General features: G+C 71.3%; 105 protein-coding genes and 2 pseudogenes. 66 read left to right on the plus strand and 41 right to left on the minus strand.

The features are described from left to right. Positions 1-171: 171 nt before the first annotated feature. On the minus strand, positions 172-1,044 hold the full coding sequence (locus LQ326_RS06565) for an alpha/beta fold hydrolase (RefSeq protein WP_234533651.1): 873 nt from the start codon (positions 1,042-1,044) through the stop codon (positions 172-174). Positions 1,045-1,516: 472 nt separating this feature from the next. Between LQ326_RS06565 and LQ326_RS06570 the strand changes: the two genes are divergently transcribed. From LQ326_RS06570 to LQ326_RS06635, 14 genes are all read left to right on the plus strand, one after another. Beyond that, positions 1,517-2,647, plus strand: coding sequence for an LLM class flavin-dependent oxidoreductase (locus LQ326_RS06570; RefSeq protein ID WP_234533653.1), 1,131 nt, complete (start codon positions 1,517-1,519; stop codon positions 2,645-2,647). Next, positions 2,644-3,234 (plus strand): FMN reductase, encoded by a 591-nt coding sequence (locus tag LQ326_RS06575; RefSeq protein WP_234533655.1) that lies wholly within the window; start codon positions 2,644-2,646, stop codon positions 3,232-3,234. The genes LQ326_RS06570 and LQ326_RS06575 overlap by 4 nt, the downstream gene beginning before the upstream one ends. A gap of 439 nt (positions 3,235-3,673) precedes the next feature. Beyond that, positions 3,674-4,429, plus strand: a complete 756-nt coding sequence (locus LQ326_RS06580; RefSeq protein ID WP_234533657.1) for a response regulator transcription factor — start codon at positions 3,674-3,676, stop codon at positions 4,427-4,429. Further along, complete coding sequence (locus tag LQ326_RS06585; protein WP_372496767.1) at positions 4,430-5,884, plus strand: HAMP domain-containing sensor histidine kinase; 1,455 nt, start codon at positions 4,430-4,432, stop codon at positions 5,882-5,884. A gap of 376 nt (positions 5,885-6,260) precedes the next feature. Beyond that, the gene (locus tag LQ326_RS06590; RefSeq protein ID WP_234533659.1) at positions 6,261-7,529 is read left to right on the plus strand and encodes an ArgE/DapE family deacylase; all 1,269 of its coding nucleotides are present in this window, start codon (positions 6,261-6,263) and stop codon (positions 7,527-7,529) included. Positions 7,530-8,151: 622 nt separating this feature from the next. Further along, positions 8,152-9,126: a phosphate ABC transporter permease subunit PstC gene (pstC, locus tag LQ326_RS06595; RefSeq protein WP_234533661.1), complete on the plus strand. Its 975-nt coding sequence runs from the start codon at positions 8,152-8,154 to the stop codon at positions 9,124-9,126. A gap of 2 nt (positions 9,127-9,128) precedes the next feature. Further along, complete coding sequence (pstA, locus tag LQ326_RS06600) at positions 9,129-10,607, plus strand: phosphate ABC transporter permease PstA (RefSeq protein WP_234533663.1); 1,479 nt, start codon at positions 9,129-9,131, stop codon at positions 10,605-10,607. Next, complete coding sequence (locus LQ326_RS06605; RefSeq protein WP_234533665.1) at positions 10,607-12,307, plus strand: phosphate ABC transporter substrate-binding protein PstS; 1,701 nt, start codon at positions 10,607-10,609, stop codon at positions 12,305-12,307. The genes pstA and LQ326_RS06605 overlap by 1 nt, the downstream gene beginning before the upstream one ends. Next, entirely contained in the window at positions 12,304-14,919 is a 2,616-nt protein-coding gene (locus LQ326_RS06610) for a hypothetical protein (RefSeq protein WP_234533668.1), read from the plus strand. The genes LQ326_RS06605 and LQ326_RS06610 overlap by 4 nt, the downstream gene beginning before the upstream one ends. A gap of 158 nt (positions 14,920-15,077) precedes the next feature. Then, positions 15,078-17,075 carry an Ig-like domain repeat protein gene (locus LQ326_RS06615; RefSeq protein ID WP_234533670.1) on the plus strand — a complete coding sequence of 666 codons (1,998 nt, stop codon included), beginning with the start codon at positions 15,078-15,080 and terminating at the stop codon, positions 17,073-17,075. A 74-nt stretch (positions 17,076-17,149) separates the two neighbouring features. Continuing rightward, a complete protein-coding gene (locus tag LQ326_RS06620; RefSeq protein ID WP_234533672.1) occupies positions 17,150-18,064 on the plus strand; it encodes a sortase in 915 nt (304 codons plus the stop codon). Between the two features lie 13 nt (positions 18,065-18,077). Continuing rightward, positions 18,078-18,971, plus strand: a complete 894-nt coding sequence (gene pstB / locus LQ326_RS06625; RefSeq protein WP_234533674.1) for a phosphate ABC transporter ATP-binding protein PstB — start codon at positions 18,078-18,080, stop codon at positions 18,969-18,971. 372 nt (positions 18,972-19,343) lie between these two features. Next, a complete protein-coding gene (locus LQ326_RS06630) occupies positions 19,344-19,607 on the plus strand; it encodes a hypothetical protein (RefSeq protein ID WP_234533677.1) in 264 nt (87 codons plus the stop codon). A gap of 155 nt (positions 19,608-19,762) precedes the next feature. Further along, positions 19,763-21,562 (plus strand): phosphatidylglycerol lysyltransferase domain-containing protein, encoded by a 1,800-nt coding sequence (locus tag LQ326_RS06635; protein WP_234533679.1) that lies wholly within the window; start codon positions 19,763-19,765, stop codon positions 21,560-21,562. A 183-nt stretch (positions 21,563-21,745) separates the two neighbouring features. On the opposite strand, the gene LQ326_RS06640 is transcribed toward LQ326_RS06635, so the two are convergent. Further along, positions 21,746-22,306 (minus strand): hypothetical protein, encoded by a 561-nt coding sequence (locus tag LQ326_RS06640; RefSeq protein WP_234533681.1) that lies wholly within the window; start codon positions 22,304-22,306, stop codon positions 21,746-21,748. 149 nt (positions 22,307-22,455) lie between these two features. Here LQ326_RS06640 and LQ326_RS06645 point away from each other — a divergent pair, with 149 nt between their 5' ends. Further along, positions 22,456-23,466, plus strand: coding sequence for a cytochrome c oxidase assembly protein (locus LQ326_RS06645; RefSeq protein ID WP_234533683.1), 1,011 nt, complete (start codon positions 22,456-22,458; stop codon positions 23,464-23,466). Positions 23,467-23,496: 30 nt separating this feature from the next. Here the strand turns inward: LQ326_RS06645 and LQ326_RS06650 are convergent, their stop codons facing one another. Beyond that, a complete protein-coding gene (locus LQ326_RS06650) occupies positions 23,497-23,919 on the minus strand; it encodes a TOBE domain-containing protein (RefSeq protein WP_234533685.1) in 423 nt (140 codons plus the stop codon). 144 nt (positions 23,920-24,063) lie between these two features. Between LQ326_RS06650 and LQ326_RS06655 the strand changes: the two genes are divergently transcribed. Next, a complete protein-coding gene (locus LQ326_RS06655) occupies positions 24,064-24,753 on the plus strand; it encodes a M24 family metallopeptidase (RefSeq protein ID WP_234533688.1) in 690 nt (229 codons plus the stop codon). A gap of 127 nt (positions 24,754-24,880) precedes the next feature. Continuing rightward, entirely contained in the window at positions 24,881-25,669 is a 789-nt protein-coding gene (locus LQ326_RS06660; protein ID WP_234533690.1) for an SAM-dependent methyltransferase, read from the plus strand. Positions 25,670-25,706: 37 nt separating this feature from the next. On the opposite strand, the gene LQ326_RS06665 is transcribed toward LQ326_RS06660, so the two are convergent. Together LQ326_RS06665 and LQ326_RS06670 are read right to left on the minus strand one after the other, a co-directional pair. Then, a complete protein-coding gene (locus tag LQ326_RS06665; RefSeq protein WP_234533692.1) occupies positions 25,707-26,429 on the minus strand; it encodes a dienelactone hydrolase family protein in 723 nt (240 codons plus the stop codon). A 594-nt stretch (positions 26,430-27,023) separates the two neighbouring features. After that, entirely contained in the window at positions 27,024-27,980 is a 957-nt protein-coding gene (locus tag LQ326_RS06670; RefSeq protein ID WP_234533694.1) for an NADP-dependent oxidoreductase, read from the minus strand. A gap of 121 nt (positions 27,981-28,101) precedes the next feature. On the opposite strand from LQ326_RS06670, the gene LQ326_RS06675 reads away from it, so the two are divergent. Next, positions 28,102-28,683, plus strand: coding sequence for a TetR/AcrR family transcriptional regulator (locus LQ326_RS06675; protein WP_234533696.1), 582 nt, complete (start codon positions 28,102-28,104; stop codon positions 28,681-28,683). A gap of 138 nt (positions 28,684-28,821) precedes the next feature. Here LQ326_RS06675 and LQ326_RS06680 read toward each other — a convergent pair whose 3' ends face one another. After that, positions 28,822-29,787 carry a helix-turn-helix transcriptional regulator gene (locus LQ326_RS06680; RefSeq protein WP_234533698.1) on the minus strand — a complete coding sequence of 322 codons (966 nt, stop codon included), beginning with the start codon at positions 29,785-29,787 and terminating at the stop codon, positions 28,822-28,824. A 63-nt stretch (positions 29,788-29,850) separates the two neighbouring features. Between LQ326_RS06680 and LQ326_RS06685 the strand changes: the two genes are divergently transcribed. The 3 genes from LQ326_RS06685 (at position 29,851) to LQ326_RS06695 (ending at position 31,268) form a co-directional block, all read left to right on the plus strand. Further along, on the plus strand, positions 29,851-30,237 hold the full coding sequence (locus tag LQ326_RS06685; RefSeq protein ID WP_234533700.1) for a VOC family protein: 387 nt from the start codon (positions 29,851-29,853) through the stop codon (positions 30,235-30,237). Positions 30,238-30,239: 2 nt separating this feature from the next. Continuing rightward, positions 30,240-30,566, plus strand: a complete 327-nt coding sequence (locus LQ326_RS06690) for a putative quinol monooxygenase (RefSeq protein ID WP_268206755.1) — start codon at positions 30,240-30,242, stop codon at positions 30,564-30,566. 168 nt (positions 30,567-30,734) lie between these two features. Beyond that, positions 30,735-31,268 carry a GNAT family N-acetyltransferase gene (locus tag LQ326_RS06695; RefSeq protein ID WP_234533704.1) on the plus strand — a complete coding sequence of 178 codons (534 nt, stop codon included), beginning with the start codon at positions 30,735-30,737 and terminating at the stop codon, positions 31,266-31,268. 618 nt (positions 31,269-31,886) lie between these two features. Here the strand turns inward: LQ326_RS06695 and LQ326_RS06700 are convergent. Beyond that, the gene (locus LQ326_RS06700) at positions 31,887-32,366 is read right to left on the minus strand and encodes a hypothetical protein (RefSeq protein ID WP_234533706.1); all 480 of its coding nucleotides are present in this window, start codon (positions 32,364-32,366) and stop codon (positions 31,887-31,889) included. A 478-nt stretch (positions 32,367-32,844) separates the two neighbouring features. Further along, positions 32,845-33,504, minus strand: a complete 660-nt coding sequence (locus tag LQ326_RS06705) for an MSMEG_1061 family FMN-dependent PPOX-type flavoprotein (RefSeq protein WP_234533709.1) — start codon at positions 33,502-33,504, stop codon at positions 32,845-32,847. A gap of 291 nt (positions 33,505-33,795) precedes the next feature. On the opposite strand from LQ326_RS06705, the gene LQ326_RS06710 reads away from it, so the two are divergent. Genes LQ326_RS06710 through LQ326_RS06720 form a run of 3 tightly spaced genes read left to right on the plus strand, consistent with a single transcriptional unit; the run spans position 33,796 to position 37,252 of the window. Further along, positions 33,796-34,320 carry a PadR family transcriptional regulator gene (locus tag LQ326_RS06710; RefSeq protein WP_234533710.1) on the plus strand — a complete coding sequence of 175 codons (525 nt, stop codon included), beginning with the start codon at positions 33,796-33,798 and terminating at the stop codon, positions 34,318-34,320. Next, complete coding sequence (locus LQ326_RS06715) at positions 34,317-35,003, plus strand: ABC transporter ATP-binding protein (RefSeq protein ID WP_234533713.1); 687 nt, start codon at positions 34,317-34,319, stop codon at positions 35,001-35,003. Before LQ326_RS06710 ends, LQ326_RS06715 begins: the two co-directional genes overlap by 4 nt. Further along, positions 35,000-37,252: an FtsX-like permease family protein gene (locus tag LQ326_RS06720; RefSeq protein ID WP_234533715.1), complete on the plus strand. Its 2,253-nt coding sequence runs from the start codon at positions 35,000-35,002 to the stop codon at positions 37,250-37,252. The genes LQ326_RS06715 and LQ326_RS06720 overlap by 4 nt, the downstream gene beginning before the upstream one ends. 350 nt (positions 37,253-37,602) lie before the next feature. Here LQ326_RS06720 and LQ326_RS06725 read toward each other — a convergent pair whose 3' ends face one another. Further along, the gene (locus LQ326_RS06725) at positions 37,603-38,298 is read right to left on the minus strand and encodes an SDR family NAD(P)-dependent oxidoreductase (protein WP_234533718.1); all 696 of its coding nucleotides are present in this window, start codon (positions 38,296-38,298) and stop codon (positions 37,603-37,605) included. A gap of 102 nt (positions 38,299-38,400) precedes the next feature. On the opposite strand from LQ326_RS06725, the gene LQ326_RS06730 reads away from it, so the two are divergent. The 5 genes from LQ326_RS06730 to LQ326_RS06750 all read left to right on the plus strand — a co-directional run bounded on the left by LQ326_RS06730 (position 38,401) and on the right by LQ326_RS06750 (position 44,602). After that, a complete protein-coding gene (locus LQ326_RS06730) occupies positions 38,401-39,279 on the plus strand; it encodes a helix-turn-helix transcriptional regulator (RefSeq protein ID WP_234533720.1) in 879 nt (292 codons plus the stop codon). A gap of 807 nt (positions 39,280-40,086) precedes the next feature. Then, a complete protein-coding gene (locus LQ326_RS06735) occupies positions 40,087-40,830 on the plus strand; it encodes an NUDIX hydrolase (RefSeq protein WP_234533722.1) in 744 nt (247 codons plus the stop codon). Further along, on the plus strand, positions 40,831-41,994 hold the full coding sequence (locus LQ326_RS06740; RefSeq protein ID WP_234533724.1) for a 5'-methylthioadenosine/S-adenosylhomocysteine nucleosidase family protein: 1,164 nt from the start codon (positions 40,831-40,833) through the stop codon (positions 41,992-41,994). After that, positions 41,991-43,973: a hypothetical protein gene (locus LQ326_RS06745; RefSeq protein WP_234533727.1), complete on the plus strand. Its 1,983-nt coding sequence runs from the start codon at positions 41,991-41,993 to the stop codon at positions 43,971-43,973. The genes LQ326_RS06740 and LQ326_RS06745 overlap by 4 nt, the downstream gene beginning before the upstream one ends. 89 nt (positions 43,974-44,062) lie before the next feature. Continuing rightward, complete coding sequence (locus LQ326_RS06750; protein ID WP_234533728.1) at positions 44,063-44,602, plus strand: hypothetical protein; 540 nt, start codon at positions 44,063-44,065, stop codon at positions 44,600-44,602. A gap of 241 nt (positions 44,603-44,843) precedes the next feature. Here LQ326_RS06750 and LQ326_RS06755 read toward each other — a convergent pair whose 3' ends face one another. The 7 genes from LQ326_RS06755 to LQ326_RS06785 all read right to left on the minus strand — a co-directional run bounded on the left by LQ326_RS06755 (position 44,844) and on the right by LQ326_RS06785 (position 51,172). Continuing rightward, positions 44,844-45,887, minus strand: coding sequence for a serine hydrolase domain-containing protein (locus LQ326_RS06755; RefSeq protein WP_234533730.1), 1,044 nt, complete (start codon positions 45,885-45,887; stop codon positions 44,844-44,846). Between the two features lie 111 nt (positions 45,888-45,998). Further along, the gene (locus LQ326_RS06760; protein ID WP_234533732.1) at positions 45,999-47,120 is read right to left on the minus strand and encodes a glycosyltransferase family 4 protein; all 1,122 of its coding nucleotides are present in this window, start codon (positions 47,118-47,120) and stop codon (positions 45,999-46,001) included. Next, positions 47,117-47,653 carry a dCTP deaminase gene (locus LQ326_RS06765; protein ID WP_234533734.1) on the minus strand — a complete coding sequence of 179 codons (537 nt, stop codon included), beginning with the start codon at positions 47,651-47,653 and terminating at the stop codon, positions 47,117-47,119. The genes LQ326_RS06760 and LQ326_RS06765 overlap by 4 nt, the downstream gene beginning before the upstream one ends. Further along, the gene (dcd, locus tag LQ326_RS06770) at positions 47,650-48,189 is read right to left on the minus strand and encodes a dCTP deaminase (RefSeq protein ID WP_234533736.1); all 540 of its coding nucleotides are present in this window, start codon (positions 48,187-48,189) and stop codon (positions 47,650-47,652) included. Before dcd ends, LQ326_RS06765 begins: the two co-directional genes overlap by 4 nt. Continuing rightward, a complete protein-coding gene (locus LQ326_RS06775; protein WP_234533738.1) occupies positions 48,186-49,421 on the minus strand; it encodes a bifunctional UDP-sugar hydrolase/5'-nucleotidase in 1,236 nt (411 codons plus the stop codon). Before LQ326_RS06775 ends, dcd begins: the two co-directional genes overlap by 4 nt. Beyond that, positions 49,418-50,701, minus strand: a complete 1,284-nt coding sequence (locus LQ326_RS06780; RefSeq protein ID WP_234534241.1) for a carboxyvinyltransferase — start codon at positions 50,699-50,701, stop codon at positions 49,418-49,420. Before LQ326_RS06780 ends, LQ326_RS06775 begins: the two co-directional genes overlap by 4 nt. Before the next feature lie 39 nt (positions 50,702-50,740). Continuing rightward, entirely contained in the window at positions 50,741-51,172 is a 432-nt protein-coding gene (locus tag LQ326_RS06785; RefSeq protein ID WP_234533740.1) for an ATP-binding protein, read from the minus strand. A gap of 175 nt (positions 51,173-51,347) precedes the next feature. Between LQ326_RS06785 and LQ326_RS06790 the strand changes: the two genes are divergently transcribed. Together LQ326_RS06790 and LQ326_RS06795 are read left to right on the plus strand one after the other, a co-directional pair. Next, entirely contained in the window at positions 51,348-52,619 is a 1,272-nt protein-coding gene (locus LQ326_RS06790) for a helix-turn-helix domain-containing protein (protein WP_234534243.1), read from the plus strand. Then, a complete protein-coding gene (locus LQ326_RS06795; RefSeq protein ID WP_234533742.1) occupies positions 52,616-53,161 on the plus strand; it encodes a flavoprotein in 546 nt (181 codons plus the stop codon). Before LQ326_RS06790 ends, LQ326_RS06795 begins: the two co-directional genes overlap by 4 nt. A gap of 126 nt (positions 53,162-53,287) precedes the next feature. Here the strand turns inward: LQ326_RS06795 and LQ326_RS06800 are convergent, their stop codons facing one another. Further along, positions 53,288-53,971 (minus strand): hypothetical protein, encoded by a 684-nt coding sequence (locus tag LQ326_RS06800; RefSeq protein ID WP_234533744.1) that lies wholly within the window; start codon positions 53,969-53,971, stop codon positions 53,288-53,290. A gap of 302 nt (positions 53,972-54,273) precedes the next feature. On the opposite strand from LQ326_RS06800, the gene hemL reads away from it, so the two are divergent. The 8 genes from hemL (at position 54,274) to LQ326_RS06840 (ending at position 62,438) form a co-directional block, all read left to right on the plus strand. Further along, the gene (gene hemL, locus LQ326_RS06805; protein ID WP_234533746.1) at positions 54,274-55,602 is read left to right on the plus strand and encodes a glutamate-1-semialdehyde 2,1-aminomutase; all 1,329 of its coding nucleotides are present in this window, start codon (positions 54,274-54,276) and stop codon (positions 55,600-55,602) included. Beyond that, on the plus strand, positions 55,599-56,282 hold the full coding sequence (locus tag LQ326_RS06810) for a histidine phosphatase family protein (protein ID WP_234533748.1): 684 nt from the start codon (positions 55,599-55,601) through the stop codon (positions 56,280-56,282). Before hemL ends, LQ326_RS06810 begins: the two co-directional genes overlap by 4 nt. A 169-nt stretch (positions 56,283-56,451) precedes the next feature. Then, on the plus strand, positions 56,452-57,717 hold the full coding sequence (locus LQ326_RS06815; RefSeq protein WP_234534244.1) for a polysaccharide deacetylase family protein: 1,266 nt from the start codon (positions 56,452-56,454) through the stop codon (positions 57,715-57,717). 67 nt (positions 57,718-57,784) lie between these two features. Further along, positions 57,785-58,375, plus strand: a complete 591-nt coding sequence (locus LQ326_RS06820; RefSeq protein WP_234533750.1) for a TlpA family protein disulfide reductase — start codon at positions 57,785-57,787, stop codon at positions 58,373-58,375. 1 nt (position 58,376) lies between these two features. Further along, on the plus strand, positions 58,377-59,150 hold the full coding sequence (locus tag LQ326_RS06825; RefSeq protein WP_234533751.1) for a cytochrome c biogenesis CcdA family protein: 774 nt from the start codon (positions 58,377-58,379) through the stop codon (positions 59,148-59,150). Positions 59,151-59,153: 3 nt separating this feature from the next. Then, on the plus strand, positions 59,154-60,878 hold the full coding sequence (gene resB, locus LQ326_RS06830) for a cytochrome c biogenesis protein ResB (RefSeq protein WP_234533753.1): 1,725 nt from the start codon (positions 59,154-59,156) through the stop codon (positions 60,876-60,878). Next, positions 60,875-61,996 (plus strand): c-type cytochrome biogenesis protein CcsB, encoded by a 1,122-nt coding sequence (gene ccsB / locus LQ326_RS06835; protein ID WP_234533755.1) that lies wholly within the window; start codon positions 60,875-60,877, stop codon positions 61,994-61,996. The genes resB and ccsB overlap by 4 nt, the downstream gene beginning before the upstream one ends. A gap of 25 nt (positions 61,997-62,021) precedes the next feature. Then, positions 62,022-62,438, plus strand: coding sequence for an SRPBCC family protein (locus LQ326_RS06840; RefSeq protein WP_234533757.1), 417 nt, complete (start codon positions 62,022-62,024; stop codon positions 62,436-62,438). Between the two features lie 86 nt (positions 62,439-62,524). Here the strand turns inward: LQ326_RS06840 and LQ326_RS06845 are convergent, their stop codons facing one another. The 5 genes from LQ326_RS06845 to LQ326_RS06865 all read right to left on the minus strand — a co-directional run bounded on the left by LQ326_RS06845 (position 62,525) and on the right by LQ326_RS06865 (position 67,625). After that, positions 62,525-63,751: a type 1 periplasmic-binding domain-containing protein gene (locus LQ326_RS06845; RefSeq protein ID WP_234533759.1), complete on the minus strand. Its 1,227-nt coding sequence runs from the start codon at positions 63,749-63,751 to the stop codon at positions 62,525-62,527. Between the two features lie 107 nt (positions 63,752-63,858). Next, entirely contained in the window at positions 63,859-65,316 is a 1,458-nt protein-coding gene (gene tnpB / locus LQ326_RS06850; protein ID WP_234533761.1) for an IS607 family element RNA-guided endonuclease TnpB, read from the minus strand. Then, complete coding sequence (locus tag LQ326_RS06855; RefSeq protein ID WP_234533763.1) at positions 65,313-65,897, minus strand: IS607 family transposase; 585 nt, start codon at positions 65,895-65,897, stop codon at positions 65,313-65,315. The genes tnpB and LQ326_RS06855 overlap by 4 nt, the downstream gene beginning before the upstream one ends. Positions 65,898-66,163: 266 nt before the next feature. Next, a complete protein-coding gene (locus tag LQ326_RS06860) occupies positions 66,164-67,132 on the minus strand; it encodes an isopenicillin N synthase family dioxygenase (protein ID WP_234533765.1) in 969 nt (322 codons plus the stop codon). A gap of 1 nt (position 67,133) precedes the next feature. Further along, on the minus strand, positions 67,134-67,625 hold the full coding sequence (locus LQ326_RS06865; RefSeq protein ID WP_181808904.1) for a nucleoside deaminase: 492 nt from the start codon (positions 67,623-67,625) through the stop codon (positions 67,134-67,136). A 120-nt stretch (positions 67,626-67,745) separates the two neighbouring features. Here LQ326_RS06865 and LQ326_RS06870 point away from each other — a divergent pair, with 120 nt between their 5' ends. Both LQ326_RS06870 and LQ326_RS06875 read left to right on the plus strand, forming a co-directional pair. Continuing rightward, positions 67,746-69,005: a PucR family transcriptional regulator gene (locus LQ326_RS06870; protein WP_234533767.1), complete on the plus strand. Its 1,260-nt coding sequence runs from the start codon at positions 67,746-67,748 to the stop codon at positions 69,003-69,005. Between the two features lie 277 nt (positions 69,006-69,282). Then, a complete protein-coding gene (locus LQ326_RS06875) occupies positions 69,283-70,260 on the plus strand; it encodes a magnesium transporter CorA family protein (protein ID WP_234534246.1) in 978 nt (325 codons plus the stop codon). 15 nt (positions 70,261-70,275) lie between these two features. Here the strand turns inward: LQ326_RS06875 and LQ326_RS06880 are convergent, their stop codons facing one another. Both LQ326_RS06880 and LQ326_RS06885 read right to left on the minus strand, forming a co-directional pair. Then, on the minus strand, positions 70,276-71,670 hold the full coding sequence (locus LQ326_RS06880) for a purine-cytosine permease family protein (protein ID WP_234533769.1): 1,395 nt from the start codon (positions 71,668-71,670) through the stop codon (positions 70,276-70,278). A gap of 159 nt (positions 71,671-71,829) precedes the next feature. Further along, a complete protein-coding gene (locus tag LQ326_RS06885) occupies positions 71,830-72,480 on the minus strand; it encodes an FMN-dependent NADH-azoreductase (RefSeq protein WP_234533771.1) in 651 nt (216 codons plus the stop codon). A 127-nt stretch (positions 72,481-72,607) separates the two neighbouring features. Between LQ326_RS06885 and LQ326_RS06890 the strand changes: the two genes are divergently transcribed. Beyond that, positions 72,608-72,958: a winged helix-turn-helix transcriptional regulator gene (locus LQ326_RS06890; RefSeq protein ID WP_234533773.1), complete on the plus strand. Its 351-nt coding sequence runs from the start codon at positions 72,608-72,610 to the stop codon at positions 72,956-72,958. 7 nt (positions 72,959-72,965) lie between these two features. On the opposite strand, the gene LQ326_RS06895 is transcribed toward LQ326_RS06890, so the two are convergent. After that, on the minus strand, positions 72,966-74,186 hold the full coding sequence (locus LQ326_RS06895) for an esterase/lipase family protein (protein ID WP_234533775.1): 1,221 nt from the start codon (positions 74,184-74,186) through the stop codon (positions 72,966-72,968). 269 nt (positions 74,187-74,455) lie between these two features. On the opposite strand from LQ326_RS06895, the gene LQ326_RS06900 reads away from it, so the two are divergent. The 5 genes and pseudogenes from LQ326_RS06900 (at position 74,456) to LQ326_RS49110 (ending at position 77,521) form a co-directional block, all read left to right on the plus strand. Continuing rightward, on the plus strand, positions 74,456-76,189 hold the full coding sequence (locus tag LQ326_RS06900) for a protein kinase domain-containing protein (protein ID WP_234533777.1): 1,734 nt from the start codon (positions 74,456-74,458) through the stop codon (positions 76,187-76,189). A 121-nt stretch (positions 76,190-76,310) separates the two neighbouring features. After that, positions 76,311-76,538 (plus strand): hypothetical protein, encoded by a 228-nt coding sequence (locus tag LQ326_RS49095; protein ID WP_434056946.1) that lies wholly within the window; start codon positions 76,311-76,313, stop codon positions 76,536-76,538. After that, a pseudogene (locus tag LQ326_RS49100) lies at positions 76,474-76,965 on the plus strand (IS701 family transposase); the annotation flags it as partial. The gene LQ326_RS49095 and the pseudogene LQ326_RS49100, both read left to right, overlap by 65 nt. After that, positions 76,919-77,029, plus strand: a pseudogene (locus LQ326_RS49105) (hypothetical protein); the annotation flags it as partial. The pseudogenes LQ326_RS49100 and LQ326_RS49105, both read left to right, overlap by 47 nt. Before the next feature lie 60 nt (positions 77,030-77,089). Beyond that, positions 77,090-77,521 carry a transposase gene (locus LQ326_RS49110; protein ID WP_434056947.1) on the plus strand — a complete coding sequence of 144 codons (432 nt, stop codon included), beginning with the start codon at positions 77,090-77,092 and terminating at the stop codon, positions 77,519-77,521. A gap of 179 nt (positions 77,522-77,700) precedes the next feature. Here the strand turns inward: LQ326_RS49110 and LQ326_RS06910 are convergent, their stop codons facing one another. Both LQ326_RS06910 and LQ326_RS06915 read right to left on the minus strand, forming a co-directional pair. Further along, positions 77,701-77,859, minus strand: coding sequence for a chaplin (locus LQ326_RS06910; protein ID WP_234533779.1), 159 nt, complete (start codon positions 77,857-77,859; stop codon positions 77,701-77,703). 169 nt (positions 77,860-78,028) lie between these two features. Beyond that, the gene (locus LQ326_RS06915) at positions 78,029-78,337 is read right to left on the minus strand and encodes a tautomerase family protein (protein WP_234533781.1); all 309 of its coding nucleotides are present in this window, start codon (positions 78,335-78,337) and stop codon (positions 78,029-78,031) included. A 413-nt stretch (positions 78,338-78,750) separates the two neighbouring features. On the opposite strand from LQ326_RS06915, the gene LQ326_RS47785 reads away from it, so the two are divergent. Continuing rightward, the gene (locus LQ326_RS47785; protein ID WP_268206758.1) at positions 78,751-78,876 is read left to right on the plus strand and encodes a hypothetical protein; all 126 of its coding nucleotides are present in this window, start codon (positions 78,751-78,753) and stop codon (positions 78,874-78,876) included. Between the two features lie 599 nt (positions 78,877-79,475). On the opposite strand, the gene LQ326_RS06920 is transcribed toward LQ326_RS47785, so the two are convergent. From LQ326_RS06920 to LQ326_RS06935, 4 genes are all read right to left on the minus strand, one after another. Continuing rightward, positions 79,476-82,280 carry an AAA family ATPase gene (locus tag LQ326_RS06920; RefSeq protein WP_234533783.1) on the minus strand — a complete coding sequence of 935 codons (2,805 nt, stop codon included), beginning with the start codon at positions 82,278-82,280 and terminating at the stop codon, positions 79,476-79,478. A 324-nt stretch (positions 82,281-82,604) separates the two neighbouring features. Further along, a complete protein-coding gene (locus LQ326_RS06925; RefSeq protein WP_234533785.1) occupies positions 82,605-83,579 on the minus strand; it encodes an alpha/beta hydrolase in 975 nt (324 codons plus the stop codon). Between the two features lie 511 nt (positions 83,580-84,090). Continuing rightward, entirely contained in the window at positions 84,091-84,621 is a 531-nt protein-coding gene (locus LQ326_RS06930; protein WP_234533786.1) for a peptidoglycan-binding domain-containing protein, read from the minus strand. 211 nt (positions 84,622-84,832) lie between these two features. Next, positions 84,833-85,099, minus strand: a complete 267-nt coding sequence (locus LQ326_RS06935; RefSeq protein ID WP_234533788.1) for a PLD nuclease N-terminal domain-containing protein — start codon at positions 85,097-85,099, stop codon at positions 84,833-84,835. A gap of 112 nt (positions 85,100-85,211) precedes the next feature. Here LQ326_RS06935 and LQ326_RS06940 point away from each other — a divergent pair, with 112 nt between their 5' ends. Then, positions 85,212-85,676, plus strand: coding sequence for a DUF3515 family protein (locus LQ326_RS06940; protein ID WP_234533791.1), 465 nt, complete (start codon positions 85,212-85,214; stop codon positions 85,674-85,676). Between the two features lie 9 nt (positions 85,677-85,685). On the opposite strand, the gene LQ326_RS06945 is transcribed toward LQ326_RS06940, so the two are convergent. Continuing rightward, positions 85,686-86,234, minus strand: a complete 549-nt coding sequence (locus tag LQ326_RS06945; RefSeq protein WP_234533793.1) for a TlpA family protein disulfide reductase — start codon at positions 86,232-86,234, stop codon at positions 85,686-85,688. Positions 86,235-86,297: 63 nt separating this feature from the next. Here LQ326_RS06945 and LQ326_RS06950 point away from each other — a divergent pair, with 63 nt between their 5' ends. The 9 genes from LQ326_RS06950 (at position 86,298) to LQ326_RS06990 (ending at position 93,971) form a co-directional block, all read left to right on the plus strand. Next, a complete protein-coding gene (locus LQ326_RS06950) occupies positions 86,298-87,755 on the plus strand; it encodes a menaquinone biosynthesis decarboxylase (protein WP_234533795.1) in 1,458 nt (485 codons plus the stop codon). A gap of 97 nt (positions 87,756-87,852) precedes the next feature. After that, entirely contained in the window at positions 87,853-88,755 is a 903-nt protein-coding gene (mqnP, locus tag LQ326_RS06955) for a menaquinone biosynthesis prenyltransferase MqnP (RefSeq protein ID WP_234533797.1), read from the plus strand. 242 nt (positions 88,756-88,997) lie between these two features. Beyond that, positions 88,998-89,657: a UbiX family flavin prenyltransferase gene (locus LQ326_RS06960; RefSeq protein WP_234534248.1), complete on the plus strand. Its 660-nt coding sequence runs from the start codon at positions 88,998-89,000 to the stop codon at positions 89,655-89,657. 106 nt (positions 89,658-89,763) lie between these two features. Beyond that, entirely contained in the window at positions 89,764-90,219 is a 456-nt protein-coding gene (locus LQ326_RS06965) for an Lrp/AsnC family transcriptional regulator (RefSeq protein ID WP_103812702.1), read from the plus strand. Between the two features lie 80 nt (positions 90,220-90,299). Continuing rightward, complete coding sequence (gene mqnE, locus LQ326_RS06970) at positions 90,300-91,463, plus strand: aminofutalosine synthase MqnE (RefSeq protein WP_181803833.1); 1,164 nt, start codon at positions 90,300-90,302, stop codon at positions 91,461-91,463. Between the two features lie 207 nt (positions 91,464-91,670). Next, a complete protein-coding gene (locus tag LQ326_RS06975; protein WP_234533801.1) occupies positions 91,671-92,324 on the plus strand; it encodes a UdgX family uracil-DNA binding protein in 654 nt (217 codons plus the stop codon). A gap of 16 nt (positions 92,325-92,340) precedes the next feature. After that, positions 92,341-92,865 (plus strand): GNAT family N-acetyltransferase, encoded by a 525-nt coding sequence (locus tag LQ326_RS06980; protein ID WP_234533803.1) that lies wholly within the window; start codon positions 92,341-92,343, stop codon positions 92,863-92,865. Positions 92,866-92,945: 80 nt separating this feature from the next. Further along, positions 92,946-93,257, plus strand: a complete 312-nt coding sequence (locus tag LQ326_RS06985) for a DUF4229 domain-containing protein (RefSeq protein WP_234533805.1) — start codon at positions 92,946-92,948, stop codon at positions 93,255-93,257. 39 nt (positions 93,258-93,296) lie between these two features. Continuing rightward, positions 93,297-93,971, plus strand: a complete 675-nt coding sequence (locus LQ326_RS06990; protein ID WP_234533807.1) for a TetR/AcrR family transcriptional regulator — start codon at positions 93,297-93,299, stop codon at positions 93,969-93,971. A gap of 58 nt (positions 93,972-94,029) precedes the next feature. Here the strand turns inward: LQ326_RS06990 and LQ326_RS06995 are convergent, their stop codons facing one another. Both LQ326_RS06995 and LQ326_RS07000 read right to left on the minus strand, forming a co-directional pair. Then, entirely contained in the window at positions 94,030-94,866 is an 837-nt protein-coding gene (locus tag LQ326_RS06995) for a MaoC family dehydratase (protein ID WP_234533809.1), read from the minus strand. Positions 94,867-94,994: 128 nt separating this feature from the next. Then, the gene (locus tag LQ326_RS07000; RefSeq protein WP_234533811.1) at positions 94,995-96,299 is read right to left on the minus strand and encodes a 3-oxoacyl-ACP reductase; all 1,305 of its coding nucleotides are present in this window, start codon (positions 96,297-96,299) and stop codon (positions 94,995-94,997) included. Positions 96,300-96,681: 382 nt separating this feature from the next. Between LQ326_RS07000 and LQ326_RS07005 the strand changes: the two genes are divergently transcribed. The 3 genes from LQ326_RS07005 (at position 96,682) to LQ326_RS07015 (ending at position 100,262) form a co-directional block, all read left to right on the plus strand. Then, a complete protein-coding gene (locus tag LQ326_RS07005) occupies positions 96,682-98,592 on the plus strand; it encodes an AMP-dependent synthetase/ligase (protein ID WP_234534251.1) in 1,911 nt (636 codons plus the stop codon). A gap of 102 nt (positions 98,593-98,694) precedes the next feature. Next, positions 98,695-99,057 (plus strand): hypothetical protein, encoded by a 363-nt coding sequence (locus LQ326_RS07010; RefSeq protein WP_234533813.1) that lies wholly within the window; start codon positions 98,695-98,697, stop codon positions 99,055-99,057. Then, positions 99,054-100,262 carry a cytochrome P450 gene (locus tag LQ326_RS07015; RefSeq protein WP_234533815.1) on the plus strand — a complete coding sequence of 403 codons (1,209 nt, stop codon included), beginning with the start codon at positions 99,054-99,056 and terminating at the stop codon, positions 100,260-100,262. Before LQ326_RS07010 ends, LQ326_RS07015 begins: the two co-directional genes overlap by 4 nt. A 21-nt stretch (positions 100,263-100,283) precedes the next feature. On the opposite strand, the gene LQ326_RS07020 is transcribed toward LQ326_RS07015, so the two are convergent. Continuing rightward, complete coding sequence (locus tag LQ326_RS07020) at positions 100,284-101,015, minus strand: TetR/AcrR family transcriptional regulator (RefSeq protein WP_234533817.1); 732 nt, start codon at positions 101,013-101,015, stop codon at positions 100,284-100,286. 95 nt (positions 101,016-101,110) lie between these two features. Here LQ326_RS07020 and LQ326_RS07025 point away from each other — a divergent pair, with 95 nt between their 5' ends. Beyond that, on the plus strand, positions 101,111-102,010 hold the full coding sequence (locus tag LQ326_RS07025) for an NAD(P)H-binding protein (protein WP_234533819.1): 900 nt from the start codon (positions 101,111-101,113) through the stop codon (positions 102,008-102,010). Here LQ326_RS07025 and LQ326_RS07030 read toward each other — a convergent pair. From LQ326_RS07030 to LQ326_RS07040, 3 genes are all read right to left on the minus strand, one after another. After that, a complete protein-coding gene (locus LQ326_RS07030) occupies positions 101,994-102,632 on the minus strand; it encodes a class I SAM-dependent DNA methyltransferase (RefSeq protein ID WP_234533821.1) in 639 nt (212 codons plus the stop codon). The genes LQ326_RS07025 and LQ326_RS07030 overlap by 17 nt on opposite strands. Positions 102,633-102,921: 289 nt before the next feature. Then, complete coding sequence (locus tag LQ326_RS07035) at positions 102,922-103,236, minus strand: AzlD domain-containing protein (protein ID WP_234533823.1); 315 nt, start codon at positions 103,234-103,236, stop codon at positions 102,922-102,924. Next, complete coding sequence (locus LQ326_RS07040) at positions 103,233-103,919, minus strand: AzlC family ABC transporter permease (protein WP_234533825.1); 687 nt, start codon at positions 103,917-103,919, stop codon at positions 103,233-103,235. Before LQ326_RS07040 ends, LQ326_RS07035 begins: the two co-directional genes overlap by 4 nt. A 72-nt stretch (positions 103,920-103,991) precedes the next feature. Between LQ326_RS07040 and LQ326_RS07045 the strand changes: the two genes are divergently transcribed. Next, positions 103,992-104,564, plus strand: coding sequence for a helix-turn-helix domain-containing protein (locus LQ326_RS07045; protein WP_234533826.1), 573 nt, complete (start codon positions 103,992-103,994; stop codon positions 104,562-104,564). A 118-nt stretch (positions 104,565-104,682) separates the two neighbouring features. Here the strand turns inward: LQ326_RS07045 and LQ326_RS07050 are convergent, their stop codons facing one another. After that, positions 104,683-104,886, minus strand: a complete 204-nt coding sequence (locus tag LQ326_RS07050; protein WP_003992177.1) for a cold-shock protein — start codon at positions 104,884-104,886, stop codon at positions 104,683-104,685. A 324-nt stretch (positions 104,887-105,210) separates the two neighbouring features. Here LQ326_RS07050 and LQ326_RS07055 point away from each other — a divergent pair, with 324 nt between their 5' ends. Beyond that, on the plus strand, positions 105,211-106,059 hold the full coding sequence (locus tag LQ326_RS07055; protein WP_234533829.1) for a menaquinone biosynthetic enzyme MqnA/MqnD family protein: 849 nt from the start codon (positions 105,211-105,213) through the stop codon (positions 106,057-106,059). A 42-nt stretch (positions 106,060-106,101) separates the two neighbouring features. After that, on the plus strand, positions 106,102-107,898 hold the full coding sequence (locus tag LQ326_RS07060) for a serine/threonine-protein kinase (protein ID WP_234533831.1): 1,797 nt from the start codon (positions 106,102-106,104) through the stop codon (positions 107,896-107,898). A gap of 19 nt (positions 107,899-107,917) precedes the next feature. Here LQ326_RS07060 and LQ326_RS07065 read toward each other — a convergent pair whose 3' ends face one another. Further along, positions 107,918-112,498 (minus strand): FtsK/SpoIIIE domain-containing protein, encoded by a 4,581-nt coding sequence (locus tag LQ326_RS07065; RefSeq protein WP_234533833.1) that lies wholly within the window; start codon positions 112,496-112,498, stop codon positions 107,918-107,920. Between the two features lie 240 nt (positions 112,499-112,738). On the opposite strand from LQ326_RS07065, the gene LQ326_RS07070 reads away from it, so the two are divergent. Beyond that, on the plus strand, positions 112,739-113,041 hold the full coding sequence (locus LQ326_RS07070) for a WXG100 family type VII secretion target (RefSeq protein WP_234533835.1): 303 nt from the start codon (positions 112,739-112,741) through the stop codon (positions 113,039-113,041). Positions 113,042-113,108: 67 nt separating this feature from the next. Here LQ326_RS07070 and LQ326_RS07075 read toward each other — a convergent pair whose 3' ends face one another. Continuing rightward, entirely contained in the window at positions 113,109-113,642 is a 534-nt protein-coding gene (locus LQ326_RS07075; RefSeq protein ID WP_234533837.1) for a hypothetical protein, read from the minus strand. Positions 113,643-113,866 lie beyond the last annotated feature (224 nt).

Below are 113,866 nucleotides of genomic sequence, written 5' to 3' on the forward strand. Positions count from 1 at the left end.
TGCGGGGCCGCGCCGATGCTGCCGGATCCGGGCGTCCGGTCCGGGGGCTCGCCGCGTACGGCAGGGGGCGAAGAACTACGACGGATGCTCCGGCTCAGCTCCAGCCCCCTGTGCTCGGCGGGCACCGGCGCGGGGCGCGACTCGTGACCGCCGCCATGCCGGTGCCGGCGCTCAGGATCTCCCTGTCTTCCCCAGCATGTAGTCCTCGGCGGCATCGGTGATCAGGTCCTTGACCGCCTGCGGGTGGGAGAGGAGGGACACGTGGGAGGAGTCGATCTCCACCGTCTTCCGGGCGTTCGCCCGTTTCGCCTCGAATCGCTCCAGGCTCGGGTCGATCGCCCGGTCCTGCTTGCCGACGAGGGCGTACACGGGTTTGTTCCGCCATGCGGCGCCGGTGAGCTTGTCCGTGAACGCCGACATCGCGATCGGACGCTGGGTGGCTCCCATGATGGCGGTCTGGCTCGTGGGCAGGTCCGCGGCGAAGACCTGGCGCAGTCGGTCCGGCTGTATGTAGACGTCCGTGCCGGTGGTGCCGTCGGCGTTGCGGAAGGGCACCTGCTTCAGCGCCCCGGTGAGCGGGGCGGGGGCGAACTTCGCGGCGAGGGCGGCCTGTGACTCTCCCGCGTCGGGCATGACCGCGTTGATGTACACGAGGGCCTTGACGTTGTCGTTTCCCACGGCGGCCTGGGAGATCACCTCGCCGCCGTAGGAATGACCGGCCAGGACGATCGGTCCTTTGAGGGACTTCAGGAAACTCGCGAGGTAGGCCGAGTCCTGGGCGACACCGCGGAGCGGGTTGGCCGGTGCGGCCACGGTGTAGCCGTTCCTCTGGAGCCGTTCCACGACGCCGTTCCAACTCGACGCGTCGGCGAAGGCGCCGTGTACGAGCACGATGGTGGGTTTCGCCCGGCCGGGATCACCGCTCGGACCACCGGCCCGCGCGGTGACGGGTGCCAGGGCGGAGGTGGCGCCCGCCAGGGCCAGCAGGGCCGCGCCGCAGCGGGCGACGTACACGATGCGGCGGGGCTCACGGGATATGCGCATGCCGGTCCTTCGGTGCGAGGGCGTCGGGCACGCCCGGGATTCCAGCGTCGAGGACCCTCGCCGCCGTGTCCCCGCGCACGGGCTGTCCGGGTGAACGAGCCGGTGGCCGGCGCGGCCGGGCGGAGCCGTTCGCCGGCCCGAGGGGCACCCGGTGGTGACGGGCTCCCTTGCCGGGCGCTGCCGCCGCCGCGTCGTCGCCGCGTCGTGGAAGGCGCAGGAGTGGGTGTTGGACGCGGAGCCTCTTAACGGTGGAGCCGGCGGAGCCGGTGGCGCAGGTCGCGAGGGTGGCGCCGAATGCGCGGGCGAGGCGCGGGCGATGGGGTGGTTCGGGGTGCCGGTGCCGGTGGGGCCGCCGACGGAGACCGGGTGGGATCCGGGCTGGAAGGCGCAGCCAGGCGCAGGGAATAGGTGGAGGCGGGGTCTCGTTCTGCGGGTATAGTTGAATCGTAAACAACCTGGAGGGTGAGCGAGCATGCAGTTCGGGATCTTCACGGTCGGCGACGTCACGCCGGACCCCACCACGGGGCGGACGCCGAGCGAGCGGGAGCGCATCAAGGCGATCGTCGCGATCGCCCAGAAGGCCGAGGAGGTCGGCCTGGACGTCTTCGCGACCGGTGAGCACCACAACCCGCCGTTCGTGCCGTCGTCGCCGACCACCATGCTCGGCTACGTCGCCGCGCGGACGGACAAGCTCATCCTCTCCACCTCCACCACCCTCATCACCACCAACGACCCGGTGAAGATCGCCGAGGACTTCGCGATGCTCCAGCACCTGGCCGACGGCCGGGTGGACCTGATGATGGGCCGCGGCAACACCGGGCCGGTCTATCCCTGGTTCGGGCAGGACATCCGGGAGGGCATCAACCTCGCCGTCGAGAACTACGCCCTGCTGCGCCGGCTGTGGCGCGAGGACGTCGTCGACTGGGAGGGCAAGTTCCGCACGCCGCTGCAGGGCTTCACCTCCACCCCGCGGCCGATGGACGACGTGCCGCCGTTCGTCTGGCACGGCTCGATCCGCTCGCCCGAGATAGCCGAGCAGGCCGCCTACTACGGCGACGGCTTCTTCCACAACAACATCTTCTGGCCCGCCGACCACACCAAGCGGATGGTCGAGTTCTACCGGAAGCGGTTCGCCCACTACGGCCACGGCACGCCCGAGCAGGCGATCGTCGGCCTCGGCGGCCAGGTGTTCATGCGGAAGAACTCGCAGGACGCGGTGCGTGAGTTCCGGCCGTACTTCGACAACGCGCCGGTCTACGGCCACGGGCCCTCCCTGGAGGACTTCACCGAGCAGACCCCGCTGACGGTGGGCTCGCCGCAGCAGGTGATCGAGAAGACGCTGAAGTTCCGCGAGTACGCGGGCGACTACCAGCGTCAGCTGTTCCTGATGGACCACGCGGGGCTGCCGCTGAAGACGGTCCTGGAGCAGCTCGACATGCTCGGCGAGGAGGTCGTCCCGGTCCTGCGCAAGGAGTTCGCGAACGGCCGGCCGGCGAACGTGCCGGAGGCGCCGACGCACGCGTCGCTGCTCGCCGCCGCCACTGCGGAGAAGTCCGCGGAGGCCGCGGAGAAGGCTGTGGAGAAGAAGGAGGCCGAGGTATGAAGCTCGTCGTCGTCTCGGCGGGGCTGAGCGTGCCGTCGTCCACGCGGCTGCTGGCGGACCGGCTGGCAGCGGCCGTGGGCCGGCAGGCCCGGGTCGAGCTCGAGGTGGTGGAGCTGCGCGACCTCGCGGTCGAGATCGCGCACAACTTCACGAACGGGTTCCCCGGGCGCAGGCTCGCGGCGGCCCAGGAGGCGGTGACCGAGGCGGACGGCCTGATCGTGGTCACGCCGGTGTTCACGGCCTCCTACAGCGGCCTGTTCAAGTCGTTCTTCGACGTGCTCGACAAGGACGCGCTGGCGGGCAAGCCGGTGCTGATCGCGGCGACCGGCGGTACGGCACGGCACTCGCTGGTGCTGGAGCACGCGCTGCGGCCGCTGTTCGCGTACCTGCGGGCGGTGGTCGTGCCGACAGCGGTGTACGCGGCGTCGGAGGACTGGGGCGCGGAGGGTCTGGAGAGCCGCGTCGAGCGGGCGGCGGGGGAGCTGGCGGCGCTGATGACGGGGCTGACCGCGGCCGGCCGCGACAAGCCGGAGGAGTTGCCGGTGGTTCCCTTCGCGGAGCAACTGGCGAGGCTGGGCGCGAGCTGAGGTGGGCCGGGGCCGGGGGTGGGGACGCTTACCGGCGCTGGCAGGGTGCTTCCCCCAGCCTTCGGCCGGGGGACCCCCAGCGCCCACCCTCCCCCACGCTCGGCTTCGCTCGCGCGGGGGGACCCCCATCGCCCTGCGGCACGACTGCCCGCGGCTATTCGGCGCCCCGCAAGGGGCGCGGGGCTGGGTCGATGTGCGGCTCCGCCGCGTGGGCGCGGCCAGCCGCCACTGGCCCGCACCCGACACTCGTCCTCAACGCCCCCGCAACTCCCCACTCGCCACCCCGAGATGCAGTGCATCGCCCCCGGCATCCCCACCCGTCGCCCATGATCCTGCCCCCCTCCGGGTTGCCTCTGTGACGGTGAGAGGCAGGTAAAAAGGGTGATCGTAGGCCCGCTCACCACGCCAGAACCGCCGGAGGCCTTGGCAGACTGGGGAGGTGCCCCAGACTGTGCTGCTCGCCGAAGACGACCGCGCCATCCGCCATGCCCTGGAGCGGGCCCTCACCCTGGAGGGTTATGAGGTGACGGCGGTCGCGGACGGTGTGGAAGCACTGGCGCACGCCCACCGCACCAGCCCCGACGTCCTCCTCCTCGACGTGATGATGCCCGGCATCGACGGCCTCCAGGTCTGTCGCGTGCTGCGTGCGGAGGGGGACCGCACCCCGATCCTCATGCTGACCGCGCTGGTGGAGACCGCCGACCGGATCGCGGGCCTGGACGCCGGCGCCGACGACTACGTCGTCAAGCCCTTCGACGTCGAAGAGGTCTTCGCCCGGCTGCGGGCGCTGCTGCGCCGTACCCTGCCCGTGACCACCGGCACCGGCGGCGGCACCGTCACCGGCGCCGGCGCTGCCACGGCGGCCGAGTCCGGCCGGGAGCCGCTGGTCTCCGACCGGCAGGTCGAGGCGGCCGGTCTGCGGATGGACCTCCAGGCCCGCCGGGCCTGGCGCGGCAAGCGCGAGCTGGAGCTGACCCGCACCGAGTTCGAACTGCTGGAACTGCTCGCGCGCAACGCCGGCATCGTCCTCGACCACTCCACGATCTACGACCGCATCTGGGGCTACGACTTCGGCCCCGGGTCCAAGAACCTCGCCGTCTACGTCGGCTACCTGCGCCGCAAGCTCGACGAGCCCGGCGCCCCGCAGCTGATTCACACCGTCCGGGGCGTGGGTTACGTGCTGCGGGAGGACTGAGTGGGCCCTCTCCAGCGGCTGGAGCGGCTCACCCGGGTCCTGGTCCGGCGCCGGCCGGGCCTGCTCTCCCTGCGCACCACCTTCGTCGTCTCCTTCGCGGCGGTCACGGCCGCGGTCACGGTCGTCGTCGGCATCCTGTCGTACAACGCGGCCGCCCGGCTGGTCCGCGTCGACCAGCAGTCGGTGTTCACGCAGGTCGTCTCCGACGTCCAGGACGAGGTCAAGACGCACAGGATGGTGCCGGAGGACTTCTCCTCCTCCCAGCCCGGCCATGATCTGGTCCGGCCCGCGCGCACCGACGTCCAGGTGCTCGGCGCGCGGGGTGAGATCGTCGACCGCGGCAGCCCGGTGCTGCCCGTCACCGCGGCGGACCGGGCGGCCGCCACCGCCGCGCAGGCCGGGAAGACGGTCCAGCACAAGGACGTCCAGGCCGGCGAGGACCTGTTCCGGATCGCCACGGTCGCGCTCGGCGGCGGCCGGGGCGCGGTGCAGGTGGCCCAGGAGTTCAGCGACACCGAGGACCTGCTGCAGGCGCTCCAGCAGCGGACGCTGCTGCTGATGGCGGCCGTGGTGGTGGCCGCCGGGCTGTTCGGCTGGTGGCTGGCGAGGCGCATCACCCGCCGGCTGGTGATCCTGACGTCGGCGGCGGAGGACGTGGCCCGCACCCGGCAGCTCGGCATCCAGGTCCCGGTGACCGGACTGGACGAGGTGGGCCGGCTGGGCCGCGCCTTCGACCGGATGCTCGGCCGGCTCGCGCAGTCGGAGGAGGACCAGCGGCGCCTGGTCCAGGACGCGGGCCACGAGCTGCGTACCCCGCTGACCTCGCTGCGTACGAACATCTCCCTGCTCCGCCGGATCGACGAACTCCCGCCCGCGACCCGTGACGAACTCGTCGCCGACCTCGGCCAGGAGGCGCGCGAGCTGACCGACCTGGTCAACGAGCTGGTCGACCTGGCGGCCGGGCAGTCCGACAACGAGCCGCCGCAGCGGGTGGATCTGGCCGACATCGCGGAGGACGTGGCCGGGCTGGCCCGGCGCCGTACCGGCCGCGAGATCGTCCTGCGCGTCGCCGGTGACACGACGACCGACGGCCGGCCCGGCATGCTCCAGCGGGCCATCTCCAACCTCGTCGAGAACGCGGCCAAGTTCGACCGGGACGGCAAGGCGCCCATCGAGATCAGCGTCACCGGCCCCGCCCGGCCGGGCACGGTCCGCGTCGAGGTCCTCGACCGCGGCTCCGGCATCGCGGAGGGCGACCTGATCCGTATCTTCGACCGCTTCTACCGAGCCGCCGACGCCCGCTCCCTGCCCGGCTCCGGCCTCGGCCTCTCCATCGTCCGCGAGGTCGCCATGGCCCACGGCGGCGCCCCCTTCGCCTTCCGCCGGGAGGGCGGCGGCGCGGTGATCGGGTTCACGGTGGGCGGCGGGATCGTCGCCGGCGGAACCCGCGGCTGAATCGTGTGGCTGCGTGCCGCGTGACCGCGTGCCGCGTGCCGTGCGACCGCGTGAATGCATATGTGGCTGCGTGCTGCGTGAATGCGGGCTCCGTGCTGCGTGACGGCGTGCTGGGTGAATGCCTGCCGCGTCCTGCGTGCCCGCGTGCTCCGTGAATATGTCCTGCGTGACCGCCTGCCGCCTGCCCGCCTGCCTGCGTGCCTGCGTAACCACGTGCCCGCCTGCCCGCCTGCCTGCGTGACCACGTGCCCGCCTGCCTGCATGCATGCGTAACCACGTGCCCGCGCGCACCCCCCACCGCGCACCGAGCCGGGTGGTGACGTATCCCCGGTGGTGGGGTGATGATCGGGGCACCGGTGACTGCGGGGAGGAACTCATGCTGACCGATCAGGAGGCCGCGGCCCTCGGCTGCCTCGACGAGGCGGCCGTCGGCCGGATGCTGCTGGAGTTGATGGCGGTCCCGAGCATGACCGGCAGCGCCGCGGAGTCGGAGCTCCAGCACCTGCTGGCCGGCCGCCTGGAGCGGCTCGGACTGGACGTCGACCTGTGGTCCATGGACCTGCCGGCGCTGCTCGCCGACCCCGAGTTCCCGGGCATGGAGGTGGCGCGGGAGGAAGCGTGGGGGCTGGTCGGGCGGACGCCCGGGGGCGGCGACGGGCCGACGCTGATCCTCCAGGGGCACGTGGACGTCGTACCGCCGGGGGACCCGGCCGCCTGGCAGGGCGATCCGTTCGTGCCGAGGGTGACGGGCGACGTCGTGCACGGGCGCGGGGCGTGCGACATGAAGGCCGGGCTGGTGGCGCACCTGGCCGCGCTGGCCGCGATCCGGGCGGCCGGGGTGCGGCTGCGGGGGCGGCTGGCCCTGCACTTCGTGGTGGGGGAGGAGGACGGCGGGCTGGGAGCGTTCGGCACCCTGCGCAGGGGGTACGACGGTGACGCCTGCGTGATCACCGAGCCGACGGCGGGGACGCTGATCACGGCGAACGCGGGGGCGCTGACCTTCCGGCTCACGGTGCCGGGGAAGGCGGCGCACGCCAGCTCGCGGGACGCCGGGGTGAGCGCGATCGACGGCTACCTCGCGATCCACCGGGCACTGGCCGACCTGGAGCGGGACCGCAACCGCGACCCCGATCCCCTGATGGCCGAGTACCCGATCCCGTACGCCCTCTCGGTCGGCACCCTGCGCGCGGGCGACTGGGCGAGCAGTGTGCCGGACCTGCTGATCGCCGAGGGGCGGCTCGGGGTGCGGCTGGGCGAGGAACCGGCCGACGCGCGGGCCGAGGTGGAGCGGTGCGTGGCCGAGGTGTGCGCGGCCGATCCGTGGTTGCGGGAGCACCCGGCGACGGTGACCTGGCCGGGCGGGCAGTTCGCGAGCGGGCGGCTGAAGGAGGGGCATCCGCTGCGGGCGGTGGTGCGGGACGCGTGCGCGGACACCAACGGCTGGGCGTCCCGGCCCCGGGAGCGCGGGGCGCCCTACGGCAGCGACCTGCGGCTGTACACGGGGGCCGGGATCCCGACGCTCCAGTACGGGCCGGGGGACGTGCGGGTGGCGCACAGCGCGGAGGAGCGGGTGTCGGTGGCGGAGGTGGTGGCGGTGGCCCGGACCCTGGTGGTGACGGCCCTGCGGACGGTCGGCGCGGAGTAGGCGGGGCAGGCGGCTGAACCGTCGACAACCCGATCCTGACCCCCACCACGGCCCCGCCTCCAGGCCGGCCACACCTGTCCGCCCGCCCTGCGCCGGCGTGAGGGCGGCCGGGCGGTCCTCGGCGAGGGCGGGGCCGTGCCGTGCCCTTGGCCGACCACACCCTGGAGAAGTCGCTGCCGGGACAGGGCGAGCAGGACGTCAGGGGCGCCCTGGACCGCGCGGGCGGCGCCGGCCGCGGCCGAACTTCGCCCCCCCGCCCGTTCACATCCGGCCACGTCGCCGGCTCACCCGGCCTGGCGGCGGCGTGCTCGCCCCGCCCCGCACGACCGTGCCCGGCCCGGCCGAACTCGCACCGCACGACCGCCTGCTGAGGGGTGCGGGCACCGCGCGGGAGGCGTCCCGCCCGACCCTCCAGTACACAGGCACCCACATGTCCCCCACTGAAATGACGTGAACGGTTCACCTGTCCTCCACATTCGACGCGTCGCTGCGCAAGGAACCAGCCATTGACTCTGGGGCGCGGCACCCCGATTCGGAGCCGTGTGGGGAGTAACGCTTCGTAGAGGGGGGCACAGTGGTGTCCGCGCTCAGGGGTTCCGCCGGGGCGGAATCCGAAAGACCCGTGCCCAGGCGGCCGTCGCCCGCCCGGGGGCTCGGGGACCGGATCTTCCGGGTCCAGTTGACGGCCGCCGGCGTCATCGTTCTCGCCATCATGGCCGCCGTAGGGCTGTTCCTGCTGCTCCGGGCCGGGCAGGCGCTGCGCACCAGAGGGGTCTGGGGCTTCCTCACCACCGCCGACTGGCAGCCGGACGTGCACCGCTTCGGTATCGCGGCCGTGCTCACCGGCACCCTGTTCATCGCCGCCGTGGCCGTCACGATCAGCGTGCCGCTGGCCCTCGGGACCGCCCTGTTCATCTCGGACATCGCGCCGCGTCCGCTGCGCCGCACGCTCGTCTCCATGGTCGACCTGATGGCCGCCGTGCCGTCCGTGGTCTACGGCCTGTGGGGGCTCTTCTTCCTCCAGCAGCACGTGATCGGGCTGTCCCGGTGGCTGTCGGACTGGTTCGGATGGATCCCCTTCCTGCACGTCGACGGCACCCAGCCGGGCGAACCGCTCGCCTCCCAGAGCGTCTACACCGCCTCCACCTTCGTCGCCGGAATCGTCGTGGCCCTGATGGTCGCGCCGATCCAGTGCTCGGTGATGCGCGAGGTGTTCGCGCAGGCCCCGGCCGGTGAACGCGAGGGCGCCTACGCGCTCGGCGCCACCCGCTGGGGCATGATCCGCGCGGTCGTGCTGCCGTACGGCATGGGCGGGATCATCGGCGGCACCATGCTGGGCCTGGGCCGGGCCCTCGGCGAGACCATCGCGGTCTACCTGATCATCTCCCCGGTCTTCACCATCCAGCCGCACATCCTGCAGACCGGCTCGAACTCCGTCTCCTCCCTCATCGCCCTGCACTACGGCGATGCCTCCGCCTTCGGCATGTCGGCGCTGATGGCAGCGGGCCTGGCGCTGTTCCTGCTCACCCTGGCGGTCAACTTCACCGCCTCCTCGATCGTGGCGCGGTCACGGTCCGGCGCACAGAGCGAGGCGTGACGATGACCGTCGTAGACCTTGAGAAGGGCGCTCCACAGAACGCCCCGCAGAACGCCCCGCATGGTGCCCCCGGGAAAGCCGCCGAGGGCATTTCCGCGGACACCGACGCGGTCGCCGTGCTCCCCGACGTGCCGCGCCGGATCGGCGGGGTCACCCGCTCCGGTGTGCTGTCGGTGTTCGGCGCCGCCGCCTCCGGGCTGTGCGTCGCCGTCCTCCTCTTCGGCGAACTCGCGCCGTTCTCCGGGGCATTGGGCTTCTTCGTCACCGCGTACCTGGCTTTCCTCGGTATCTACGCGGTGTTGACAGGACTTGAGGAGAACGGACAGGCGGTACGGGACCGGGTGATGACCGTCGTCCTGTGGTCCGCGGGCGGGCTGATGTTCGCCGCGCTCACCATGGTCCTGGGCTTCACCGCGTGGCGCGGCCGGGAGGCCCTGCCGCACGCCAACTTCTTCACCCAGGACATGCAGGCGGCGGGCCCGCTCGACCCGCTGACCCACGGCGGCATCGCACACGCCATGCTCGGCACGATCATCATGATCGCCATCGCGCTGGCGATCACGGTGCCGCTGGGTCTGGCCTGCGCGGTGTACCTCAACCAGATACCCGGCCGCTTCTCCCGGTTCGTCCGTACGATCGTCGAGGCGATGACCGCGCTGCCGTCCATCGTGGCCGGCCTGATGGTGTACGCCGTCTGGATCCTCAACCTCGGCATGCAGAAGTCGGGTCTGGCGGCCGGCTTCGCGATCAGTGTGATGATGCTGCCGATCGTGATCCGCGCGGCGGACGTCGTGCTGCGCCTGGTCCCCGGAACCCTCACGGAGGCGTCCGAGGCGCTCGGCGCGCCGCGCTGGCGGACGGTGTGGCACGTGGTCCTCCCCACCGCCCGCTCCGGCCTCGCCACCGCCGTCATCCTCGGCACCGCCCGCGGCATCGGCGAGACCTCCCCGGTCCTGCTCACGGCGGGCTTCACGGCGGCGCTCAACGCCGACCCGACGAGCGGCCCGATGGTCTCCCTCCCGCTGGCCGTCTTCAACTTCGTCAAGTCCCCCGAGCCCACGATGATCGCCCGTGGCTTCGGCGCGGCGGCGGTCCTGATGGCGCTGGTCCTGGTCCTCTTCGTGATCGCCCGGGTGATCGGCGGCCGCGGCCCCGGCCACCAGAACAAGCGCCAGGCGAGAAGAGCGGCGCGGGCGTCCCGCCGGGACGCGACGAGGTTCGCCGAACTGCACACGCCGGGGCTGAAGCTGTTCGAGACCGGTTCCGACGAGAACGGTGAACAGGCCGATCCGCCGGGGAGCGCGGAGAACCACGAGAACCCCGGTGACGACAGCCGGCCCAGGGGCGCGGGGAACGGCGCGCCCAGCCACCACGCACCCGCAGCCGACGACGGCGAACCGACACCCCCGAACGGCTCACCCGCCGACGGTGGAACCCGTGCGGGTGGGAACACCGATGCCGCAACAGGAGACAGTCACTGATGTCCAGCCAAGTCATCAACGCCCTTCGACGGCTGGGCATCCTGGCCGCACTGATGGGCATCCTCGGCACCGTCGCCGGCACCCCGGCCGTCGCCGACTCGTACACCCCCATCGCCGGCGCCGGCTCCACCTGGGCCGAGAACGCGGTCGACGAATGGCGCCGGGCCGTCAACCAGTACGGCATGCGCATCAGCTACGCCGGCGCCGGCTCCTCCGACGGCCGCCGCCAGTTCCTCTCCGGCACCGTCGACTTCGCCGTCTCCGACATCCCGTTCCAGACGCACCCCACCGACGGCAGCGCGGCCGAACGCCCCGCGTCCGGCTCCTACGCCTACATGCCGATCGTGGCCGGCGGCACGGTGTTCATGTACCACCTCACCGTCAACGGCAAGCGGGTCACCAACCTCCGTCTCTCCGGCGACGTGGTCACCAAGATCTTCACCGGGGCCGTCAAGACCTGGGACGACCCGGTCATCAAGGCCGACAACCCGGGGCTGCAGCTCCCCCACCGCACCATCGTCCCCGTCGTCCGCTCCGACGGCTCCGGCTCCACCGCCCAGTTCACGCTGTGGATGGCGAACCAGCACCGGTCGCTGTGGAACGCCTACTGCGCCAAGGTCGGCCGCTCGGGAGCGTGCGGGCAGACGTCGTACTACCCGACCGTCTCCGGCATGATCGCCCAGTCCGGTGACCTCGGTGTCGCCGGGTACGTCGCCCAGAACTACGGCGAGGGCGCGATCGGGTACGTCAACTACTCGTACGCGCTCAACGCGCACTACCCGGTCGCCAAGGTCCTGAACCACGCGGGCTACTACACCGAGCCCACCCCGCAGAACGTGGCGGTCTCGCTGCTCAAGGCGAAGATCAACACGAACAGGAGCTCGGCGGACTACCTCACCCAGCAGCTCGACGGCGTCTACAACGACAGCGACAAGCGCAACTACCCGCTGTCCAGCTACTCGTACATGATCCTGCCGCTGAAGGTGCAGGGCACGTTCACCGCGGCCAAGGGCAAGACGCTCGGCGCGTTCTCGTACTACTTCATGTGCCAGGGCCAGCAACAGGCGCCGAAGCTCGGCTACTCGCCGCTTCCGATCAACCTGGTGCAGGCCGGCTTCGAACAGATCCGCCGGATCCCGGGCGTGCGGGCGCAGAACATCAACATCAAGAACTGCAACAACCCGACGTTCACCGCCAGCGGTCAGAACAAGCTCGCGCAGACCGCGCCGTACCCGGCCGCCTGTGACAAGAAGGGCGCGGCGCCCTGCACCGGCGGCAGCGGCGGCGCCAAGTCGGGCTCGGGCAGCGGAAGCGGCGGCGGCTCCGGCACCGGCGGCACCTCGGGCGGCACCGGCGGCACGGACGCCTCGACCGGCGGCACCGGCGGCACCGGCGGTACCGGCGGCAGCGCCCAGCCCTCCGTCGACCCCGACACCGGCCAGACCATCAGCCCCGGCGGCGGAACGGGCACCGGCACCAGCGCCGGTGGCACCGGTACGGCCGCCGACGGCACCGTCGCCCTCGCCCAGCCCGTCGCCGTGGCCACCGCGCACGGCTGGACCGGCACCCAGACGCTGATGCTGCTGGCCGCGGTCCTGGTCTTCGGCCTGCTCCTGCTGCCGTCGGTGGTCTCCCGCCTGGTCGGCAGCAGGTCGGGCGGTAACAGCACCACCCGCTCGGACGAGGGGAGCTCGCGATGAGACGCACCCGGATACGCAACACGCTGATCCGCCTGCTCGCCGGCGCCACCGTCGGCGCGCTCGCCGGACTCGCGGTCGCCCAGACCGCTCCCACGGCCGCCGCGGCCACCGGCTCCACCGTGACCGTCTCCGGGCGCGGCGAGTTCAAGGACATGAAGTTCACGGTCTCCCAGACCAGGAACCTCACCAGCCAGGCCGTCACGGTCAGCTGGACCGGCGGCACCCCGACCAGGTTCGCGGGCACCCAGTTCAACACCGACTTCGTCCAGATCATGCAGTGCTGGGGCGACGACGACGGTACGGTCCCGTCCAACCCGGGCCCGGCGCGCACCCAGTGCCAGTACGGCGCCTCCCCGACCACCGACCGGGGCAGCTGGCCGGGCAACGCCTACGACGACACCCGCCAGGTCTTCTACAGCGCCGCCCCGACCAACTACGGCCAGGACAACCGGTACGGGGCGGCCAACCCGAACGCGCCGGGCGAGGTCCCCTTCAAGTCGGTCGACGGCACCACCGTCACCACCAACACCCAGAACAACCAGTTCTTCAACTACAACACCAGCAACGAGATCGATTTCGCCCGTACCAGCGCCAACGGCACCGGCCAGGAGTACTTCGAGGTCCAGACCGCCAACGAGGCGCCCCACCTCGGCTGCGGCGAGCCCGTCACCACCGGCGGCGTCGCCAAGCCCCGCTCGTGCTGGCTGGTGATCGTCCCGCAGGGCCACCTGGACCTGGACGGCAAGCCGTACGCGGACAAGAGCCAGGTCAACGCGGGCTCCCCGGTCTCCTCCACCAACTGGGCGAACCGGATCGCGGTCAAGCTGGACTTCAACAGTGTGGGCACCAACTGCGCCCTCGGTGCCGACGAACGTCCCACCACCGGCAGCGAGCTGGTGGCCGACGCGATGACCAGCTGGCAGGCCCGGCTGTGCTCGTCCGGCAAGGTCTACAGCTACACCGAGCTCGGCGAGCCCGACACCCGGTCCCGGCTCAGCAACGACGGCTCCTCCGGACTCGCCTTCACCACCCGCGCGCTGGGGGCCGACGTGAGCTCGGCCGCGCCCTCGGACACCACGACGTACGCGCCGGTCGCGCTCTCCGGAGCCGTGATCGCCTTCACGATCGAGCGCAGACCGAAGGCCGACGCACCGGAATCGATCAACAAACTCACCGGCACCAAGGTCCAGTCGATCAGGCTGACCCCCCGCCTGGTCGCCAAGCTGCTCACCGAGTCCTACCGCAGCTCGCCCTGGGGAGCCGTGATCAGCGGTACCGCCGCCAAGGGCTACGGCTGGGCGAGGAACAACCCGGCGGGCCTGGCGAGCGACCCCGAGTTCATCGCGCTCAACCCGGAGTTCGCGTACTTCTCGGTCTCCGAGACGCCGTCCACCGACACCGACCTGATGACCTCCCTCGGCCACACGGACACCGCCCGCGCGCTGTGGCAGTGGATCAACTCCGACAAGGATGCCCGGCAGTTCCTCGCAGGCGTCCCCGACGACGACGGGATGCGGGTCAACCCGTACTACAGCACCAACGCCGACCTGAACCCCACCGGCCTCGCCTTCGACCCGTCGAACCTCGACGAGTACCCGAAGAGCGACCCGTGGTGCACGATCCCGCCCGGCAGCGGCGCCACGCTCAAGCAGTGCATGACCGACTTCCACCCGTATGTCGAGGACATGCACGCCGGCGCCCTGCACGCCCGGCGTGCCGACACCCTGTGGAAGTCGAGCTGGGACTCGCTCGCCAGCCCGCCGGCCTTCAAGAGCACCGGCCCGCAGACGGTCGGTTCCCGCTTCGTCATCACGATCACGGACGCGGCCTCGGCGGCCCGCTACGGCCTGCAGACCGCCAGTCTCCGCAACGCCGCCGGCACGTTCGTGGCGCCGACCGCCGCCTCCCTGACCGCCGCCGCGAACAGCGCCGCCGGCAAGAACGTCGCCGAGATCACCCCGTCCGGCGCCACGGCGAAGAACGCCTACCCGCTGGCCCAGCTGGTCTACGCGGCCGTCCGGCCGGCCAAGATCAAGTCCGCCGCCCGCCAGGACTACGCGGCCCTGCTGCAGTACGCGGCCGGCACCGGGCAGGTCAGCGGCGCCGACCCGGGCCGCCTGCCGGCCGGTTACGCGCCGCTGTCCGAGAAGCTCCGTGCCCAGACCCTCAAGGCGGTCCAGGCGCTGCTGCACTACAGCGGGCCGACCGCGGGCGGTTCCGGCGGCCCGGCCGACGGCGGCGGCACCGGCACCTCGGGCGGCGGCCCCTCCGGCACCACCGGGACCGACGGCGGGACGACCGGCGGCGCCGGTACGGGCGGCGCCGGAGGCGCCGGCGCGAGCGCCTCGCCCAGCGCGTCGGCGTCGTTCGACGGCGGCAAGGCGCTGCAGACCACCGCGGCCGGCAACACCCCGGCCGACCCGGCCAACCCGCTGCGGTACGCCGTCCCGGTCGGGGCCGCGCTCGGTGCGGTCGCCGGGGCCGGTGCGCCCTTCGCGGGCGGCAACCGGCTGCGGCTGCCGCTGCGCCTCCCGCTGCCCGGCGGGCGGAGCGTGACCGTCGTACCCGAACTGCCGGAGCTGTCGCGCCGACTGCGGCGACTGCTCCCGTAACCCCGAGCGCCCCCGGCGCTCCCCACAGACCGGAGCACCACCCGGTGCTCCCGCAGACGGACGCCCGCCCCGAAAGGCAGTCGGGGCGGACGGCCGGTACCACCCTGCCAGATCCTCTGGCAACACCCAGCTAGCTAGCTCTCGTCAGGAGACTTTCGATGCGCAATCTGCGCTCTTCGGCGGCGTTCGTCGCCGCGGCCGTGGTGGCCGGCGGCCTCGCCCTCGCCACCCCGGCGGTCGCCGACCCGGACGCCGGTGCCTTCCGCCAGCTGGTCGGCGTCGGCTCGGACACCACCCAGGACGTCCTCAACGCCCTCGCCGGCGACACCGTCAACGGCATCAGCTACGCCACCACCGCCGTGAAGGCGACGTCCGGTGCCCGCATCGCCTCCTACGACGCGATCGAGCCCGGCACCGGCTCCACGGCGTCGAAGATCACCACCCGTACCGGCGGCCCCTCCTTCGCTCGCCCGAACGGCTCCGGCGCCGGCCGCAAGGCACTGACGAAGTCGCTGACCGGCGAGTCCTGGCCGGACGGCACCGGCGTCGCCATCAAGAACCAGGTCGACTTCGGCCGCTCCTCCGGCGCCCCCTCCGGCTTCGGCAGCGCGCTCACCTTCATCCCCATGGCGCGGGACGCCGTCGGCGTGGCGGTGCGCGGCTCGGGGCTGGACACGCTGACGGTGACGCAGCTGCACGACATCTACAACGGCCGGCTCACCACGGTGAACGGCCAGACCGTGCACCCGAAGATCCCGCAGCTGAACTCGGGCACCCGCAACTTCTTCCTCAACGCGATCGGCCTGAAGGACGACCAGCTCGCCTCGAGCGTCCAGGTCGTCCAGGAGAACCAGGGCAACGCCGCGCTCACCGAGGACGGCGCCGTCGCCCCGTTCTCGGTCGGCAGCTGGATCGCCCAGAACAACGGCGTCTCCCCCGACTACACCAAGACCTCCGTGGCCAACGGCGGTCACCTGGCCTCGATCCAGTTCGACGGCGACGCCGGTCCCACCAGCCCGGTGACGACGGTCAACGGCAAGCTCAAGCCGGTCACCGACTACTACGAGAACGCCACCTTCGGCCGCGACGTCTACAACGTCGTCCCGACCCGCGAAGTCGACACCACCAGCATCTTCTTCGACCAGGACCTGTACGACATCTTCGTCACCAGCGGCAGCCACACCGCCGCCCTGGCCTCCGACGACTCCGAGAAGGTCATCGCCTCCTTCGGCTTCGTCAACGAGCCCTACAACGGCTTCATCAACCTCACCAACAAGCACGTCAAGCAGGGTGGCCTGGAGGGCTCGGGCATCGACACGAGCGTGCCCGCCGCGCCCACCCTGAAGACCACCGTGGGCGACGCGAGCCTGAAGCTGAGCTGGACCCCGAGCAGCATCGTCCCGGCCCTGCCGGTCACCGACTACCGCGTCACGCTGAAGGGCGCGGACGGCGCCGTCGTCGCCACCAAGGACCTCGCGGCCTCCGCCACGTCGTACTCCTTCGCCGGCCTGGCCAACGGCACCTACACCGCCACGGTCACCGCCAACAACCTCAGCGGCGCGAGCCCGGAGGCCACCTCGACCGGCGCGGTCAAGTACACCAGCAAGACGACCGCCACCGCCGCCACCACCGCCTACGGCAAGACCCCCAAGGTCGCCGTCACCGTCGCCGGCTCGCACGGCGTCACGGCGTCCGGCAAGGTCACGGTGAAGGAGGGCTCCACCACCCTCGGCACCGGCACCCTGGACGCGTCCGGCAAGGTCACCATCGGCCTGTCGAACCACCTCAAGGTCGCCACGCACTCCCTGTCGGTCTCCTACGCGGGCAGCGCCGGCCTGAACGCGTCCGCGACCACCGTCTCCCTGAAGATCACCAAGGCCACGGCGTCGGTCGCCACCTCCGCCCCGGCCACGGTGAGCCACACCGTCAAGGCCAAGGTCACCGTCAAGGTCACCGCGACCGGCACCACCCCGACCGGCACCGTCCGCATCTACGAGGGCTCCAAGGTCATCGCGACCGGCACCCTGAGCAGCGGCAAGGTCACCATCACCCTGCCGAAGCTGGCCAAGGGCAAGCACACCCTGCACGCCTTCTACGCCGGTTCCTCGACCGTGAACTCGAAGACCGGCGCCAACTTCACCATCAAGTCCACCTGATCGGCTGACGGGCCCGCCGGGAGCCTCACGGCTCCCGGCGGCCCTCACTCATTCTTCGAAGGAGGCGGGCCGCCATGACCGTCGCCGTACCGACATCCAGAGCTCTGGCTCCGGCCGTGCCCCGCAGGCCCGTCCGCAGCCTCACCTTCGTCCGCCACCTCTCACGCGGCGGACTGCTCAGCCTCGCCGCCCTGCTGCTCGGCATCACCGCCCAGTTGCTGGTGTTCAGCGGCGCCCAGGAAAACTCCGCGCAGCACGCCGACTTCGACCAGCTGCGTGAGCAACTCGCCCTCGGCACCGCCCCGGTGGCGCAGACCGGGCAGGACGGCAAGCTGCTGGCGCCCGGCACCCCGGTCGCGATCGTCGACGTACCGAAGCTGGGCCTGAGCCAGGTCGTCCTGGAGGGCACCGACTCGTCCGTGACGACGGACGGCCCCGGTCACCGCCGGGACACCCCGATGCCCGGCCAGGCCGGCACCAGCGTGCTGATGGGCCGGGCGGCGGCGTACGGCGGCCCGTTCGGCAGGCTCTCCCAGCTCGCCACCGGTGACACGTTCACCGTCACCACCGGCCAGGGCAAGGCGAAGTTCCAGGTCATCGACGTACGGCGGGCCGGTGACCCGGCGCCGACGGCGCTGGCCGCCGGCAAGAGCCGGCTGGTCCTCATCACCGCCACCGGTGCGAAGTACATGCCCTCCGGGATCCTGCGCGTCGACGCCGACCTGGTCTCCGCGCCGTTCCAGACCCCGTCGGCCATGATCCGGGCCGGCACCCTGCCGAGCTCCGAGGAGCCGCTGGCCCGCCCCTCCGGGGTGCCGTGGCCGCTGGTGATGTGGCTGCAGGCGCTGCTCCTGTGCGCCGTGGCCGCCGTCTGGACCTGGCACCGCTGGGGCCGCCACCAGACGTGGATCGTCTTCGCCCCGGTCGTCGCGGTGCTCGGCCTCCAGGTCGCGACGCGGACCACCGAACTGCTGCCGAACCTGCTGTGACCGAGGGATTGAGATGACCGAGACCGTTGCGACGACCGAGACCGCTGAGATGACCGAGACCGCTCAGATGACCGACACCACCCCGACGGCCGACACCGCGGTACTGCCCGCCGTCGTGGTGGACGGGCCCGCCCCCGCCACGCTCGAAGCCCGCGCCGTCTCCGCCTGGTTCGGCTCCCACCAGGTGCTCAGCCAGGTGTCGCTGACCATGCCCGCGGGTGAGGTGACCGCGCTGATCGGCCCGTCCGGCTGCGGCAAGTCGACGTTCCTGCGCACCCTCAACCGGATGCACGAGCTGATCCCCTCGGCTCAGTTCGGCGGCGAGGTGCTCTTCGAGGGCGAGGACATCTACGACCCGTCCTGGCGGCTGACCGACGCCCGCCGCAGGATCGGCATGGTCTTCCAGAAGCCGAACCCGTTCCCGGCGATGTCGATCTACGACAACGTGGTGGCGGGCCTGAAGCTGACCGGCACGAAGGCGGGCCGCCGGGAGAGGGACCTGCTGGTCGAGGAGTCGCTGACCCGCGCCGGCCTGTGGAAGGAGGTCCGCGACCGGCTGCGCCAGCCCGGCGGCGCCCTGTCCGGCGGCCAGCAGCAGCGGCTGTGCATCGCGCGGGCCCTGGCGGTCCGCCCCCGGGTGCTGCTCATGGACGAGCCGTGCTCGGCCCTGGACCCCACCTCCACCCGCCGGGTCGAGGAGACCATCCAGGACCTGGCCGGCCAGGTCACGATCGTCATCGTCACCCACAACATGCAGCAGGCCCACCGCGTCTCCCAGCAGTGCGCCTTCTTCCTGGCCGAACAGGGCACCCCGGGCGGCATCGTCGAACACGGCGCCACGGAGGACGTCTTCAACTCCCCGCAGGACCAGCGCACCGCGGACTACGTGGCGGGCCGGTTCGGCTGAGCCCGGCCACGGGGTGGGCGTGGCACGGCGACACGGTGACGACCGGTCCGTGCCGTGATCCCGGCGCACGCCGTCGTCGGCTGCGGGTGCGTCGGGGCTGGTCGCGCAGTTCCCCGCGCCCCTTCGGGGCGCTCCTCGACCGGCAGCTGAACAGCGCCCCGCAAGGGGCGCGGGGAACGGCGCGACCAGCCACAGCGGCGCCGCACCCGTGGACGCCGTCGTCACCTGTGCGGCCCACGGCGGAGGCCGCCGAACACAGCGGCACGCCGATGCCCCCGCTGACGCGAACACGCGCGACCTTAGGCTTTCCGGACCCTACGTATTGTAGGTTCCCCATCGGCCACGGCGGTTCGTCAGCTCACGGGGGTACGCATGCAGGGCACGGACGCACACGAGGCGCGGCGCAGCCTCGCCCCCACGGTGGCGGTGCTGGTGGCGAGCCTGCTGGTCGCGGCGGTGGGTGTGTACGAGCTGTCCGGCTTCGGTCTGCACAGCCTCGACCGGCGCCCGCACCTGTTCAGCGACGGGCTGGCGACCGGCGGGGTGATTGTCGCGGTGGTGGCGGCCGGGGCGGCGATCGGCAACCTGGCGTGGATGCTGGCGGCCCGGCGGCGGGCGGAGCGGGAGCACCCGTAGACCTGTGGGGGACGGTCTCCGTAAGAGACAGCACGCCCTTTCACACCGTATTCCGTACGACGGTGGATCACTCCCCCGTCTCCTCCAGCTACCCTACGGAATGTAGGGTCAGCCCTCCGCTTATCCGCTCCCCGTCCCCAAGGTGACCGGTCCCCATGCCCGCACAGCCCCCGACCCTGATCCCGCGGCGCGTGTCCGCCGCCCTCCGTACCTCCGCCGGCGCCTCCGGCGGCGCGCTGCGCAGGCGGGCCGCAGACTTCACCGTCTGGTACCTGCGCGTGATCGCCGTACTGAACATAGCGGCGGTGATGTCGCTCCCCTTCCGCCAGGAGGTCGACGAACACAACAACGGCCGCCTCACCCTGCACCTGCACCGGCAGCACGCGCACCACTCCGGCCAGTTCTTCACGCCGTACCTGGCCACGGCGGGCCTGGTCTCGGCCGCCCTCGCCATCTTCTTCGTCCTGGTGATGCGCCGCCGCAAGCGCGCGGCCTGGGTGGTCAACCTGCTCCTGTCCGCCCCGCTCTTCGCCCTCTACGTCCTCGCCCTCACCCAGCACGAGTACCGTGCCCACGCCTTCAACTGGGTCTCCGCCGCCGTGACCGGCCTCTTCGTGGCCGCGCTGCTGGTCAGCCGCCGTGAGTTCAACGCGGTCGGCGACCCGTCGAACCCGAAGACGGCGCTGGCGGTGGGGGCCGGCGGCGTCCTGGTCACCGGCGGCCTGGGCACCCTCCTCGTGCACGCCACGAACAAGCTGCCCGGCGCCACCCTGCCCGACGAGATCGCCTACACCCTCCTGCGAGGCGTCAGCGTCGGCCCGCTCGCCGACCACGTCACCGCGGTCCACGCCCCGCGCTGGACCGACATCATCATCAACATCCTCCTGGCCGCCGCCTTCTGCCTCGTCCTCTACGCCGGTTTCCGCTCCCCGCGCGGCCGCCGCCTGCTCAGCGCGGAGGACGAGTCCCGGCTCCGCGGCCTGCTCGACAAGCACGGCACCCGCGACTCCCTCGGCTACTTCGCCCTGCGCCGGGACAAGATGGCGATCTTCTCGCCCACCGGGAAGTCGGCGGTCACCTACCGCGTCGTCGGCGGTGTCAGCCTCGCCTCCGGCGATCCGATCGGCGACCCGGAGGCATGGCCCGGCGCGATCGACGCGTGGCTGACGGAGGCACGGCGCCATGCCTGGACGCCGGCCGTGATGGGCGCGAGCGAGGAGGCCGGGACCGTCTACGGCCGCCACGGCCTGGACGCCCTGGAACTGGGCGACGAGGCGATCGTCGACATCGCCGACTTCACCCTCGAAGGCCGCGCGATGCGCGTCGTCCGCCAGGCCCACAACCGGGTCCGCCGCGCCGGCTACACGGTCCGCATCCGCCGCCACGAGGACATCCCGGCCGACGAGATGGCCATGCTCATGGAGAGGGCCGACCACTGGCGCGACGGCGCCACCGAACGCGGCTTCTCCATGGCCCTCGGCCGCCTCGGCGACCCGGCGGACGGCCGCTGCGTGATGCTGGAGTGCCGGGACGCGAACGACACCCCCCGCGCCCTCCTCAGCTTCGTCCCCTGGGGCGAGCACGGCCTCTCCCTGGACCTGATGCGCCGCGACCGCGACTCGGAGAACGGCCTGATGGAGTTCATGGTGGTGGAACTCCTGCTCCGGGCCGCCGAACTGAAGGTCGACCGCGTCTCCCTGAACTTCGCGATGTTCCGCTCGGTCTTCGAACGCGGCTCCCGCCTCGGCGCCGGCCCGGTCCTGCGCCTGTGGCACACCACCCTCACGTTCTTCTCCCGCTGGTGGCAGATCGAGTCCCTGTACCGCGCGAACGCCAAGTACCGCCCGGTGTGGGAGCCCCGCTACATCCTCTTCGCGAAGACCAGCGACCTCCCCCGCATCGGCCTGGCGAGCGCGCGGGCGGAGGGGTTCCTCACGGTGCCCTGGGGGTCATGACGGACGGGTCGCCACCCCGCAGCCGGCCCGGTGAGGAGACGGCTTGCGGGCCGGCGAGTTCGCGAACCCGGGCGTCTTGTGGCCGCCCTCCCGGCAGGGGCCAACGGGGGCACCTCGGCCCGGTACGGGGCTGTGAGGCGGGGGCGGCCGGGCGGTTCAGCAGCCCTCGGCGGCGGCGGCGGTTCAGCAGCCCGTGGCGGTCGGGACGAACTCCAGCCGGGCGTGGTCGTCCGCGGTCCGGGCGTCGCCGTAGTCCGAGCTGCTGACCTGGTACCAGACGTCGTCCCGCCGCTTGTCGCCGTTCACGTCGTCCAGCTCCACGCACCACTTCTCGGTGCGCACGGTCTTCCGGTAGGTCTCGGTGCCACTGCGAACCTTGGCGCAGGACCGGTACCGCTCGGTCGTGTACCAGGTACGGGTCGTGCGTCTGCCGCGGGTCCCGCTGCTGGAGGTGTGCCGGACCCGGTGCGTGCCGGTGGAGCACTTGCGGACCAGGCGGGGCCGGGTGGCCCGGGTGGTCTTCCTGGTGACGTGCCGGACGGTGTCCTTCAGTCCGCGGACGGTGTCGTCCCGGGCGGAGGAGGCGCCACCGGAGCTGCCGGTCCCGGTGCTCGTGTCGTCCTGTCCGTAGCTGACGCCGTTGTCGGCACCGTCCCCTTCACCGCCTCCGCCCCCGGAGCACGCACCGAGCGTGCCGATCAGAATCGCGATGGCTCCGCTCACCAGGAGTCGCTTCCCGAACATGTATCCCCACCCTGAGAACCGTGCCGATGACCGGCCGGTCATCGTTCGATCACCGTTCGGTGATCCCGCCGATTGTGCACGGGACCCCGGCGCGGGCGCGGGGCAGGCCAGGTATAGCGTCGCGCAGTGGACGAAGGAGGGTGAGCCCGATGGCCGAGCTGACCGTGGGCCGGCTGCTGACGTCGTGGCAGCTGGACGTGCCGGCGCTGCTGCTGGTGCTGGCCCTGGGCGGGCTGTACGGCTGGGGCGTGCGGCGCGTGCGCGGCGGGGGCGGGTCCTGGCCGGTGGGCCGGACCGCCGCCTTCGCGGTGCTGGGCCTGGGCGCGCTGGTCGTCGCGACGATGTCGGCTCTGGCCGTCTACGACCACGTGCTGTTCTGGCCCGCGGCCGTGCAGAACATCCTCCTTGACCTGGTGGCCCCGCTCGGCCTGGCCCTGGGCGACCCGCTGCGGCTGGCGGCGGAGGCGCTGCCGCGGGGCGCGGCCGCGAGGGTCCACCGTGCGATGACCGGCCGCCTGGTCCGCTTCCTGACCTTCCCCCTGGTCAGCACTGCGCTCGTCCTCGCCACCGAGCTGACGATCTACTTCACCCCGTACTTCGCCACCGCCCTGCGGGTGGGCTGGCTGCACGAGCTCATGTACCTGCACCTGCTGGCGGCGGGCTGCCTCTTCGTCGTACCGGTCCTGACCCGGGAGGAGACCCTGCCGGCCTGGTGCACCCATCCGGTGCGGGCGGCCCTGGTCTTCCTGGACGGCGTGATCGACGCGGTCCCCGGGGTCGTGGTGATGACCCACGGCACGCTGATCGCCGGTGCCTGGTATCTGCACCACCACCCGTCCTGGGCCCCCGACGTCCGGCAGGACCAGCAGATCGGCGGCGGCGCGATGCTGAGCATCGCCGAACTGGTCGCCCTGCCGTTCCTGCTGGCGATCCTGTTCCAGTGGGCGCGCGCGGAACGCGTCCAGACGGTGGCCCTCGACCGTCACCTGGACGAACAGCTGGCCCGGGTCTCCGCGCCCGCCCAGGCTTCCCCGGCCGCCACGTCCGCCACGGCTCCCGGCCCCGCCGCCGCCCCCTCCGCCGAGCGGGTCCGTCCCTGGTGGGAGACGGAGGAGAACGAGGTGGCCGCGAGGATCCGCCGCCAGCACGGCGAGAGGTGACGACCGGGACATCCGCGCGGGGCCACGGGGTCACGCGGTCGCGAGGGACACCTCGGTCGCCTTGATCAGCGCCACGACCGGCGCGCCGGCCGTCAGGCCGAGGTCGCCGACCGCGTCCCTGGTGATCGCCGCGGTGAGGTCCTGACCCCCGTCCACGGCCACCTTGACCGTGGCCATCGCACCGCCGGTGGCCACGTCGCTGACCGTGCCGGGCAACTGGTTGCGGATGGACACGCCCGGCAGGCGGCCGGTGGCGAGCGCGACCTCGGTGGACTTCACCATCGCCCGTACGGCCGACCCCTCGGCGAGCCCCAGCTCCCGGACCGCCTCCAGGGTGATCGCGGCGGTGAGCTCCTGGCCGCCGTCGAGCCGGACCCGCACGGTCGCCATCACCTCGCCCGGGGTGACGGCGGTGACGGTGCCGGGGATCTGGTTGCGGATGCTCAGGCTCATGACGGGCCGCCTCAGAGGAAGGGAGAGGGTGGTTTGGTGGAGTTTGTCACGACTCCGGTTCTCAAGTTAGCGGCTCCGGCTGCCGGATCGGCTCACCGGCGGAACCCCGTTGCCGGGGCGACCGGGGCTCACTAGGTTCACCCCATGGCGGATGACGAACCCACGCGGGCGGCGCGCCTGCGCGAAGCCCAGGACAAGGCCGCACTGCTGTTCGCGGAGGTGGAGAAGCGCGGGCTCGTCGCGGCCGGCGAGGGGGAGCGGGCGGTCAGCGACCGGATCCGGGACCTGGCGAACGAGATGTTCGGCACGACCCGGCACTGGCACAAGCGGGTCGTGCGCTCCGGGCCGAACACCGTCCTGCCGTACAAGGAGAACCCGCCGGACCGCGTGATCGGCACCGACGACATCGCGTTCGCCGACTTCGGGCCGATCTTCGAGGAGTACGAGGCCGACTTCGGCCGGACCTTCGTCCTCGGCGACGACCCGGTCAAGCACCGGCTCCGCGCCGACCTGCCCCGGGTGTTCGCCGCCGGCCGGCGGTTCTTCGAGGCCGACCCGGAGATCACGGGCGCCGCCCTGCACGCCGAGGTCGCCCGCCTAGCGGCCGTGGCCGGCTGGGAACTGGGCGGCTGGCACGCCGGGCACCTGGTCGGCGAGTTCCCGCACGAGACGATCGACGGCGCCGACGTCGAGTCGTACATCACGCCCGCCAACGGCACCCCGCTGCGCCGCACCGACAAGGCGGGCCGCACCTGCCACTGGATCCTGGAGGTCCATCTCCTCACGCCGCAGCGGCGGTTCGGCGGCTTCCACGAGGAACTCCTCACCCTCTGACCGCCCGGCGGCGGCCCGGGGGGCCAAGTCGCGCCGGGTGCAAGGCAGATGAGCCCGCGGAGTACGATCACGACGACAGCGGTCCCGCACCGTCTCTCACCGTCTCTCCCGGCGCGATGGAGTTGCCATGACGACCGACCCACAGCCGTCTCTGCCGCTGGACACCAGCAGGGCACACCCCGCGCGGGTCTACGACTGGCTGCTCGGCGGCAAGGACAACTACCCGGTCGACGAGGCCGTCGGTGAGAAGCTGCCGCCCGAGGCGCGGGACGCCGCCCGGCAGAACCGCCAGTTCATGCACCGGGCGGCCGCGTGGCTCGCCGAGCAGGGCATCGACCAGTTCCTGGACATCGGCACCGGCATCCCCACCGAGCCGAACCTCCACCAGATCGTGCAGAACCTGGTGCCGTCGGCCAAGGTCGTCTACACCGACAACGACCCGATCGTCCTCCGGCACGCCGAGGCGCTGCTGGTCAGCCGCCCGGAGGGAGCGACCGACTACATCCAGGCCGATGTGCGTGACCCGGAGGCGATCGTCCGGCACGCCCGGCACGTCCTGGACTTCGACCGCCCGGTCGCTCTCTCCCTCATCGCCCTGATGCACTTCATCAGCGACGAGCAGGGTGCCCACGGGATCGTCCGCGCCCTCGTCGACACCCTGCCGTCCGGCAGCTACCTGATCCTCTCGCACGCCGCGTCCGACCTGTTCCCGGAGCTCGTCGAACAGGTCGTCGCCGAGTACGCCAAGGGCGGCATCCGGCTCGCCTTCCGCACCCGCCCCGAGGTCGAGCGCTTCTTCGACGGCCTCGACCTGGTAGGCCCCGGCCTGGTCACGGCGACGGAGTGGTTCACCACCAGCCCGGCACCGGACCCGGAGGGCAGCGGCATCTACGCGGGCGTGGCCCGCGTCCGCTGAGCCGGGTCCGGGTTCGGGGCCGCGCCGCGGCCCGTTCTCACCTCAGGTGGCGGCCGAAGAACCCGTTCGTGTCGTCCAGCTCGAACCACGGGGTGCCGGTGTGCCCGCCGAGATTGGCGTGCAGTGTCTTCTCCTTGGTGCCGAAGGCGTCGAACAGGTCCAGGGCCCGCTGCCGTGGATTGCCCTCGTCGTCCCACTGCAGCAGGAGCAGCAGCGGGACGGTGACCTGCCGGGCCTCCTCGCGCTGGGCGCGGGGCACGTAGCCCCCGGCGAAGAGACCGGCGGCCGCGATGCGCGGCTCGGCCACCGCCAGCCGGATGCCGAGGGCCGTCCACCCCGAGTAGCCGACCGGGCCGCCGATCCCGGGCAGTGAGAGCAGGGCGTCCAGGGCGGTCCGCCATTCCGGGACCGCCTTCTCGACCAGCGGGCCGATGAAGGACTCGAAGATCTCGTCGACCGGCTCGCCGGCCCGCATCGCCCGGCGGAGGTCGGCGCGGGCCCGCTCGTCGCCCGCGGAACGGGGCCGGTCACCGCACCCGGCGGCGTCGATGGTGGCCACCGCGTAGCCGCACGCCGCGGTGCGCCGGGCCCGGGCCACCAGCCGGGGTTCCCTCCTGCGCAGGCCGTTGTTGTGGGCCATCAGGATCAGCGGGGCCGGTGCGGCGGATTCCGGCGTCCACAGGGTGCCGGGGATCTCGCCGAGGGTGAATTCGCGTTCGAGGACGCCGTCGTCGAGGCGCTGTTCGGAAGTGAAGTGCATGGTCGTGCCTTTCGGGATGCGCGTGAACGGCGCTCCCGGACGACCTATCGTCCGACCGCGACCCCGGAGGGGAGCACCCATGTCGATACTGCGTTCACGGGTACCACCTCCTCGTCTCTGGCACGGCCTCCGGAAAGGTAACAGTGGCCGCCCCGGCCCGCCAACGGGTTTTCGCCGCCACCGCCTGCGGGCACGGCCCGAGGACCGCGTCCGGGCCGCCCGCCCGACGGGCCTGCGGAGATCATCGTGGTTTCCTCGTCGGCGACGCCGGTGTCGGCGGCCACCCGGCTGCCTGCCGCCGACGCGGACGCGCGACGGGTCCTTCGACGAGGAAAGCCGGGCCGCCCTGGACACTGCCCTCAGGGGCGGGCGGCCGTCGCCGTCCGGTCGGTGACGGCGACGTCGCGTTCCTCGTCGCGACCGCCTTGATCTAGTGCTGCGACCGGAAAGGTTCACCGGCTCGCGACGCCCGGCACGGCACCTCGCCGCGTTGTCGCATCACCCGAGTACATCCAGTACGCGGGCGATGCTCCGCCTTGCGATGCACCGCACCGGACGCCGCGAGCTTTCCGGCAAACCTTCCCGGCCACAGCACTAGAGGTCGATGACGACCTTGCCGTGTACGTGCCGGCCGGCCTGGAGCTGGACCGCGCGGCGGATCTGCTCGACCGGGAAGCTCGCCGCGACAGGCACCCGGAGCCGGCCCGCCGCGACCAGGCGGGCGATCTCCTCCAGGGCGCCGGGCGCCGCGTTCGCGCCGTTGGCCGTCGGCACTCCGTCGACTTGCGCGGCGACGGTGCAGATGCGCGCGTCCGGGACGCCGAGTTCCCTTGCGGTGTGCGCTGTCTCCGTGCCGTGCAGGTCGACGGCGGCGGTGACACCGCCGGGAGCGAGGGCGCGGACCCGGTCGGCCAGGCCGTCGCCGTAGGCGACCGGCTCGGCCCCGAGATCGCGCAGGAAACCGGACGACGTCGCCGACCCCGTCCCGATCACGCGCGCTCCGGCGAGCCGGGCCAGCTGGACGGCGAACACCCCGACCCCGCCCGCCGCGCCGCCGATCAGCACGGTGTCGTCCGGGCCGGGGGCGACCACGCCGAGGGCGGCGGATGCCGTGCGGCCGGCGATCGCGAGGGTGGCGGCGGTGCGGTCGTCGACGCCGTCGGGGGTGTGATGGGCCTCGTTCGCCGCGGTCCCCGCGGCCGGGTCGATCACCACGAAGGCGGCGACCGCGCGGGACAGGGCGGCCCCGAAGACCCGGTCGCCAGGTGCGAAGCCGGTGACCCCGTCACCGGCCTGGTCGACCACTCCCGCGTAGTCGGTCCCGAATCCGGCCGGGAGGCTCAAGCCGAACCGGGCGGCGGTGTCCGCGTCGGCGGTGATGATCCAGTCCATCGGGTTCAGGCCGGCGGCGGTGACCCGCACACGGACCTGTCCCGGGCCGGCCTGTGGAGCGGGGATCTCACGGACGTCCAGGACCTCGGGGCCGCCGAACGAATCGAGCCGGACCGCTCTGCTCCTGCCCGCCGGGGGATGATCGCTCTGTTCCTGCATGTGCGCCTGTCTCCTTGGGACCGAGAGAACACATCGAACACGTCGAACACGTCGAGCACATCGAAACGGACTATGCTCCGTTTACATGGATGACCGTAACACAACCGGAGCGTGATCCGTTTTGGCTGAGGGGGAGACGCGTACGCCACGGGCGGACGCGGCCCGTAACCGTGACCAACTGCTCGCGGTGGCGACCCGCGTGTTCGGCTCGGCTGACGCCGAGCCGTCGATGCGGGCGATCGCCCGTGAGGCAGGGGTCGGCATCGCCACGCTCTACCGGCACTTCCCGACCCGCGAGTCGCTGGTCGACGCGGTCTACCGGGACCAGGTCGTCCGGCTGACGACCGGCGCCCGCGAGCTGCTCGGCCAGATGCCCCCCGCCGCGGCGATGCGACGCTGGATGGACTTGTTCGGAGACTGGATCGCGACCAAGAACGGCATGCTCGACACGCTGCTCGCGATGATCGAGTCGGGCGAGATCGCCCATGCCCGGACCCGGACCGAGCTGCTGACGGCCATCACCACGATTCTCGACGCCGGCCGCGCGGCGGGCGACCTCCGCTCCGACGTCACCGCCGAGGACATCGCCGCCTCCCTCATCGGTATCTTCACCGTGGCCCCCCGGCCCGGGCACGAAGCCAAGGCCGATCGCCTGCTGAGCCTCCTGATGGACGGCCTCCACCCCGCCGCCCGGCGGGCCTGAGCCCGGACCGGGACGGCGAAGCGCGCACCAGTGGCGCTCTCGCCGAGCACCGGTTCCCGCGGCGTCGTCGAGGCGGCACCGCTGTCAGGTCACCACTACCGCGCGGCCACGGACGGCGTGCGAAGCGGCCGGGTCCCGCTACCGGGGCTGACCGTTCGCGTTGTCCTCGAACAGTTCCCGGGTACGGCGCAGCAGCGCTTCCCGCACGTCGTCCGGTGACAGGACCCGCAGGGGTGTGGCGAGGCTCAGGAGGTACTTGGCGAGCCCGTCCGCGTCGGGGCCGCCGATGTCGACGATGGTGGCGTCGGGGCCTTCCGGCCGGTGGGTACCGACCGTCTGCGGGACCAGCCGGAGCGCCTGCTCCATGGGCAGCGGGAGGCGGATCGTCACGTAGAGCGGGTAGGCCCCGGCCGCGATCGAGCGGGAGACGAGCAGGGCCGGGTCGGGCGGGTCGACGAACTCCACCGGGCGCCCCGCCGGCCGTATCCGGCCGACCCGGTCGGCCCGGAAGGTACGCCACTCGTTCCGCGTCACGTCCCGGGCGACGAAGTACCAACGGCGTCCCGTGTGCACCAGGCGGTACGGGTCGACATCGCGGACCGTGGCCTTCCCCTCCCGGTCGCGGTACGACAGCCGGCAACGCTCCGCCCGCCGGCACGCGTCGGCCAGTTCCAGCAGCATTCCGGGTGCGATCTGCGGCGCGTCGAGCCTTGTCGTGTGCACAAAGGCGGCGTCCATCTCGCCCAGCCGGTCCGCGATCCGGCGCGGCAGGACCTGACGCAGTTTCAGCAGGGCGGACAGTGCGGCCTGGTCACCGCCGAGCACACCGCTGAGCGCGGCCTCGCGCAGCCCGACGGCCACGGCGAGTGCCTCCTCGTCATCGAGGACCAACGGCGGCACCCGGGCTCCGGCGCGGAGGCGGTAACCGCCCCACGGCCCGGGGTCGGACTCCACTCCGTAGCCGAGCTCCCGGAGCCTGGCGACGTCCCGCCGCACCGTGCGCTCGGTGACCGCCATGTGGCCGGCCAGCTCGCCGCAGGTCCACGACGGCCGTGCGGACAGCAGCGAGACCAGTCGCAGCAGGCGGGCGGATGTGCTGATCACATCGTGAAGTGTCCCGCATGACCAGGACCGAACCTGTCCTGGTCCCGGCATAGCGTCCTTCCCATGAGCACTGGAAACCCGCCCGCACCCGCGATCCGCTACGCGGCCGTCACATTCGACTGCCCGGACCCCGCCGAACTGGCCCGCTTCTACGGCGAGGCACTCGGCCTGCCCGTCGCCTACTCCAGCGACGACTTCGTCCTGCTCGGCCAGGAGGGCTCGGCCGGACTGGGGTTCAACCGGCTGACCGACTACCGGCGTCCCACCTGGCCGGACCCAGCCCAGGAGAAGCAGGCCCACATCGAACTGGGCGTCGACGACCTGGAGGCCGCGCGTGCTCACCTGCTGGCCCTGGGTGCTGTCGAGCCCCCGGCCCAGCCCCAGCCCGACCGGTGGCGGGTCCTGCTGGACCCCGCCGGCCACCCGTTCTGCATCACCACCCTGGCCTGAACATGATCGGCAGACTGATGACCATGACCGCGCAGCCGGGCAAGGGCGGCGAACTCGCCGCCGTCCTGCTGGAGGTCGCGGAGAGACTGCGCGGCTTCCCCGGCTGTGCGATCTACCTGATCAGCCAGGACGCGGCGGACCCGGACACGGTGCGCGTCACCGAGGTCTGGCAGGACGAGACCAGTGCGCGGGCCGCCCTCGCCACTCCGCCGCGCGCCGACGGCCCCAGCCCCGCAGACGTCCTCGCGCTGCTGTCGTCCCCACCGCACCGCACGGATCTCACCGTCCTGGGCGGAGTGGGCCTCCCCACCGCCGACGGACGGCCCTGACGCACGCCCCCGGCCCCCGGGAACGGCCCGCTCGGAGGTCGTTCCCGCGGTCGGGCCGCCCTCCGGACACCTGGGCCGCCCGCGATCCTCGGCTCTCCTGACCGCCACCCGCGCGCCCCAGGGGGAAACTTGGTTGAGCGGCCGCCGTCCCTCGGATAGCAATGCCCCGTGATACGCGGCGAAAAGACCGGGCTGCGTGCCCGGCACGAGAGCGACGTCCCGGTTCTCCACTCCGAGTTGTACGACGACGTGGCGACCCGCTCACGCGCCGACTCCCGCCCGTGGCGGCCCGTCCCACCGGGCTCGGGTCACTCCCCCTTCGCCGTGGCCGGACCGTCGGACGAGGCGGCGTGCTTCTCGGTCGTCGAGCTGGAGTCCCAGGAGCTGGCGGGCGAGGCCCTGCTCTGGGGCATCGACACCCACAACCGGACGGCCCACGTCGGGATCGCCCTGCGCCCCGCGTTCCGCGGCCGCGGGCTCGGCGTCGACGTCCTTCACGCGCTGTGCGAGTACGGGTTCGCGGTACGCGGGCTGCAGCGCCTGCAGATCGAGACCCTCACGGACAACACCCCGATGCTCGCGGCGGCGGCCAGGGCCGGGTTCACCCGGGAGGGCACGCTTCGGCACTCCGCCTGGGTGTACGGCGCATACGCCGACGAAGCCGTCCTCGGCCTCCTCGCGGAGGACTGGACGCGGGCCTGAACGCGGAGAAGGCGGACCTGTGCGCCCCGTTCTGGGCCGGCGGGGCAGGGAGCCGGCCCGTCTCCTCCCGCAGGGCCACTCCGACCCGCGCACCCGCCGGGAGGAGGCCGAACCGGCGGCTCTCGACGCGGACGGGCGGTGGGCAAACGCCAGGCCGAACAGTTGGTGCGGGCCGCCGTGGTGGGCATCGCGGCTTTCTGTGCCGCCCGCACCCCTGCCCCGACAGCGAGCACGACGCTGCTCGTGCTCAGCGTCGACGGCAAGGGGATCGTGATGCGCCCGGGGGTGTCTGCGGGAGGCGACGCGGAAGGCGGCGGAGCGGGCGACGCGCCAGCCGGAGTTGATCCATGCGCGGGCCGCCCGACGGGGCATCACCGTCCATGTCGTTCCGTTCCCGACATCGTCCACGTGACCGAGAAGTTCGAGGCGGCCCCACGGCGTCTGCACCCCGCCACCGATCCGGCCGCCGAGACGTGCGGCGGCGCCAAGGCCGTCCGGATCCTGGCCGGTGACCCCCGCGCCGCCGTCAGCGGCATCCGCACCCGAGCCTGCCGGCCGAGTCTGCCGCGGACCGACGGGCCACCCGCCGACCAGCGCCCCCCGTACACCGGGAAAACCTCACCCCTGCTTCACGCCGGGGTCCAGCAGCCGGCGGATGCGCTCGTACTCAGCGGCCATCTCCGGTGTGGCGAGGAAGTCGGCGAGGTCGGCGGACACCTCGTAGTCGACGTCCTCGATGGAACGGATGGCGAGTTCGTAGAGCTCGCCGCGCCGGTTCTGCTCCAAGTAGCTCTGCCAGTGCGCCAACGCGCTGATGGCAGTGAGGACTCCGGTGTCCAGGCCGTCATCGACCAGGATGCCGTCGTAGACCGTCGCAAGCTTGTCGTGCAGCTCGGCGGCGCTCAGCGTCAGGACGTTTGCGCAGGCGGTGGCCAGTGCCTCCCGGGCCTCTTCGGTGAGTTCGTCCTCGGCCGCATCGTGCAGCAACTCCGGCCGCACCAGACGGGTGACCGTCTGTTCTCCGAAGGCACGAACACTGTCCTCAGTGGCTCCGACGACCAGCCGGAGAATGTCCGCCTCAAGTTCGTTGTAGTTCACGCCCGCAGCCTAAAGTGCCGGCTTGAAGCCCCTCCGGACCGGGCCGCAGCCACGGCGCGGTCGCCGCCCGCCTTCGACGACCGGGCACGCGCCGGTGGAAGCCGTGACGACGGCACCGCCCCCAGCACGCGGCCCGACGGTACCGGTGATCCACGCCTCTCAGGCGCCGTAGCGACGCTGCCGGGCCGCGTACGCGCGTATGGCACGCAGGAAGTCGACCTCGCGGAACGCCTGTGAAGTGGCCCGGTTCTGGCAGCAACAAAGCTCCACCCAGCTCGCTTGCGCAGTGCAGGTCGGCGATGACCGTGTCGCGGGGGAGTCAGGCCAAGTCGTCGAAGGACCATTCGGGTGTCTTGCCGGAGGCGTGGCACCGAGGTCGCGCAAGTTCCGGCGTGCGAGGCGGAAGCGCGGGACCGGGCCGTAGTGGAGAAGGGCCAGCCGTGCACAAGACGCTGCCTTGGAGCGGGACGGCGGTCTGTTACTCGTACCGGTACTTCAGCGAGTCCGCCTCCGCCTGCTCGATGTCGGCGATCGTCAGCTCCGGCATCCGCAGCTGGGCCAGCGTCACCTCGGCCGAGGTCGGCTGGGCGTCCGCCGGCAGCCACTGCTCAGGCTTCCAGGCCCCGCTGCGCAGGAGCGACTTGGGGCAGTGCGGGTAGACCTCCGTTATCCCCAGCACCAGCGCACTGGCCGGCGGCTTGCCCACGGCGGTCAGCTGCGACAGCAGTTCCGGGCGGGTGGAGACGCAGGCCCGGCCGTTCACCCTGAGCGTCGTGGTGCGCCCCGGGATGACGAACAGCAGCCCGGCCCGTCCGGTGGTGACGACGTTCTGCAGGGTGTCCAGACGCTTGTTGCCGGTCGCGTCCGGTATCGCCACCGTCCGTGCGTCCAGGACGGTCACGAACCCTGCGGGACCGCCCCGCGGGGAAACGTCACAGTTGCCCTCGGCGTCCGCGCTGGCGACCAGGACCAGCGACGACAGACCGATCAACCGCCGGGTCTGCTCGGTGAGTTCGGTCATCTGCTTGCGCACGGCCGCATCGCTGGGGAGTGCGTAGACCCGGCGCAGCGCCTCCTGGTCGGACACGGCGTCGAGGCGGAGCGAGTCGAAGGCACTGCCGGCAAGGGGTGGCGTCATGCCCCGACCCTAATGCGCCGACCTGCGATTGATCTCGGCCGATGAGCGCGGGGTTCGGCCACGACCGGGGCCGGCAGGGGCTGGGCGTTCTCGGCACCGCGCGAGCCGCCGACCGGGAGCCGACGGAAGCTCTGAACCAGCGTTCCTGACAGTCGGTTCAGGGCGGCACGCTGGTCGCGTCGCCGGGGACAGGCCCGTGACTGGATGCGGGGCCCAGGATCGGCACGCACTCTCAGCGGATACACACCGCGGATATACACTCAGAGTATATCCGCGGTGTACGGTCCTCGCATGAGTGTTCCTCTCACCCTGTTGGGGCTGCTGGAGCGGGAGCCGAGCCATGGCTACGACCTCAAGCGCGACTACGACGCCTTCTTCAACCGCGGCAAGCCGCTGCCGTACGGGCAGGTCTACACAACTCTCGGCCGGTTGGCGCGGGACGGGAAGGTCGTCGCCGGCGAGGCGGAGCCCGGGGTCGGCCCCGAGCGCAAGCGCTACGTGATCACCGAGGCGGGGGCGACGGAGTTCGAGACCTGGCTCACCGAGCCGGTGGCGCCTGAGCCCAATCTGCAGACCGTGCTGTTCACCAAAGTCGTGCTGGCCCTGATGCTCGGCCGTGACGCCCAGCAGTATCTCGACACCCAACGGGCCGCCCACCTGCAGCGGATGCACGAGCTGACCCGGCTGCGCCGCACCGGCCCGATCATCGACGCCCTGCTCGCCGACCACGGCCTGTTCCACCTGGAGGCCGACCTGCGATGGATCGAGCTGACCGCGGCCCGGATGGATACGCTGGCAGCGGCGGTGCGCACATGACCGCCCTCATCGAGGCCCGCGACCTCACTCTCTCCTTCGGCGAGACCCCCGCCCTGCGCGGCGCCGGCCTGGCCATCGAGGCCGGCGAGGTGTTCGCCGTGATGGGCCCGAGCGGCTCGGGCAAGTCCACCCTGCTGCACTGCCTGGCCGGCATCCTCACCCCCGACTCGGGCGAGGTGCACTTCGACGGACGCCGCATCGACACCCTGAACGAGGCCGAGCGCAGCGCCCTGCGCCGCGACACCTTCGGCTTCGTCTTCCAGTTCGGCCAGCTCGTCCCCGAGCTGACCGCCGAGGAGAACGTCGCCCTGCCGCTGCTGTTCTCGGGCGTGCGCCGGACAGCCGCGCTCGCCGAGGCCCGGCCCTGGTTCGCCCGGCTCGGCCTGGACGGCCTGGAGCGGCGCCGCTCCGGGGAGTTGTCGGGCGGTCAGGCGCAGCGGGTGGCGCTGGCCCGCGGTCTGGTGGCCCGGCCCAAGGTGCTGTTCGCCGACGAGCCGACCGGGGCGCTGGACTCACTGACGGGCGAACAGGTGATGGACCTGATGGTGGACGCGGCCCAGGAGGAGGGCACCACCGTCGTCCTGGTGACCCACGAGCCCCGGGTCGCCGCGCATGCCGACCGGGAGGCCATCGTGCGGGACGGCAAGGCCAGCCTGCTCACGACCGGACGGATCGCCTCGTGATCGCCTTCGCGCTCCGCCTCGCGCTCAGCGGCGGCCGGGAGGCCCTGGCCCGGCTGGCCATGATCGCCGCCGCGGTCGCCATCGGCGTCGGGCTGCTGTTGTCGACCTTCGCCAGCATGAACGCCGTCGAGCGGACGAACCAGCGGCAGGTCTGGCTGGACACCGGGGCCGCCGGCCGTACCGAGAAGGCGTCGGCGGACCCGCTGTGGTGGTGGCCGCACGGCGACTACTACGACGGCAAGTCCCTCACCGAGGTCGACGTCGCCGCGACCGGTCCGGCCTCGCCCGTCCCGCCCGGCCTGACGCACCTGCCGGCGCCCGGCGAGTACTACGCCTCACCCGCGCTGGCGAGGCTGGTCCGCGAGGCTCCCGCCGACCACTTGGGCGAGCGTTTCCCCGGGCGCCTCGCCGGCACGATCGGCGACGCCGCGCTGGCCTCCCCGGACTCACTGATCGCCGTCATCGGCCGTACCCCCGCCCAGATCAAGGGCGCACCCGGGGCGAGGGCGGTCACCACCATCGCCGGCAGCCGGCCGCACACCTGTGACAACGCGTGCTGGGACAAGGCGGTGCGCGGCGATGCGCTGACGCTCATCTCCTCCGTGGTGGCCGGGGCACTGATCTTCCCGGTGCTGATCTTCATAGCCACCGCGACCCGGCTGTCCGCCGCCACCCGCGAACAGCGCTACGCGGCGATGCGGCTGGTCGGCGCCACGCCCCGGCAGGTGTCGCTGCTGTCGGCGGTGGAGGCCGCGCTGGCGGCGGCCGCCGGGACGGCGGTCGGCTTCGGGCTCTACGCCGCGCTGCGCCCGCTGGTCGCCACCCTTCCGCTCACCGGGCAGCAACGGTTCTTCGTGTCGGATCTGACGCTCAGCGCCCCGCAGGCTGTTTGCGTCGTCGTCGGCGTGCCGGTGGCGGCGGCGATCGCGGCGCGCCTCGCGCTGCGCCGGGTCACCGTCTCCCCGCTCGGCGTGACCCGCCGGGTGACCCCGCGCCCGCCGCGCGCCTGGCGGCTGATCCCGCTGCTGGCAGGCCTGGCCGAACTGGCGTACTTCGTCTTCGCCGGCCGCCGGCCGGCGACCGGGAACGGCCAGACGGCGGCCTACCTCCCCGGCTTCCTGGTGGTGATGCTGGGCCTGGTGATCGCCGGGCCGTGGCTGACCATGACCGCCGCCCGGGCGGTCGCCCGGCGCACCCGACGCCCGGCCGCCCTGATCGCGGTGCGGCGGCTCGCCGACGACCCGAAGGCAGGCTTCCGCGCCGTCAGCGGCCTCGTCCTGGCCCTGTTCGTGACCACCGCGACCGTCAGCATCATCGGCACGATCAACGTCTACCGCGGCACGTTGGGCGGCGACCCGCAGACCCGCACGGTGGTGGAAGCCGGCAGCGACGGTGAGGCGCCGCTGGCCGGGGCCGTCCCGGCGCGGCTGCTCACCGAGGTGCGCGCGCTCCCGGGCGTGCGGGGCGTGGCCGTCGTCCACGCCAACCCCGGCGGCGTCGGCAAGGTCGTAAACCGTCGGGTCCGCCCGGGCGATCCGCCCCCGACGGCGCCGGCCCTGGTGACCTGCTCCGACCTCGCGCAGACTCCCATGGTGGGCCGCTGCCCGGCCGGCGCGAGCGTCACGGCCGTCGACTTCTCCGCGTTCGTCAGCCTGCGGTCGCACCCGAGCTTGCCGTGGCCCGCCGCCGCGATCAGCACCGCGGCCGTCGCCAAGCTGCCCGTACAACTGATCTACGTGGCCACCGACGGGTCGACAGCCGCCAAGGAACACGTGCGGACCCTGCTCACCACCGCCTACCCGCACCACCAGGCCCGCACGGTGGGCGACTGGGGCACCGACCTGCAGCAGGAGCTGGCCGGCTGGCGGCAATTGGCCAACGTGGTGCTGCTGACCACCCTGCCGATCGCAGGCTGCAGCCTGGCGGTGAGCGTCGTCGCGGGCCTGTCGGATCGCCGACGCCCGTTCGCGTTGCTACGGCTCACCGGCGCGCCGCTGCGGTTGCTGCAACGGGTGATCGCACTGGAGAGCACCCTGCCGCTGCTGGCAGTGGCCGTGATCTCGATCGGTGCGGCCTTCGCCGCCTCGGCCCTGTTCCTGAAATCGCAGATGCGCTACGACCTGGTGTCGCCGGGCGCGGCGTACTACGCGTTCGTCGCCCTCGGCCTCGTCATCTCGCTGGGCATCATCGCCTCGACCCTCCCCCTGCTCAAACGCATCACCGGACCAGAGGCAGCCCGCAACGGCTGACACGCCAACTCCCCGCTACGGCCTCGGACCCGCTTCCGAACGGTGTCCGGGGCTGAGGGAGCACTCGGCAACACGACCGACGACGGTTGTCCCTGAATCCACGGCCAGGAGCCTTGGCGAACATCCTCGAAGAGATCTTCCTGCCGAGCGCCCGCCACGTTCAGGAGGAGCGGCAGCGCCTGGATCCGGGGGCGGTCAGCCGCCTGCTCGGACGAAGACGGGTTTTCAGATGCTTTTCCGGGAGGGCGCTCGGCAGGTCGTCCCGAGGACCGCGTCCGTCAGCGTCTCAGCCGGCTTGCGGCGCTGTTCCCGATCCAGACGGCCCTTCACGTCCCGGATTCAGAGGTGGATCACCAGGGCATCTCACCGTGACGGTCACGGAAGGTTCCGGTCGGTCCGTCCACCCCGACGGTGGCGAGTCCGACGATCGCGTCGGTCCCCTCGGTCACTGTCTGCGGACCGCTGTGCCCGTTGAAGTCGGTCGCTGTGTAGCCCGGGTCGGCCGCGTTCACCCTCACGTCCGGCCAGGACTTCGCGTACTGCGTCGTCAGCATGGTCACAGCAGCCTTCGACGCCGTGTAGAGCGGCGCGATGACCCGGCTCTCCACGCGACCGGCGTCGTGGGTGGCCGCGAACGACCCCATGCCGCTCGACACATTGACGATCACCGGGTTCGCGGACTTGCGCAGCAGGGGCAGGAACGCGTGCGTCACCCGGACGATCCCCACGACATTGACCTTGAGCACCTCGACGGCGTCAGCGGCCGTGATCTGGTCGGCGGGGCTGTGCGTCCCGAGGACGCCGGCGTTGTTGATCAGAACGTCGATGCCGCCCTCGCGAGCCCCGACATCGGAGGCGGCCGCGGCCACCGACGCGTCATCCGTCACGTCGATCTGAACGAAACGGGCACCGAGTGCGTCGGCGGCCGCCTGGCCGCGCTCCGGATCACGAGCGCCGATGAGGACGGTGTGGCCGGCCTCGATCAAGCGGCGGGCGGTCTCGTATCCGAGGGACTTGTTGGCTCCTGTGATGAATGTCGTCGTCATGCGTTCACTCTCGGCCCGTGACGAGAGGACAGCCAGTGCCTCCTGCGACGGTAGGACGGCCAGTACCAGGCACATCGGCTGTCCGGCGGACACAATGGTCGCGTGGACGAGACCCTTGGCACGGCATTGCGCCGCTGGCGCGACCGGCTTTCCCCCGTCGACGTCGGGCGGACCTCGCGGCCCGGACGCCGCGCGGCAGGGTTGCGACGCGAGGAGCTGGCCGAGCTCGCAGGGCTGTCGGTCGACTATGTGGTGCGGCTGGAGCAGGGCCGTGCCACGAGCCCTTCGGCGCAGGTCGTCGCGAGTCTGGCCAGGGCCCTGCAACTGCAGCCCGTGGAGCGCGATTACGCCTACCGGCTGGCCGGCCTCCTCCCGCCCCAGGAGGGGACGATCTCCACGCACGTGCCGACGGGGGTCCAACGGATGCTGGCCCGCCTCAGGGAGTTCCCCGTGGGCGTGTTCAGTGCCGACTGGACGTTGCTGTCCTGGACTCCCGCATGGGCGGTGCTGCTGGGCGACCCCAGCGCACGGGCGCCCGTCGAGCGGAACCTGGCGCGGGCGGTCTTCTCCGCAGGGCCCTCAGGGCTCGCGGCCTGGCCCGTGCTCAAGGAGGACGACGCCCTTGGTCCCGCCCTCGTCGCCGATCTGCGCACGGCTCTCGTCAACTATCCCCGCGACCGTGGCCTGGTCGAGATTATCGAGGAACTGCGTTCCACCAGTGCGGAGTTCACCCGGCTGTGGGACGAGGGAGCGGTCGGACCGCACGTCTCGGCCCGCAAGACCGTCGTGCACCCCCAGGTCGGCGAGGTGACATGCGACTGCGACGTGCTCACCGTCCCGGGCAGCGGCATCCGCCTCGTCGTCTACACGGTGGCCGCGGGTTCCGCCGATGCGGAAAAGCTGGAGTTCCTGCGGGTCACGAACGGCGTCCGCGCCGACGGCTCCCCGCCTCCGGAGCCCGGTCCGTTCTCCCAGCCGTAACGTGATCGGGCCGGCGGCGACGAGGCGTACCAAGCAGCCCGACGCGGAAGCGGTTCGCCGTGGCAGCCAGGCCTGAAGCGCGAAACCGGTCGGCACGGGCAGCCCTCGGGTGCCACCAGTGAGAGCGGGACCCGAAAGCCCCGCCGAACCCACCGAAAACCAGCTCAGGGCCACACCAGGCAATACGGCTGATGCCCCGCCTCATGCAACCGATGGCTGAAGTCCTGCCACTCGTGCAGCGATTGGGGGTGGGAGGGTGCTGACCTGGGGCTTCGCAGGGAAATGTGCGTTGACCTGGGGAAACTTGTCTCCGTAGTTCTCACGGGTCAACGGCATTTCCCAGGCTCATGTGCCCTGGATGTGCCCTGAGACTGGCGCTCGTGGGCCGGGCTGGGCTCCGGACACCAGCCGGGGCTGGAGCGGCTGACACGACCTGGTGGAGGCGCTGAAGTCTCCTGTGCTGGCCTTCCCCTTCCGCCTGCGTCCAACTGGGCACCCCGGACATGCACCGTCGCCTGTCCCGCCTGGCGACGGGCGAGGACATCGACTTCTTCTGCCTCGCCGACGTGGACACACTTCCGTGCGACCGACCGTCAGCCCAGGCAGCCCTCCACGCCTCGCAGAACGCAAGTACCCGCTCCTGAGCTGTTTCGAGGCAACACCGTGTCGGCAGACCACGATCGGCCCACGCCTGGCTGCGGAGTGGAGGACGAGTTGACCGCTCGGACCGCCTCCGCCGTACAGCACCAGCGGCCTCCGCATCGCTCTTCTTGTCAAAGTGACAGGAACTGAAGTACCGTAATTTACATGCAAGTTGATTTGTGGTCACCTCCGCCCGTGCTGCTGACGGTCGACCTCGTGATCCTGACGCTGCGTGAGGGGCGACTGTGTGTCCTGCTCGTGGAGCGGGGCGAAGATCCTTTTCAGGGCATGCTGGCTCTGCCTGGTGGATTCCTCAATCACGCCGGTGAGGAGATCCTGGACGCTGCCCACCGTGAGTTGAGTGAGGAAACCGCTCTGGTTGCCGGGTGGGTGCATCTTGAACAGTTGGCCATCTATGGGGACGTAGGACGTGATCCACGGGGAAGAGTCGTTTCCGTGGCCCACTTGGCGATCGCACCGGGACTCCCCGAACCGGTCGCGGGAACGGATGCCATGGATGCTGCGTGGGTTCCCGCGGAAGCCGTCCTGTCCGGAGAGCTGGAGCTGGCCTTCGATCACCGCCGGATCGTGACGGACGGAATCGAACGCGCGCGTACCAAGCTCGAATTCTCGGCGCTGGCCACGGCATTCTGCGGAGAACTCTTCACCATAGTCGAGTTGCAGCAGGTGTACGAGGCGGTTTGGGGCACCGAACTCGACACCCGTAATTTCTACCGGAAGGTCCAGGCCGCAAAGGGATTCATCATCTCCGCCGGCTCGGGACGTAGGACCACGGGAGGACGGCCCGCGCGGCTGTATCGGGCCGGGTCGAAGACGGTGTTGTTCCCACCGCTGATCCGACCTGTGCCGTCCACGATGGAAGAGGAAACGGGAGAGGAAGGGGATTAGATGTCGAAAGATCTGGTGGTGATTCTCACCGCCCTCAATCTCGAGTACCAGGCCGTGCGCCGGAAACTGGCCGGTCCACAGGTGCACCGTCATGAGCGTGGGACGCGGTTCGAGGTGGGAACCGTGCAGGGCACTTCATGTCGTGTCGCGCTCGGTCTGACGAACAAAGGGAATCATTCCGCCGCGGTGATCGCTGAGCGCGCGATACAGGAGTTTTCGCCGGTGGCCGTGTTGTTCGTGGGTGTCGCCGGCGCCCTGTGGGACACCACCAGGCTGGGTGACGTGGTGATGGCGACACACGTGTACGCCTACCACGGCGGGACCAGCGAGGACGACGGACTCAAGGCCCGTCCCCGGGTGTGGGAGGCGGCGCACGGTATCAGCCAGCTCGGCTCGTATCTGGCTCGCGTGAACGACTGGGCCGACGACACGCCCGGTCGTGGGCGCGCGCCGCAGGTGCGCTTCGGTGCGATCGCCGCCGGCGAGGTCGTACAGAACTCGAAGATCTCGGCAGAGGCACGGTGGATCCGGCAGCACTACAACGACGCGCTCGCGATCGAGATGGAGGCCGCCGGTGTGGCGCAGGCCGGTCATCTCAACGGGGCACCGGTGGCCATCATCCGGGGAATCAGCGACCGAGCGGACGGTACAAAGAGCAGCGCGAAGGACCGTAACTGGCAACCACGGGCCGCGGCGAACGCAGCGGCATTCGCTGCACGGCTGGCCGTGGAACTGGTGGGAGAACAGGAGCAGATCGCAATGTCCCAGGCGGGCAGGGCTGATACGACCGGCAAACTCGAAGGGCACGTCAGGAACACCGCCCATAACAGCACCGTTGGCATCATGGCTGGCTCGGTCAAGGAGAGCAGCGTCTACTTGAACGCTGACCCGAAGGTGACTAGTCCGGCGGACCTGGTCGGGGAACTGGACGCTCTCCGTGAGCACCTGAAGCGTCACCACGCCGAGGGTGTTCTCGATGACGACACCTACCGAGAGGCCCTTGCCGAGCTGGGCTTTGCCCGCCGGGCGGCAAGGGAGAAAACTCCCGAATCGTCCAAGAGGGCGACCATGGCACTCAAGAGGTTACGCGGTTTGATCGCGGAATTTCCCGAGCTGGTGGCCAGGCTGGCGCCGCTCGTTGTTGCGGCGGGTGATGTGTCATGAACGACGGCAGCAGTGTCACGCACAATTCGGCCTCATTCGGCTCCACCGTCGGAATGCAAGCCGGGGTCGTACACACCGCCTACGTCTCCATCGGCCAGGATGCGTCGCCTCAGGAAAAGTACAAGGTTGGCGTGCGGTACCTGGAGGATGGCGTCCCCAGCCGTGCTCGCGACTTGATCAGTGACGCGACCGCCACCGGACACGACAACGCGGAGGTCCGTTTCCACTGGGTGCTCGCCATGCTCAGTGGACGTGCCTACGACGACCTGAGCACCGAAGAGGTCCAGCGGCTGAACCGCGCCTCCGGGTTCGTACGGACCTATGCCGAGGGAGAGTGGAAAGACGCCCTGCGTGTCGCTTTCGAACTGCTGGCGATGCTCAGCACCCCGGACGGCAAGACAGGACACCTACTGGAACGGTTGCGATCCCTGTCACCTCACCTGCGTGACATGATCATCCACCACTTCGACCTGGTGCTCACCGGAGGGCTGAAGGACAGCCTGTGGGCCGAGAAGCGCGAGCGGGCCGAGGCGGACCGCTTCGGCAACGGCCGGGTCCAACGGGTCTGGGCCTATTTCGAACCCGACCCCATCGGGCCACGGGCCCTGCCGCCCCATCCGAGCACCGCTGCTGCCGCCCGGGCAGCCCTCCCCGTCCGTGCCGGCCTGTTCGCCGTCGGCACCGCATTCCTCTGGATCCTGGCCCTGGTCGCGGATCCGGCCGCGGCAGCCATCGAGGTACTGGTGGCGCTCGGTGCGGGCCTGACCGCGGTTCACTTCGGCCGCCGATGGTGGTACCAGGAACAACATCTGAAGACCAAGAACCGTGGGCTCCAGATCCCCCACATGCGCGATCCCGCCTCTGCCGGGGACGGGTTCACCAACCGTGTCCGTCATTCGTTCGACCACTACTTCAGTACCCGCGTGCCTCACGGACTCGCCCCGTACGAATGGCTCGGCCATACCGTCCACATCCGCGACAGCCTCGTCGCCGAGATCGCGCTTCTCTACCGCGAGAGCCGGATCGGCGTGGAGCGGGTCGACTGGCTGATCCGCTATCTCGCCGAGGATGCCCGGGACCGCTACAGCAAAGGCACTCTGTTCGATCACCGCCCCCAGAACCAGACGCCGGCGGGGGTGAAGGCGCTGTGCGTGGCCGCCCTCGTCGCTCTCGGTATCACGACTCTGGCCCTGCTCGGAACAGTGGCCTCAGGTGCCGGCGCCCCGCAGCTGCTGCTGGCCGTCCTGGCCGTCGTCGGCGCGGTCTGGTCCGGACGCGCGGCTGCGTCCTCGTGGCTGGAGGCCCGGGGTGAGGACCAACGACTGACCGAGGAGACGCGGGAATACCACGAGCGGCTGGCCGCGCGGCAAGCCGCTTTCCAGAATTGGAAGTCGTTCCTGGACGCCACGCGACCCAGTGAGCAGGAAATGGAGACCTGGCTCACCTGTGACAAGACGCTGTTCATCGACGAAGTACTCCGCCACTACCAGCTCACCTGGCGCGACCTGATCACCCACACCATCCTGGTGACACCCGCACGCCCCTACAAACGAGGGCGTGTGAAGGGCGGTCCTTGGCGATACTCGCGCTACAGCTTCCGTCTTTTCCTGGTCACGCAGGGTGGCGTTCGTGAGATCAGCTCTGAATTCGATTTCACCGACGCAAGACGCGGGAACAGGCAGCGAAGCAACTACCGGTTCGACGCGTTGTCCTCCGTACAGGTGACGGAACGCAGCGAGGTCGGCTACGACCTGGAACTCGTCCTCACCAACGGGCCAGCCAGGAACATTCGTGTCAAGGACGCCGACACCCATCACCTCGCGCCGGACGAGAACGCCCAGGAAATCGCCGAAATCGACCTCAATTCGGCTGGTTTCATCCACACCTTCCGCCTCCTGGAAGGAATCGCGGCGGACGGAAAGGGTTGGATCGAACGAAACAACCCCGACAACTTTCCGTCCTTCCGTGCTGCCGGCTGAGTCTTCCGGGCCTTCGGAGCGGGCAGGGGCCGGAGCGCCGGAGCCCCTGCCCGCCCACTCATCAGCCCAGCCGGGACCCGAGCTTAGGAATGGCCGTGGCCGCCACAGAAGACGTCACCGAGAGCAGACTGCTGCTGGCCGAGTACGACCGCATCAAGGAGGAGCAGAAGACCCGGATAGGCTTCCGTGACAACCTGCTCTACTTCACGCTCGCCGCGGTCACCGCGATCCTGGCGATCACCGTCCAGAGCAGGCAGGCTCAACTGTTGCTCGCCGTCCCCGTGATCTGCCTGGTCCTGGGCTGGACCTACCTGGTCAACGACGAGAAGATCTCGGCGATCGGCTGCTACATCCGCGAGCAGCTGGGACCGCGGCTGGCCGAACTCAGCGGCGCCCATGGCGCAGTCTTCGGCTGGGAGATCTACCACCGCCACGATGCGAGCCGCACCACGCGCAAGCGACTGCAGACCGCTGTGGATCTGTTCACGTACGTGGCCTTGCCGATGATCTGCGTGACTGCTTTCTGGTGCTCTCCCGCCGTTCAGCCTTTACTCGTGATCGTCTCCTTCGCACAGACATTTGCCCTGGCGGTACTGGGCTGGCAGTTCCTGCGCTATGCGGAGCGGTAGTGCTGCTCTGCGGCCCCGCTGCACGTTCAATTCGCCGTCCCGACTGGCTAGCCGCCTCCGCGGTGCTGGGCTGCCCGCCGTGTAGCTCGGACCGTGCACCGGCTGCCGCCAGCTGAGGCGGCGCAACTACGGACGCCGAAAGGCCACACCGCGAACGGTGGACCCTTCGGCATCGTGCCCGGTGAGGCACTGGCGGCGGATACGAGACCCGAACTCGTGAGGGGGCGCCCCCCAACACGCTTCAGGCGAACGCAAGCGCGCGGAAGGCGTTGCGGACGTCGGTCAGGGGCTGGCGGTCGCGGGTGTAGTAGAGCTTGTTGGTCAGCAGTACTGCCCACCGTCCTTGCTGGGGGGAGATCCACATGCCGGTGCCGGTGAAGCCGTAGTGGACCCAGATGCCGTCGGCGAGGTGCGTGCCAGGGGAGGGGTGCCAGAACAGGCCGCGTACAGGATCCAGGGTGCCGGTCTGGACGCTCAGCGACTGCCTGGTCCAGGCGGGGCCGAATCCGGCTCGCCCCAGGCCGGTCGAGGCGTCCAGCATGTAGCGCAGGAAGACAGCGAGGTCGTCGAGGGTGGTGAAGGCGCCGGCGATGCCACACACTCCACCCAGGAGCCGGGCGGAGAAGTCGTGGGCGACGCCCTTGAGTTGGGTGCCGGTGTCCTGGTCGAGTTCGGTCGGTGCGCACCGCGTGGTGATCTCGGCGGGCAGGGGTCCGAAGCGGGTGGAGTGCATGCCCAGCGGCTGCCAGGTCCGTTCCGTGGCGAGCTGGTCGAGGCGTCGTCCGGAGAGGTATTCGGCGAGGTATCCGAGGATGAGGGCGGCTCGGTCGGTGTACTCGACGGCCTCGCCGGGCGGGCGGTACAGGGCCTCGTGGAGGACTCCGTCGCGGATGTCCTGGGGGTCGGTGCCGTAAAGGTTCTTGAGCTGGGCGCGGAGCGGTGCGCCGGCCGTGTGGGTCAGCAGGTGGCGGGCGGTCACGGCGCCGAGTGGGTGGCCGTCGACTTCGGACCAGAATCCACCGAGCGGGGTGTCGAGGTCGAGCTTGCCTTCCTCCCACAGGGCTCCGACGGAGGACCACACGGCGAGGATCTTGGTGAGGCTGGCGGCGTCGAAGACGGTGTCGCGCTGCATCGGCACGTTCGGCTCGTTGGGGTCTAGGACCCCGGTGGCGCCGTGGGCGCGGGTGCCGGTGGCGCCACCGACTGCCCATACGGCGCCGGGGTAGACCTTGTCGCGGACGCCTTCGTTCAGGAGGGCTTCGATGCGGTCGGTGCTGTATGTCATGGTCTCCCTGTTCGCCGTGGGCAACCCGCCGGATCAGCGTAGTGAGGCGGGCGGCACCATTTGGGCAATGGCGTGTCGGACGTCGGCTGCGGGGCCAGATCGGTGTGTGTCTCAGGCGAGCTGGCAGCCAAGGTCGGCCAGGGCCTGAGCGGTAGTGGTGAGGGGGTAGCGGGCGGCGTTCGCGTAGCCCGCCTGTCGCAGGGCGGGCAACAGGCCGGGGGCGGTCCGTAGGCGGTCGAGGTCGCGGGCGAGTGCGGCGGAATGGGTGAAGTCGGTGGCCACTCCGGACGTGGCGACGACTTCGTTGAGGCCGGGCACGGGTTGGTACAGGACAGGCAGACCGCATGCTTGGGCCTCCAGCGCGATGAGGCCCATGGCTTCCAGGGTGGTGGACGGCATGACCAGGACGTCGTGCTCGGCGAAGGCTTTCCACAGCTGTGGACGGCGGAGCCAGCCGAGGTACCGGGCCCGCACTCCGGTCCGCTGGAGGAGCGGGGCCAAGGCGTGGAACTGGGCTTTCGGGGCGGCGATGCTCAGCTCGACTCCTGGGATGGGTGCCAGGCCCGTGATCAGGTGCTCTGCACCCTTCTCGGCGGTCAGCCTGCCTGCGTACAGCAGCCGTAGGTGGCTGGTGGGGGTGCGGGAGGGCCGGGATGGGGGATCGGTGAGCAGGTGGTCGGGGACGCCCCATGGAATGCGGACGACCTTGCGGCGGTCGATCTGCGGGGCGAGTTTGAGAAGGCGGTCGGCCATCGCGCCGGTGGGAACCACGATCGCGTCGGCGGCCCTCGCCGTCTCGCGCAGGACTTGGAGCTGGTCGCGATGGGCCTCGGCGAAGATCAGGTCGGTGCCGTGGACCAAGGCGATCCTGGGGTGCGCCGGCAGAGCCCGGAGCAGGGCGGGCGTGGCGCCGAAGGTGAGGTGCTGCAGGTGCAGTACCCCGATCTGGGCTGGATCGATTGCGGTCACCAGCGCCCGGCGCAAGGCTGCGACGTAGCGGCTGAAGGCGGCGCCTTCCAGGCACTTGCCGGCGACCGTCAGCAGGTCGAGCCCGGCGGGGAGGTGGGGTTTGGGGCGGGTGGGGGCCAGCATGAAGGCCCGCGCGGGGATGAGGGGCTTGTCGCCGGTGTACAGGTCGAGGAAGAGTTCGACGCTGCCGCCGGGGCTTCCGGCTGGGAGGTCGAGGAAGGTGGCGGCCAGCGGTCCCGCGGCCGGGCGGACGAGGGGGCTCACAGCGCTCCTTGGGGGATCTCTTCGTACAGGCGGGAGATGTCGATGCCGTGCGTGGCGGCGTACTTGGCGCGCTGTTGCTGGTAGCTGGCCGGGGTGCCGAGGGTGGTGAGGAAGACGAGCTTGCCGAAGGTCATTCCCGGATAGACGCGGGCGGGCTTGGCGGCGCGGATCTCCAAGGTCCAGTGGATCGCGTGGCCCTGGTGGCCGAGTGGCGCGGAGACGTGGACCCAGATGCCGAGGGCGCCGATGGTGCGGTTGCCGTTGAGAAGTTGGGCATACGTTTCCGAGCCGGTCCTTTCCAGCGTGACGCCGAGGTAGAGCACGCCGGGCTGCAGGACCAATCCGGAGGCGGGGATGGTCAGTTCGGTGAAGGCGGTGGGGATGGCGGCGTCCAGGTCGCCGTCGCAGATGCGGATCGTGTCCCCCAGCCGCCAGTCGTAGGCATTTGGGGACAGGCGAGCCGGGTCGTAGGGCGCGATGGTGATCTCGCCTGCGCTGACGGCGGCGGCAATGGCGGAGCCGGTGAGGATCACGAGGCGCCCGCCTGCACGTGTGCCGCATCCCGCCAGTAGCGGGAAGGCTGGGGGCCGGCGGCGCCCTGGTACTTGCCTCGGTACAGGTCGACGTCCCCGGTGGAGACGAAGAACATGATCTGCCCGATCTTCATGCCCGCGTACACCCGCAGAGGGCGGATGGGGGACAGCATCAAAGTCCACTGGCCGTGGAATCCGATGTCACCGATAGGGGCGGTGATCTCGACGAATAACCCCAGCCGTCCGACCGAGGAGCGGCCGAAGAGCAGTGGGACGAAGAGGTTCGAGCCGACCTCCTCGACGGTGTGGCCGAGGTACAGCTCGCCGGGCTGGAGGACGTATCCGTCCGTGTCGATTCGGATCGTGTGCGTGGGGTTGGCGTGGTGGGCATCGATGACCTTGGTGGCGTACGTCAGCAGGGTGGCGCCCAGGCGGACGTTGTAGCTGTTGGGGTTCGTCTGCTTCGGGTCGAACGGGGTGATGCAAAGGCGTCCGTCGGCTACGGCCGTGTTGATCTCGGGACCGGTGAGGATCATTGGGCGCCCCCCTGAAGAGCGTCGGCAGAGTCAGCGAACGGGGCCGCCAGGACGCTGCGCACCGCCTGGCCCAGACGCAGTCCGGCTTGATGAGTGCGGCCGCCGAGATAGGTGTCGGCGATGTAGTCGGTGGTCAGCACGATGCGCGCTGTCAGTGGCAGGGGTGTGGGCGCGACGGCCAAGGGGCCGACGCGTTCGACCAGATGAGCGAGCAGCTTGGCGTGGTTCTCGGACTGATCGTCGGAGAGGAAGGCATGGACGAGCTGGTTGCCGAAGGGCTCGATGGCGAGCAGGTCGCCGAGGGTGAGGACATCGCCGAGCGGTACGGGGCGCAGAGCGGTCTCGTTGAGGATGACGGCGTCCGCTCCGAGGCCGGTGTGCAGGCGGGTGGCGATCTCGTCCAAGAGGAGGCGCCGGTCCAACAGGGTATTGAGATATGGCTCGTTCACGATGCCGAGCTGGCTCCCCAGGGTGCTGCCGACGAGGGCGATCTTCTCCTGCAGTACGGCGAGGTCCTCGGGGATCAGGGACGTGTCGGGGAAGGTGCCTACGCGGACGGCCCAGCCGGCCCCGACCGGCTCGGCGGTGGCGTACCCGACGCCGAGTTCGTGGCCCTTGACGACGAGGGCGTCACCGACGGGCACGGGGCCGTAGGCGTCGCTGTGGCAGTGCCCGGCGAAGATGACGTCCGCGAACGGGCAGGCGGCGGCCAGCTTCAGGTCCTCCTCGAAGCCCGAGTGGGACAGCACCATCCAGGCGTCGGTACGGTTGTGGTGCTCCAGCATCACCTCGCGTAGGGCCTGGGCCGGGTCGGTCACGTGGTGGCCCGTGCGCTGGTTGGCAGGGATCGCGTTGAAGGCTTGCAGGCCGATTACCGCGGTGACGGCAACTCGCCGGCCACCGATGTTCTCGATGCGCACGCGGTCGAAGAGCGGCCTGCCGCCGCTGTCGGCTGCGTTTGCGCATACGGTCATCGCGTGCAACTGCGGTTCGAAGTAGTGCGGCCAGCCGTGGTTTCCGGGGGCGAGCAGGTCGTACAGGCCGGTGAGAACCTCGCGCTCGATCTGCCCCTGGCCGAAGCGGTAGAAGCCGGTGCCTTCGAAGAAGTCGCCGCAGTCCACGACCAGGCTCTCGGCCCTGGCCGCGTGGAGGTAGGCGAGCATCGGAGTGGCCTGGGCGAAGGAGGAGTGGACGTCGGCCGTGGCGGTGATTCGCTGGAGCTGCCGGGTCATGGAGTGACCTCGCAGATGTCGGCGCCCAGGGCGTGCAGTTTGGTGGGCAGGTCGGCGTGGCCGCGCCGGAGCTGTTCGAGGCCGCCGAGGGTGGTGACGCCGCTCGCTGTGAGGCCGGCGATGAGCAGGGCCGAGCCCGTGCGGATGTCGGTGGCCTCCACGCCGGCGCCGGTCAGCTGCTGCGGTCCGGTGAGGCGGCATTCGGTGGGCGAGAGCTCGTGGATCTCGGCGCCGAGGCGGGCGAGCTGGGGGAGCAGGTTGCCGTGACGGCCGGGGTTGATGGTGTCGGCGAACAGGTGAGTGCCGGGCAGTCCGAGGGCGAGGGCCATCAGCGATGGTTCGAAGTCGGCATCCAATCCGTCGGGGGAGAGGGAGGCGATGGCGCGCAGTGATCGCCCGGTCGGTTCGGCGTCGTGGGCCCGGATGATGAGAGCATCGCTCTCGACGTCGGCAGGCACTCCGAGCCAGTTCAAGGCGGAGACCAGGGGAGCGACGTCGTCGCCGCGCACGCCACAGATGCGTGCCTCCCCACCGGTCGCCGCGACCGCACAGGCCAGGGTCCCGGCTTCGACCTTGTCGCCGGGCACCGACCAGACGGTGGTCTCCGTCGGGACGGAAGTGGGTGGTGAAAGCGTCAGGACCGACTCACTGACCCGGCACTCCCATCCCGCTACCTGCAACGCCTCTACGACGCTGATCACTTCAGGCGAGAGATTGGGATGGCCAAGGCGCAGGGGCCGGCCGGCTACGACCGCGCGCAGGAGGGCAGCGACGCTCGCCCCACGAGAGCGGAATGGCAGCACCACGGACACGGTTCCGGTCCCACCAGTGGCTGCTTCAACGAGGTAGCCGCGTCCATCGACCGTTATGCGGTCACCGAAGCGCTCGTAGACGTTGAAGTGCTGCTCCATCCCGCGTTCCCCGATCCGGCAGCCTCCCGGCCAGGGCAGCCGGGCTCGCCCGGACGCGCCGAGCAGGGCCGGTACGAGGTAGTACGAGGCCCGGATACGGGCGGCGACCTCAGGATCGGGGCCCGGGTGGGGCTTGTCGCTCGGCAGGATCACCGTGGTGTGCGGGTCGCTGACCGGACGGACCGTGTGCCAGCCGGCCTGTTGGAGCAGGGTGAGCATGGTCTCGACGTCCGTGTTCGACGGGACGTTGCTCAGATGCACCGGGCGGTGCAGCGCCGCGGCGGCGGCCAGCAGGGGCAGGGCCGCGTTCTTGGAGCCGTCGACGGTGATGGAGCCGGCGAGTGGGCTGCCGGGTCTCACGGCGACCACTGCTGCGGCGACGGGGGGAATGCGTACGGCTGTCAACGGTCAACTCCTCTGCAGGGGCAGGTGTGATGCGGTGGGTAGTGGGCTGCTGACCTTGAACTCGGCCCAGCAGCGTTTGCCGGGCGGCAGCGGATCGAAGCCGTGGCGATCGGCGAGCGCGGCGACGAGGAACAGCCCCCGTCCGCCTTCCTCGTCCACATCCGACAAGCCGACCTGTGGGACGGCGGGGTTGGCGTCGTTCACCTCGATCCGCAGTCCCTTGTCGCTCAGGCAGGCGCCGGCCGTGATCGGGCCGCCGTTTGCGTGCCGGACCGCGTTCGCGATGAGCTCTGCGGCCACCAGCTCTGCCGCGTCCAGGAGTTCGGGGCCGAGGAAGGCGCCGAAAGTCCGTATCCCGTCCGCGAGCTGCTGGCGTGCGGATGCTGCGGCAGCTGGCGTGCCGGAGACGGGAATCCGGATGTGATGCGCTTCCATGAGCGGCCTCCTGGTCGGTTCGGCCACTCCACGCAACCGCTCGGGAGGTAAGCGGAACCAGTCGGTGTGCCGGGGCTGCATCACTTATGCAGGAGCTGCATCACTGCCAAATGCCGCTCGGTTACTCTCGGTTGAGCAGGCAGGATCGGCGACGGCAGAAGGGGCCGTGGCACAGATGGCCGAGGCACAGAGTGAAGCGAGACGGATCGGCGAAGTGATCCGTCAGGCGCGCGTGTTACAGCGGCGCTCGCAGAGGGACGTTGCCGCCGCGCTTGGGTATCACCAGTCGAAGGTGAGCCGCCTGGAGAGCGGCAGGGGTACCGAGGACGTGCGAGTGCTGCGCGAGATCGCGCAGGTACTGGAGATTCCGCCGCAACGTCTCGGCCTCGCCGCCGCTTCTGACGCCAGCCCCGCCGAGCCCGGAACAGAGGACATGCACCGCCGTACCTTCCTTGCCGCGAGCGTCGCCGCGCTCGCGGCTCCGCCGTCGTCGAGCGCGGCACATCACGACCTGATCCAAGTCCTGTTGCCAGGCACGAGCCCCGCGGCGACCGGTCAAGCCCTGAGCCTCGACGAGCTGCGGGACCGGGCACGGGCCGTACGCCGGATGTTCTGCACGTGCGACTACGCGGAACTGGAGCAGACCTTGCCGGGTCTGATCGCCGACCTGCGTCAGGCCGCCGGAGGCTCATCCGGCTCAGCGGAGGTGTCCGGGCTGCTCGCGACCGCCTACCAGACGTCGGTGAGCCTGTTGCTGAAGCGGGCCGATCAGGGCAACGCCTGGCTCGCGGCCGGTCGGGCCATGGCCGAGGCGGAACGGTCCGGGGATCCTGTCGTCCTCGCCGCCAGTGTCCGCGTCCACGCTCACGTCCTCGTGCGGGAGAAGCACATGGCCCAGGCCGTGAACATGGTTCGCCACACTGCCGACCAGCTCACCGGCTCCTACGACCAGCGCTCGCCCCGGTACCTGGCAGCGGTTGGTCTGCTGTTGCTCCGCGGGGCGACCGCCGCCAGCAGAAACGGCGACCGCGACACCACCCAGGACTTCCTCACCGAAGCCAAGGAAGTCGCTCGCTACGTCTCCTTCGACCGGCCGGACGCATGGGCGAACTTCAGCCCCACCAACGTCGCACTCCACGAGATCAGCGCAGCCGTCTCCTTCGGTGACGCCGGCATCGCCCTGGAAACCGCACGGCCGCTCATGCGGCGGCACATTCCTGTCCCCGAGCGCCGGGCCGCGCTGTGGGTGGAGACCGCCCGCGCCTACAGTCAGCAGGGCAGGCTCGCCGAGGGCTACCAGGCCCTGCGTATCGCCGAAAGCTGCGCGGCACAGGACATCCGCCGCCCGGCCGTACGCGAACTGGTCGCCGACATGGCAGCCCGCGACCGCCGCCGGGCACTGCCCGAGTTGCACCACTTCAGCCGCCAACTGGGAGTGCCCACGTGAGTGATCAGCCCGACAAGCCCTTCCTCCAGATCGTGGTCTGCGCGTCCGGTGTCGCCGCCGACGTCGGCAAGCTGATCAACGCAGCACATGCACGGCACTGGGACGTCGGCGTCATCGCCACCCCACAAGGACTCGGCTTCCTCGACGCGGAGGCGGTCGAGACCCAGACCGGCCGCCCCATCCGCTCGGCCTGGCGATCACCGAGCGAACCGCGCCCGACCCGGCCCGCGGACGCGATCGCGGTCGCCCCGGCCAGCTTCAACACCATCAACAAGTGGGCCGCCGGGATCTCCGACAATCTCGCCCTGGGCGTCCTGTGCGAAGCACCCGCCATGGACATCCCGGTCGCCGTGCTGCCGTACCTGAACTCAGCCCAGGCCGCCCACCCCGCGTACCGCCAGAGTCTGGAACGGCTACGCGAGATGGGCGTCCTGATCGGCTCGTACGAACCGCACCGGCCAAAGGCCGGCGGCGGGGCCGACCGCTACCGCTGGGAGGAAGCCCTGGAGCTCCTCGCGCCCAAGCTTTCCGCACCGGCTTGATCAGCGCCGCCGTGTCGGTGCCCCCTGTGGTGGCTGGCCAATGTGCCCTGGCCGCCCGACGGCCCCTCCCCGGCACCCAAAAGGGCGAGGCCCGAAGACCCCGCCCGCCCCGCAAGAAACCCTAGGTCACGGCCACACCAGGCAATAAGGCTGATGCCCCGCCTCATGCAGCCGATGGCTGAAGTCCTGCCACTCGTGCAGCAGCTGGTACACGTTGAACGCGTCCCTCGGGCCGCCCCGGTCCGGGACCGTCGACCAGATGAAGGCGGCCGCGCCGACCGCTTCCTCGCCCACGTCACGCAGCGGATCGACCACCGTCATGGGGAGTTTCACGACCGCGTAGTCGGGGTGCAGCACCACCAGCTCCAGCGGCGGCACCTTGTGCAGAGGCACACCTTCGATGCCCGTCAGCACCATCGCGGCCATCGTCTCCGGCTTGATCTTCGTGAACATGCCGTTCATGCCGAGCTCGTCGCCGCCGAGTTCCTCGGGGCGCATCGAGATCGGGACCCGGGCCGCGGTCGCGCCGTCCGGTGCGCCGAAGTATTTGTACGTCACCCCCACCCGACCACCATTCCTGCTCCCGCTCTGAAGACGGTCGATCCGCCGATCGCTCCGCTGGTCCCGATCCCTCTGATCGCGGTCCCGCTGATCGATACGTCGGTCGCGCCGCTCCGACTCACTCGGTACGCCTAGTTCCTGACGTGCTGCTTCGGCCGATTCCTCCGCGTCGCGCCGGTGCCTTCCCCGTTGGGCACGTCGAGGACCCAGGTCATCGGTCCCCTCGCCCAGCCCGCCACCGCGATGCATATCTCCACCCGACTGCTTTTCTAGGACGCGTGGCCCCCGCCGCGCAACCCGATCATCGTGTCAGTGACCTCCCCCACGGCCGCCCGCCGAAACGTGCGTCGAAACATCAGTCCGCGGGATCATTACAGCTTCCGGCCGGCCACCTGCCGGATGAGCTGCGTGTATCGGGTCACAGTCTCGCAGATGCACCGGCCGCCGCGCCGGGACCGCCGCCCTCCCCTACGAGGACACTCCCGGCGTCCGCCTACCCTGAGGAGGTCACCAAGCAACCGGAGTCCGAGAAGTCGGAGAAGCCGCACGTCATGAGCGCCCAGAGCGAAACGCCCTATCCCTACGACGCGCCCGTCTCACAGGCGCTCTTCGACCGCGCCTGCGCCGTCACGCCGGGCGGCGTGAACTCCCCGGTGCGCGCCTTCCGCGCCGTCGGCGGCACCCCCCGTTTCATGGTCTCCGGCAAGGGGGCCTACCTGACGGACGCGGACGGGCGCGAGTACGTCGACCTCGTCTGCTCCTGGGGGCCCATGATCCTCGGGCACTCGCATCCCGAGGTCATCGCCGCCGTCCAGGAAGCCGTCTCGCGCGGTACCTCCTTCGGCACTCCCGGTGAGGGCGAGGTCGCCCTCGCGGAGGAGATGGTCGCCCGGATCGCGCCGCTGGAGCAGGTGCGGCTGGTCAGCAGCGGGACGGAGGCGACCATGTCCGCCATCCGGCTCGCCCGCGGGTTCACCCGGCGCACCAAGGTGATCAAGTTCGCCGGGTGCTACCACGGACACGTCGACAGCCTCCTGGCCGCCGCCGGGTCCGGCGTCGCCACCTTCGCGCTGCCCGACACCCCCGGTGTCACCGGAGCGCAGGCCGGCGACACGATCGTGCTGCCGTACAACGACCTCGAAGCCGTGCAGGAGGCCTTCCACCGGCATCCCGGGGAGATCGCCTGCGTGATCACCGAGGCCTCGCCGGGCAACATGGGCGTCGTGCCGCCCGGGCCCGGGTTCAACCAGGGGCTCAAGAACGCCTGCCGCGAGAACGGCGCCCTGTACATCTCCGACGAGGTCATGACCGGGTTCCGGACCAGCCGGGCCGGCTGGTTCGGCATCGACGGGGTGGTGCCCGACCTGATGACCTTCGGGAAGGTGATGGGAGGCGGGTTCCCCGCGGCCGCCTTCGGCGGGCGGGCGGACGTCATGGCGCACCTCGCCCCGGCCGGCCCCGTCTACCAGGCCGGCACCCTCTCCGGCAATCCCGTCGCCACCGCCGCCGGCCTCGCCCAGCTGCGGCTGCTCGACGACGCGGCGTACGACAAGGTCAACGCCGTCTCCGCGCAGATCCAGGGGCTCGTCAGCGAGGCGCTGAACAAGGAGGGCGTCGCGCACCAGGTGCAGACCGCCTCCAACATGTTCTCCGTCTTCTTCACCAACCGTCCCGTGCGCGACTACGAGGACGCGCGGGGCCAGGAGTCGTTCCGGTTCACCGCCTTCTTCCAATCCCTCCTCTCCGACGGGGTGTACCTGCCGCCGTCGTCCTTCGAGTCCTGGTTCGTGTCCACGGCCCACGACGAGCGGGCCATCCAGAAGATCGCCGACGCCCTCCCGGCGGCGGCCCGAGCGGCCGCGGAGGCCACGGCAGAATGAGCGAGCAGCAGGACATCACCGTCGTCCACGTGATGCGGCACGGGGAAGTGGCCAATCCGGAGGGGGTGCTGTACGGGAGACTGCCCGGCTACCACCTCTCCGAGCTCGGCCGGCAGATGGCCGACCGGGTCGCCGAGCACCTCGCCGTCCGGGACGTCGTCCACGTCGTCGCCTCCCCGCTGGAGCGCGCGCAGGAGACCGCGACCCCGATCGCCAAGGCGCACGGGCTCGACCTCGCCACCGACGAGCGGCTCGTCGAGGCCGAGAACATCTTCCAGGGCAAGACCTTCGGCGTCGGTGACGGAGCGCTGAAGAACCCCGCCAACTGGAAGTACCTGGTCAACCCGTTCCGGCCGTCCTGGGGCGAGCCGTACGTCGACCAGGTCGTCCGGATGAAGGGCGCGCTGGACACGGCCAAGGACCGGGCGCGCGGGCACGAGGCCGTGCTGGTCAGCCATCAGCTGCCGATCTGGATCCTGCGGTCGTACGTCGAGAAGCGCCGGCTCTGGCACGACCCGCGCAAGCGGCAGTGCACTCTCGCCTCCCTGACGACTTTCACATACCAGGGTGACAGGATCGTCTCCGTCGGGTACAGCGAGCCGGCCATCGACCTCGTCCCGGCCCACCTCCGCGCCGGCGCCAAGCCGGTGAAGGGGAAGGACAAGGCCTTCGGGGCCTGAACGGCCGTGAACAGGTCTGCGTGAAGCTGCGTAATTCGCAAGTGACGCGCACCACTTGACTAAATCGTTAGCGCTTTTCTTTCGAAATATCCCAGATGTGACGGAACCTGTCCGTTCGTCACGCCCTCTAATTGTGTGACCATCAGAGGACGTGACGAATCGGGGAATCATGCGGACCATCACGCGAAGGGGCATGCTCGGCGTCGGCGCGGGCGCCACGGCCGGACTCGCGCTCGGCCTCACCGGCTGCGGCGCGTCCTCCGGTTCGGACGACGCGCCCCATGCCGCCGGTTCCACCGGGGAGCCGTCGAAAAACCCGCCGAAGACGCCCAACGCCCGCCCCCTCGGCGACGGCTCCACCTCCCGCACCGGCAAGCAGCCGCACCAGCCCGCCGCCCCCGAGCCCCTGGAGGCCGGCCAGACCCCGCCGCAGTTCGTGATCTTCTCCTGGGACGGCGCCGGTGAGGTCGGCAACGGCCTCTTCCCGCGCTTCCTCGACCTGGCGAAGGAGCACGGCGCCTCGATGACCTTCTTCCTCTCCGGGCTGTACCTCCTGCCCGAGTCGAAGAAGCGGCTCTACAACCCCCCGAACAACCCCCGCGGCGCCTCCGACATCGGATACCTCACCGACGAGCACATCAAGGCGACGCTCACCAACGTCCGCCGGGCCTGGCTCGAAGGCCACGAGATAGGCACCCACTTCAACGGGCACTTCTGCAGCGGCCACGGCACCGTCGGCAACTGGACGCCCAAGCAGTGGCGCAGCGAGATAGACCAGGCCAAGGCGTTCGTGAAGGAGTGGCGGACCAACACCGGCTGGACCGACCTGCCCTCGCTCCCCTTCGACTACGACAAGGAACTGGTCGGCGCCCGTACCCCCTGCCTCCTCGGCCAGAACAACCTGCTGCCCACCGCCCGCGAGCTCGGCTGGCGCTACGACGCCTCCTCGCCCGGCGGCCGCCAGGTCTGGCCGGAGAAGAAGCTGGGCATCTGGGACCTGCCGCTGCAGCAGATACCGTTCCCGGGCCACTCCTTCGAGGTCCTCTCCATGGACTACAACATGCTCGCCAACCAGTCGGTCAACTCGACCAAGGCGCCCGCCTACAACTACCCGGGCTGGCGGAAGCAGTCGGCCCAGTCGTACATACAGGGATTCGAGCGGGCATACACGACAAACCGGGCGCCGTTCTTCGTGGGCAACCACTTCGAGCATTGGAACGGCGGTATCTACATGGACTCCGTCGAGGAGGCCTTCAAGCACATCGCCCGGGAGAAGGAGAAGGGCGCCGACGTCCGGCTGGTCTCCTTCCGGCAGTTCGTGGACTGGATGGACGTACAGAAGCCGGAGGTCCTGGCGAAGCTGCGCACGCTGGACGTGGGGCAGCGGCCGGCCGGGGGCTGGAAGACCTTCCTGAAGCAGGGCGCGGCCGCCTGAGAACGGGCGCATCCCGGACGGAGGGGGGTGCGCAAGATCCCCAGAACGGGCATGCGAAACTTTTCACATGAGTACCCGTAGCCGCTCCCTCCTGCTCGGCGCCATGGCCGCCGCGGCGGCCCTGGCCCTGTCCGCGTGCGGCAACGGCGGCACCTCCGGCGGAGGCGGCAACACCAACTTCATCACCGGCAGGGACGGCATCGACACGGTCGCTCAGGGCCACCGCGCGGCGGCCCCCGACCTGTCCGGCAGGACCATCGACGGCGGCACCCTGGACGTCGCCGACTACAAGGGCAAGGTCGTCGTCGTCAACGTCTGGGGCTCCTGGTGCAGCCCCTGCCGGGCCGAGGCGCCCAACTTCGCCTCCGTCGCCAAGGAGTACGCGAGCAAGGGCGTCCAGTTCGTCGGCATCAACACCCGCGACACCAGCACCGCTTCCGCGGTCGCCTTCGAGAAGCAGAACGGCATCGGCTACCCGAGCCTGTACGACCCGACGGGCAGGCTGATGCTCCGCTTCAAGAAGGGCACGCTCAACCCGCAGGCCATCCCCTCCACCCTGGTACTCGACCGGCAGGGGAAGATCGCGGCGCGCTCGCTGGCGGCGCTCAGCGAGGAGAACCTGCTAAAGATGATCAAGCCGGTCGTCGCGGAGAAGTGACGTGAGCGCACTCCTGACGCTCGCGGCGGAGACGGGCAAGAACGAGACGGTCTTCAGCGGGGCTCTGCTGGTCTCCCTGCCGATCGCGCTGTTCGGCGGTCTGGTCTCGTTCTTCTCTCCGTGCGTGCTGCCCCTCGTGCCCGGATACCTGTCGTACGTCACCGGAGTCGCGGGTACCGATCTGGCCGACGCCCGGCGCGGGCGGATGGCGGCCGGCGCCTCCCTCTTCGTGCTCGGCTTCACCGCCGTGTTCGTCTCCGGCGGGGCCCTGTTCGGCTACTTCGGCCAAGACCTCCAGGAGCAGTCCGGCACCCTCAGCAAGGTGCTCGGCGTGCTGATGATCGCCATGGGTGTGTTCTTCATGGGCCTGATGCCCTGGTTCACCCAGCGCGAGTTCCGCTTCCACAAGCGGCCGGTGGCCGGGCTGATAGGGGCACCGGTGCTCGGTGCGCTGTTCGGCATCGGCTGGACGCCGTGCATCGGCCCGACGCTCTCGTCGGTGATCATCCTGTCCTCCCAGCAGGGCAGCGCCGGCCGTGGCGCCATACTGACCGTCGCCTACTGCCTGGGCCTCGGCGTGCCCTTCGTGCTCGCGGCGATCGCCTTCCGCAAGGCCCTCGGCGCCTTCGGCTGGGTCAAGCGCCACTACGTCTGGGTGATGCGCGCCGGCGGCACGATGATGATCGTGACCGGTGTGCTGCTGCTGACCGGCGCCTGGGACAGCCTGGTGCAGGAGATGCAGTCCTGGTCCGCCGGCTTCAATGTGGGGATCTGATCCATGAGCCAGACCGAAACCGACAACAGCGAGCAGGACCGGCGGGAACTCGGCGCGGCGGGCTCCCAGCTCTCCACCGCCCCCGTCGAGGAGCCGCCGATCGCCCCCGGCCTCGGGGTCGTCGGGTGGGCCCGCTGGTTCTGGCGGCAGCTCACCTCGATGCGGGTCGCGCTGCTGCTGCTCCTGCTGCTGTCGCTGGGCGCGATCCCCGGCTCGCTGATCCCGCAGAGCGGCGCCGACATCAACAAGGTCGCCGCCTTCCGGAAGGCCCACAAGACGCTGGCGCCGGTCTACGACAAGCTCGGCCTGTTCCACGTCTACAGCTCGGTGTGGTTCTCGGCGGTCTACATCCTGCTCTTCGTCTCGCTCGTCGGCTGCATCATCCCGCGCGCCTGGCAGTTCGTGGGCCAGCTGCGCGGCCGTCCGCCGGGTGCCCCGAAGCGCCTGGACCGGCTCCCCGCGTACACGACCTGGCGGACCACGGCCGAGCCGGAGGAGGTCCGCGAGGCGGCGCTGAAGCTGCTGAAGAAGCGGCACTTCCGGGCGCACACCGCCCGGGACGCGGTCGCCGCCGAGAAGGGCTACGTCCGCGAGTTCGGCAACCTGGTCTTCCACATCGCGCTGATCGTGCTGCTGATCGCCTTCGCGTCCGGCCAGATGTACAAGTCGGACGGCACCAAGCTGGTCGTCGAGGGCGACGGGTTCGCCAACTCGATCCTCCAGTACGACGACTTCAAGTCCGGCTCCATGTTCAGCACCGACGACCTGGTGCCGTTCAGCTTCAACCTGAAGAACTTCCACGCCACCTACCAGACCAGCGGCCCCAGCCGGGGCACCCCGGTCACCTTCGCCGCGGACGTCGACTACAGCGTGGGCGCCTACGGCAAGCCGAAGCGGACCACCATCAAGGTGAACGAGCCGCTGGAGATCGACGACGCCAAGGTCTACCTGGTCAGCCACGGCTACGCGCCCGTCATGACCGTCCGCGACGGCTCGGGCAAGGTCGTCTACCACGACGCAGTCCCGCTGCTCCCGCTGGACAGCAACGTCAGCTCCCAGGGCGTGCTGAAGGTGATGGACGGCTACCGGAGCCCGAAGGGTGTCAGCGAGCAGCTCGGTATCTCGCTGTTCTTCCTGCCGACGTACGCCGGCGGTCCCTCGGTGCTCTCCAGCTTCCCGGCGCTGGACAACCCGGTGCTGAACCTGGCGCCGTACCACGGCGACCTCGGCGTCAACTCGGGCATCCCGCAGAGCGTGTACCAGCTCGACAAGACCCACATGAAGGAGTTCAAGGACTCCAAGGGCCAGCAGTTCCGGGACAACCTGAAGCCCGGCGAGACCATGCAGCTGCCGGACGGCGCCGGGTCCGTGACCTTCGAGAAGGACGTCAAGGAATGGGCCGGCTTCGAGATCGTCCAGGAGCCCGGCAGCGGCTGGGCCCTGGTCGGTGCCCTCGCCGCGATCTTCGGCCTGGCCGCCTCGCTGTTCATCCAGCGCCGCCGCGTCTGGGTGCGCGCGGTGCGCGGTGACGACGGCGTCACCGTGGTCGAGATGGCCGGGCTGGGCCGCAGCGAGTCCGCGAAGGTGCCCGAGGAGCTGGGCGACCTCGCGGGAATCCTCTATGACCAGGCACCGGGGGCTCCCGACTCCGGTGACACCACCGACCACGACCCCGCACCGTCCCCCGACCCCGAAGTCGTACCTGCCGAAGGGGCTGAGAAGCGATGACTTCCGCCGCCGCAACCGCGCTCGACGCGACCACCCTCGCCGCGACCAACGAGCATCTGGCGAGTATGAGCAACACGCTCATCTACTCGTCGATGGCCGTCTACACGCTGGCGTTCTTCGCCTACATCTTCGAGTGGCTGCTCGGCAGCCGCAGCCGGGTGGCGCGCACCGCCAACGCGCTCACCACGAACGTCCAGGCGACGAAGGCGCAGGCGCAGGCGCCCGCCGTCGCGGTCAAGAAGGCCGGCGGTACCGCCGTACTGGAGCGCCCGCGGGTCGTCGTCCGCTCCGCGGCGGGCTCGCGTGACGTGCCGGACGGCCCCGGCGCGCACGGCGGCGACGAGCAGGGCGACCTCTACGGCCGGATCGCGATCTCCCTCACGGTCCTCGCCTTCCTGGTGGAGCTGGCGGGCGTGGTCGCCCGCGCGGCCTCCGTGCAGCGGGCGCCGTGGGGCAACATGTACGAGTTCAACATCACGTTCTCCACGGTCGCGGTCGCCGTCTACCTGACCCTGCTGGCCCTGAAGAAGAACGTCCGCTGGCTCGGCCTCTTCCTGATCACCACGGTCCTCCTCGACCTCGGCCTCGCGGTCACCGTCCTCTACACGGCGAGCGAGCCGCTGGTCCCGGCCCTGCACTCGTACTGGCTGTACATCCACGTCTCGACCGCGATCTTCTGCGGCGCGGTCTTCTACGTCGGCGCGGTGGCGACCATCCTCTACCTCTTCAAGGACGCGTACGAGAGCAAGCTGGAGAACGGCGGCAAGCCCGGCGGCTTCGCCACCTCGGTCCTGGAACGCCTGCCCGCCTCGGCGTCCCTGGACAAGTTCGCCTACCGCGTCAACGCGGCCGTCTTCCCCCTGTGGACCTTCACGATCATCGCGGGCGCGATCTGGGCGGGCAGCGCCTGGGGCCGCTACTGGAACTGGGACCCCAAGGAGACCTGGTCCTTCATCACCTGGGTCGCCTACGCCTGCTACCTGCACGCCCGCGCCACCGCCGGCTGGAAGGGCCGCAAGGCCGCCTACCTGGCGATGATCGCCTTCGGCTGCTGGCTCTTCAACTACTACGGCGTCAACATCTTCGTCACCGGCAAGCACTCCTACGCGGGCGTCTGAGCCGGCCCAGGGTGACACTGGTGCCATGGCCGGTTCCACAGAACCCGCAGAACCCATAGAACAAGGCGCCAGTCAGGCCCACGGGAGAACGCACCTCCTCCACTTCCTGGTGCGGCTCGCGAAACCGACGGAACAGGTCTGGCCGAGGCTCTCCACAGCGGAGGGCCTGGCCGCCTGGTTCACCCCCGTCGACGTCCTGCAACCGCGACTGGGCGGCACGGTCACCCTCGGTGACCTGGGCACGGGCAGCGTGACCGCCTGGGACGTCGAACGGATCGCGGAGTACACCGTGGAGGGCGGCGGCCGCCTCCGCTTCCACCTGGAGCGCGACGGGGAATCCGGCAGCGCCCTGCGCTTCACGCACGAGTTCAAGGGCGAGGGCGAGACGGAGCAGGCCTGGCGGGCCAGATTCGAGCGTCTGGCCGACTCCCTGAACTCCTGAGGCGCCCCGGCTGAAGCACCCGGAAAGGGGCGCGGGGCGGTATCCCCATGCGGCTCCGCCGCGTGGGCGCCCCGCCCGCCCGCGGCTCACGACGGCGGCAGGCACTCCCCGCTCGGCGGCTTCCCCTCCGGCCAGGCGATGGTCACGAACCGTGAGCCGCCCTCCGGCCGCAGCTCCACGATCGGCACCGCCTTTTCGTACGGATTCCCGTGCGCGTCCAGGCAGATCCACCCGCTCGCCCCGTCCACCCGCAGCGACCCCTTGACCTGCGGCCACTGCAGTCCCACGTCGGCCAGCGCCGACACGGACCTGCCCTCCGGCACCGCCTCGCGGATCCCGTGCACCGCGAGCCGCGTCGCGTCGTAGGCGATGATCAGCTGGCCGTCCTCCAGGGCGACCGGCCCGATCGGCCCCACCGGGGCCTTCCCGGCGCTCGTCAGCAGCCCGGTCAGCGTCGCCATGTCCGCCGCCGAACCGCCCGTCGCCGGGCTGCCCCCGCCCCACGCGTCCGGGTGGGCGAGGGCGGTGTAGCGGACGGAGAGGTTGTGCCGCAGTGCGCCGCGGTCGAGATTCTTCTCGCCGGTCAGATACGACCCCTCGTCCCCGGTCAGCACCGTGAACCTCCGGTCCTGGCAGCCCCGTCCGCCCAGCGCGTTCACGAACTGCCGCAGCTGGGTGTGGCGGCCGGCGAAGAGAATCGTGTCCGTCGACCGCGAGGTGTCGCAGACCAGGTTGGTGATCTGCCGGAACGTGTTCGCGGTCGTCCCCTCCTGACTGCGGTCGGCCGGCGGTGTGAACGGCTGGGGCTCGTACGGCGAGCCCTTGATCAGCGCCGCGAACGACGTCTGCAGGGTCCGCGTGTACGGGTCGCCCGGCTTGTCGTAGACGAGCAGCGCCCGGCCCGCGCTCACCCTCGCGAAGGAGGCCAGGGCGCGGGCCTCGTCGGTGTTGGTGGGGGAGACCCGGGCCAGGCCGGGGAAGGGGTCCGTTCCGTGCTGCCCGTTGGCGAGGTCGTCGGCGGTGATCGACGATCCCACCACCGGAATGCCCAGCCGGGTCAGCTCCCTGACGGCCTTCTTGTTGTTGTCGGTGCTCTGCCCGACTCCGGCGACCGCCCGCAGCCGGTCCGTGCCCCCGGTCATGCCCGCCAGCCGCGTGACCATCGGCTGCCAGTACTGGCTCGTCGACCCGGGGTTGGCCAGGACCAGCCGGATCGCCGGGGACTGCCCGTTGGAGTCGTGGTTGGCCTGGTACTGGGCGAGGTAGGCCCCCTGGAGCCTCTCGACGAGCCACGGTCCGCCGCGACTGCGCACCGTCCGGCGTCCCGCAACTCGCTGAGGACCGCGCTCTTGCCGAGCCGTTGCCGAGACCGTGGTCAGGTGTCGACATTCCGGGTATTTCGGCCCGGAAGGTCCGTCTGTCACCAGAGCGTCAGGGGCTCGGATTGAGTACGGTCTCTCGTTTCCGTCTGCCGCTGGTGCGGCAGGGTTGCGCCACCTGCCCGCCCCGCCTCCGCCTTGCGGCGGGGGCGGGTGGCGCGGGTCTTCTGGTCGGCTCCACGAGGCTTCGACACCGCCGGGGCGGTGTCCTGGTCTCCGGCCACTCCGGTACCAGTCACGCAGGCTGCCGCGAGGGCGGCGAGGTTGAGCGCGGCGTTGTCGTCCCGGTCGATGACCAGACCGCAGGCGTCGCATTCGTACGTCCGGACGTGCAGCGGCAGCTTGGCTTTCACCGCGCCGCACCCGGAACAGGTCTTCGAGGACGGGTACCAGCGGTCAGCGACCACGAGGCGGGTGGCGTGGCGCTGGCGGGTCTTGTAGTCGAGCTGGCGGCGGATCTCGCCGAATCCGGCGTCTGCGATCCTGCGGGCCAGGCGCCGGTTGCGGAGCATGCCGGCAACGTTGAGGTCTTCGGCCACGATGGTGCCGTACTCGGCGGCCACGGCGGTGGTGAGCTTGTGCAGGGCGTCTTCGCGGAGGTTCGCCACGCGGTGGTGAACCTTGTTCCGCCGGGCGTTGGCCTTCTCCCACCGCTTCGACGGCTGCCGTCCGGTCCGCCGGTCGGGGCCCCGGCGTCGGGACACGACGCGGCAGGCGCGGCGCAGCTGCTTACGCGCCCGGTCGTAGTGGCAGGGATTGGGCGCGGTGCGGATCTCGCCGGTGCTGTCGGCCATGACCGCGAGGGTCTTCACCCCGAGGTCGATGCCGACCGCGACATCCGGCCGCGTGACGCGGAGCAGGTCGCGCTTCACCTCCGCCTGGAAGGACACGAACCAGCGTCCGCGCTCGTGCCGCACCGTCGCGGACAGGATTCGGGCCGTCCCGGCCTGGACGCGGTCGAGGAGCTTCACCGTGGGTTCATGCGTGCGGATCGTGCCCAGGCGGGGTAGCGTGACGTGCCGGCCGTCGGAGTCCACGCGGATCGTGCCGGTGGTGAACCGGCAGGACATACGTGCCTTCCGCTTCGACTTGAACCGCGGCATACCCATCGCACGGCCACGGCGCTTGCCCTGCTTCGACTTGGCGTAGTTGTCGAACGCGGCGGCGGCGTTCGCGAGACCGGTGGAGTACGCCTCCTTCGAGTTCTCCTCCCACCAGCCCGCGAACCTCGGGTCAGTGTGCTTGCCCTCGTTGAACGCCTTCCGCAGGGCGGGCAGCGACCACGGCCGCCATTGCGTCAACTGTTCCTCGGCGACGCCGTAGGACTCCTCCGCGCGGCGCTGCCACCACGACGCCCCGACCCAGCCGACAGCCCAGTTGTACGCGGCACGCGCCGCGCCACAGTGCGAACGCAGCGCCTGCTCCTGGGAGACGTTCGGGTCCAGAGCGAGCCGGAACGCCTGCACCACAAAACCGGGCTGCGCCTGGAACTTCTTCACTCGGCGGCCTCGCCGGTCGCCACGGCCACCGCGCGGGCGGCGCGGTCCTTCGCCGCCCGCCGCCCGTACAGGCGGGCGCACATCGACGTGAGCACCTCGGTGATGTCCCCCACCAGGTCGTCAGCGGTCTCGGTGGGGTCGAGGACGACCAGGCGCCGTCCGGACGCCGACAGGACGGCTTCGAGATGCTCGACGCCGAACCGGGCCAGCCGGTCACGATGCTCGACCACGATCACCGCCGTCTGCGGGTCGGACAGCAGGCGCTGCAGCTTGCGGCGCCGTCCGTTCAGCCCCGAGCCGACCTCGGCGACGACCTCGGCGACGGCCAGGCCGAGCCCGTTCGCGCCGGCCACGACCCGGGCGGCCTGCCGGTCAAGGTCGGCCTTCTGGTCGGCGGACGACACGCGGCAGTACGCCACCACCCGCCCCGAGGCCGCAGAGACGGCCGGAGCCGGCTCAGCAACCAGCCACGTCCCGGACGGCGCCTGACGGACCGGAACGGGCATCTTCCCGTCCTTCACCCACCGCCAGGCGGTCTGGTAGCTCACACCCTGCTGCCGTGCCCACTCCGAAAGCTTCACAAGACCAAGATATTCGAGATGCACGACTAGAGGTGACCATGAATGACTAGAAAATCCGTAGCAGCTTTCACCCCCCCCGCGCCCCGGTCAGCACGACGAACGGCAGCTCGCCGGGGTGTTCGAGGGTGAGGGCACGATGCCGGTACGGCCGTAGCCCGACGACTCTCGGCACGAGCCCGGCCGGCTCGACGTCGAACAGCGTCCCACGCCCGTGCAACCGTCTGTCGCGTGATGACTGTTGGGTCACGAATCCTGACGCTGCGGGATCAGCCGACGGTGATGGCGTCCAGTTTCTCCCGCAGGTAGACATGCGAGTCGACCGGCGGGTACGCGACCCGGCCGACCGGTGGCGGTACGGACTCGACGGTCGTGCCCGGGGTGCACTCGCCGAAGTAGACCAGGGACATCAGCTCCTCGGCGGGCGCGTCCGTGGGCGGCGGCAGCACCCGGTGCCGGCCGGAGCGCCACCGGTCTCCGGTCCAACGGGCCATCAGGTCACCGATGTTGATGGTGAACGCGGCCGGGTCGAAGGGCGCGTCCTGCCAGCCGCCCTCGTCCGTGTACACCTGCAGCCCGCCCTTGCCGGCCTGCCGGTCCAGGATGGTCACCGTCCCGAAGTCGGTGTGCGGCCCGATCCGGAACTGCCCCGGCTCGGGCTCGCCGAGCACCTCGGTACCCGGATACCAGTTGATGTTGAAGCCGTACGTCGGATGGTCCATGTGCCGGGAGAAGAAGTCCCGTTCGAGCCCGAGCGCGTACCCGAGGAGGGCCAGCAGCTCCTTCTCCAGGTCGGCCATCCGCGCCAGGTACTCCTCGGCGAGGGTGCGCAGTTCGGGCACTTCCGCCGGCCACACGTTGGGCGCGTACCACTCCGCGTTGACCACCGGGTCGTCGAACGGCTCGTGCGTCGCGAAGGTCAGCGACTCCTTCAGGTCGGGCGGGGTCTCGGTGCCCTCAGAGTAGCCGTTGGCCTCCGCGCCGGGCCCGAGCCAGCCGCGTCCGCCGACCTTCGCCTCGTAGGCCCGCTTCACGTCCGCGGGCAGTGCGAAGAACCGGCGCGCGGCCTCCCGGACCCCGCCGCGCAGCTCCGCGTCGACCCCGTGCCCGGTGACGAGCAGGAAACCGGCGGTCTGCAGGGCGCTGTCGACGGTCCGGGCGATCGCCCGGCGGTCGTCCTCGCCGCCGTCGAGCCAGGGGCGCAGGTCGACGGTTGGGATACGCGGGCTGCCGCTCATGTCACTCACCGATGTCCTCGTTCCACAGGGCCGGGTTGTCCTTGATGAAGTCGCGCATCATCGCGACGCACTCCGGGTCGTCCAGGAGGACGATCCGCACGCCGTGGCCGGCGAGCCAGTCGTGGCCGCCGTGGAAGGTGGCCGCCTCGCCGATCACGACCCGGGAGATACCGAACTGGCGGACCAGGCCGGAGCAGTACCAGCACGGTGACAGGGTGGTCACCATGGTGGTGCCGCGGTACGTCCGCTGCCGGCCCGCCGCACGGAAGGCGGCCGTCTCCGCGTGCATGGAGGGGTCGTCGTCCTGCACGCGCCGGTTGTGACCGCGGCCGAGCAGGGTGCCGTCGGCGCCGTAGAGCGCGGCGCCGATCGGGATGCCCCCCTCGGCGAGTCCGGCGCGGGCCTCGGCGACGGCGGTGGCGAGCCAGGACCGGGCCTGGGTCCGGTCCAGGGGGGCCAAGGGGTTCAGGGGGTCCGGCGGATCCGTGGGCATGGGCTGCATGGCTTCACTCTCCTGTGGCCGAAACACGAGGGCAACGTGCGGAAAGTACCCTCCGGGCAACCCCCGGCCGGACGAAATGTCAGCGGCCGTGCCCGTCCCCTGGAGGTCGCCGTGCCCGCACTCACCCTCCGCGAAGTCCTCGCCCTCGACCCGGTGCGGGCGGCCCGCCCCGAACTCCTCGCCGGCGAAGGCGCCCTGGACCGTCCCGTCCGCTGGGTACATTCCAGCGAGGTCTACGAAGGCGCCAACTTCCTCGACGGCGGCGAGCTGCTCCTCACCAACGGCTTCGGGCTGACTGACGCCGGCGACGAGGTCCGCCGCCGGTACGTGCGGGAGTTGGCGGCGCGCGGCGCGGCCGGGCTCGCGGTGGAGGTCGGGCGGGCCCTGCCCGGCATGCCGCCCGAGGTGACCGACGAGGCCCGCCGTCTCGGCCTGCCGCTGCTCGCCCTGCACCGGGTGGTGCCGTTCGTGCGGATCACCGAGGCCGCCAACCGGGCGATCGTGGCCCGGGGCCTGTCCGGCCGCCGCACGGTGGTCCGGCCCTGGGGCGGCGACCACGCGGCGGCGCTGCTCGCCGACCTGGCCGACGGGCAGGCCCTCAACCAGCCCGAGGTGGAGGCGCGGGCCGCGCTCGCCGGGTTCCACCCCGGCCCCGGCGCCCGGCTCCTCGGCGTCTCGTTGCACGGGAGCCGCGGCGTGGGCGCGGTGGACCGGGCGGTACGGGCGCTGGGCGGGGGCGGGGTGCTGCGGGCCGTGTTCCCGGGGGACGTCCTCGCGCTGCTCGCGGTGCCGGCCGCGGTCCCCGGCGATCCGGTGCGGGCCGTTCAGGAGGCGTTCCGGGGCGCCGCCGAGCCGGGGGCCACGGTTGCCGTCGGCCACGCGGTCGGTCCCGGCGGCTGGCTGCACTGGAGCGAGACGCTGCGGGCGGCCCGGACCACCCTGGAACTCGCGCTGACCGTGCCGCCCGCGGAACCGGCCGTGCCCGAGGGCCCGTCGGTGACCTCGGCCCGTGCCCTCGCCCTGGAGCGGGAGCTGACCCGGGGCGGGGTCGCCGCCAACCGTGACCGCCTCGCCGCCCGCGTCCAGCACACTCTCGGCCCGCTGCTGGCCTGGGAGGCGGCCCACCCCAGCGACCTGGTCCGCACCCTGGAGGTGCACCTGCGGCACGGCTGCTCCCCGACCCGCACCGCCGCCCTCCTGCACATCGGCCGCCAGTCCCTCTACCAGCGACTGGAACGCATCGAGTCCCTCCTCGGCCTGGAGATCGACGACCCCGACCTGCTCGGCGACCTCCTGACGGCGGCCTGCGCACACCGGGTGGTACGGGGGACGGGGACGGCCCGGGCCCGGGGGCTGCGGACGGTGGCGTAGCGCCTGTTGTGGAAAGTCCCGCCGTCCGCCCTCGGGCGGGCCGAGCGGCGTCCGGTGCGTGCTCTCGGCGTGCCGGAGGCCGGCCTCGGGGGCACCCGGGGGCTGCGCCGGTCACGGGCTGCCTCTTCCGCGAGGGGCACCCCCGGCATCCGGTGCGCGGCGGCGCGGCCCGGGGCACCGTGCCGTACCGGGCCGCCGCCTCGCCCGGACGGCCCGCACCTGGTCGGCGGCAGCGGGTGCGCGCGCGGCTGGCCGCACGCACGCTGGGAGCGTGGTGATGATCGTGACGGTGGTGTCGGTGCCGGACGGGGGCACGACGCGGGTCTCCGTGGGGGAGGCGCGTCGGCGGCTGGCCACGGACACCTTCCTGCTCCTCGACGTCGAACTGCGGGAGCAGCAGGGCCCGGCGGAGGAGCCGGTGGCCCGCAGTCTCGGCCTCCCGGAGGAGGAACTCGAATGGTTCGGCAGACCGGAGGAGTCCGCGCGCGCCGACTACCTGGGGCAGGTCGCCGGATTCGTCGTGCCGATGGTCCACGACGGTGAGATCGCCCATGTGCACGCCCTGGCGGGCGACCGCTTCCTGGTGCTCGCCCACTGGGGCCTGCGGGTCGCTCTGGAACGTCACCTCGCGGCACAGGTGCGGCGGGAGCGGCCCGCCGACGCCGTGGCCATGCTGTTCCTGCTGCTCCAGGAGGCGCTCGCGACGTTCCGCCGCGCCGCGGTGGCCGCGCTGATCCAGGTGGAGGAACTGGAGGACGACATGTTCGAGAGGCGGCGGCCCGAGCAGTTCTACCTGCTGTCCCGGCTGCGCCGCCACTCCGCCGTCCTGCACCACTCGCTGCTGCCCTACCTCCAGGCGGTCGAAGAGGTGATCACCCGCAGGATGATGAGCCGCGACTTCCCGGAGGAACGGCAGCGGCTCGCCCGGGAGTTCCAGCGCACGGCGCGGCTGGTCCTCGCGGACATCGAGTCCCTCCAGGACGCTACCCGCCGGGCCTTCGCCAGCTACGGCTCCCTGGTCGCGGGCGAGCAGAACGGCGTCATCAACCGGTTGGCCATCGTCTCGGTGATCTTCCTGCCGCTGTCGTTCCTCACCGGGTTCTTCGGCATGAACTTCTCCTTCCTGACGAACCGGCTGGAGACCAGGGACGAGTTCTGGCTGCTCGCCGTGGGACTCCAGCTGGTCGCCGTGGCCGCCTCGCTCTTCCTGCTGCACCGCACCGGTGTCTGGCGCAGACTGCGCGACGAGGACTAGCAGGAGGGGTGGGGGCTAGGAGGTTCGCCGGCGCATCCGCAGCGCCGCGTACAGCAGGGCGCTCACCGCGAAGCCGACCAGCGGGGTGATGTCGCCGAAGGCCGGGTGGTGCTCGGGTACCCAGCCCACGTAGTCCTCCTGGTTGGAGAAGAGCGGGACGGAGACCGCGACGCCGGTCAACAGGGCGGCGAGCCCCGCCCAGTTGGTGAAGGAGCGGTCGGTGAGGCGGGCGGCGAGCTCCTCGTCCGCGGCGCTACGGCCCCGGAGCCACCGCTCCACCAGCACGACCCCCAGCCAGGGTGCCACCCAGTACGCGATGACCAGCAGGAACGCCTCGTAGGCCGCGCCCGCGTCGTCCAGCGAGGCCCAGGCGGCCGCCGTCCCGGCGAGGCCCGACACCACGACCAGGGCGCTGCGGCTCAGCCAGGTGGGGAGCTTCAGGCCGAAGGAGGCGATGGAGATCGCGCCGGAGTACACGTTGAGGGCGTTCGCCGAGACCCCGCCGAGCATGATGGCGAGCAGGACGAGGTCACCGAGCCAGCCGGGGAGGTGACCGGTGAAGGCGGCCGTCGGGGTGGCGTCCTTCGGGGCGACGATCGTGGCCGAGGCCGCGCCGATGACGGCAACGATCGAGACCGACACGAACAGGCCGACGGCCGGCCACAGGACCGTCTTCACCTTGCTCGCGGTGCGCGGCAGGTAGCGGGAGTAGTCGGTGGCGTACGGGTTCCAGCCCGCCGCGTAGCCCCAGGCGGCGCTGAAGGCGAGCAGGAAGCCGCCGACGCCGCCGCCCGAGCCGCCCGAGCCGAGGTCGGCGTCCTTGAACGTCCACACCCCGGCCAGCAGGAAGATCACCGCGAGTGCCGGGAACGCGTACTTCTCGAAGGTGTGTACGAAGTTGTGGCCGATGAAGCCGATCAGGATCTCGGCGACGACCACGAGCAGGAGGGAGGGCAGGGGCCGCAGGCCGGTCAGCGTGTTCAGGGCGAAGGCCGCGCTCACGCTGTTCACGGCGAACCAGCCGACGCCCGCGAGCAGGCCGTTGGCGGCGGCGGGCAGGATGTTGCCGAGGAAGCCGAAGGAGAAGCGGCCGATCACCATCTGCGGGACGCCGAACCGCGGCCCGTCCAGCGACAGCACGCCCTGGGTGACCGCGCCGAGCGCGGTGCCCAGCAGGATCGCGGCGGTCGCCGTCCAGAAGTCCAGTCCGAAGAAGAGGACCGCGATCACGCCGATGTAGACGGTCGCGAACTCGATGTTGGGGGACGCCCAGGTCCACAGCAACTGGAGCGGGCTGCCGTGGCGTTCGGCGTCGGGGATCGGTTCCGAGCCCGCCGCCTCCACGGCGATGACCCGGTCGCCGTACTCGGGCGCGATACTGGTGGTGGAACCGGCGGGAGCAGTCGTCATACGAGGTAAGTGTCGGGATCGCTCCCGGTGCGGCCCAGGGGCGCACTGTCCGCTTCGGGCGGCGCACCGGCGTACAACCTGCACGTACAGGGGAACTCCCGAAGGCCCGGAGTCCTCGGAAGCTCCCCGGACGGTTCCGGCCGCGGGCCGGTGCGTACGTTACGCGGCGAGACGGTCCGCCAGTTCCTTCGCCTTGCTGGCCGCGTCCTGGAGGGCGCGGTCGCGGGAGGCCTCGTAGAGCGGCACGAGCTCGGCCATCGCCGGGTTCTGCGGGGCCATGGTCAGCTCCGGCACGATGAAGTCGACGTCCATGCCGAGACCTTCGGACAGCAGCGCGGTCAGGTAGTTCTGGACGTACTCGAACTGCTCCCGCGGGGTGCCCGGCGCGTACGAGCCGCCGCGGCTGGCCACCACGGTGACCGGGGTGCCCTTGGCTGAGGGGTTCTCGCCCATCGTGCGGTTGTACAGGACCACGTTGTCCAGCCACGCCTTGAGCGTCGAGGGGACCGTGAAGTTGTACATCGGGGCGCCTATGAGCACCGCGTCCGCCTGCTCCAGCTCCTCGATCAGCTTCAGCCGCGTCGCGAAGGCGTCCGCCTGCTCGGGGGTGTGGGTGGCGGGGTCGGCGAAACCGGCCGTGTGGGCGGCCGCGGTGAGGTGCGGCACCGGGTCCGCCGCCAGGTCGCGGTAGACCACCGTGCCGTCGGGGTGCTGCGCCAGCCAGGCGGTGCGGAAGGCGTCCGTGACGGCACGCGAGGAGGAAGCTCCGTCAGGGAGGAGGGACGAGTCGATGTGGAGAAGAGTGGCCATGAGAGGTCTCCGGATACACGGGCCCGAGGTCGGGCCGCAGCAACTAAGAATTCGTACTCGACTATAGATAGCACAGGTACTTACTTTTTCTCAGTCCCCCTCTTTTCGGGGGCTGTATCCTGACCCCATGGCGGTGGAGCAGGCGCATGACCCGGAAGCGTGCAAAGGCGTCGACGCCGGCATCACGCGCGTCTTCCACGTGCTGGGCAAGCGCTGGAACGGCCCGATCCTGTCCGTCCTGATGGACCGGCCGACGCACTTCGCCAACCTGCGCCGCGCCATCCCCGGTATCAGCGAACGCATGCTGTCCGACCGGCTCGCCGAACTCGGGGCGGCCGGGCTCGTGGTCCGCGAGGTCGACGAGGGCCCGCCGCTGCGGGTCTCCTACCGGCTGACCGCAGCGGGGGCGGCGCTGGAGCCGTCGCTGGAGGCGCTCGGGGACTGGGCGCGGGAGCATCTGCCGGATTCGCCCTGCTGAGCGCCGCTCAGTCGGGGAGCCGGTCCAGGACCCAGCGTGCGAGTTCCTCGGTCATGGAGGCGTGTGCCTCGTTGGCGGAGGAGAGCAGGAAGTCGTCGGCCTCCGAGTCCTCCGGCGGGAGCTCGCCGATGTCGGCGTAGAGATCGTCCTGCTGGTCAAGGTCGCGGATGGCGACGGCGCTGACGGAGGGGACGAAGCACACGCTGCGGTGGGCGGCCTCGGTGTCCTCGCCGGCGGCGGCGAGCGCGTCGGCGAGGAGACCGAAGGACTCAAGGGTGCCGCCCGGTGCGCCGTCGAGTTCGGGGAAGCCGTCCGTGGTGATCGCACGGGGGCCGCCGAGGACGCCGTGCACCGCGGCCACCTCGGCCTGCCGGCCCTGCGCCTGGGCGAGGAAACGGGTGCCGTCGAAGAGGGGGCCGGCGCAGCTCAGGGTCTTCGCCCCGGCGCGGACGCCGTTGCCGGTGCCGTCGCCGCGGCCGCTGGAGACGGCGAGGACGCGGGGGAGACAGGGCCAGCCGCCGACGTCGTGGAGCTTCCGCTTGAACTCGGTCCGCAGGGGGCTCTCCTGAGGGGTGGCGCCGATGCCGTCCAGGTGCCGCCAGAGGATTTGCCGGGCGGCGGGGCTGCTGATCTGGCGGAGGTAGGTGTCGTCGTACGGGGCGAGGTGGTGGGCGAAGGCCTGGAGGCCGATCGGCAGCCAGGCGCCCCGGTGCGGGCTGTCGAACGAGAGGCAGACGCCGGTCCGGTGGTCGAGGCGCTGTGTCTCCATCCTGGCCAGCGCGTACCGGGCGACCAGGCCGCCCGTGCCGAACCCGCCGACGAGCAGCCGGGCGCCGCCCAGTTGCTCGGCGACGGTCCGCATGACCGCGGCGGTCATGGTCTCGGCGTTCTGGAGGACGGACGCGCCGCGCTCCGCGAACCCGACGAGGACCAGCGTGCGTCCACGGCGCCGCAGTTCGCTCACGAACGGGAACGGACCGTTCTCCATCCTGTTCCAGAGCCAGTCGAAGTCGGTCGGCCCGAGGCCCAGCCCGTCGGCCAGGACGACCGGCCGGACCATGCCCTTGGGGCCCGCCCCGTAGTACACCCGGGCTCTGCCGCCGGGCAGTTCCCACTCCTCGTCGGCCGAGGGCGCCGGCGCGGCCGCCCGTGCGTCCACCGGGGTCACGAGTCCGAACGACCCGGCGGCCCGCTTCGCCCTCTCGACCATGCTGTCGGCCACAGACATCCCTCTCCACGCTGCCGGCAACGGTTCGGGAGCCATCCTCCGCGTGCGGACCCGAGAGCACGCGCTTTCGCCATGTTTTCACCAATGCGTGTTAAATAGCGCGATTTGTGGGCGGTGGAGTTCCGAAACGGTCACGAAGGGGTTCTGAAAGGGTCCTGAAGGGCAGACGCGGGGGCAACTTGCCGCACAGGGTTCGGATTTGGTCATCCGCCACGCGTCCCGGTCCTATGCTGACCGCGACGTGGGGAGCAAGCGGCGCGGGAGGGATCGTGGCAGCTCTGGAGCCGGGCGATCCGCCCTCCGTCGGGGAGTACCAGCTGCTGAGACGGCTCGGCGTGGGCGGAATGGGCCGGGTCTACCTCGGCCGCTCGCCGGGTGGCCGGGCCGTCGCCGTGAAGGTCGTACACGCCGAACTGGTCGCCGGGCAACCGGAGTTCCGGTCCCGTTTCCGCCGTGAGGTGGAGGCCGCGCGCAAGGTCAGCGGTGCGTTCACGGCGCCGGTCGTGGACGCCGATCCGGACGCGCCGCTGCCATGGCTGGTCACCAGCTACATCGCCGGGCCCTCGCTGCAGGAGGCGGTGGCCGAGCGGGGGCCGCTGCCCGCCCCGGACGTGCTCGCGCTCGCCGCCGGACTGGCCGAGGCGCTCACCTCCATCCACGCGGCCGGGCTGGTGCACCGCGACCTCAAGCCGTCGAACGTGTTGCTCGCCGAGGACGGGCCGCGGGTCATCGACTTCGGCATCGCCCGCAGCGTCGAGTCGGCCACCATCACGCGGGCCGGGCTCATGGTCGGCTCGCCCGGCTTCATGTCGCCGGAACAGGTGGCGGGCCGGGAGGTGACCGGGGCGAGCGACGTGTTCGCGCTGGGCGCGGTCCTCACGTTCGCGGCCACCGGCGGCAACCCCTTCGGCGACGGGGCGACCCCGGCCCTCCTCTACCGGGTCGTGCACGACGAACCCGACATCGGAGCCCTCACGGATCCGGCGCTCGCCGACCTCGTCGCCCACTGCCTGGCGAAGGACCCGGCCCACCGGCCCGCCCCGCGCGAGATCCTGACCCGGATCGCCCCCGCCACCGACGCCACCGCGTTCCTGCCCCGGCCGGCGACGGTCCGCCCGGACCAGCACGTGATCCCGGCACCGCCGCCCGACACCGACACCGTCACCGCCACCCGCCCGGTCACCCGGCTCGACCCGGCTCCGCCGGTTCGACCGGTCCAGCCGGTTCGACCGGTTCCGCCCGGGCGCGTGGGCCGCCGCGCGCTGCTCCTCTCCGGCGGAGCACTCGCGGTCGCCGCGCTCGGGGCCGTACCGGTCGCGCACGTCCTCGACCGGGGCCGGAGCGGGAAGTCCCCGCAGGGCTTCGCCGGGGCCGGTGGCGGAGCCGTCTCCGTGCCCTCGCCGCTCGCCGCGTGGCCACTGGACGAGACCTCAGGGACGGTCGCCGCCGACGACACCGGCCGCTACGACGGCACCGCGACCTCGGTCGGCTGGGGCCTGGGCAAGGACGGGTCCGCGCTCTTCGACGGCGGCACCAGCCAGATCGTCACCCGGGGGCAGGTGCTCACCACCGCCGAGGGCCCCGGCTTCACCGTGTCGGCATGGGTGTGCCTGACCCGTCTGCCGACGTCTTTCGCCACCGCCGTCGCCCAGGACGCGGGCGACGTCAGCGGCTTCTACCTCCAGTACTCGCCCGTCGAGAACCGCTGGGCCTTCGCCCGCCCCGGCGGCCTGCGCGCCCTGTCGTACAGCGTCCCCGAGGCCGGGACCTGGACCCACCTGGTCGGCGTCCACGACGGCCCGCGCAAGCAGCTCGTCCTCTACGTCGGCGGCACCCAGGAGGCCGGCATCGACGACACCAACCCCACCGCCGCCCCCGGCTCCCTCACCATCGCCCGCGCCGCCGGCCCCGGCGGCCCCACCGACTGGTTCCCCGGCTCGATCAAGCAGGTCCAGGTGTTCCAGCGGCCGCTGACGGCGGCGCAGGTGAAGGCGCTGCTCTAGTAGGACTCCGTTAGGTCTTTCTGTCCATCGTGTTCAGCGGCATGGTGGGAGTGTGGACGCACATGAAGTGAACCGCGCTCGGGTGAAGTTGGCGTTGTTCGTTGCTGACGTGTTCGCGTCGGTGCCGCGCAAGGACCAGCGGGCCAAAGGCGACTGCTCTCTGCGCGGGCCGATGCTGGAGGGGCGGCGGAAGTCGATCCAGCCGATGGCGGAGCGGCTGCCGGACGCAACGAGCAGAACCTTCCCAGCAGTTCGTGAACCAGTCGACCTGGGATCCGGTGCCGGTGCGCCGGAGGATCGCGGAGCGGATGGTGCCGAGAATCGGCCCGGACGCCTGGGCGGTCGATGACGTGTCGTTCCCCAAGGACGGCAGGATGTCGGTGGCGGTCGCTCCCCAGTACTGCGGCGCTTTGGGCAAGCAGGCCAACTGCCAGGTCGCGGTGAGCGTGCACGCGGTCTCCGACACGGCCTCCTGTCCGCTGCAGTGGCGGTTGTTCGTGCCCGAGGAGTGGGCGCACGATCCGGTACGGCGGCAGAAGACCGGGATACCGCAGGAGGTGGGGCACCGGGAGAAGTGGCGCCTGGCCCTGGACAGCATCGACGAGCTGGCCGGGTGGGGCCTGGTGCCGCCGGTGGTGGTGGCCGACGCCGGATACGGGCAGAACGCCGACTTCCGCGACGGTCTGAGCGGGCGGGGCATCGGATATGTCGTGGCCCATCCGTTCGGACGTGACCGTCCACCCGCACGACGCGCAGCCCACCGCCCCGGCGTGGTCGGGCAACGGCCGCAGGCCGCAGCCCCGCTACCGGGACAAACCGTCTGCGGTGTCCGCGCTGGCGTCCGGCCATGGACGGCAGGCGTTCACCGAAACGGCCTGGCGTGAAGGCTCCCGCGGACCGATGCGCTCGCATTTCCTGACGCTCCGGGTGCGGCCGGCCGGGATCAGGGCCCGTCGCCTGGCCCAGGCCGCCGCCACCGCGCAAGGGGGCTTGTGGGACGGTGTCCTGCCCGAGATCACCCTGCTGGCCGAATGGCCCGAGGACGCCGAAGCACCCACCGACTACTGGCTGTCCAACCTGCCCGCCGACACCCCGCCGGCCGAACTGGTCCGCCTGGCCAAGATCCGCTGGCGCATCGAACACGACTACCGGGAACTCAAGCACGGCCTCGGCCTGGACCACTTCGAGGGCCGTTCCTGGAACGGATGGCATCACCACGTCACCCTGGTCACCGCCGCCCACGCATTCCTCACCGAACAGCGCCTGGCCCCAAAAGCCGATACAGCGGACTCACCCTCTACCAGACCCTCGACGCCATCCAGGACCTGCTGAACTGCTGGACCGGCACCTGCACCACCTGCCACCAACCCCTGCCCAGAACAGCCGTCACCAGCCAGAACCCAAGATCCAAAGCAACCTGACGGAGCCCTACTAGGAACGGTTTTTCGAGGAACCCGGCCCTGCCGCAAGCCCCTCGGAAGGATCCGCCGGGCCGGGTGCCGACGGGACCGTCAGCCGTTGACGCAGACGTTGCCGAACGCCGGGCTGAGCAGACCGTCGAAGCCGAGGGTGTCGCCGCACGCGTTGACCGGAACCTGTGCCCGCCCAGCCTGCAACGCGGCGGCGATCTGCCGGCTTTCGAGGTTATGGCGCTGCGGCCGGAACCTCATCGGGCTCCGGAAGGGACGCCGTGCGCGCTGGAGCCGCGATCACCGGCCGGCCCCGAGTGCGTTGATGCCCTCCGGGCACGGCGGCGGCCCCGGAGTCGGCACGTGGTGTATGTCCGTGCGAAACTCCGAGGCCGCCCGCGGGTCATGCCATCGGCCCCACCGGGTCCGGCTACTCGCCGGTCTTCTTCACCGGGGCCGCCTCGGCCCACTCCGGACGCGTGGTCGGATGGCCGTCCACCGTCTCCACGAGGGCCTTGGAGTTCTGAAGCGTTTCCATCAGCGACCGCGGGCCGCGGAACGGCCGGCCGCCGATGTGCCAGCCATCGGTGTGCAGTTCCTCGATCAGCACCCAGACGACCTCACGGAACGCCTCGGAACCCTCGAACCGGACCATCACGTCGGTGAGCGCCTTGGCCATGGCGTGCTTCTCGTCCTCGGAGAAGACACCTTCGACGAGCTTGACATTGACGAACGGCATGAGAGGTACTCCTCGTGGTAAGGGCACGGCAACCGAAGTGCCCAGGGATGAAGTTCAAGGCCTTCCCCGCAGACCAACGGCTCGGGTAGAGCGCATGGGCCGGTGACGGCGGATGCCTTCCTGGAGTCGGCGCTGCTGCCCGCCGACGAGAACAACTCTCGCTTCGACGTCCCGCCATGACATGAGTCGCGTGACTGTCCGTCCGAGACACCCGAACAGTCACCTTGCCCGTCAGCCACCCCGCGGACCGGAAAACGCCCTCTCGGCCGCGCACACGGCACCTGCGACGGGTGCGAGCGGCACCCTCCGGACAAGTGCGGAGGGGAGCGCACGGGCGCGGCCGGACCCGCGGTTCGACGGCACCAGCGGACGGCGCCCGCCCACGACGTGCGGTCACCCTTGTCATGTGACGGATGCAGCCGGCCGGCGCCGTGGTCAGTGACCGATGCAACCGCCTCGGCCTGGCGCGACCGCACGTCGGCCACCAGCTGTCGCTGCTCTTCACCGAGGGGGCGAGCACCAGCGCCGGGCGGGCGTGAAGGAGAAGCGGGAGCGTTGCGGCCCCGACGTCAGCTGCCACACGCCGCTTCACCCCGCCGGGCCGGCGACGAGGAGATCGTGCAGGATCTGATGGCCGTCGCGCGGACGGCACGGACGCCTGTCTCCCGCTGCCGACCCCCCCGGCCCGCGCGTAGCTCCTCGCGGAGGCGGCCGACCGGGCGCACACGCCGGTCACCCTCGTGGGCCGCCGCCCCATGCAGGCTGGATGAGAGGCCCGGCCGTGGAGTAGCGGAATTCGGCCGTGAGTGCGGGCCGGGGACAGGGCGACCCAGTGGATGCGCATGTGCGGCGAGCGGGTACGGCACACAGGTCGTTCGTGAGCGGAAGAGCCCGGGTGCCGATGAGTCACGGGACGCCCTTCAGAAGGTGGGAACGTCCCTCCGCCCTTGTTCTCGAACGTCGGTCGGACATCGGTCAGCTGACCGGACCGCAGGGGTGTGATCGTGGGGCACCCCGCTTCGTCGGCGCGATGAGCTGCCGCGGTTCCGTCGTTCAGCCGTGATGCGACCGTTCGCCGCCTCGCTGCGAGGGCGCAGCGGGCGAGGGCCGGCCGCGCCCGCACCGACGGCCTGGGCGGTTACCGATGAGGCTCTGAAGGCGACCCGGGTTCCAGGACGTCGCGCAGCATGGCACGCGACGTGATCCCCAGTTTCGGGTACATCTGGTAGAGATGAGCGCCGACGGTCCTGTGCGAGAGGAACAGGCGCTCCGCTATCTGCTTGTTGGTCAGGCCGGAGGACGCCAGCCGCGCTATCTCCAGCTCCTGGGGCGTGAGAGTGTGCGCCAGCGACGTTCTGGGGCGACCGCTGTTCCAGCCGGTGGCCCGCAGCTCCGTCTCGGCACGCTCCACCCAGGGCCGGGCCCCGAGACGTTCGAAGGCGGACAGCGCGGCGGTGAGGGGGCCTCGGGATTCCGCGGTCGCCCTGACGCGTCGCAACCGCTCGCCGTGGGCCAGCTGGACGCGGGCGAAGTCGAAGGGCCACCTCTCCGCCCCGGGAACCGTCAGGGCTTTCGCGAACAGTCTCAGGGCCTGATCGTCGTCCGTGGCGCACAGGGCGGCGGAGGCCTCTGTCAGCAGGGCGTGCCGTGACGAGATCGCGGCCACGCCGGCCTCCCGCATCGCCCGCACATGGCCGGCCGCCTCCGCCTGCCGGTTGGTGCGGACGGCGGCCTCCACCAGGTCCATCGTCACCCACAGGGCGTGCGGCGCGTGTGAGGCGAGGCTTCCCGCCGGGCTGATCGCGATCGCGTGCGCGTACGCGCCGCCGAAGTCACCGCGTCCCAGGTCCGCCACGGCGGCCGCGTGATGGGCACAGTGCGCCGCACAGTCCGCCCCGCGAGGCAGTGCCCAGTGGATGATCCGCTCGACTGCCCTCTGCGCCCGGTCCGCTTCCCCGCGCGCGGCACCGAGGACGGCCTGGATGTACAGGAAGTACCAGGCGAAGGCGCTGTAGCCGTGGGTCTCGCAGACCTTGACCCCCTCGTCGGCCAGTTGTGCCGCCTCGTCCCACAGCCCGGTGAGGTAGTCGTCCAGGCACAGGTGGATCAGTGCGGACAGGTACCTGCGGGCCGGGCCACCGTCGCGGCCCATGCGTACCACCCGCCACGCCGATTCGCGGACGTCTGTGAGCCGGTCGAGGTAGAGGGCGGCCGTGCCCGTCCGCGTGACCTGTACGGGGTCGTTCACGTCTGCCAGTTCGGCCACGAGCTCGTCGAGTTCCGCCGAGGCCGCGGCCCCCGTGCGCGCGGGGTCGGAGAACGTCCTGCCCAGCGCGGACAGAACGAGCGGCACCTTGGGAGTCAGTTTCTCCAGCGCCCGGTAGTAGGGCTGCCACAGGCCGGGCCGGGCGCCGAAGAAGCACAGCAGCGCGAGCGAGTGAAGAGCGTCTACGAGCGCCTTGTCCTCGGCGTCGTACCCGTGGTTCCCGGTTTCGATGGCGTACACCAGCAGGCGGTGGGCCGTATCGACGTCACCGTCGCCGTTGAGGATGAGGAGGGCGGCGGCCGCCGCCGAGTGCGGGGAATTCCTCAGGTCCCGCGCCGTGTGCCGGGCGTCGTCCAAGAGCTTTTGGGCACCGGGCAGCGAGCCGGTGGACTCGGCGCCCACGTAGGCGGCCTCCGCGAGTCGGCGGTCGCGGTCGAGGCCCGACGGGGTGAGGTCCGCGGACCGGATGAGCGTCTGCATCCCGCTCACGGCGTCCCCACGGCGCAGAGTGATGCGCGCCGCCTGCTCCAGCAGGGCGGCCACGTGCTCGTCCGGTTCCAGGGTCGCCTCGCCGAGATGCCAGGCCCGGCGTTCGGGCTGGTCCACCAGGACCTGGGCGAGTGCCGAGTGCACCGCTCGCCGCTCGCCGCTGGTGGCGTTCTCCACCACTGCGGAACGGATGAGCGGGTGACGGAACCTCAGCCGACGCGTCCCCTCGTCGATGTGCACCAGCTGGTCACGCTCGGCGGGTGCCAGATCGTCGAGGTCGTACCCCTCGTCCGTCTGCCGCGAGGCCGCCTGCAAGACTCCGAGATCGCCCGCACCCTCCAGTGCCGCCAGCAGGAGAAGCTGCTGAGAGGGCCGCGGCAGACCGCGGACCCGGGAGCCGAACAGCGTCTCCAGGCGCTGGCTGAGCGGCAGCACGGTGGGCAGGTCGTGGAGGACCCGGCCCTGCGCCGTGGGCAGCACCGACGGCAGTTCCAGCAGAGCCAGTGGGTTGCCACTCGCCACGGTCAGCAGGCGCCGGCGGGCACTGGCGACCAGGTCAGGGAACCGCGCACCCACCAACTGCGCCGCCTCCTCCTCCTCCAACGGCCGCAGCCGGTGCTCCGGCAGGGCACCGCCGTCGTACAGGCTTCGCGCTTCGGAACGTGAAGCGGCGAGGAAGCTCATGCGGATGCCGCTCGCCCGCCGGGCGACCAAGCCCAGGACGGCCGCACTCGCCCGGTCCAGCCAGGGAAAGTCGTCGACGACCAGCAGCAGCGGATCACCGGCGGCGACCTCGCGCAGCAGGAGCAGTACGGCGTTGGAGACCATCAGACGTTCCGGCGGTGAACCGCTTTCGAAGCCGAGCGCGACCCGCAGGGCATCGCGGAAGGGTCCCTCCAGTTCGCTGAGCGCGTCCTGGAACGGAAAGAGGATCTGGTTGAGACCGGAGTAGCTGCAGTTCGCCTCGAACTCCACACCGGCAGCACGCAGAACCAGGGTTCCTTCCGCGTGCGCCGCCTCGGCGAGGGCGTCCAGTACCGCGGTCTTCCCGATGCCGGCGTCTCCCGACAGCAGCAGCGCTCCACCCCCGGCCCCGAGGCCCAGAAGGTCACGGATCCGGCGCAAGTCGCCGTCCCGGCCGATCAGAGGGTCGGCCGGGACGCGCCTGGTGGTGTCACCCCCGGTCACTGCACGCTCCCCTCGCTCACAGGGCTGTCCCGGCTGATCCCACGCGCGAGGGCGGCGTGGTGATCCGCGGGCGGCGCCCTGTGCGCGGATTGTCCGCCAACAGTATGCACGACACATCGTTGGACAACCTGTCCATTTCTTATTTGGCCAGGTTGGGAAGGGCATGAGATGTTCTTGCTCGGTCTCGCATCCGGACGTCATCCTCAGCGCGGGGCCGTTCGCGGGCCGGGCGGAGCCCGCCACCCCCGCCGCCGGGGGTGGCTCCGGAGGCGGAGGCGGCGGGCCCGCACGGGATCCGGCATCGGCACCGGGCCTCGGACCGGGTCAGCCGCCGGTGCCGAGCGCCTGCCTCAGTACGGTGACGGCCTGGGCGATCGCAGCGCGGGCCGCATGCGTCGACGACAGCGCGTCGAGCATGACGAAGTCGTGGATGGTCCCGCCGTACCGGGTCGCGACGACCGCCACTCCGGCGGCCCGCAGCTTCGCGGCGTACGCCTCCCCCTCGTCCCGCACCACGTCGGCCTCCGCGGTGATGACGAGCGCCGCGGGCAGATCGGTGAGCTGCTGTACGGTCGCCCGCAGTGGGCTGGCCGTGATCTCCGCCCGCTGCCCCTCGTCGGTCGTGTACTGGTCCCAGAACCATTGCATGGCGTCGCGGCGCAGGAAGTAGCCCTCGGCGAACTGGTGGTAGGAGCGGGTGCCGAAGCCGGCGTCCGTGACGGGGTAGAACAGCACCTGCTGGACGAACGAGACGTCCCCGCGTTCCTTGGCCAGCAGGGTCAGGGCGGCGCTCAGGTTGCCGCCCGTCGAGTCACCGGCGACGGCCAGCCGCGCGGGGGCGATGCCGAGGTCGGCTCCCCGGCTCGTCACCCACCGGGCCACCGCGTAGCACTCCTCCAGCGCGAGGGGGTAGCGCGCCTCGGGGGACAGCGAGTACTCGGGGAAGACGACGGCGGATCGCGTACCCACCGCCAGCTCACGCACCAGCCGGTCGTGCGTGTCCGCGCTGCCGAAGACCCACCCCGCGCCGTGGACGTAGAGGATGGCGGGCAGCGGGCCCACCGCCCCCTTGGGGCGCACGATGCGCACCGCGACGCTGCCCTTAGGCCCGGAGACCGCGACCCAGTTCTCCTCCACCTCATGTCTGTCGAGCTCTCCGGACTGCACGTCCTGCACCGCCCTGCGGCCGGCCACCGGTCCCAGACCGAAGGGGAACGGCGGGGAGGCGGTCGCCTCGGCGAACGCGCGAGCAGCCGGTTCGAGCACCGGTTGCGCCGAGCTGAAGACGTCGTCGGGCATCACGCACTCCTTGCAGATGAGGGCGCCGCGCGCGGGCGCGGCGCTTCGATGCCGGCGAACCGCGCCTCCTGACAGCCGAGCGCCGCGGCCTCGCGCATGCGCGGGACCGGACTCGATGCAACTCCTGCGGGAAACCCCAGGCATCGGTCATGCGACTGGGACCTTCCCGCACTGCCCCTGGCACACGACTGCCGCGGTCCTCGCGGGCACGCCTGCAGCGAGCAGTCGGCGGGACCTGGGCCCCGTCCACGCGGAAGACGGCGTCTGGCGGGAAGAGTTCCCGCGGCAGGGCCTCGACGGCCCAGTGGTCCCGGCGCAGCAGTACGTCGGAGTCGGTCACGCCGCTTGCGTCGGACCGCGCCTCTGCCGCCGCGCGCTGCGCGGCGAACTCCGCGCAGGCGGCGCAGCCGGAAACCGGTTTTGGGGCCGGGGTGTCGCTCGCAAGAAACCAGGCGGCCCGGTCGTCGTCGACCGGGCCGCCTGGGACGCCTTCACGTCGTCGCTGTGACCGTCAGCCGCAGGCCGTCGCCTTGGTGTAGGACGCGTCCTTGTAGCCGATGCTCGTCGACTTGCGGACCTGGTAGCGGCGGTTGGCCACGTTGATCTTGAACCAGACTTTGCGCTTGATGCCCTTGTAGTGGGCGACCTCGTAGCCACCGCTGACGTAGTCGTGGACGAGGCGGTTGTCGGCGTTGGAGAAGGTCTTCTTGCCGGCGATGCCGTCCGCGGTTCCCGCGTGGAAGTGGCTCTGGAACTTCTTGGTCGCCGCCTTGGTGCTGGGGCCGAATTTGCAGTCGATCCCGGAGGCGGTCAGGTAGCCGTCGGCGTAGAGCACCGCCTGCCACAGGGCCGTGGCGTTGCTGTGGGCGTGGGAGGTCGTGCTCAGGTTGCCCTCGTCGCTCCAGTCGCTGGTGATCGCGCCGGAGCCCGCCGTGATGTAGCCCTGGGACGTGCTCGCCGACGCCGGCGTCGTGGCCGCGGCCACGCCCCCCGCGAGCGCCGTCGCGAGGACGACGGCCGCCGCACGCTTGCCCACTGACATGGTGATCCCCCTTCGTGTCCGGACCGTCCCCCGTGGCCGGTCTCTCGGAACACCGGAAACGTAGTGGGCGGGGACGGTGCGGCGAGTCCCGTGGGGGTTTGAGTTTTCCGGAGCGGCTACAACCACCGTGGTACGTGCCGCACCGCTCTGGTTTGACGCCGGGGCCCCGCCGGGCAGTCCGAGGCGGGCTCGCGCGGCGGCCGGCGGGCCGTCAGTCCGTGCGCGGATCGTCCGGCTTCAGGGACTTCAGGAACTCCGGGTTGTCGTCCGGTGCGACCCATCGTTCGCGTGGTTGCCGGGACCGGCCCGCGATCAGCCAGGCGACCGGGCCTACCAGGACCTCGCCGAAGAGCAGGATGACGAACACCCACGCCAGCTTCGGCAGCGCGCGGATCTCGTCCTCGGGGGTGTTCAGGCAGTCCACGAAGGCGTAGATCCACAGCGCGAGGACCAGCAAGTAGGGCAGATACCTGAGCATGGCGGCCAGACTAGCGGGTGACCGGGGCCGCGGATCGGCACCCGGGCATCATGGTTCCCCGCTGACGGGAGGGGAAGCGATGCGGGTGCGCGGGTGGTCTCGCAGGAGCCGGGTGGCGGCCGGGCTGGCCGGGGTGGGGCTGGTGGCCGGGGGCGGGCTGGTGGCCGGCGAGCTGGACTCGCCGGTGTTCGGCCTGGCGCAGGGGCCGTTCGCGCGGGACCCGGCCTGTGCGCGGTTCGCCGACCGGTACCCCGGCCGGCTCGGCGGTACCACGCGGGACCGGGTCACCTTCGAGGGCCTCGCGGTGTGGGGGCACGGAGCGGTGGAGCTGCGGTGCGGAGTGAATCCGCCGGCACCGACCACGCAGGCGTGCGTCAGCGTGGACGGCGTGGACTGGGTGTGGCGCGAGACGGCGGCGGACGGCCGTAAGAAGCTGGTCACCTACGGCCGCAGCCCCGCCGTGGAGGTCTCGATCGCCGGCTCCGTTTCGAGCCCGGACGCCGTCCTGGTGGACCTGAGCCACCTGGTGGCACCGATCCGCGAGGGGCACAAGTGCCTTGCCGACGGGGCGAGTTGACGACGGCCGCTACTCCGCCAGCAGCGGCCGGGTGATGGTGCGGACGTCGGCCTCCGTCAGGGGGCTCAGGTACTTCGCGGCGATCTTCCCGTCCCGGTCGATGAAGAGGGTGTACGGCAGTGCCTGCGGCAGGTACCCCTTGGGCAGCCGGACGAGCTTGCGGCTGCCGGCGTCGTGCAGGCTCGGGTACGTCAGATGGTGCTCGTCCTGGAAGGCCCGGCCCCTGTCCTGCCGGGCGTCCGTGTCCACCCCGAACACCTGGACCCCCTTCGCCGCCAGCGCCTGCTGCGCCCTGGACAGTTCGGGCGCCTCGGCCCGGCAGGGCCCGCACCAGGACGCCCAGACGTTCAGGACGACGACCTTGCCCCGGTACTCCGCGAGGCTGACCGCCTTGCCGTCGAGACTGCTGCCGGCGAGGTCGGGCACCGTCCTCCGGTCGGCGGCCGGCACGCGAGTCAGCGGGGAGACCGGCGAGGCGCCGCCCTCCCGCGGCGGCGTACACGCCGCAGCGAGCACGAGCAGCGGCACGAGCAGCGGTAACCAGCGATGACTTCTCACGGCCGACGAGTATGCAGGGGGCGGTGACCGGCCCCGGACCCCGGGTGGCCGATACTGGGACCCATGGCTTACGACGATCTTCGCTCCCTGCTCCGGGCACTGGAGCGCGAGGGTGACCTCAAGCGTGTCAAGGCCGAGGTCGACCCGTATCTGGAGGTCGGGGAGATCGTCGACCGGGTGCAGAAGTCCGGCGGACCGGCCCTGCTCTTCGAGAACGTGAAGGGGTCGAGCATGCCCCTTGCGATGAACGTGTTCGGCACCGACCGGCGGCTGCTGAAGGCCCTGGGCCTGAAGTCGTACGGCGAGATCTCCGAGAAGATCGGCGGACTGCTGCGCCCCGAACTGCCGCACGGCTTCGTCGGCGTACGCGAGGCGTTCGGGAAGCTCGGCGCGATGGCGCACGTGCCGCCGAAGAAGGTGAAGTCCGACCACGCGCCCGTCCAGGAAGTGGTCCTGACCGGGGACGACGTCGACCTCGACCAGCTCCCGGCGCTGTTCACCTGGCCGCAGGACGGCGGCTCCTTCTTCAACCTGGGCCTCACCCACACCAAGGACCCCGAGACCGGCATCCGCAACCTCGGCCTGTACCGCCTGCAGCGCCACGACCGGCGCACCATCGGCATGCACTGGCAGATCCACAAGGACAGCCGCAACCACTACCAGGTGGCCGCCCGGCGCGGGGAACGCCTCCCGGTCGCGATCGCCTTCGGCTGCCCCCCGGCGGTCACCTACGCGTCCACGGCCCCGCTTCCCGGCGACATCGACGAGTACCTGTTCGCCGGGTTCATCGCGGGCAGGCGGATCGAGATGGTCGACTGCAAGACGGTCCCGCTCCAGGTGCCCGCGCAGGCCGAGGTCGTCCTCGAGGGCTGGCTGGAGCCGGGCGAGATGCTGCCCGAGGGCCCGTTCGGCGACCACACCGGCTTCTACACCCCCCAGGAGCCGTTCCCGGCCCTGACCATCGACTGCGTGACGATGCGGCGGCGCCCGCTGCTCCAGTCGATCGTGGTGGGCAGGCCGCCGACGGAGGACGGCCCCCTCGGCCGTGCCACCGAACGCTTCTTCCTGCCCCTGCTGAAGATCATCGTCCCGGACATCGTGGACTACCACCTTCCCGAGGCCGGCGGCTTCCACAACTGCGCGATCGTCTCGATCGACAAGAAGTACCCGAAGCACGCGCAGAAGGTCATGCACGCGATCTGGGGGGCGCACATGATGTCCCTCACCAAGCTGATCGTGGTGGTCGACTCCGACTGCGACGTCCACGACCTGCACGAGGTCGCCTGGCGGGCCCTCGGCAACACCGACTACGCCCGTGATCTCACGGTCGTCGAAGGCCCCGTCGACCACCTCGACCACGCCTCCTACCAGCAGTTCTGGGGCGGCAAGGCGGGCATCGACGCGACGAAGAAGTGGCCCGAGGAGGGCTACACCCGTGACGGGGGGTGGCCGGACATGGTCCTGTCGGACCCGGACACGGCCGAACGGGTGACGCGGCGCTGGAAGGAATACGGACTGTGAGGGGCAGGGCGATGATGATGCGTGGCAGCGCGGCGGCGGGGCTTCCCCGCCGTGGCGGAGGTGGTCCGGCCGATCGCCGGCGGACGGAGTCCGTCCTGTGACCGCCTCCGCCGCCGCGGTCCCCCAGCCGGGCCGGACCCGCGCCTTCCTGCGCCTGGTGATGATCGAGCACTCGGTCTTCGCGCTGCCCTTCGCGTACATCGCCGCGCTGACCGCGATGTTCGAGCTGGACAAGAACATCCACTGGGGACGGCTGCTTCTGGTCACCGTCTGCATGGTCGGTCTGCGCACGTTCGCCATGGCGGTGAACCGGATCATCGACCGTGAGATCGACGCCCGGAACCCGCGCACCGCCCACCGGGAGCTGGTCACCGGCGCGATGAGCGTCAAGCACGCCTGGACGGGCGCGCTGATCGCGGTGGCGGTCTTCCTCGGCTCGGCGGCCCTCCTGAACCCCCTCTGCCTGGCGCTCGCCCCCGTCGCCGTGATCCCGATGGTGGTCTACCCCTACGGCAAGCGGTTCACGAACTTCCCCCAGGCCATCCTCGGCCTCGCCCAGGCCATGGGGCCGATCGGCGGCTGGCTGGCGATCACCGGCGAGTGGTCCTGGGACGCGGTGATCCTCGGCCTCGCCGTCGGCATCTGGATCGGCGGCTTCGACCTGATCTACGCCTGCCAGGACATCGAGACCGACCGCGAGATCGGCGTCCTGTCGGTCCCGGCCCGCTTCGGCGTCCCGGCGGCGGTCTGGGGCGCCCGGGTGTGCCATGCGGTGACCACGGGGCTGTTCGTCTGGTACGCGGTCCGCACCGGTGCGGGCGCGTTCTTCTGGCTGGGGCTGGTGATCGTGGCGGGCGCGTTCGTGTACGAGCACAACATCGTCCGCCCGCACGACCTCTCCCGCGTGAACCGTGCCTTCTTCAGCGTCAACGGGTTCATCGGGATTGCCCTGTTCGTGTGCGCGCTCCTCGATCTCGTGGTGCGGGGGCTCACCGTCTGAACACGGTGCGGCCTGCCGTCGTGCGCAGAGCGAGGGAGGCCGACGTGACCGTCTCGGACAGCGACCGCCCGCACTCGCAGCCCGCCCGGTACGAGGACGTGTTCCGCGGGTACCGGACGCAGCTCGGCGGCCTCACGGTGGACACCTCCCGCCTCCGCGTCGACCCCAAGGCCCCCACCCGGCCTGAACCCCGGTCGGCGCGCCGGTACGCTCAAGATGTGAACGCAGGAGAAACGCAGCGCGTGCCTTGGATCGTGGGGGTGTCCGGGGCCTCCGGAACGCCGTATGCCGCCGCCGTGCTGCGTGCCCTGCTGGACGTGGGGGAGAGCGTCGACCTGGTGGTCAGCCGGGCCTCGCGGCTCACCCTGCTGGACGAGACCGGGATCTCCTTCCGGGACGCGCACTGGAGGGACGACCTGGCGGAATGGCTGGCACGGGGGGCCGACGGCAAACCGGTGGCCTTCGAGGGCGGCCTCGCCCGGGTGCGGTACTGGAGCGCCGGGGACCTGGCCGCCGGGCCGTCCTCCGGGTCGTACCCGACGAAGGGCATGCTGATCGTGCCGGCGTCCACCGCCGCCGTCGCCGGGGTCGCGCTCGGCCTCTCCAAGGACCTGCTCCAGCGGGCCGCCGGCGTCACCCTGAAGGAGCGCAGGCCGCTCGTCGTCGCCGTCCGCGAGACCCCGCTGAACGGCCAGACCCTGCGTCACCTGGTGACCCTGGACGACCTGGGTGCGGTCGTCGTCCCCGCCTCACCCGCCTTCTACGCGGGCGCGACCCACATCCAGGACCTCGTCGACTTCGTCGCCGGGCGGGTGCTGGACGCGGCCGGTGTGGGGCACCGGCTCTACCGCCGCTGGGAAGGGGACCTCGGCGGCGCGAGCGCGCGCGACGCGAACGAGTAGCACCCGCGCCCCCGGCACCGCTCACCAGCATTTCTGCAGCACCTCTGCACCACCTCTGCACCACCTCTATCTACTTCGGGAATCTTCAGCGGAAGGCTTCGATCGCATGGACGCCGTGGACAGGCAGCTCATCCAGGCCCTGAGGGAGAACGGCCGGGCCTCGTACGCGGAGCTGGGCCGCCTCGTCGGACTGTCGGGACCCAGCGTCACCGACCGCATCAACCGGCTGGAGGCGGCCGGGGTCATCACCGGCTACCGCGCCACCGTCGACGCGGCCTCGCTCGGCCTCGGCGTCACCGCCCTGATCGGCATCTCGCTCTCCGACGCGGCCGACCACGAGGACGTGGCACAGCGGCTGCGGGACCTGCCGGAGATCGAGGACTGCTGGTTCATCGCCGGTGACGACTCCTTCATGCTCAAGGTGCGTTCGACGGATGTCGACGGCCTGGAGAAGACCATCCGGCGGCTCTCCGGGACGAAGGGCGTCTCCCGGACCCGTACCACGATCGTGCTGTCCACGAAGTGGGAGAACCGGGTGGGGGAGCTCCCCGAAGAGGTGTAGGCGCGAAGCACCCTTCGGGCCCCGTCCGCCCGGAGGGCGGGGGAGTAGTCTCGGTCAGGCTGTCGTAGAAAGGTTGTGGCATGGACGTCGGGCTCAAGCGTGAGCTGGAGGAGAAGGTCCGTTCCGGTGAGCGGCTGACCCGCGAGGACGGCATCGCGCTGTACGAGTCGGACGACCTCGCCTGGCTCGGCGGCCTCGCCCACGAGGTGCGGACGCGCAAGAACGGTGACGTCGTCCACTTCAACGTCAACCGGCACCTCAACATGACGAACGTGTGCACCGCGTCCTGCGCGTACTGCTCGTTCCAGCGCAAGCCGGGCGAGAAGGACGCGTACACGATGCGCATCGAGGAGGCGGTCAAGCTCGCCAAGGCGATGGAGAGCGAGAACCTCACCGAGCTGCACATCGTCAACGGCCTGCACCCGAACCTGCCCTGGCGGTACTACCCGCGTTCGCTGCGTGAACTGAAGGCGGCCCTCCCGCACGTCTCCCTCAAGGCCTTCACGGCGACGGAGATCCACCACTTCGAGACGATCTCCGGTCTGTCGGCCTCCGAGATCCTCGACGAGCTGATCGACGCGGGGCTCGAGTCCCTGACCGGCGGCGGCGCGGAGATCTTCGACTGGGAGGTCCGGCAGCACATCGTGGATCACCGCACCCACTGGGAGGACTGGTCCCGGATCCACCGCCTGGCGCACGAGAAGGGTCTCAAGACCCCGTGCACCATGCTGTACGGCCACATCGAGGAGCCGAAGCACCGGGTGGACCACGTCCTGCGGCTGCGCGAGCTCCAGGACGAGACCGGCGGCTTCCAGGTCTTCATCCCGCTCCGCTACCAGCACGACTTCGTGGACATGAAGGACGGCAAGGTACGCAACCGGCTCCAGGCGCGGACCCAGATGGCGACCGGCGCGGAGGCCCTGAAGACCTTCGCGGTGTCGCGGCTGCTGTTCGACAACGTGCCGCACGTCAAGGTCTTCTGGGTCATGCACGGCGTCCAGACGGCGCAGCTGGCGCTGCAGCACGGCGCGGACGACATGGACGGGTCGGTGGTCGAATACAAGATCACCCACGACGCGGACAACTACGGCACGCCGAACAAGCTCACCCGCGAGGACCTGCTGGACCTCATCCGCGACGCGGGCTTCCGGCCGGTGGAACGGAACACGCGGTACGAGATCATCCGCGAGTACGACGGCCCGGACCCGGCGCGCAGGGAGTCCCCACAGCCGATGCGGGTGTGAGCGGGCCGACGGTGCGTGTTCGGGTGCGGGTGCGTGGGGGCTTGTCGCGCCCACGCGGCGGAGCCGCATAGCGATACAGCCCCGCGCCCCTGAAAGAAATGGGCCGCTGCAGTGCGCCCCTTTAGGGGCGCGGGGAACTGCGCGACGAGCCCCCACGCACCCGCGGCCGGGACGGGTCCGCGGTCCCACGGCGGGTACCCGGAGCCCATGGCCACCACCAGCGCCCCGGAGGACGCCTACACCGCCACCCCCTTCCTCCCCGCCGGGCGGCCGAGCCTCGCCGCCCTCCGGCGGGCCGCCGCCGGCTGTCGCGGGTGTCCGCTGCACCGGAACGCCACGCAGACCGTCTTCGGCCAGGGCAGCGCGCACGCCCGGGTCATGCTCGTCGGTGAGCAGCCCGGTGACCAGGAGGACCGGCAGGGCGAGCCGTTCGTCGGGCCCGCCGGGCGGCTGCTCGGCAAGGCTCTGGAGGAGGCCGGTCTCGACCCCGCCGACGCCTACGTGACCAACGCCGTCAAGCACTTCAAGTTCACCTGGGCCGAAACCCGAAAGCGCCGCATCCACAAGCCCCCGACCCTGCGGGAGATGTCGGCCTGCGGCCCCTGGCTCGCCGCCGAGCTGACCGTCGTGGCGCCCGAACTCGTCGTCGTCCTCGGCGCCACCGCCGGAAAGGCGCTGCTCGGATCGTCGTTCCGGGTGGGCGAGGTGCGCGGGACCGTGCTGGAGCGGGAGATCCACGGCCGGCCGGAGCGGCTCGTGCCCACCGTCCACCCCTCCTCCGTCCTGCGCGCGGACGACCGGGAGCATGCCTACCAGGGCCTCGTCGCCGATCTGCGAGTGGCTGCACAGGCGCTGTCGTAATGGATAAGATGCGGCCATGCCCCTTACCTTCACCCTCGACCCCGCCGTCACCCCCGCCCTGCGTGACGGCGTCCTCGACCTGTGGACGGACGTGACCAACGCCGGCGGTGCCGTCGGTTTCGTCGCCCCCGTGACCTCCGAGGAGATCCGGCCGGAGCTGGTGAGGCACCTCGTCGCGATGGCCGAGGGCCGGCACCGCCTCCTCGTCGGGCACGACGAGACCGGCGAGGTCGCCGCCACCGCCTTCTTCTCCTTCAACACGCACCGGCTGATGAAGCACTGGGTGTGGCTGTACACGGTGATGGTGCACCCGAGGCACCAGGGGCGGGGACACGGCCGCGACCTGCTCGCGGCCGCCGCCGACGCCGCCCGCGGCTTCGAGGGCATCGACGCCATACGGCTCGGCTGCCGCGGCGGTCTCGGCCTGGAGGACTTCTACGGCTCCTGCGGATACAAGGAGGTCGGCCGGGTCCCCGCCGCGGTCCGCGTCGCACCCGGCGACGACCGTGACGACATCACCATGCTGCTCCCGCTCACCTGACCGGACCCCGGTGCAAGATCGGCCCCACAGCGTGCTTCACTGGACGGTGCCCCTTTTCGTCATCGGAAGACTGGATTGAGATGCTCCGCTACACGCTGATGCGCCTCGGTATCTTCGCGGGCTGCCTTCTCGTCGTCTGGGGCCTCGTCTACGCCGGGGCGTTCCCCCGTGGCTTCGGCGACTCCAACTTGCTGTGGGTCCTGCTGCTCTCCCTCGTCCTGTCGGCGCCGATCAGCTTCGTCGTGCTGCGCAAGGAGCGGGACCGTGCCTCGGTGCAGGTCTCACAGCGGGTCGAGCGGATGAAGGCCAACATCGAGGCCAACCGCAGCCAGGAGGACGAGGCGGTCGACCAGCTGGCGGAAGCCCCGGAGCAGGCCCGGACCTCTTCCTGAGCGACTCCCTCGCCTCCGGTCCCAACTACGCTTTGCCCCATGGGGACCGTCAAGACCAAGCGGATGCCGCGCGCGGTACGTGAGCAGCAGATGCTGGACGCCGCCGTGCGGACCTTCGGCCAGCGCGGCTACATGGCCGCGTCGATGGACGAGATCGCCGAACTGGCCGGTGTCTCCAAGCCGTTGGTGTATCTGTATCTCAACTCGAAGGAAGACCTGTTCACGGCCTGCATCCGCCGTGAGGCCGGTGCGCTGACCGAGGCGGTCCGCACCGGCGTCGACCGCGAACTGCCGGCCGACCGGCAACTGTGGGACGGGCTGCGGGCGTTCTTCACGTACACCGCCGAACACCCGGACGGCTGGTCGGTGCTGCACCTCCAGGCCCGCACGCACGGCGAAGGGTTCGCCGCCGAGGTCGCGGCAATGCGCGAGGAGATCGTCGCGTTCGTGACCCAGCTCATCGTCGCCGCCGCCCGCTCGGCGCTCCCCCACTCTCGAACCTGCTCGCGCGGGGGGACCCCCATCGACCCCGACCTGGGCGAGGGCGAGGTCGCCGGCCTCGCCGAGGCCCTGGTGGGCGCCGCCGAGTCCCTCGCGGCCTGGGCCAACGCCACGCCGGGCGTGACGGCCCGGCAGGCGGCGGCGACCCTGATGAACTTCGCCTGGGCCGGCCTGGGCAACCTGATGGAGGGCCGGCCGTGGTCCCCGCCGTGACCGGCCCGGTCCGGCACCCGGCGCCCCGGCGGCGCAGGTTCTTTACGGCGTTGGCGGCTCAACGGGTAACGCGCGGGCGCACACTGCCCTCCACCTGCACCCGGTCTCCGCTGCGCAACTGGAATCGGCCGTTCTCGGCGCCGTATCCGACCGTTCCCGGCAGCAGCACCGGCGCCCGGAACTCGGCCCGCACCTCGGCCGCCGTCGGCACCCCGTGGGCGGCGAGACACCGGGCCACCGTCCACATGCCGTGCGCGATGGCCCGGGGGAAGCCGAAGAGGCGGGCGGTGAGCGGATGCAGATGGATCGGGTTGCGGTCTCCGGAGGCGGCCCCGTAGCGGCGGCCGACATCCCCGGCGATCCGCCACTCCTCGACGACGGGCAGCAGGGTCGCCGGCTCGGTCCGGCCCGTCTCGCCGAAGTGCCCCGTCCGATGCCGCGCCAGATACGTGCTCCGTGACTCCCACACGACGTCCTCACCGGCCCGCACCCCGGTCACGACGGTGGCCTCGGTGCCCCGCCGGTGCGGACTCAGCTTCTCGACGTGCACGGACACGTCGTACGTCCCGTCCCCGGGAAGTTCGGCATACCGCTCGATCTCGATCGAGGTGTGCACCAGCCCGAGCAACGGCAACGGAAACTCCCGCGCACTCATGAGGCGCATGGCCAGCGGGAACCCGAGCACGTGCGGGTACGTGATCGGCAGCCCGTCGTCCCCGGTGCCGAACCCGCAGACACGTTCGTAGGCGGCGAGCCTTTCAAGGTCGGGACGGAGGCGCAGGAGGAGCCGGGTGCGGGGGAACGAGGCATCGGCGTTCGGCTTCTTGAGGGGCGACCGCAGCGCGCCGAGTGCGAGCAGGGGGCCCAGAGAAGGGGCCCGGTCAAGGATGATCACAGAGGTTGCCTTTCACCGCCGGTGACGGAAGTTCCCTGCTTGCGGGGGCGCGGGGCGCGGTCCGATGTGCGGCTGCCGCCACGCGGGCGCGAGCAGCCCCCGGGCACCCGCACCCCGCCGTACCACCGTCACGCCCCCAGAAGACTCTGCCCGCAGACCCGCACCACCTGGCCGTTCACCGCTCCCGACCCCGGCTCCGCCAACCACCCCACCGTCTCCGCCACATCCCCCGGCACCCCGCCCTGCGCCAGCGAGTTCATCCGCCGGCCCGCCTCCCGGATGAGAAACGGCACGGCGGCCGTCATCCGTGTCTCGATGAACCCGGGCGCCACCGCGTTCACGGTCACCCCGAATTCCGCGAGCGCGCGCGGCGCGAGGCTCCGCACCAGCCCGGCGATCCCCGCCTTGCTCGCCCCGTAGTTCGTCTGTCCCGCGTTCCCGGCGAGCCCGGCGATGGACGCGGTGCCCACGATCCGCCCGCCGGGGTTCAGAGCGCCCCGCTCCAGCAGCGCGTCCGTCGTGCGCAGCACACTGCCGAGGTTCACCTCCAGCACCGAACTCCACCGCTCCGCAGGCATGTTGACCAGCCGCCGGTCACGGGTGATCCCCGCGTTGTGGACGAGGACGTCCAGCCCCTGCGGCAGCGCGTCGGCGATCCGCGCTCCCGCGTCCGCGTCGGTGATGTCGAGCGTGAGCGCGCTTCCGTCCAGCCGCTGTGCCACCGCACGCGCGTCGGCCGCCGCGGCCGGGACGTCGAGGACGACGACCCGCGCCCCGGCCCGCGCCAGCGTCCCGGCGACGGCGGCCCCGATCCCGCGTGCGGCCCCGGTGACCAGCGCGGTGCGCCCCGCGAGGGGTTGTTCCCAGTCGCCCGGGACGGTGAAGTCGCCCGCCCCGACCTCGATGACCTGCCCGCTGACGTACGCCGACCGGGGGGAGAGGAGGAAGCGGAGCGTGGACTCGGCGGCCGCCGCGGGTCCGGCGAGCCGGACCAGGTTGACGGTCCTGCCGCGCCCGATCTCCTTGCCCAGGGACCGGGTGAACCCCTCCAGCGCCTGTTGCGCGGCGCACTGGTGATGGTCGGCGGGGTCCAGCGGCGAGCCCAGCACCACCACCCGGCCGCTCGCCGCGACGGACCGTACGACGGGGTGGAGGGCCGCGTGCACCTCGGCCAGCGTGCCGACGTCCCGTACCCCGGTGGCGTCGAGGACGACGGCGGCCGGGGTGCCCGACTCGTCCGGTGTGAGCCCGGTGCGGGCAAGGACCGGTGCCAGGTCGAGGACGGACTTGCCGGCGGTGAGGTGCAGCACCGCACCGGCCGGGGACGGGGCCTGCCCGGGCCGTACCAGCCGGGCCGGCTGCGGCAGCCCGAGCCGGCGGGTGAGGAACCGGCCGGGTGCGGTGCCGGCGAAGCTCAGATAGCGGTCCGTCATGTCTGTCCCCGATGTCGCCCGATTCCTGACTCTGGAGTAAGGTTACCGTAGGTAAGCCTATGTCACAGCTGTCAAGTACCGGGAAACGGGGTGAACGTGAAGGACCCTCACGTAACCTCCGGGATTGCACAGGCCCGTCCCCGGACAACCCCCGAATACCCACAGGCCCGCCACAGCGGCCCCGTACGATCTCCAGCCTGAACCACCGGTAACCCCTTTCCGAGGGCCGGTGCCGGTGAACGCCTCGGTGCGCGAGGCACGTACGTCATGCAGCAAGCAGTTCACCGCTGCGCGCCCGAGGAGCCGCCCCGTGTCCACCTTCTCTGAGTTCTCTCAGCCCTCTCAGTTCTCTCATCCGCACACCGACTCCGTCGCTCCCGGCGTGGCGATCCAGGCCACGGACTACGACGGGAACCCGATCCTGGTCGAGCCCCTCGTGCAGCGGCTGGACGGGGTGGTGCGGGAGGCGTACGTACCGCCGTTCGCGCCGCCGGTGCGGCACGGGTCGCTGGCCGACCTGCCGTTCGAGAACGCGGAGGCGGAGCCGGGCGCCGTGGTGCTCAGCCGCAAGTCCGCGATGGACGACGGACGTTGGGAGCATGTGACGGCCGGGCAGTTCGCCGAGCAGGTGCTGGCGGTGGCCAAGGGCCTGATCGCGGAGGGGCTGATGCCGGGCGACCGGATCGCGATCATGAGCCGGACGACGTACGAGTGGACGCTCCTCGACTTCGGCGCCTGGGCGGCCGGCCTGGTGACCGTGCCGATCTACCCGACCTCCTCGGTCTTCCAGACCCGCTGGATCATGCACGACTCGGGTGCCGTCGCCCTGGTCACGGAGAGCTCCGCGCAGGCCGCCGCGCTCGGCCCCGAACTCGACCGACTGCCCGACCTCAAGCACCTGTGGGTGGTGGAGAAGGGGCACGTGGACCGGCTCACGGAGGCCGGTGCGCAGGTGCCGGACGCCGAGGTGGCCGTACGGCGGGGCATGCTGGGCCCCGACACCCTCGCCACCCTCATCTACACCTCGGGCACCACCGGCCGCCCCAAGGGCTGCGCCCTCTCGCACGGCAACTTCTTCGCCGAGGTCGACAACGCGATCGAACTCCTCCACCCGGTCTTCAAGGCGCGCAACAACGAAGAGGTCTCCATCCTCCTCTTCCTGCCCATGTCCCACGTCTTCGGCCGCATGGTGGCGATCGCCTGCGTCCGCGCCCGGGTGCGCCTCGGCCATGCCCCCAGCCTCAGGGCCGAGGACCTGCTCCCGGACCTCAGCGCCTTCAAACCGACCTGCCTGCTCACCATCCCCTACATGCTGGAGAAGGTCTTCAACACCGCCCGCGCCAAGGCGGAGGCGGGCGGCCGGGTCTCGGTCTTCGACCGGGCCACCGGGGTCGCGCGGCGCTACGGCGAGGCGCTGGAGGCGAAACAGACCGGCACCGGCAGCGGGCCCGGCCGCGCCCTGAAGACGGCCCGCGGCTTCTACGACCCGCTGGTCTACCGCCGTATCCGCACCGCCATGGGCGGCCGCGTCCGCCACATCATCTGCGGCGGCTCCCCGCTCGGCCGCCGCCTCGCCGCGTTCTACGCCGGGGCCGGCATCCAGATCTACGAGGGCTACGGCCTGACCGAGACCACGGCGGCCAGCACCTGCACCCCGCCCCTCAAGCCCCGCCTCGGCACCGTGGGCTGGCCGATGCCGGGCACCAAGGTCCGGATAGCCGCCGACGGCGAGATCCTCATCGCCGGTGACCACGTCCTGCGCGGCTACTGGGACCCGCAGGCCGGCGGGGTCGTGCCGGCGACCCGGGACGGCTGGCTGGCCACCGGCGACCTCGGCGAACTGGACGACGAGGGCTACCTGACCATCACCGGCCGCAAGAAGGAGATGCTCATCACGGCCGGCGGCAAGTCCGTCGCCCCCGCCCCGCTGGAGAACTGGCTGCGCTCGCACCCCCTCATCTCCCAGGTGATGCTGGTCGGCGACGGGCTGCCCTACGTCAGCGCCCTGATCACCCTCGACCGGGACGGCCTCACCCACTGGCGCCAGATGAACGGCAAGCACCCGGTACCGCCGGAACTCCTGATGGACGACGTCGAGTTGCGGGCCGTTCTGCAGCGCGCGATCGACGAGGCCAACAAACTGGTCTCCCGCCCCGAGTCCGTCCGCCGCTTCGAGATGCTCCCCGTCGACTTCACCGAGGAGGCCGGGCACCTGACCCCCTCCATGAAGCTGCGCCGGGAGGCGATCATGAAGGACTTCGCGGCGGAGATCGAGAGCCTTTACCCGAGGTAGGTCACACGACGTCGGCTGTGGTTAGGCCACCTGGCTTCACTGGCGGGCGGAATCACGGCTCCCGGATATCCCCCGTGCTTCCATCGCGGATGGAGGTACACCATGGCTGACAACCGACAGCGGATCATCCTCGCCCGACCACCCGCCACCCGGCGCGGCCTGCCCGCCGCGGGTGCCGCGGCCCCCGTACTCGTGGGCGCGGCGGCCCCGGCCGTCCGCGCGCCGCTCCGCCGGGAACGCACCCGCGCCCTGATCAACCCCGTGACGACCGAGCTCGCCGACCGGACCGAGGCCACCAGGACCCCGGGCCGGCCGGGTGAAACGAAGCGGTGCATGTACCGCGCCGGCCTGCTCCGCCGGGACCTCGTGTCCTTCGTGCGGTGCGAGGGCGGCCCCCATCTGCCGACGGGCGACGCCGGGCACGTCACCGCCGCGGTCCCGACGGCGGGGGTGACCGGCCGATGACGACGCACCGCGACCAGACGGTCACCTGCCCCTTCGCGTTCAGCGAGGCCCTCGACTTCGACCCCGTGCTCGCCGATCTCATGGAGCGCGAGTCCCTCGCCAGGATCCGGCTGCCGTACGGCGAGCCGGACGCCTGGCTGGTCACCGGATTCGAGTCGGTGCAGAAGGTGACCACGGACCACCGCTTCAGCCGGGCCGCGATCATCCGGCACGACTATCCGCGCCTCACGGCGGAGCCGATCATCTCCCCCGAGTCCATCAACGTGATGGACCCGCCGTACAGCAGCCGGATCCGGCATCTGGCCACCCAGGCCTTCACACCGCGTCACGTGGACCGGATGCGGGAGCGGATCACCCTCCTCGCGGACCGGCTGATGGACGAGATGGAGTCCGCGGGCTCGCCGGCCGACCTGGTCCACCACCTGTCCGACCCCCTTCCCCAGCACACGATCCTGGACCTGCTCGGCATCGATCGCGCCGAGTGGCCGCGGATGCAGGAGGGCGTCCACCGCCTGCTGGTGGTCGGCGCGGGCAACCGGGACGTCGCCCGCGCGGCGAAGGAGGACCTGACGGCCTACTTCATGAAGCTCGTCGCCGAACGCCGGGACAGCCCCGGTACGGACATCATCAGCGCGCTCGCCGAGGCACGGGACGGCGCGGACCAGCTCGACGACAGGGAACTGGCCGTCCTCGCCCTGACGTTCACACTCAGCGGACAGGACACGGCGACCTGCCAGATCAGCGACATCATGTATCTGCTGCTGACCCGGCCGGAACTGGCCGAGTACGCCCGGGAGCACCGCGAGAAGCTGACGGACTTCCTGCACGAACTGCTCCGGTACATCCCCTTCCGCAAGGGGGTGGGCATTCCCCGGGTGGCGCTGGAGGACGTCGAGATGGACGGGGTGCTCATCCGGCGCGGCGACTTCGTCCACGTGTCGTACCTGACGGCCAACCGTGACCCGGCCCGCTTTCCGGACCCCCACGAGATCGTGCCCGGCCGTCCCGACACCCCCCACATGACGTTCGGCTGGGGCGGCCACCGGTGCATCGCGGTGCCGTTGGCGATGGCCGAACTGGAGGTCGCCGTGGGCCGCCTCCTGGACCGCTTCCCGTCGCTCCGCCTCGCGGTGCGCCCGGAGGAGGTCCGCTGGGACACCAAGACCATCCGCCGCTTCCCGCTGGAGCTGCCGGTCGCCTGGTAGGCCCCGGGGCTCCCGCCCGCCTCAGCTCTCGTCGGCCAGACGGTCCAGCCACTCGCGCAGCAGGCGCTGCTCCGCGGCGCTGAGGACCGTCTGGTCGGGGAGGGCGGCGCGCAGCGCCCGGGCCGACCCGGCCGGGCCCGGGGTCTGTACGGCCGGCTTCTCGGTGGTGACGGCGGTGACCATCGCCTCGCGGAGGGTGGTCAGCAGGGCCGGGTCGCGGTCGGCGCCCGGCATGGAGAGCCAGGTGAGAACCGCGCCGCGGGCCGTGGCGTGGATGACGTTGGCCGCGAGAGTCTCGCCGACCCGCAGCAGGCCCCCGGCGGCCAGCCGCCGGACCCGGCCCCGCAGGATCCCGAGCCCGGTCTGGAAGGCGGCCGAGTCGCTGCGCGAGGTGTCGCCGTACATCAGCGCGTAGAGCGCCGGGTTCTCCAGGCCGAACCGCACGGCCAGGTCCCAGCTGTCCCGCAGGTCCTGGATCGGGTCCTCGGGATCCGGAACGACCCGCTTGCTCGCCAGGAACGTGGCGAACCCGTACTCCGCCACGGCCTCCAGCAGCCCTTCCTTGTCCCCGAACAGCCGGTAGATGGCCGGGGGCTGCAGCCCCGCGGCGACCGCGACCGCCCGGGTGGTGACGGCGTCCCGTCCCTCCCGCTCCAGCAGCCCGATGGCGGCGTCGATGACGCGCTGCCGGGTGTCGGCGGAGGCGGCGGAGGAGGCCGGGGCGGCGGTCGTGTCACGTGGTCCCGATGGCATGTATCAACGATATCGCGCACTTGATTCCAGCGTTAGTATCAGTGTTACCGTGTACGCGTTTCCATTGATACTGACTTTGACCGCTGGAGGACACAGTGATCGTCGTGACCGGAGCCACCGGACAGCTCGGAAGCCGGATCGTGGAGAGCCTGCTGACCCGCGTCCCGGCGGACCGCGTCGGCGTCAGCGTCCGTGAGCCGGAAAAAGCGCGGGCCCTCGCCGACCGTGGAGTGCGGGTACGCCGGGGCAGCTTCACCGAACCGGCCGGCCTGGCACACGCGTTCGAGGGGGCCACCCGGATACTGATCGTCTCCGTCGACCGGATGGGCGAGGAGACCGTACGGCAGCACCGCACCGCCGTCGACGCGGCCGTCGCGGCCGGCGCCCGCCGCATCGTGTACACCGCCCAGATGGGCGCGAGCCCCACCTCCCGCTTCCAGGCCTGCCGCGACCACGCGGCCACGGAGGAGGCCCTCGCCGCCTCGGGCGTGCCCTGGACCTCACTCCGCAACGGCTTCCACGCCTCCAGCGGCCTCGACTTCCTCGCCCCGGGCCTGGCCTCGGGCGAGGTGGCCCTGCCCGCCGACGGCCCGGTCTGCTGGACGGCCCACGCCGACCTGGCGGAGGCGGCGGCGGTGATCCTCGCGGACGAGAGCCACCGCTTCGAGGGGCCGACGCCCCCGCTCACCGGGACCGAGGCGCTCACCTTCGCCGACCTCGCGGCCCTCGCGAGCGAGCTCACCGGCCGTACGATCACCCGGACCACCGCACCGGACGACACGTTCCGCGCGCACCTGGTGGCCGGCGGCGTCCCCGCCGAGACGGCCGACCACCTCCTGAGCATCTTCACCGCGGCCCGCGAGCGCGAGTTCGCGACCACCGACCCCACCCTGTCCCGGCTGCTGGGCCGTCAGCCCGTGCCCGTGCGCGCACTGTTGCGCGAGCGGCTGGCCCCAGGGCCGTCCGGCGGGCAGCCGGTCAGGAGGTCGCGATGAGATACGCCTGCGGGCTCGTCTCCCCCAGCTCCGTGTCCGCTGCCCGCACCGTGGTGGAGTGGAGCCGGAACCCGGCCTCCGTCAGCAGCCTCGTCATCTGCTCCGGCCGCCGCCGCTCGAAGTCCAGCGCCACCGGATGCCCCCAGGGGTCCTCGAACCGGCGGGCCGCGTCGCCCACCTGGAAGGCGAGGAGCAGCCGGCCGCCGGGGCGCAGCACCCTGCGGAACTGCCCGAACAGCGACGGCAGATGGTCGTCCGGGGTGTGGATGGACGAGTACCAGCACACCACTCCGTCCAAGGCGCCGTCCGCCACGGCCAGGTCCAGCATCGAGCCCTGGACGAAGCGCAGGCCGGGGTTCTCGCGGCGGGCGACGGCGAGCATCGACGTGGACAGGTCGAGTCCGAAGACGGACAGCCCCAGCCCGGCCAGGCGGCCCGTGACACGGCCGGGGCCGCAGCCGAGGTCGGCCACCGTGCCGCCGGGGCCGACGAGTTCGGCGTAGGTGGCCAACAGGGCCCGGTCCAGGGGCCGGTTGGCGACGTCCTCGCGGAAGTGGTCGGCGTAGTCGTCGGCGATCGCGTCGTAGAAGGTACGGGTGGCGGTGAGGAAGTCGGCGGTCATGCTCGCGGACCCTAGCGGGCGGTACTGACATTGATACGGGTAGGCAGGTTTCGGCGGTCGTGACTCCGGCACCGACTGGCGCCCTGCCGGGCTGTCTTCCCACTGTTCCGTCCGGCCGGCGGAGCCTGTTCAACGGCCCGCCGAGCGGGCCGGGCCAAGCCCGCCGCGGCTCGGCGGCGCATCTTAAGGACGGGGGGGCGTATCCGGTATGCGGCAGCCGCCACGGGGCGCGACCGGCCGCGCGGCGGAAGCCGGCGTCCGGTACGCCGCGGCACGTCCGGCGCGGCGCTCAGCCGACTCCGGCCGCCCGCAGCAGTGCCGTCGCCGTCGCGGCCGCCAGGACCACGACCGCGAACGGGGCACGGAACCAGGCGAGTACGACGGCCGTCAGCACCCCGGCCGGGCGGGCCCAGCCCGCGAAACCGCCGTTCTCGGTGAGAGCGCCGGTGGCCAGCAGGGCCACCAGGAGCACCACCGCGCCTGCCGACGCCAGCTCCTGGACCCGCGCCGGGATCTCCACCCGGCCGTGCAGCGCCGGGCCCACCAGGCGGAAGGCGTACGTGCCGAGGGCGAGGGCGAGGATCATGACGCCCGTCGCGTTCATCGCCGCACCGCCGGCAGGGTGACGAGGGCGGCGAGGGCGAGCAGGACCGGGAGCCCGGCGGGCACGGCGGGGGTCACCGTGAGCGCGATCGCCGCGCCGAGCAGGGCCGCGCGCCGTACACCCCGGTCCGAGCGGAGCGCGGGCAGCACCAAGGCGGCGAGCACCGCGGGGAACGCCGCGTCCAGGCCGTAGCGGCCGGTGTCGCCGAGGGCGGTGCCGGCGAGGGCGCCGGCCAGCACCCCCGCGTTCCACACGGCGAACAGGCCGAGCCCCGAGATCCAGAACGCGGCACGGCGGCGGGACTGGTCGGGCTGGGCCAGGGCGAAGGCGACCGTCTCGTCGGTGACCAGGTGGGCGCCGAGCAGCCGGGTGGCCCGGCCGGGGCCGAGGAGGTCGGCGACGGCCAGGCCGAAGGCCGCCGTGCGGGTGTTGAGCAGCAGGCCGGTGGCCGCCGCCGCCAGCGGGCCGCCGCCGGCGAGCAGCACACCGACCGCGCTGAACTGGGCCGAGCCCGCGTAGACGACGAGGGACATCAGGACCGGCACCCACACCGGCAGGCCGCCGGCCACGCTGACCGCGCCGAAGGAGACGCCGACGATCCCGCCGGCCAGCCAGACGAGTGAACTGTCCCGGACCAGGGAGGTCGTCCTCCGGTACTGGTTTGTTCGGTTTGGCGAACGCATGTTCTTCAGCGTGAACGAGTAGAGTGGCGTTCGTCAAGATGAACGGTCGTACCGATGGAGCGAACGAACCAGATGTCCGAGACACCCGAACGGCCCGACCGGCTTCCGATGGAGTGGATCGCCGGGGCGCTGAAGCGGGAGCGCGCCCGGGTCGGGCTCTCCCTGTCCGAGCTGGCCAAACGGGCCGGCGTCGCGAAGTCCACGCTGTCCCAGCTGGAGGCGGGCGCCGGGAACCCGAGCGTGGAGACGCTGTGGTCGCTGGGGGTGGCGCTGGGTGTGCCGTTCAGCGCGCTGGTCGAGCCGCCGGTGTCCGCCGTCCGGGTGATCCGGGCGGGGGAGGGGCCCACGGTCGCGTCGGAGCGGGCCGACTTCGCCGCCACCCTGCTGTCGGCCTGCCCGCCCGGCGCCCGCCGGGACATCTACCACCTGCGGATTGAGCCCGGGGTGCCACGGGAATCGGAGCCGCACATTCCGGGAACGGTCGAGCACCTCGTCGTATGCGGCGGGCGGGTGAAGGCGGGGCCACGCGGAGAAACCGTCGAATTGAACCCGGGGGATTATCTGACCTATCGCGGAGATGTTCCGCATGTGTACGAGGCGCTGGTGCCCGGCACCACATTCGTGCTGGTGATGCAGCACGTGTGAGCACGTCGTGAACGGGAGCGGAGGGGCCGGGCGGAAAAGGCAGGAGCCCCGTCGCCTGACGGCGCGGGGCTCCTTGGGTACTGCACTCAGTTTGCGATCAGACTTGGTTTGTCTGGGATCAGACGGGGGTGACGTTCTCCGCCTGCGGACCCTTCGGGCCCTGCGTGACGTCGAAGCTCACCTGCTGGTTCTCCTCCAGGGAGCGGAACCCGCTGGCGTTGATCGCGGAGTAGTGAACGAAGACGTCGGGGCCGCCGCCTTCCTGGGCGATGAAACCAAAGCCCTTTTCGGCGTTGAACCACTTCACGGTTCCGGTAGCCATAAGCCCTCCTTGGGCTCAAAGGGTCGCCCTGCTCCAGAATCTGCAAGTGTGAAAACAAACTAAGTGCCGCACAACTGCATTCGTCTGAAAACGACGAGAGCCTGCGGTTACATGCTCCGCAGGCTCTGTACTGCAAGGAAACCAAACTGCAACTTGCGGCGAGCCTAGCATGTGGGCAGCGGAAAGCAACAGAGGGCAAGATCACGTCACCCGAACGTTTGAATCGGCTCGCGGGTGGGTTGACCCGGCGGGCGGACGAGACGCCAGGGCACGGAGGGCGGGGGCGGTCTCAGCACGGTACCCCATGGGGTCTAGTCTCGCGATGTGGACAATTCTCGCACCCGGCCGCGCGTCGGACACATCCAGTTCCTGAACTGCCTCCCCCTTTACTGGGGGCTCGCGAGAACCGGCACCCTCCTCGACTTCGAGCTGACCAAGGACACGCCTGAGAAGCTCAGCGAGCAGCTGGTGCGCGGCGACCTCGACATCGGGCCCATCACCCTCGTCGAGTTCCTGCGCAACGCCGGCGACCTGGTCGCCTTCCCGGACATCGCCGTCGGCTGCGACGGCCCGGTGATGTCCTGCGTGATCGTCTCGCAGGTGCCGCTGGACCAGCTGGACGGCCGCCGGGTCGCCCTCGGCTCCACCTCGCGCACCTCGGTCCGCCTCGCCCAGCTGCTGCTCGCCGACCGCTATGGCGTCCAGCCCGACTACTACACCTGCCCGCCCGACCTCAGCCTGATGATGCAGGAGGCGGAGGCGGCGGTGCTGATCGGCGACGCGGCCCTGCGCGCCAACCTGCTCGACGGCCCGCGCTACGGCCTTGAGGTCCACGACCTCGGCTCGCTGTGGAAGGAGTGGACGGGCCTGCCGTTCGTCTTCGCCGTCTGGGCGGCGCGCCGGGACTACCTGGAGCGCGAACCGCGCATCACCCGCGACGTGCACAGCGCCTTCCTCGAGTCCCGGAACCTCTCCCTGGAGGAGGTCGCCAAGGTCGCCGAGCAGGCCGCCCGCTGGGAGGCCTTCGACGAGGCGACCCTCGCCCAGTACTTCACCACCCTCGACTTCAGCTTCGGCGCGCCGCAGCTGGCGGCGGTGGCGGAGTTCGCCCGCCGGGTCGGCCCGACGACCGGGTTCGCGGCGGATGTGAAGGTCGACCTGCTGGAGGCCTGACAGGCAATAGGCTGCTGCCCGGACTGACTGGGGGGTGGGCGCATGCAGCCGCTCGCGGGCGACGAACCTGCGGCCGTCGGGCCGTACCGGCTGCTCGGCCGGCTCGGCTCCGGCGGCATGGGCCGCGTCTATCTGGGGCGTTCGGCAGGCGGCCGGACCGTCGCCGTGAAGATCGTGCACCCGCACCTCGCCCTGGACGAGGAGTTCCGTACCCGATTCCGCCGCGAGGTGGCGGCCGCCCGGCGGGTCGGCGGTGCCTGGACGGCACCCGTCCTCGACGCCGACCCGGACGCGCCCGTGCCCTGGGTCGCCACCGCCTACGCCGCCGGTCCCTCCCTGACGGCGGCCGTGGCCGACGGCGGCCCGCTGCCCGCGCACACGGTACGGGCGCTGGGCGCGGGGCTGGCCGAGGCGCTGGCGGCGGTGCACGAACTGGGGCTGGTGCACCGGGACGTGAAGCCGTCGAACGTGCTGCTGACCCTCGACGGGCCGCTCCTCATCGACTTCGGCATCGCCCGGGCCACGGACGGCACCGCCTCGCTGACGTCGTCGGGAGTCTCGATCGGGTCGCCGGGATACATGTCGCCCGAGCAGATCCTGGGCAAGGGGGTCACCGGCGCGGCGGACGTCTTCTCCCTCGGCGCGGTGCTGGCGTACGCGGCGAACGGACAGCCGCCGTTCCCTGGTGACTCCTCGGCCGCCCTGCTCTACAAGGTCGTCCACGAGGAGCCCGAACTCGGCTCGCTGAGCGGTGAGTTGCGGGAGGTCGCCGAGGCGTGCCTCGTGAAGGAGCGGGGGCGGCGGCCCGGCCCGGCGGAGGTGGCCCGGCGGCTGGCGCCGCAGGGGGCGGCGCGACTGGTGGCGGGCGGGTGGCTGCCGGGGGCGCTGGTGGAGCGGGTGAGCCGGAGCGCTGTGAAGGTGCTGAACCTGGAGGCGGCGGAGGCGGTACCGGCGTCGGGTCCGGCGGCCGGGTCGGCGTCGGGTCTGGCGTCCGGGCCGGTGTCGGACTTGGTGTCCGGGTCGGCTGCCGGTCCGGCGTCGGGTCCGGCGCCCGCGGCGGTCTCGGCTCCTGCGTCCGGATCGGCGGCGGGTCCCGCGTCGGTGCCGGCGTCCGGGCCGGTGGGGTTCAGCACCCCTGCCGTGGTCGGGGAGTTCGGGCCGCCGCCGACGGTGCCGCCCGTGGCCGTGCCGGTGCCGCGTGATGCCGTGCCGGCGTCGCCCGTGGCCGTGCCGGAGCCGCGGGATGCCGTGCCGGTGTCGCCCGGGAAGGTGTCCGTGAGCGTCGCCGCGACCGCCGTACCGGGGGAGGGCGGGCGCGGGCGCCGGGTGAGCTGTACGGTCGCGCTCGCGGTGGCCGGCGCGCTGGCGGTGGTCACCGTCGGGGTGGGGTTCCTGGTGAAGCCGTTCCTCGGGACCGGCGGCGGGCCGAGCAGTGACGCGGGCTCCGCCGTCAAGTCGCCCTCGGTGGCCACGACTCCCGGCGGCGGGAAGATCCCGGCCGCCTACCTCGGCACCTGGCAGGGCTCGGCGACCGCCCTGTCCGGCAACCTGCCCGTCGGCACCTTCCGGGTCACCGTCGAACAGGCCGCCGTCGGCCAGGAGCTGGGCCGCCTGCGGCAGACCGACCAGTTGGGCGGGGTCTGCACGGACGTCCTGATCCTGAGGTCGGTGACGGCCACGAAGCTGGTCGCCTCCTCGACCGGCGCCGAGGGCAACCACGACGGCTGCGACCCCGGCACCAACACGGTCTACCTGACCCCGAGCGACGGCGAGCTCGTCTACACCTCGGACAGCTCGGCGGAGGGGAATCCGGTGGCGGTGATGACGAGGGCGGGGTAGCCCTTCCGGCAGGCGGCCGCTACTGCGGGGTCGTCACCGTGACGTGCTCCCCGCTGCCCAGGTGCAGCATGCCCTTGCCGGGCTGGACCGGCCCGCCCACCATGGCCCGGGTGGTCCGGATGCCGATCAGCTCACCGGAGCCGGACTCCTGCGGGGAGAGCAGGATGCCCCGGCGCGCCTTCTTGGCGTCCACCTGCCAGCCGGAGAAACCGTCGCAGATCTCGTCCTCGTCACCGGCGATGACGACGGCGAGCCCCTCCTCGGTGCCGCGTTCCACGATCCGCTTGAAGACGTCCTCGGCGTCACAGTCGTCCAGCACCTCGGCGTCGTCGACCAGCACGACGACCGGCTCGGCCGGGGACGCCGACGCGAGCACCTCCGTCAGCTCGTCCTCGTCCACGTCCCGCCCGGTGAAGACCTTCAGCACGCCTTCCCGGCCGTCGAGTTCGCGCAGCGGCGACTGCCGGGGCGCCGCGACGACGATCCGCACGCCACTGGCGAGGTAGGAGCGGGCGAAGCCCAACAGGGCCGTGGAGCGGCCGGACTTGGCGGGCCCGCCGATCACGAAGGCGGGCACGCCCTGCGCCAGGTCCGGCCCGTAGGCGGTGAGTTCGTCGCCGCCGACACCGACGAGGGCCCACAACGGGGAGGCCGCCGCGGCCGGGTCCCGCATCGCCCAGGCCTCCTCGAAGGAGATCCGGCTGGGCAGCACGTCCACCCGGAACGGCCGCCGGGAGCGCTCCACCCCGGCGTCCCGGGCTTCGGCCGCCTCGCCGATCGCGCCGATCGCCGCGGCCTGCCCCTGACCGGTGGTGTCCGCGGAGAGCAGCGCGAACTGCGTCTCGGCGGCCGTCTCGCCGCGGAAGGCGCGACCGGGCGGGATCTCCTCGGGCACCTTGCGGGAGTTGATGTCCAGCATCGAGAAGTCGGCGCGGTCGGCGAGCCGCAGACCGTACTTGTCCTCGGTGAGGGAGGAGATCCGGCCGGCCAGGATCTGCCGGTCACCGGTGAGCACCAGATGGATGCCGACGCTCGCGCCCTCCCGCATCATCGCCATGATCTGGTCGGTGAGGTCACCGTGGTTCAGCTCGCCGAGGGTGGGCAGCCAGCCCTCCCAGCGGTCCAGGAGCAGCACGATGTGCGGCAGCCGCTCCGCCTCCGGCACGGCCGCCCGCTGCTCCCCGATGTCCGCGAAGCCGCGGTCCGCGAGCAGTTCCTGACGACGGCTCAGCTCGCCGGAGAGGCGGGCCATCAGCCGTTCCACCCGCTCGGTCTGGTTACGGCTCACGACGGCACCGCAGTGCGGCAGCCGGGTCAGCGCGTTGAGCGCGCCGTTGCCGCAGTCGATGCCGTACAGGTGCACGTCCGCACAGGAGTTGGTGCGGGCCAGCGAACCGGCGATGGTGCGCAGCACCTGGGACCGGCCGGTGCGCGGGGCACCCGCGACGATGAGGTGCCCGAAGGTCGCGAAGTCGACGGCGACCGCGCGCCGGGCCTGGTCGGCGGGCAGGTCCTCGACACCGTACGGGGCGGCGGGCAGCGTGCCCTGCGCCTGGACGGCCGGCACGTCGTCGAGCAGCAGCGTGTCGTCGAGGGCGGGCAGCCACGGCGAGTGCTGGGCCGGGATCCGCAGGGCGGTGTTGGCCTCGCGGACGGCGTCCACCAGCACCTTCAGGTCGGTGATCTCGTCGTCCTCCTTGGTCTCGGACTTCGGCTTGCGCAGCGCGGCCCGCCCGAGGTCCTGCCAGGACAGCGCCCCGGCCCAGGGCGCGAGCGTGGCCGGATCCGCGGCCCCCGGCCGCCGTCCTCCGACCCGGCCCGACTGGAAGGGGACCAGCGAGGCGTGCCCGAGCCGGACGTACGCCCGTCCCGGCGTGCTCTTCGCGATGTGCCCGGCGTCGGGCGCGTCGATGACGTCGGTCGACTCACCGGCGTCGGTCACGCGCAGCGCGATCCGGAGGTTGGTGTTGGCGCGGATCTCGGGCGACACCACACCGGAGGGCCGCTGGGTGGCGAGGAGCAGGTGGATACCGAGGGACCGCCCTCGCTGGGCGATGTTGACGAGGCCCGTGACGAAGTCGGGCAGGTCGCGCACCATGGACGCGAACTCGTCGATGACGATGAGCAGCCGGGGCACCGGGGGGCGGGAGGGGTCCCTTCTGACGAGGTCCTGATAGTCCTCGATGTCCTTGGCGTCGGCGGCGGCGAGGATGTGCTCGCGCCGCTTCAGCTCCGCGCCCAGCGACTCCAGCGCCCGCTCCACGAGGTGGGCGTCGAGGTCGGTGACCATGCCCACCGTGTGCGGCAGCTTCACGCAGTCCTTGAACGCCGAGCCGCCCTTGTAGTCGACGAGGACGAAGGTCATGTTCTCGGGGGTGTTGGCGACGGCCAGCGCGGCCACGATGGTCTGGAGCAGCTCGGACTTGCCGGAACCGGTGGTACCGGCGATGAGCCCGTGCGGCCCGTCCCGTCGCAGGTCGATGCCGAACGGCCCGTCGTACGACTCCCCGATGACCGCCATCGTCGACTGCCCGCCCATCCGCCAGCGCGCGGCGATCGCGTCCCGCGTGGGCGGCTCCAGCTGGAGCACGTCCAGCAGCCGGCTGGCGGCGGGCAGGGCGGAGTCCTCGCTCTCGCCGCTGATGTCCCGGAGCGGGGCGAGCGAGCGGGCGAGGCGCCCGCACCAGGCGGCGGAGACGAAGTCGGGCCGTACGTCACGCTTGCGCAGCGCCCCGCTCTGCTCGACGCGCAGCCGCAACTCCAGGTCCTGCGGGGCCTGTTCCTCGCCACCGTCCTGCTGGGGATGCCAGGCCTGGAAGGACGGGAAGCCGCCGACCGCCTGCTGGGCCACGGGCGTTGCCTGCGCCGCCCCCTCCCGGCCGGCTCGCGGCTCCGCGACCACGACGCCCTGGCACTCCCCGGGAAGGAAGCGCTCCTCCGCGTCGAGGCAGATGGAGCGAATGGCGACCCCCGGCCCTTCCTTCAGCAGCCGTACGACACCCGGCATGGACCGCAGCCGCCGCGACCCGTCCCACACCACCACGATGTCCGGGTCGGAGAAGGCGGGCCCGTCGAGCTTGCCGCGGCCGCCCTGCTGCAGGGCCTTCTGCCGGCCGTCGAGGAGCTGGGTGAGCTCGCCGACCCGGGCGCCGACGGTCTCGGAGTCGGTGCCGATCAGGACGTTCACGTCCTGGCCGCCGCTCGGGCGGGCGTGCGGCAGCCAGCGCACCCAGTCCCAGCGGGCACCGGCGTCGTTGTCGGTGAGGACGTAGAACTGCACGTCCATGGGGCTGTGCAGGACGGCGGTCTGGGCGACGGCCCACCGCCCCAGCGCATGCGCCGAGTCCCCGGGCCCGGCAACGCCGATCACCCCGAGGTCGCGCAGCGAAAGCCCCACCGGGGCGTCCTCGATGTACCAGCGGACCTTGCGCTTGTGCTCGTCCTGCTCGGGGTCGTCGAGTTCCACCTCGGAGGGCACGCGCCCGGTGCCGAAGCGGATCAGCAGATGGTCGGCGTCGGTGCGCCGCCGCTCCCACAGCCGGGTCCGCGGCCCCGTGCCGTACGTCAGCACCGCGGCGGGATCCGGCACCGCCGCCCGCCGCTCGGATCTCTCCGCGACCAGCGCCTCCTGTGCCTCCCCCTCGATCCGCGCCTTGTGCTCCTTGTACTCCTTGAGCTGCTTGGCGTGGGACTTGCGCCCGTGCTTCTTGTCCATGAAGTAGTTGCCGAAGAGCATGAGCGGGCTCATCAGCGCCATGATCAGGTAGTACCAGCGCCCGAACATCATCACGGAGACGACGGCGCCGACGAGCGGCAGCAGCGCCATCAGCCAGGGCAGCGGCCGGGCCTCGTAGTCACCGGGCGGGTTGGGCAGCGAGAAGTGCGTCTGCCGGTCGGCGGGGCGCAGCCGCGGGGGCCGGTTGTAGTCGAGCCCCACGCCGTCGTCGGACCACTTGAGGGCGGCGTTGGGCGGGGAGTACCCGGTGATTTCGAGGAGGGTGTTGCCGAGGGCGAGTTGGGAGTTCAGGGGCCACTCGCCGTTGCCTGGCGCCTCCTCCCCGTCCAGCTGGGCCCCTTCGGTGTGCACCTCGACTTTGCAGGTGCCGTCGATGGCGATGGTGAGGGTGGCCGCGCGGGCGGGCAGCTCCGGGTCCTCGACGCGGAGGTGGGAGGCGGGGCCGGTGCCGATGTCGTACCGTCCGACGCCGAGCCGGTGCACGGCGCCGGCGGCGGGCCCGCCGGCGACCCGGAACTCCACGACACCGGTGGGTTCGCCGAGCAGGCACCCGGCGGGGTCGTGGAGGCTGACGACGACACCGTCCCGCAGGGGCGAGCCGACGACGGTGGCGGCCGGGTCGAGGGCGTACCCGTCGACGTAGGCGTGCGGCCCGGAGAACGAGGCGGCGGGGGCCTGTTGACGGTGCGCGCCGATGGGGATGACCTGGGCGCCGCCGCCCGCGCCGCCGTCCGAATACGCCAGACCGACCTGCCGTGCCAGCTCCCTGGCGACGTCGCCGACGGTCGACTCGGGATCCGCGTCGAGCACCACGTCGGCGCTGGCACCGCCGACCGGATCCACGACGGTCAGACTCAGGCGCACGTTCCGTCCCCCCACCCACCGAGAACACCCGACACAGTGGAAGTGACCTTAGCCGCCCGCCCTTTCCCGGGTGCAACGGGCCGTGTACGGTTCACGATTCCGCCGCAGAAGGACCGTGCGGTCGCACGCGTCACCCCCGTAGGATCTTTGCTCGTGCGGACGGCCATGCCATGGCCAAGGATCCGCGCAACGGTGCCACGGGGGAAGGCCCTGCGGCCACATCAACGGGAGGAAGCCGTCATGGCCGGCAAAGACACGGATCTCACATATCACGAGATGGAGAAGGTCGCGGGCGACCTGATCAAGGACATGCACGACCTTGAGGACAAGATCAAGAACGTGGAGAAGCGGGTCAGCGCCCTGGTGGAGAACGGCTTCACCACCCAGAAGGCTTCGGGAGCGTACGACGACTCCATGAAGGACTTCACCAAGGGAGCGACGAAGACGATCCAGGGCCTGCACGGCCTCTCGGACTTCCTGAAGAAGGCCAAGGAAGCGTACGAGCAGCTGGACGAGCAGCTGGCGAAGCAGGCCAAGGGTTAGTAAAGTCCGAGGTCATTGAACGATCGGGTGCGACGGAGCGCGTGCAGTGCTCCGTCGCACCCGGTTGTCAGGCCTCGGCGGCCCTGGCCGTACCCGGCCGCTGTTGGCGCGCCAGGTAGGTGTGCAGCTCGCTGCGCCACTCCTCGGTCGTCAGCGTGAGCCATGAGCCGTCCTGGAACCGCAGGAGCAGCCTGTCGTTCTCGAACTCGGGGAGTGGGTCAGCGAGGACGGCGTCCCCGGCCGGAATCTCGGCGACGACCTGCATGAGGGCGTCCCGTCGGACGGAGACGCGCTTGGGCGGAGCGGCCAGCAGAACACGGTTCCCGGCAAGCGCGACCAGGCGTTGGTGGTGGGAGGAATGGCTGTACCACTGCAGGAGGAGGCGGCCCGCCGCTCCGTTCCAGTCGCCGTCGAAGGTCTTGTCCAGGCCGAGTTGGATGACGGCCTCGTCCCGCCGCTTCCTGTCGAGCTGCGCAGCGCGGTGACGTTCTTGCTCTCCGGTGGTCGACAGCATGCGTTTGATGGCTTCCTCGGCCGCGCCGAGGAGACTGAGCAACTTCCCGATCCACAGCAGGGGCGTCCCCAGAGCGACACCGAGCATGCCGAGCGGCCTCATCGGGGCGGGGCGCAAAGGCCTCGCCCCGGCTGCCCGTTGAACCTCGGCGGGTGGCTCGGGAATCTTGCCGATCGTGCACCATGCTGCTGCCTCGGGTGTGACGCCGAGTCGGTCCCGTATGGTGCGGTCGGTGCTTGTGGACAAAACCCGTCCCACCTTCCAAGTCGTTTGCCGAAGGAAGTCTCGCGGCAGTGTCTCACGTCCATGAT

It is taken from the genome of Streptomyces shenzhenensis, assembly GCF_021462265.1.
Classification (GTDB): Bacteria; Actinomycetota; Actinomycetes; order Streptomycetales; family Streptomycetaceae; genus Streptomyces; species Streptomyces shenzhenensis.

Coding starts and splice junctions, on each gene's coding strand:
- LQ326_RS07020 (WP_234533817.1), bottom strand. CDS start 101,015: ATGCCATCGGGACCACGTGACACGACCGCCGCCCCGGCCTCCTCCGCC.
- LQ326_RS06665 (WP_234533692.1), bottom strand. CDS start 26,429: ATGCACTTCACTTCCGAACAGCGCCTCGACGACGGCGTCCTCGAACGC.
- LQ326_RS06690 (WP_268206755.1), top strand. CDS start 30,240: ATGATCGGCAGACTGATGACCATGACCGCGCAGCCGGGCAAGGGCGGC.
- LQ326_RS07000 (WP_234533811.1), bottom strand. CDS start 96,299: ATGACGGACCGCTATCTGAGCTTCGCCGGCACCGCACCCGGCCGGTTC.
- LQ326_RS06815 (WP_234534244.1), top strand. CDS start 56,452: ATGCGGACCATCACGCGAAGGGGCATGCTCGGCGTCGGCGCGGGCGCC.
- dcd (WP_234533736.1), bottom strand. CDS start 48,189: ATGATCCTCACCGGTCCCGAGATCAACACGGCCGTAGCCGACGGACGC.
- LQ326_RS06820 (WP_234533750.1), top strand. CDS start 57,785: ATGAGTACCCGTAGCCGCTCCCTCCTGCTCGGCGCCATGGCCGCCGCG.
- LQ326_RS06975 (WP_234533801.1), top strand. CDS start 91,671: ATGGCCACCACCAGCGCCCCGGAGGACGCCTACACCGCCACCCCCTTC.
- LQ326_RS06810 (WP_234533748.1), top strand. CDS start 55,599: ATGAGCGAGCAGCAGGACATCACCGTCGTCCACGTGATGCGGCACGGG.
- LQ326_RS06610 (WP_234533668.1), top strand. CDS start 12,304: ATGAGACGCACCCGGATACGCAACACGCTGATCCGCCTGCTCGCCGGC.
- LQ326_RS06715 (WP_234533713.1), top strand. CDS start 34,317: ATGACCGCCCTCATCGAGGCCCGCGACCTCACTCTCTCCTTCGGCGAG.
- LQ326_RS06930 (WP_234533786.1), bottom strand. CDS start 84,621: ATGTCAGTGGGCAAGCGTGCGGCGGCCGTCGTCCTCGCGACGGCGCTC.
- LQ326_RS06670 (WP_234533694.1), bottom strand. CDS start 27,980: ATGCAGGAACAGAGCGATCATCCCCCGGCGGGCAGGAGCAGAGCGGTC.
- LQ326_RS06890 (WP_234533773.1), top strand. CDS start 72,608: ATGGCGGTGGAGCAGGCGCATGACCCGGAAGCGTGCAAAGGCGTCGAC.
- LQ326_RS06640 (WP_234533681.1), bottom strand. CDS start 22,306: ATGTTCGGGAAGCGACTCCTGGTGAGCGGAGCCATCGCGATTCTGATC.
- LQ326_RS06605 (WP_234533665.1), top strand. CDS start 10,607: ATGTCCAGCCAAGTCATCAACGCCCTTCGACGGCTGGGCATCCTGGCC.
- LQ326_RS47785 (WP_268206758.1), top strand. CDS start 78,751: ATGCAGCCGGCCGGCGCCGTGGTCAGTGACCGATGCAACCGCCTCGGC.
- LQ326_RS06880 (WP_234533769.1), bottom strand. CDS start 71,670: ATGACGACTGCTCCCGCCGGTTCCACCACCAGTATCGCGCCCGAGTAC.
- LQ326_RS07030 (WP_234533821.1), bottom strand. CDS start 102,632: ATGACCGCCGACTTCCTCACCGCCACCCGTACCTTCTACGACGCGATC.
- LQ326_RS06615 (WP_234533670.1), top strand. CDS start 15,078: ATGCGCAATCTGCGCTCTTCGGCGGCGTTCGTCGCCGCGGCCGTGGTG.
- LQ326_RS06925 (WP_234533785.1), bottom strand. CDS start 83,579: ATGCCCGACGACGTCTTCAGCTCGGCGCAACCGGTGCTCGAACCGGCT.
- LQ326_RS06875 (WP_234534246.1), top strand. CDS start 69,283: ATGATCGTGACGGTGGTGTCGGTGCCGGACGGGGGCACGACGCGGGTC.
- LQ326_RS06685 (WP_234533700.1), top strand. CDS start 29,851: ATGAGCACTGGAAACCCGCCCGCACCCGCGATCCGCTACGCGGCCGTC.
- LQ326_RS06950 (WP_234533795.1), top strand. CDS start 86,298: ATGGCTTACGACGATCTTCGCTCCCTGCTCCGGGCACTGGAGCGCGAG.
- LQ326_RS06710 (WP_234533710.1), top strand. CDS start 33,796: ATGAGTGTTCCTCTCACCCTGTTGGGGCTGCTGGAGCGGGAGCCGAGC.
- LQ326_RS07075 (WP_234533837.1), bottom strand. CDS start 113,642: ATGCTCGGTGTCGCTCTGGGGACGCCCCTGCTGTGGATCGGGAAGTTG.
- LQ326_RS06750 (WP_234533728.1), top strand. CDS start 44,063: ATGGCCGTGGCCGCCACAGAAGACGTCACCGAGAGCAGACTGCTGCTG.
- LQ326_RS06705 (WP_234533709.1), bottom strand. CDS start 33,504: ATGACGCCACCCCTTGCCGGCAGTGCCTTCGACTCGCTCCGCCTCGAC.
- LQ326_RS49110 (WP_434056947.1), top strand. CDS start 77,090: ATGCGCTCGCATTTCCTGACGCTCCGGGTGCGGCCGGCCGGGATCAGG.
- LQ326_RS06755 (WP_234533730.1), bottom strand. CDS start 45,887: ATGACATACAGCACCGACCGCATCGAAGCCCTCCTGAACGAAGGCGTC.
- pstA (WP_234533663.1), top strand. CDS start 9,129: ATGACCGTCGTAGACCTTGAGAAGGGCGCTCCACAGAACGCCCCGCAG.
- LQ326_RS06620 (WP_234533672.1), top strand. CDS start 17,150: ATGACCGTCGCCGTACCGACATCCAGAGCTCTGGCTCCGGCCGTGCCC.
- mqnE (WP_181803833.1), top strand. CDS start 90,300: ATGGACGTCGGGCTCAAGCGTGAGCTGGAGGAGAAGGTCCGTTCCGGT.
- LQ326_RS07010 (WP_234533813.1), top strand. CDS start 98,695: ATGGCTGACAACCGACAGCGGATCATCCTCGCCCGACCACCCGCCACC.
- LQ326_RS06985 (WP_234533805.1), top strand. CDS start 92,946: ATGCTCCGCTACACGCTGATGCGCCTCGGTATCTTCGCGGGCTGCCTT.
- LQ326_RS06800 (WP_234533744.1), bottom strand. CDS start 53,971: ATGCATCGCGGTGGCGGGCTGGGCGAGGGGACCGATGACCTGGGTCCT.
- LQ326_RS06775 (WP_234533738.1), bottom strand. CDS start 49,421: ATGACCCGGCAGCTCCAGCGAATCACCGCCACGGCCGACGTCCACTCC.
- LQ326_RS07035 (WP_234533823.1), bottom strand. CDS start 103,236: ATGAACGCGACGGGCGTCATGATCCTCGCCCTCGCCCTCGGCACGTAC.
- LQ326_RS06740 (WP_234533724.1), top strand. CDS start 40,831: ATGTCGAAAGATCTGGTGGTGATTCTCACCGCCCTCAATCTCGAGTAC.
- LQ326_RS06660 (WP_234533690.1), top strand. CDS start 24,881: ATGACGACCGACCCACAGCCGTCTCTGCCGCTGGACACCAGCAGGGCA.
- LQ326_RS06965 (WP_103812702.1), top strand. CDS start 89,764: ATGGACGCCGTGGACAGGCAGCTCATCCAGGCCCTGAGGGAGAACGGC.
- LQ326_RS06990 (WP_234533807.1), top strand. CDS start 93,297: ATGGGGACCGTCAAGACCAAGCGGATGCCGCGCGCGGTACGTGAGCAG.
- LQ326_RS06630 (WP_234533677.1), top strand. CDS start 19,344: ATGCAGGGCACGGACGCACACGAGGCGCGGCGCAGCCTCGCCCCCACG.
- LQ326_RS06895 (WP_234533775.1), bottom strand. CDS start 74,186: ATGTCTGTGGCCGACAGCATGGTCGAGAGGGCGAAGCGGGCCGCCGGG.
- LQ326_RS06785 (WP_234533740.1), bottom strand. CDS start 51,172: ATGGAAGCGCATCACATCCGGATTCCCGTCTCCGGCACGCCAGCTGCC.
- LQ326_RS06865 (WP_181808904.1), bottom strand. CDS start 67,625: ATGCCCACGGATCCGCCGGACCCCCTGAACCCCTTGGCCCCCCTGGAC.
- LQ326_RS06575 (WP_234533655.1), top strand. CDS start 2,644: ATGAAGCTCGTCGTCGTCTCGGCGGGGCTGAGCGTGCCGTCGTCCACG.
- resB (WP_234533753.1), top strand. CDS start 59,154: ATGAGCCAGACCGAAACCGACAACAGCGAGCAGGACCGGCGGGAACTC.
- LQ326_RS07070 (WP_234533835.1), top strand. CDS start 112,739: ATGGCCGGCAAAGACACGGATCTCACATATCACGAGATGGAGAAGGTC.
- LQ326_RS06565 (WP_234533651.1), bottom strand. CDS start 1,044: ATGCGCATATCCCGTGAGCCCCGCCGCATCGTGTACGTCGCCCGCTGC.
- LQ326_RS06655 (WP_234533688.1), top strand. CDS start 24,064: ATGGCGGATGACGAACCCACGCGGGCGGCGCGCCTGCGCGAAGCCCAG.
- LQ326_RS07015 (WP_234533815.1), top strand. CDS start 99,054: ATGACGACGCACCGCGACCAGACGGTCACCTGCCCCTTCGCGTTCAGC.
- LQ326_RS06570 (WP_234533653.1), top strand. CDS start 1,517: ATGCAGTTCGGGATCTTCACGGTCGGCGACGTCACGCCGGACCCCACC.
- LQ326_RS07060 (WP_234533831.1), top strand. CDS start 106,102: ATGCAGCCGCTCGCGGGCGACGAACCTGCGGCCGTCGGGCCGTACCGG.
- LQ326_RS06860 (WP_234533765.1), bottom strand. CDS start 67,132: ATGAGCGGCAGCCCGCGTATCCCAACCGTCGACCTGCGCCCCTGGCTC.
- LQ326_RS07040 (WP_234533825.1), bottom strand. CDS start 103,919: ATGCGTTCGCCAAACCGAACAAACCAGTACCGGAGGACGACCTCCCTG.
- LQ326_RS07050 (WP_003992177.1), bottom strand. CDS start 104,886: ATGGCTACCGGAACCGTGAAGTGGTTCAACGCCGAAAAGGGCTTTGGT.
- LQ326_RS06980 (WP_234533803.1), top strand. CDS start 92,341: ATGCCCCTTACCTTCACCCTCGACCCCGCCGTCACCCCCGCCCTGCGT.
- LQ326_RS06590 (WP_234533659.1), top strand. CDS start 6,261: ATGCTGACCGATCAGGAGGCCGCGGCCCTCGGCTGCCTCGACGAGGCG.
- ccsB (WP_234533755.1), top strand. CDS start 60,875: ATGACTTCCGCCGCCGCAACCGCGCTCGACGCGACCACCCTCGCCGCG.
- LQ326_RS06650 (WP_234533685.1), bottom strand. CDS start 23,919: ATGAGCCTGAGCATCCGCAACCAGATCCCCGGCACCGTCACCGCCGTC.
- LQ326_RS06790 (WP_234534243.1), top strand. CDS start 51,348: ATGGCCGAGGCACAGAGTGAAGCGAGACGGATCGGCGAAGTGATCCGT.
- LQ326_RS06840 (WP_234533757.1), top strand. CDS start 62,022: ATGGCCGGTTCCACAGAACCCGCAGAACCCATAGAACAAGGCGCCAGT.
- LQ326_RS06910 (WP_234533779.1), bottom strand. CDS start 77,859: ATGAGGTTCCGGCCGCAGCGCCATAACCTCGAAAGCCGGCAGATCGCC.
- LQ326_RS06885 (WP_234533771.1), bottom strand. CDS start 72,480: ATGGCCACTCTTCTCCACATCGACTCGTCCCTCCTCCCTGACGGAGCT.
- LQ326_RS06915 (WP_234533781.1), bottom strand. CDS start 78,337: ATGCCGTTCGTCAATGTCAAGCTCGTCGAAGGTGTCTTCTCCGAGGAC.
- LQ326_RS06745 (WP_234533727.1), top strand. CDS start 41,991: ATGAACGACGGCAGCAGTGTCACGCACAATTCGGCCTCATTCGGCTCC.
- LQ326_RS06735 (WP_234533722.1), top strand. CDS start 40,087: ATGCAAGTTGATTTGTGGTCACCTCCGCCCGTGCTGCTGACGGTCGAC.
- pstB (WP_234533674.1), top strand. CDS start 18,078: ATGACCGAGACCGTTGCGACGACCGAGACCGCTGAGATGACCGAGACC.
- LQ326_RS06635 (WP_234533679.1), top strand. CDS start 19,763: ATGCCCGCACAGCCCCCGACCCTGATCCCGCGGCGCGTGTCCGCCGCC.
- LQ326_RS06645 (WP_234533683.1), top strand. CDS start 22,456: ATGGCCGAGCTGACCGTGGGCCGGCTGCTGACGTCGTGGCAGCTGGAC.
- LQ326_RS06935 (WP_234533788.1), bottom strand. CDS start 85,099: ATGCTCAGGTATCTGCCCTACTTGCTGGTCCTCGCGCTGTGGATCTAC.
- LQ326_RS06725 (WP_234533718.1), bottom strand. CDS start 38,298: ATGACGACGACATTCATCACAGGAGCCAACAAGTCCCTCGGATACGAG.
- hemL (WP_234533746.1), top strand. CDS start 54,274: ATGAGCGCCCAGAGCGAAACGCCCTATCCCTACGACGCGCCCGTCTCA.
- LQ326_RS07045 (WP_234533826.1), top strand. CDS start 103,992: ATGTCCGAGACACCCGAACGGCCCGACCGGCTTCCGATGGAGTGGATC.